General features: G+C 60.4%; 96 protein-coding genes and 7 tRNA genes (1 of these 103 running past the window's edge). 91 read left to right on the forward strand and 12 right to left on the reverse strand.

All coding sequences use genetic code 11. The features are described 5' to 3' along the window. Nucleotides 1-215: 215 nt before the first annotated feature. The 15 genes from PMX60_RS06830 (at nt 216) to PMX60_RS06900 (ending at nt 16,385) form a co-directional block, all read left to right on the forward strand. Nucleotides 216-293: transfer RNA gene (locus tag PMX60_RS06830), tRNA-Asp, on the forward strand. 359 nt (nt 294-652) lie between these two features. Then, nucleotides 653-1,138, forward strand: coding sequence for an RrF2 family transcriptional regulator (locus PMX60_RS06835; protein WP_138341664.1), 486 nt, complete (start codon nt 653-655; stop codon nt 1,136-1,138). Nucleotides 1,139-1,159: 21 nt separating this feature from the next. Further along, nucleotides 1,160-2,065: an HhH-GPD family protein gene (locus PMX60_RS06840; RefSeq protein ID WP_055285277.1), complete on the forward strand. Its 906-nt coding sequence runs from the start codon at nt 1,160-1,162 to the stop codon at nt 2,063-2,065. A 114-nt stretch (nt 2,066-2,179) separates the two neighbouring features. Further along, entirely contained in the window at nt 2,180-2,719 is a 540-nt protein-coding gene (gene rbr / locus PMX60_RS06845; RefSeq protein ID WP_271747329.1) for a rubrerythrin, read from the forward strand. Nucleotides 2,720-2,998: 279 nt separating this feature from the next. After that, nucleotides 2,999-3,631 carry a hypothetical protein gene (locus tag PMX60_RS06850; protein ID WP_271747330.1) on the forward strand — a complete coding sequence of 211 codons (633 nt, stop codon included), beginning with the start codon at nt 2,999-3,001 and terminating at the stop codon, nt 3,629-3,631. A 435-nt stretch (nt 3,632-4,066) separates the two neighbouring features. After that, nucleotides 4,067-4,501 carry a hypothetical protein gene (locus tag PMX60_RS06855; protein WP_022095171.1) on the forward strand — a complete coding sequence of 145 codons (435 nt, stop codon included), beginning with the start codon at nt 4,067-4,069 and terminating at the stop codon, nt 4,499-4,501. A gap of 123 nt (nt 4,502-4,624) precedes the next feature. After that, nucleotides 4,625-5,155, forward strand: coding sequence for a DUF6036 family nucleotidyltransferase (locus PMX60_RS06860; protein ID WP_022095170.1), 531 nt, complete (start codon nt 4,625-4,627; stop codon nt 5,153-5,155). Beyond that, a complete protein-coding gene (locus tag PMX60_RS06865) occupies nt 5,152-5,715 on the forward strand; it encodes a hypothetical protein (protein ID WP_022095169.1) in 564 nt (187 codons plus the stop codon). Before PMX60_RS06860 ends, PMX60_RS06865 begins: the two co-directional genes overlap by 4 nt. A 51-nt stretch (nt 5,716-5,766) precedes the next feature. Continuing rightward, the gene (locus PMX60_RS06870; RefSeq protein WP_022095168.1) at nt 5,767-7,122 is read left to right on the forward strand and encodes a DNA recombination protein RmuC; all 1,356 of its coding nucleotides are present in this window, start codon (nt 5,767-5,769) and stop codon (nt 7,120-7,122) included. Between the two features lie 127 nt (nt 7,123-7,249). After that, nucleotides 7,250-9,052, forward strand: coding sequence for an ABC transporter ATP-binding protein (locus PMX60_RS06875; protein WP_271747331.1), 1,803 nt, complete (start codon nt 7,250-7,252; stop codon nt 9,050-9,052). 63 nt (nt 9,053-9,115) lie between these two features. After that, a complete protein-coding gene (gene nth / locus PMX60_RS06880; RefSeq protein ID WP_006235145.1) occupies nt 9,116-9,781 on the forward strand; it encodes an endonuclease III in 666 nt (221 codons plus the stop codon). A gap of 157 nt (nt 9,782-9,938) precedes the next feature. Then, nucleotides 9,939-13,571, forward strand: a complete 3,633-nt coding sequence (gene mfd / locus PMX60_RS06885) for a transcription-repair coupling factor (RefSeq protein ID WP_271747332.1) — start codon at nt 9,939-9,941, stop codon at nt 13,569-13,571. 211 nt (nt 13,572-13,782) lie between these two features. Then, the gene (locus tag PMX60_RS06890) at nt 13,783-14,646 is read left to right on the forward strand and encodes a phosphatase PAP2 family protein (RefSeq protein WP_271747333.1); all 864 of its coding nucleotides are present in this window, start codon (nt 13,783-13,785) and stop codon (nt 14,644-14,646) included. Between the two features lie 45 nt (nt 14,647-14,691). After that, nucleotides 14,692-15,717: a threonine aldolase family protein gene (locus PMX60_RS06895; RefSeq protein ID WP_271747334.1), complete on the forward strand. Its 1,026-nt coding sequence runs from the start codon at nt 14,692-14,694 to the stop codon at nt 15,715-15,717. A gap of 77 nt (nt 15,718-15,794) precedes the next feature. Then, the gene (locus PMX60_RS06900; RefSeq protein WP_271747335.1) at nt 15,795-16,385 is read left to right on the forward strand and encodes a GNAT family N-acetyltransferase; all 591 of its coding nucleotides are present in this window, start codon (nt 15,795-15,797) and stop codon (nt 16,383-16,385) included. A gap of 21 nt (nt 16,386-16,406) precedes the next feature. Here the strand turns inward: PMX60_RS06900 and PMX60_RS06905 are convergent, their stop codons facing one another. Next, nucleotides 16,407-17,129 carry a GntR family transcriptional regulator gene (locus tag PMX60_RS06905; protein ID WP_271747336.1) on the reverse strand — a complete coding sequence of 241 codons (723 nt, stop codon included), beginning with the start codon at nt 17,127-17,129 and terminating at the stop codon, nt 16,407-16,409. Between the two features lie 205 nt (nt 17,130-17,334). Between PMX60_RS06905 and PMX60_RS06910 the strand changes: the two genes are divergently transcribed. From PMX60_RS06910 to PMX60_RS06965, 12 genes are all read left to right on the forward strand, one after another. Then, a complete protein-coding gene (locus PMX60_RS06910; protein ID WP_006235139.1) occupies nt 17,335-18,327 on the forward strand; it encodes an SIS domain-containing protein in 993 nt (330 codons plus the stop codon). Nucleotides 18,328-18,558: 231 nt separating this feature from the next. Then, nucleotides 18,559-19,641, forward strand: coding sequence for a DMT family transporter (locus PMX60_RS06915; RefSeq protein WP_271747337.1), 1,083 nt, complete (start codon nt 18,559-18,561; stop codon nt 19,639-19,641). Between the two features lie 182 nt (nt 19,642-19,823). Next, the gene (locus PMX60_RS06920; protein ID WP_271747338.1) at nt 19,824-20,747 is read left to right on the forward strand and encodes a PTS sugar transporter subunit IIAB; all 924 of its coding nucleotides are present in this window, start codon (nt 19,824-19,826) and stop codon (nt 20,745-20,747) included. A gap of 36 nt (nt 20,748-20,783) precedes the next feature. After that, the gene (locus PMX60_RS06925; RefSeq protein ID WP_271747339.1) at nt 20,784-21,578 is read left to right on the forward strand and encodes a PTS mannose/fructose/sorbose/N-acetylgalactosamine transporter subunit IIC; all 795 of its coding nucleotides are present in this window, start codon (nt 20,784-20,786) and stop codon (nt 21,576-21,578) included. Between the two features lie 13 nt (nt 21,579-21,591). Next, entirely contained in the window at nt 21,592-22,425 is an 834-nt protein-coding gene (locus tag PMX60_RS06930; protein WP_006235135.1) for a PTS system mannose/fructose/sorbose family transporter subunit IID, read from the forward strand. Nucleotides 22,426-22,622: 197 nt separating this feature from the next. Next, nucleotides 22,623-23,606, forward strand: a complete 984-nt coding sequence (locus PMX60_RS06935; RefSeq protein ID WP_271747340.1) for an SIS domain-containing protein — start codon at nt 22,623-22,625, stop codon at nt 23,604-23,606. A 157-nt stretch (nt 23,607-23,763) separates the two neighbouring features. After that, nucleotides 23,764-24,393: an HAD family hydrolase gene (locus tag PMX60_RS06940; RefSeq protein WP_271747341.1), complete on the forward strand. Its 630-nt coding sequence runs from the start codon at nt 23,764-23,766 to the stop codon at nt 24,391-24,393. 356 nt (nt 24,394-24,749) lie between these two features. Further along, nucleotides 24,750-25,757 (forward strand): YitT family protein, encoded by a 1,008-nt coding sequence (locus tag PMX60_RS06945; RefSeq protein WP_271747342.1) that lies wholly within the window; start codon nt 24,750-24,752, stop codon nt 25,755-25,757. Between the two features lie 220 nt (nt 25,758-25,977). Then, the gene (locus tag PMX60_RS06950; RefSeq protein WP_271747344.1) at nt 25,978-26,697 is read left to right on the forward strand and encodes a GntR family transcriptional regulator; all 720 of its coding nucleotides are present in this window, start codon (nt 25,978-25,980) and stop codon (nt 26,695-26,697) included. A gap of 324 nt (nt 26,698-27,021) precedes the next feature. Continuing rightward, nucleotides 27,022-29,004, forward strand: a complete 1,983-nt coding sequence (locus PMX60_RS06955; RefSeq protein WP_271747345.1) for a RecQ family ATP-dependent DNA helicase — start codon at nt 27,022-27,024, stop codon at nt 29,002-29,004. 2 nt (nt 29,005-29,006) lie between these two features. Next, on the forward strand, nt 29,007-29,762 hold the full coding sequence (locus PMX60_RS06960) for a GntR family transcriptional regulator (protein WP_271747346.1): 756 nt from the start codon (nt 29,007-29,009) through the stop codon (nt 29,760-29,762). Between the two features lie 144 nt (nt 29,763-29,906). Next, the gene (locus PMX60_RS06965; protein WP_271747347.1) at nt 29,907-30,875 is read left to right on the forward strand and encodes an SIS domain-containing protein; all 969 of its coding nucleotides are present in this window, start codon (nt 29,907-29,909) and stop codon (nt 30,873-30,875) included. A gap of 378 nt (nt 30,876-31,253) precedes the next feature. Here the strand turns inward: PMX60_RS06965 and PMX60_RS06970 are convergent, their stop codons facing one another. Then, nucleotides 31,254-32,231 (reverse strand): L-lactate dehydrogenase, encoded by a 978-nt coding sequence (locus PMX60_RS06970; protein ID WP_271747348.1) that lies wholly within the window; start codon nt 32,229-32,231, stop codon nt 31,254-31,256. Nucleotides 32,232-32,442: 211 nt separating this feature from the next. Between PMX60_RS06970 and metA the strand changes: the two genes are divergently transcribed. Beyond that, nucleotides 32,443-33,369 (forward strand): homoserine O-acetyltransferase MetA, encoded by a 927-nt coding sequence (gene metA / locus PMX60_RS06975; RefSeq protein ID WP_271747349.1) that lies wholly within the window; start codon nt 32,443-32,445, stop codon nt 33,367-33,369. Nucleotides 33,370-33,866: 497 nt separating this feature from the next. After that, nucleotides 33,867-34,829, forward strand: coding sequence for a hypothetical protein (locus PMX60_RS06980; protein WP_271747350.1), 963 nt, complete (start codon nt 33,867-33,869; stop codon nt 34,827-34,829). A gap of 167 nt (nt 34,830-34,996) precedes the next feature. On the opposite strand, the gene PMX60_RS06985 is transcribed toward PMX60_RS06980, so the two are convergent. Then, nucleotides 34,997-35,593, reverse strand: coding sequence for a 5-formyltetrahydrofolate cyclo-ligase (locus PMX60_RS06985; RefSeq protein ID WP_271747351.1), 597 nt, complete (start codon nt 35,591-35,593; stop codon nt 34,997-34,999). A 365-nt stretch (nt 35,594-35,958) separates the two neighbouring features. Continuing rightward, nucleotides 35,959-38,997: an insulinase family protein gene (locus tag PMX60_RS06990; protein WP_271747352.1), complete on the reverse strand. Its 3,039-nt coding sequence runs from the start codon at nt 38,995-38,997 to the stop codon at nt 35,959-35,961. 621 nt (nt 38,998-39,618) lie between these two features. Here PMX60_RS06990 and PMX60_RS06995 point away from each other — a divergent pair. Further along, nucleotides 39,619-41,085 carry an ATP-binding protein gene (locus tag PMX60_RS06995; protein ID WP_271747353.1) on the forward strand — a complete coding sequence of 489 codons (1,467 nt, stop codon included), beginning with the start codon at nt 39,619-39,621 and terminating at the stop codon, nt 41,083-41,085. 100 nt (nt 41,086-41,185) lie between these two features. Here PMX60_RS06995 and PMX60_RS07000 read toward each other — a convergent pair whose 3' ends face one another. Continuing rightward, nucleotides 41,186-41,677, reverse strand: a complete 492-nt coding sequence (locus tag PMX60_RS07000; RefSeq protein ID WP_055309616.1) for a hypothetical protein — start codon at nt 41,675-41,677, stop codon at nt 41,186-41,188. A 215-nt stretch (nt 41,678-41,892) separates the two neighbouring features. Here PMX60_RS07000 and PMX60_RS07005 point away from each other — a divergent pair, with 215 nt between their 5' ends. Together PMX60_RS07005 and PMX60_RS07010 are read left to right on the forward strand one after the other, a co-directional pair. Then, nucleotides 41,893-42,975 carry an HNH endonuclease gene (locus tag PMX60_RS07005; protein ID WP_196022480.1) on the forward strand — a complete coding sequence of 361 codons (1,083 nt, stop codon included), beginning with the start codon at nt 41,893-41,895 and terminating at the stop codon, nt 42,973-42,975. A gap of 122 nt (nt 42,976-43,097) precedes the next feature. Beyond that, nucleotides 43,098-43,382, forward strand: a complete 285-nt coding sequence (locus PMX60_RS07010) for a hypothetical protein (protein WP_195361582.1) — start codon at nt 43,098-43,100, stop codon at nt 43,380-43,382. 38 nt (nt 43,383-43,420) lie between these two features. Here PMX60_RS07010 and PMX60_RS07015 read toward each other — a convergent pair whose 3' ends face one another. Then, nucleotides 43,421-44,107 carry a DUF5710 domain-containing protein gene (locus PMX60_RS07015; protein ID WP_271747354.1) on the reverse strand — a complete coding sequence of 229 codons (687 nt, stop codon included), beginning with the start codon at nt 44,105-44,107 and terminating at the stop codon, nt 43,421-43,423. Between the two features lie 293 nt (nt 44,108-44,400). Next, nucleotides 44,401-44,475, reverse strand: a tRNA-Val gene (locus PMX60_RS07020). Between the two features lie 289 nt (nt 44,476-44,764). On the opposite strand from PMX60_RS07020, the gene PMX60_RS07025 reads away from it, so the two are divergent. The 3 genes from PMX60_RS07025 (at nt 44,765) to glmM (ending at nt 49,664) form a co-directional block, all read left to right on the forward strand. After that, nucleotides 44,765-45,787 (forward strand): DMT family transporter, encoded by a 1,023-nt coding sequence (locus PMX60_RS07025; RefSeq protein ID WP_271747355.1) that lies wholly within the window; start codon nt 44,765-44,767, stop codon nt 45,785-45,787. Nucleotides 45,788-45,936: 149 nt separating this feature from the next. Then, nucleotides 45,937-48,249 carry a DUF4012 domain-containing protein gene (locus tag PMX60_RS07030; RefSeq protein ID WP_271747356.1) on the forward strand — a complete coding sequence of 771 codons (2,313 nt, stop codon included), beginning with the start codon at nt 45,937-45,939 and terminating at the stop codon, nt 48,247-48,249. Nucleotides 48,250-48,332: 83 nt separating this feature from the next. Next, on the forward strand, nt 48,333-49,664 hold the full coding sequence (gene glmM, locus PMX60_RS07035; protein WP_271747357.1) for a phosphoglucosamine mutase: 1,332 nt from the start codon (nt 48,333-48,335) through the stop codon (nt 49,662-49,664). Nucleotides 49,665-49,761: 97 nt separating this feature from the next. Here glmM and PMX60_RS07040 read toward each other — a convergent pair whose 3' ends face one another. Beyond that, nucleotides 49,762-51,345 carry a carboxypeptidase M32 gene (locus tag PMX60_RS07040; protein WP_271747358.1) on the reverse strand — a complete coding sequence of 528 codons (1,584 nt, stop codon included), beginning with the start codon at nt 51,343-51,345 and terminating at the stop codon, nt 49,762-49,764. Between the two features lie 504 nt (nt 51,346-51,849). On the opposite strand from PMX60_RS07040, the gene pheS reads away from it, so the two are divergent. From pheS to PMX60_RS07070, 6 genes are all read left to right on the forward strand, one after another. Further along, nucleotides 51,850-52,926, forward strand: a complete 1,077-nt coding sequence (pheS, locus tag PMX60_RS07045; RefSeq protein ID WP_040359117.1) for a phenylalanine--tRNA ligase subunit alpha — start codon at nt 51,850-51,852, stop codon at nt 52,924-52,926. A gap of 184 nt (nt 52,927-53,110) precedes the next feature. Beyond that, nucleotides 53,111-55,564, forward strand: a complete 2,454-nt coding sequence (gene pheT, locus PMX60_RS07050) for a phenylalanine--tRNA ligase subunit beta (RefSeq protein WP_271747359.1) — start codon at nt 53,111-53,113, stop codon at nt 55,562-55,564. Between the two features lie 246 nt (nt 55,565-55,810). Next, complete coding sequence (cbiM, locus tag PMX60_RS07055) at nt 55,811-56,896, forward strand: cobalt transporter CbiM (RefSeq protein WP_271747360.1); 1,086 nt, start codon at nt 55,811-55,813, stop codon at nt 56,894-56,896. Beyond that, nucleotides 56,874-57,710, forward strand: a complete 837-nt coding sequence (locus PMX60_RS07060) for an energy-coupling factor transporter transmembrane component T (RefSeq protein WP_271747361.1) — start codon at nt 56,874-56,876, stop codon at nt 57,708-57,710. The genes cbiM and PMX60_RS07060 overlap by 23 nt, the downstream gene beginning before the upstream one ends. Nucleotides 57,711-57,754: 44 nt before the next feature. Next, nucleotides 57,755-58,525 carry an energy-coupling factor ABC transporter ATP-binding protein gene (locus tag PMX60_RS07065; protein WP_271747362.1) on the forward strand — a complete coding sequence of 257 codons (771 nt, stop codon included), beginning with the start codon at nt 57,755-57,757 and terminating at the stop codon, nt 58,523-58,525. Between the two features lie 78 nt (nt 58,526-58,603). Further along, nucleotides 58,604-59,452 (forward strand): hypothetical protein, encoded by an 849-nt coding sequence (locus PMX60_RS07070; RefSeq protein WP_271747363.1) that lies wholly within the window; start codon nt 58,604-58,606, stop codon nt 59,450-59,452. Here the strand turns inward: PMX60_RS07070 and PMX60_RS07075 are convergent. Both PMX60_RS07075 and pyk read right to left on the reverse strand, forming a co-directional pair. Next, nucleotides 59,449-60,186 (reverse strand): hypothetical protein, encoded by a 738-nt coding sequence (locus PMX60_RS07075; RefSeq protein WP_271747364.1) that lies wholly within the window; start codon nt 60,184-60,186, stop codon nt 59,449-59,451. The two genes, PMX60_RS07070 and PMX60_RS07075, sit on opposite strands and share 4 nt — an antisense overlap. A gap of 759 nt (nt 60,187-60,945) precedes the next feature. Then, nucleotides 60,946-62,406 (reverse strand): pyruvate kinase, encoded by a 1,461-nt coding sequence (pyk, locus tag PMX60_RS07080; protein WP_271747365.1) that lies wholly within the window; start codon nt 62,404-62,406, stop codon nt 60,946-60,948. Nucleotides 62,407-62,847: 441 nt separating this feature from the next. On the opposite strand from pyk, the gene PMX60_RS07085 reads away from it, so the two are divergent. The 26 genes from PMX60_RS07085 (at nt 62,848) to proC (ending at nt 86,059) form a co-directional block, all read left to right on the forward strand. After that, the gene (locus tag PMX60_RS07085; RefSeq protein WP_271747366.1) at nt 62,848-65,529 is read left to right on the forward strand and encodes a cation-translocating P-type ATPase; all 2,682 of its coding nucleotides are present in this window, start codon (nt 62,848-62,850) and stop codon (nt 65,527-65,529) included. Between the two features lie 471 nt (nt 65,530-66,000). Further along, complete coding sequence (gene rsgA, locus PMX60_RS07090) at nt 66,001-66,954, forward strand: ribosome small subunit-dependent GTPase A (RefSeq protein ID WP_195521664.1); 954 nt, start codon at nt 66,001-66,003, stop codon at nt 66,952-66,954. Nucleotides 66,955-67,206: 252 nt separating this feature from the next. Beyond that, nucleotides 67,207-67,866: a Flp pilus assembly protein CpaB gene (gene cpaB, locus PMX60_RS07095; protein WP_271734485.1), complete on the forward strand. Its 660-nt coding sequence runs from the start codon at nt 67,207-67,209 to the stop codon at nt 67,864-67,866. Then, on the forward strand, nt 67,866-69,515 hold the full coding sequence (locus tag PMX60_RS07100) for a nucleotide-binding protein (RefSeq protein WP_271747367.1): 1,650 nt from the start codon (nt 67,866-67,868) through the stop codon (nt 69,513-69,515). Before cpaB ends, PMX60_RS07100 begins: the two co-directional genes overlap by 1 nt. Beyond that, nucleotides 69,512-70,840, forward strand: coding sequence for a CpaF family protein (locus tag PMX60_RS07105; RefSeq protein ID WP_271747368.1), 1,329 nt, complete (start codon nt 69,512-69,514; stop codon nt 70,838-70,840). The genes PMX60_RS07100 and PMX60_RS07105 overlap by 4 nt, the downstream gene beginning before the upstream one ends. Next, nucleotides 70,813-71,739, forward strand: coding sequence for a type II secretion system F family protein (locus PMX60_RS07110; protein ID WP_271747369.1), 927 nt, complete (start codon nt 70,813-70,815; stop codon nt 71,737-71,739). Before PMX60_RS07105 ends, PMX60_RS07110 begins: the two co-directional genes overlap by 28 nt. Continuing rightward, complete coding sequence (locus PMX60_RS07115) at nt 71,736-72,377, forward strand: type II secretion system F family protein (RefSeq protein WP_117746903.1); 642 nt, start codon at nt 71,736-71,738, stop codon at nt 72,375-72,377. The genes PMX60_RS07110 and PMX60_RS07115 overlap by 4 nt, the downstream gene beginning before the upstream one ends. 10 nt (nt 72,378-72,387) lie before the next feature. Further along, entirely contained in the window at nt 72,388-72,621 is a 234-nt protein-coding gene (locus PMX60_RS07120) for a hypothetical protein (protein ID WP_089572694.1), read from the forward strand. Between the two features lie 296 nt (nt 72,622-72,917). After that, entirely contained in the window at nt 72,918-73,148 is a 231-nt protein-coding gene (locus tag PMX60_RS07125; protein ID WP_138113970.1) for a hypothetical protein, read from the forward strand. 1 nt (nt 73,149) lies between these two features. After that, on the forward strand, nt 73,150-73,368 hold the full coding sequence (locus PMX60_RS07130) for a hypothetical protein (protein ID WP_138113972.1): 219 nt from the start codon (nt 73,150-73,152) through the stop codon (nt 73,366-73,368). Next, on the forward strand, nt 73,304-73,840 hold the full coding sequence (locus PMX60_RS07135) for a TadE/TadG family type IV pilus assembly protein (RefSeq protein WP_271747372.1): 537 nt from the start codon (nt 73,304-73,306) through the stop codon (nt 73,838-73,840). Before PMX60_RS07130 ends, PMX60_RS07135 begins: the two co-directional genes overlap by 65 nt. Next, nucleotides 73,812-75,965, forward strand: coding sequence for a hypothetical protein (locus PMX60_RS07140; protein WP_229030338.1), 2,154 nt, complete (start codon nt 73,812-73,814; stop codon nt 75,963-75,965). The genes PMX60_RS07135 and PMX60_RS07140 overlap by 29 nt, the downstream gene beginning before the upstream one ends. Next, entirely contained in the window at nt 75,965-76,441 is a 477-nt protein-coding gene (locus tag PMX60_RS07145; protein WP_055285913.1) for a TadE/TadG family type IV pilus assembly protein, read from the forward strand. Before PMX60_RS07140 ends, PMX60_RS07145 begins: the two co-directional genes overlap by 1 nt. Next, nucleotides 76,438-76,797, forward strand: a complete 360-nt coding sequence (locus PMX60_RS07150) for a DUF192 domain-containing protein (RefSeq protein ID WP_238025108.1) — start codon at nt 76,438-76,440, stop codon at nt 76,795-76,797. The genes PMX60_RS07145 and PMX60_RS07150 overlap by 4 nt, the downstream gene beginning before the upstream one ends. A gap of 58 nt (nt 76,798-76,855) precedes the next feature. Beyond that, entirely contained in the window at nt 76,856-77,122 is a 267-nt protein-coding gene (locus PMX60_RS07155) for a hypothetical protein (RefSeq protein WP_117736226.1), read from the forward strand. Further along, entirely contained in the window at nt 77,122-77,406 is a 285-nt protein-coding gene (locus PMX60_RS07160) for an ATP-binding protein (protein ID WP_035137167.1), read from the forward strand. Before PMX60_RS07155 ends, PMX60_RS07160 begins: the two co-directional genes overlap by 1 nt. Nucleotides 77,407-77,529: 123 nt before the next feature. Beyond that, nucleotides 77,530-77,602, forward strand: a tRNA-Phe gene (locus PMX60_RS07165). A gap of 282 nt (nt 77,603-77,884) precedes the next feature. After that, nucleotides 77,885-78,946 carry a glycoside hydrolase family 5 protein gene (locus tag PMX60_RS07170; RefSeq protein ID WP_138113978.1) on the forward strand — a complete coding sequence of 354 codons (1,062 nt, stop codon included), beginning with the start codon at nt 77,885-77,887 and terminating at the stop codon, nt 78,944-78,946. A gap of 6 nt (nt 78,947-78,952) precedes the next feature. Next, entirely contained in the window at nt 78,953-79,831 is an 879-nt protein-coding gene (gene rsmI, locus PMX60_RS07175; protein WP_035136820.1) for a 16S rRNA (cytidine(1402)-2'-O)-methyltransferase, read from the forward strand. Between the two features lie 69 nt (nt 79,832-79,900). After that, the gene (metG, locus tag PMX60_RS07180; RefSeq protein WP_271747373.1) at nt 79,901-81,502 is read left to right on the forward strand and encodes a methionine--tRNA ligase; all 1,602 of its coding nucleotides are present in this window, start codon (nt 79,901-79,903) and stop codon (nt 81,500-81,502) included. A gap of 110 nt (nt 81,503-81,612) precedes the next feature. After that, a complete protein-coding gene (rsmA, locus tag PMX60_RS07185) occupies nt 81,613-82,473 on the forward strand; it encodes a 16S rRNA (adenine(1518)-N(6)/adenine(1519)-N(6))-dimethyltransferase RsmA (RefSeq protein WP_271747374.1) in 861 nt (286 codons plus the stop codon). Next, nucleotides 82,463-83,380 carry a TatD family hydrolase gene (locus PMX60_RS07190; RefSeq protein ID WP_271747375.1) on the forward strand — a complete coding sequence of 306 codons (918 nt, stop codon included), beginning with the start codon at nt 82,463-82,465 and terminating at the stop codon, nt 83,378-83,380. Before rsmA ends, PMX60_RS07190 begins: the two co-directional genes overlap by 11 nt. 43 nt (nt 83,381-83,423) lie before the next feature. Further along, nucleotides 83,424-83,510: transfer RNA gene (locus PMX60_RS07195), tRNA-Leu, on the forward strand. A gap of 289 nt (nt 83,511-83,799) precedes the next feature. Then, nucleotides 83,800-84,738 (forward strand): SPFH domain-containing protein, encoded by a 939-nt coding sequence (locus PMX60_RS07200; RefSeq protein ID WP_195362148.1) that lies wholly within the window; start codon nt 83,800-83,802, stop codon nt 84,736-84,738. A gap of 6 nt (nt 84,739-84,744) precedes the next feature. After that, the gene (rlmH, locus tag PMX60_RS07205) at nt 84,745-85,215 is read left to right on the forward strand and encodes a 23S rRNA (pseudouridine(1915)-N(3))-methyltransferase RlmH (RefSeq protein ID WP_271747376.1); all 471 of its coding nucleotides are present in this window, start codon (nt 84,745-84,747) and stop codon (nt 85,213-85,215) included. Between the two features lie 73 nt (nt 85,216-85,288). Next, nucleotides 85,289-86,059, forward strand: coding sequence for a pyrroline-5-carboxylate reductase (gene proC, locus PMX60_RS07210; RefSeq protein ID WP_055285927.1), 771 nt, complete (start codon nt 85,289-85,291; stop codon nt 86,057-86,059). Between the two features lie 158 nt (nt 86,060-86,217). Here the strand turns inward: proC and PMX60_RS07215 are convergent, their stop codons facing one another. Beyond that, nucleotides 86,218-86,391, reverse strand: a complete 174-nt coding sequence (locus tag PMX60_RS07215; RefSeq protein ID WP_006235069.1) for a DUF6724 family protein — start codon at nt 86,389-86,391, stop codon at nt 86,218-86,220. A 111-nt stretch (nt 86,392-86,502) separates the two neighbouring features. Here PMX60_RS07215 and serS point away from each other — a divergent pair, with 111 nt between their 5' ends. The 6 genes from serS to PMX60_RS07245 all read left to right on the forward strand — a co-directional run bounded on the left by serS (nt 86,503) and on the right by PMX60_RS07245 (nt 91,916). Next, nucleotides 86,503-87,786, forward strand: a complete 1,284-nt coding sequence (gene serS, locus PMX60_RS07220; RefSeq protein WP_271747377.1) for a serine--tRNA ligase — start codon at nt 86,503-86,505, stop codon at nt 87,784-87,786. A gap of 173 nt (nt 87,787-87,959) precedes the next feature. Continuing rightward, entirely contained in the window at nt 87,960-88,337 is a 378-nt protein-coding gene (locus PMX60_RS07225; protein WP_271747378.1) for a hypothetical protein, read from the forward strand. 77 nt (nt 88,338-88,414) lie between these two features. Continuing rightward, nucleotides 88,415-88,491: transfer RNA gene (locus tag PMX60_RS07230), tRNA-Arg, on the forward strand. 347 nt (nt 88,492-88,838) lie between these two features. Then, nucleotides 88,839-88,915, forward strand: a tRNA-Arg gene (locus tag PMX60_RS07235). A 376-nt stretch (nt 88,916-89,291) separates the two neighbouring features. Further along, the gene (locus tag PMX60_RS07240; RefSeq protein WP_271747379.1) at nt 89,292-91,733 is read left to right on the forward strand and encodes a tetratricopeptide repeat protein; all 2,442 of its coding nucleotides are present in this window, start codon (nt 89,292-89,294) and stop codon (nt 91,731-91,733) included. A gap of 92 nt (nt 91,734-91,825) precedes the next feature. Further along, nucleotides 91,826-91,916 (forward strand) — tRNA-Ser (locus tag PMX60_RS07245). A 324-nt stretch (nt 91,917-92,240) separates the two neighbouring features. On the opposite strand, the gene PMX60_RS07250 is transcribed toward PMX60_RS07245, so the two are convergent. Beyond that, nucleotides 92,241-93,581 (reverse strand): D-alanyl-D-alanine carboxypeptidase family protein, encoded by a 1,341-nt coding sequence (locus tag PMX60_RS07250; RefSeq protein ID WP_271747380.1) that lies wholly within the window; start codon nt 93,579-93,581, stop codon nt 92,241-92,243. A 197-nt stretch (nt 93,582-93,778) separates the two neighbouring features. Between PMX60_RS07250 and PMX60_RS07255 the strand changes: the two genes are divergently transcribed. From PMX60_RS07255 to PMX60_RS07340, 18 genes are all read left to right on the forward strand, one after another. Further along, the gene (locus PMX60_RS07255; protein ID WP_006234805.1) at nt 93,779-94,474 is read left to right on the forward strand and encodes a response regulator transcription factor; all 696 of its coding nucleotides are present in this window, start codon (nt 93,779-93,781) and stop codon (nt 94,472-94,474) included. A gap of 26 nt (nt 94,475-94,500) precedes the next feature. Further along, a complete protein-coding gene (locus PMX60_RS07260) occupies nt 94,501-95,739 on the forward strand; it encodes a sensor histidine kinase (protein WP_196031719.1) in 1,239 nt (412 codons plus the stop codon). A gap of 103 nt (nt 95,740-95,842) precedes the next feature. Beyond that, the gene (pstB, locus tag PMX60_RS07265; protein WP_271747383.1) at nt 95,843-96,718 is read left to right on the forward strand and encodes a phosphate ABC transporter ATP-binding protein PstB; all 876 of its coding nucleotides are present in this window, start codon (nt 95,843-95,845) and stop codon (nt 96,716-96,718) included. A gap of 64 nt (nt 96,719-96,782) precedes the next feature. Next, nucleotides 96,783-97,511, forward strand: a complete 729-nt coding sequence (locus tag PMX60_RS07270) for a response regulator transcription factor (RefSeq protein ID WP_271747384.1) — start codon at nt 96,783-96,785, stop codon at nt 97,509-97,511. A 3-nt stretch (nt 97,512-97,514) separates the two neighbouring features. Further along, entirely contained in the window at nt 97,515-98,939 is a 1,425-nt protein-coding gene (locus PMX60_RS07275; RefSeq protein ID WP_271739757.1) for a sensor histidine kinase, read from the forward strand. A 195-nt stretch (nt 98,940-99,134) separates the two neighbouring features. After that, nucleotides 99,135-99,791: a YveK family protein gene (locus tag PMX60_RS07280; RefSeq protein ID WP_118288828.1), complete on the forward strand. Its 657-nt coding sequence runs from the start codon at nt 99,135-99,137 to the stop codon at nt 99,789-99,791. 2 nt (nt 99,792-99,793) lie between these two features. Then, nucleotides 99,794-100,531, forward strand: coding sequence for a CpsD/CapB family tyrosine-protein kinase (locus PMX60_RS07285; RefSeq protein WP_055309657.1), 738 nt, complete (start codon nt 99,794-99,796; stop codon nt 100,529-100,531). Nucleotides 100,532-100,548: 17 nt separating this feature from the next. Next, nucleotides 100,549-101,199, forward strand: coding sequence for a tyrosine-protein phosphatase (locus PMX60_RS07290; protein WP_022094060.1), 651 nt, complete (start codon nt 100,549-100,551; stop codon nt 101,197-101,199). A 39-nt stretch (nt 101,200-101,238) separates the two neighbouring features. Further along, nucleotides 101,239-101,739 carry a GNAT family N-acetyltransferase gene (locus PMX60_RS07295; protein WP_271747385.1) on the forward strand — a complete coding sequence of 167 codons (501 nt, stop codon included), beginning with the start codon at nt 101,239-101,241 and terminating at the stop codon, nt 101,737-101,739. Between the two features lie 202 nt (nt 101,740-101,941). After that, nucleotides 101,942-103,966, forward strand: coding sequence for a molecular chaperone HtpG (htpG, locus tag PMX60_RS07300; protein WP_271747386.1), 2,025 nt, complete (start codon nt 101,942-101,944; stop codon nt 103,964-103,966). 490 nt (nt 103,967-104,456) lie between these two features. Then, entirely contained in the window at nt 104,457-107,222 is a 2,766-nt protein-coding gene (locus PMX60_RS07305) for a YhgE/Pip domain-containing protein (protein ID WP_271747387.1), read from the forward strand. Then, the gene (locus tag PMX60_RS07310) at nt 107,223-109,412 is read left to right on the forward strand and encodes a YhgE/Pip domain-containing protein (protein WP_271747388.1); all 2,190 of its coding nucleotides are present in this window, start codon (nt 107,223-107,225) and stop codon (nt 109,410-109,412) included. A 201-nt stretch (nt 109,413-109,613) separates the two neighbouring features. Then, on the forward strand, nt 109,614-110,597 hold the full coding sequence (locus PMX60_RS07315; RefSeq protein ID WP_271747389.1) for a DMT family transporter: 984 nt from the start codon (nt 109,614-109,616) through the stop codon (nt 110,595-110,597). A gap of 115 nt (nt 110,598-110,712) precedes the next feature. Beyond that, nucleotides 110,713-111,486 (forward strand): amidohydrolase, encoded by a 774-nt coding sequence (locus PMX60_RS07320; protein ID WP_271747390.1) that lies wholly within the window; start codon nt 110,713-110,715, stop codon nt 111,484-111,486. An 18-nt stretch (nt 111,487-111,504) separates the two neighbouring features. Continuing rightward, the gene (locus tag PMX60_RS07325) at nt 111,505-112,008 is read left to right on the forward strand and encodes a M20/M25/M40 family metallo-hydrolase (protein ID WP_271747391.1); all 504 of its coding nucleotides are present in this window, start codon (nt 111,505-111,507) and stop codon (nt 112,006-112,008) included. Nucleotides 112,009-112,130: 122 nt separating this feature from the next. Beyond that, the gene (locus PMX60_RS07330) at nt 112,131-112,580 is read left to right on the forward strand and encodes an MFS transporter (RefSeq protein WP_271747392.1); all 450 of its coding nucleotides are present in this window, start codon (nt 112,131-112,133) and stop codon (nt 112,578-112,580) included. A gap of 303 nt (nt 112,581-112,883) precedes the next feature. Next, nucleotides 112,884-114,197 carry a histidine--tRNA ligase gene (gene hisS / locus PMX60_RS07335; RefSeq protein ID WP_271747393.1) on the forward strand — a complete coding sequence of 438 codons (1,314 nt, stop codon included), beginning with the start codon at nt 112,884-112,886 and terminating at the stop codon, nt 114,195-114,197. 257 nt (nt 114,198-114,454) lie between these two features. Then, a protein-coding gene (locus tag PMX60_RS07340; RefSeq protein WP_370446102.1) for a phosphoenolpyruvate carboxylase crosses the window boundary here: on the forward strand, nt 114,455-115,343 show its 5' portion. 1,925 nt of this gene lie beyond the right edge of the window; only the first 889 of its 2,814 coding nucleotides appear in the window; its start codon is at nt 114,455-114,457; its stop codon lies beyond the right edge, outside the window.

Below are 115,343 nucleotides of genomic sequence, written 5' to 3' on the forward strand. Positions count from 1 at the left end.
GTCGCGAGTTCCGCACGCAAAGGAAAGCACTTAATGTGCTTTCCGTCTTGCGCAGGACTGTAGAGCAGCAAACTTAACCCCCGCCCTCAGCCCCGGAGACCCTCCCGGATGACCCCGAAAAATTTTTTCAAAAAAGTTGTTGCGCGCCGGACAGACTTCTGTGTATACTAATCCCCGCAGCGCACGCGAGCGGAAACAAACGCGAACGTCTGCCTGGGGAGTTAGCTCAGTTTGGTTAGAGCGCCGGCCTGTCACGTCGGAGGTCGCGGGTTCGAGCCCCGTACTTCCCGCCAACGCAATTAAAGCCACGTCTTCGGACGTGGCTTTTTGCGTTTGATGCACTTTGTTTCGATAGAACGATCGCCCTGGTGCATCTTCGCCCAGAATCCCCGCGCCTTCGGGAACGCAAGTAAAATCTAATAAGTATATCTGTCTGAACAACAGCTTTGTTGCGCAACACCTGTTCTACGAGACAGGGGGTTAGGTTATACTAAATTGCACTGTGCGCCGCATCTGATGCATTTCGCTCCAAGCGCGGCACTCAGTGGATATCCGATTTACCATTTGGATGTCCTGGCGGTCATTTAGCGTCTCGACACAAGCTCGGCCCCGGAGCTCGTTCGAGCTGTTCGTATTCCTTGAAAGGGGAAAAATGGACATATCGAGGAAGACTGATTACGCCCTTCGCATGCTGGCGATGCTTGCCGAGGATCCGGAGCGTTTGCTTTCTGTTCGCACCGCTGCCGAAGAGGTCAATGTCCCGTATTCGTTTGCCCGCTCGATTCAGCACGGTTTGGTCCAGGCCGGTATTGTGGAGAGCCTGCGTGGCGTCCACGGTGGCATGCGTCTCAAGGTCAGTCCGGACGACGTCACTATCCGCCAGGTCGTCGAGGCCGTTCAGGGTCCTATGGTTATGAACGATTGCACCGCGCCCGATGGTGACTGTGCGCGCATGGGCGCGTGCTGCTATCATCCCCTGTGGGCCGGAGCCCAGGCGTTGATGCGCGACTACCTCGATTCCGTTTCGCTCGGCGACATCGTCGCTCACCGCCAGTTCCCGGCCGTCGATCCCAAGTTCGCCGACCGCGAAGCGTTTCCCGAGTACGCCACCTGCGCGTGCGCTTACCGGGAGGAATAGCGCCGCATAAGGAGCATAGCCATGATTCAGGACCCCTTTCGTTCGATGATTCGTTCGGAAGGGGTCCTGCGTTATCGCGACCTTCCGTGGCGCCGCACACGCGATCCGTACATCATTTGGCTTTCTGAGGTCATGCTGCAGCAAACGCAGGTGCCGCGTGTGGAGGCGCGCATGCCGGTGTGGCTCGATCGTTTTCCGACTGTGCAGGCGCTTGCCCAGGCCGCGCCTTCCGATGTTTTGGACGCTTGGCAGGGCATGGGCTACAACCGACGCGCTCTGGCGCTTCATGGGGCCGCTCAGCGCGTTGTAGAGGACTGGGACGGGGAGTTTCCGCGTGAGACGCGTGACTTGGTCGCTCTGCCCGGCATTGGCCCGGCAACGGCGCAGGGCATCCGTTCGTTTGCGTTTGATCTTCCAGGCGTGTATCTAGAGACCAATGTGCGCACGGTCTTTTTGCATCATTTCTTTCCCGATGTGCCGGCCGTTCCCGATCGCGAGCTGGTGCCGCTGATTCAAGCCGCCTGTCCGGCGGCCCCTGGTGCGGCGGCGGATGAGATTGCGCCCTTTGCCGTGCCTCAAGACGATGCCGACACGCCGCGCGCATGGTATTACGCGTTGCTGGATTACGGCGCGTATCTTAAAAAGACGCTGCCCAATCCGTCCAGGCGGTCGGCGGGCTATAGTCGTCAGTCCAAGTTTGAGGGCTCGCGTCGCCAAAAGCGCGCCCACATTGTGCGCATGCTGCTGGCGGCGCGCGATGGACAACCGGCAGGTATTACGCTCGATGAAGCCGTTGCAGGCGTTAACGAGATGGAGACGGCAGCCGGCCGAGAGCCGGTCGAGCGCGAGCTGGTCGCAAGCATTCTTGCCGATCTGGAGCGCGAGGGCTTTTGCGGCTCCGAGGGCGATCGTTGGCTGAGTGTGTAGCTCACTCGAATCTGAAGAACGGGATTGTAAGGTTTAAATTCTCGGCATGAGGGCATCCTTAAAGCAAGGCCGCTCAAAGTCTGTGGGCGGCATGCGTTGAAGGGAAGTACACCTATGGATTTTGAGAATTCCCAAACCAAGAAGAACCTCGAGACCGCTTTTGCCGGTGAGTCCCAGGCACACACCAAGTATCGCTACTATGCATCCAAGGCCAAAAAGGACGGCTACGTTCAGATCTCGAATATTTTTGCCGAGACGGCGGGCAACGAGTCCGAGCACGCCAAGCTGTGGTTTAAGTATCTGCACGACGGCGCCGTTCCGGGCACTCTGGACAACCTGCGCGACGCCGCTGCGGGCGAGAACTACGAGTGGACCACGATGTACGACGAGTTCGCCAAGACCGCCGAGGAGGAGGGCTTTGTCGAGATTGCCGCAAAGTTCCGTGGCGTCGCCGCCGTCGAGAAGGCCCACGAGGAGCGCTACAACAAACTCGTCGAGCGCATCGAGTCGGGCGAGGTGTTTGAGCGTGAGGGCGTGAAGGTGTGGAAGTGCCTGAACTGCGGGCACCTGCACGTTGGTGCCGAGGCGCCTGAGGTGTGCCCGGTGTGTAACCACCCGAAGGCGTACTTTGAGGAGCAGGTGGTGAACTACTAGCGCTTGGCGCTGGCGTGAGCTGGGCCGGGAGGGCCGGACTACCTTCCCTCCTCGCTCACGGCTTCGCAGGGTCGCGTTGAGGGAAGGTAGTCCGGCCCTCCCGGCCCGCTTTGGTTCGTTGCGTGCTCGCTACAGAAAAGCTGATAACTAAGTTTGTGTGCCGCCCCTATCGGGGCGGCACGTTTTTGTATGGGGACTGGTTGGGACGGCACCGTTCATGGGTGGGGTACACTGGGTGGCGACTTTTAGTTTATCTACTACCTGATGGGGTGTTTTTGTATGGGTAAGAAGTCTCGGGCTCGGGTTGCTGCGGCGGGAACTCGCAAGGATCCTGGTCGTCGGGTTGCCGAGGGTAAAAAGGTCGATCGTGTCGAGAAGGACAAGAAGGTTGGCGCGCATGCTCATCCTGAGTGGGCGCCTCACCTCAATACGGCTAGCGAGGATCTGACTGCTAAGTTGTTTACTCTGGTCGAGGTTATCTTGGGCGTGGTGCCCGTGGTGGTCATTGGCTTGTTCTTGGCTTCGAAAGATGCCACGAGTGTCGATAAACTCACCGATGTCTTTTCTCAGGACCCCTCGATGGTGGTTACGTTTATCTCTGCGTGCCTGCAGCCGTTTGTGGCGTACATGTTGTACATGATTTATCGCAAATACTGCGAGGGCGACGCTGGTTTTGCCGCCGGCAACCTGATCGGTCTTTTGTGCTCCGAGATCCTACTGCTCAATATCCCAGGCGTCATCGGTATGGGCATCTTGCTGTGGCGTGTTTGGCGCAACGTCGCCCCGCACTTTGAGAGCTGGTTGTTTGAGCGTCGTGCAATGGGCGTGCTGGCAGACATTGCGGGCTCGCTCGTGATTCTAGCCTTGGCGTTTCTGTGCGCCACCGCTGCCCGCGGTCTCGCGGGCATGTAGTCGGTCCTCACCGACCACGGGGCGCAGGGCGGGGAAACCTTTCCCTCTCGCTCACGGCTTCGCAGGGTCGCGCGAGGCAAAGGTTTCCCCGCCCTGCGCTCCGGCGTTGGGTCGTCGCGTGCTCGTTACAGAAAAGCTGATAAGAAGTTTGCGTGCCGCCCCTTTTGGGGCGGCACGTTTTTGTATGGGGTCCCGGTCTCCACAATTTTCGTCAAGCTTTTGGTTAGATTTTGGTCAGTTGGCGTAAGGGTGGAAGGCCAAAAGATTGCTGGCGAAAAAAGCTCAGAGAAAGTGCTGGTAGGGGAGTTGTTGAGCTTTTCGACAGCTTTTGAGCAAAAGAAACTTTGTGGCTATTGCCGGCGATTGCGTTGTCGCGGTCATGGCGGTGCGGGATGCTGGTCGTAAGCGTCGAACGCTCCGATTTTGGAGGCCAACATGGACCTGTTTCTTGAGACCCCACAGCAACAAGCCGAGCGCATGCTGCGGCAGCAGCGGCGGCTTATAGAGATGCAAATGCAAGGGGTTGCCAACCAGGCGCCCGTGCAAAACGTCGTGCCCGCTGCTGTACCTGCAGCCGTGCCCGGGTGCGAATCGGCACCAGAGGCCTATTCCGTACAGCAAGATTCATATGCGCAGGAGCTCGCGTTCGACAAGCGTCGTGCGCGTCGTCGCCGCGTGGGCCAGCGCCTGCGCACATTGGCGATGATCGTGCTCATTCCGCTAGGACTTGCGGCAATCTTCTTGGCCTCATATGCCCTCACGTGCATTCTCAACGGTGCCTCGCCCAATGAGGTGCTCCAGCATCTAGCGGCCCTGGGCCAGCGCCTAGGCGATGTCGCAACAACCATCCGCGCCGGCTGGGAGAGTTAGCGTTTGTCACATTAGGACTTCCAGGGTGTACGAATTATCGCCACGAGCAGAATTCTTGCATCCTGTGGGTCCTGTCGTGCGACTGAATAGTATTATTGAAGATAAATAATAATAGGATTTGCTATGTATAAGCAGGATTTAGAGCAGACTCTTTTGGGCATTGACGAAGAGGCGGAGCTGGAAATAGGTCCAAGAGACGACAGGCCGAACGTTGTATTGGTGGGAGGAAGCGCCTTCATGCTAAACGATGTGACGAATCGTTCGGTTACACATGACATTGATGTGTTTGAGGCAGATAGGTGCCTCCGCGAGATCATAGCTCGATACCCCGAGGTGAATGGTATGGCGGTGGCATATTGTAATCAGATGCCGTTCAATTACGAAGATCGTTTGATTCCCTTGGATATTGGGGCGCGCTTTATCAGGTACTTTACGCCATCCTTGGAGGACCTGGCGGTAATGAAGCTCTATGCCTGTCGTCCGAACGACATCATCGATCTTCATAGCCAGGCATTCGTCGACCGACTTGATTGGGGACTGCTCGAACGGCTTATATTCGACGAGGGCGAGGCGCTGGCGTCGTCGCCTTCGGAGCGGAGTTATCAAGAGATGGTCTGCGCATACAGCCAATACAAAAAGGAGGTGCTCGGTTGAATCTGACCTTTGAGGGATTCTTAAAAGGCTATTGCCGAGAGCTATCCGGACAGCAGTCGCTCAGTTTTAGAAAACTGGTTAAGCAAGCGACGACGGTTGCGCCGCGCGTGGCGGAGCCCCTGTTTTTGCTCGCTTTGGCACAGGGTAAAGCCGAATACGTTCTGGGCTTATCCGAGGGTTCGTGGATGGAAGAGGGTTACCGAGGCGTTTTGTCCTTGTACGCCCAAACGGGTAGCCTGGCATCTCTATGCGCCGAGGACAAACTTCCTAATCGTTATGCCAACGTTTGGCGTGCGTATAGAGCGGTGAAGGAAAAGCCAGTGGCGGACAGAAGAATCAACGCCCTGATGCGAAAAAGAACGTTGGGAGCGCTAGAGGAATCGGGTGTAACGCGCTACGGTCTCTGCCGCGATTTGAATCTGAATAAGGGAAACGTGTACGCATATTTAGCCGGTGATGACTCAAAGGTGAGCAGGGAGACGGCGCGCCGCATTATGGAATATGCGGAGGAGAGGGGCGCCCAAGAAGGGGCCGGGCGCCCGGTGCGTATGGCGGGGTAAGATTGATCGCGGTTTTGATTGGTGCTCGATTGGGTTTGTTGGGCGGAGTTTATGTCTGCTATTGATATTGTGCTTGTTGTGATCGCCTTGGTGGCGGTGGGGGTTGCTGTGGCTTGCGCCCTCCAGCTCAAGAGCCTGCGTGCCGAGTTGCGGGAGCGTGGCGACAGTAGCGCGGAAACGCTGGCAGCACTCGAGCAGGCCAACAACGCGCTCGATGCCCTGAACGTCGCGCTGGCCGAAACTCGCCGCACGGCCAATGCCATCGCGCAGCAGCAGACGACAGATGCGGCCGTGGAGCAGCAACGTTACCTGACCATCGCACGTGAGTTTTCGCAAGCTGGTGACCGGATGGATGACCTGCGCCGCGAGACGGCCCAACAGCTCGGTGCCAACCGCGAGGGTATCGAGCATCGCCTGGACAAGGTGCGCGAAACGGTCGATGCTCAGCTGGGCGCCATCCGCAAAGACAACAACGTGCAGCTCGATCAAATGCGTGCGACGGTGGACGAGAAGCTCTCCCGCACGCTCAACGACCGACTGTCGGCATCGTTTAAGCAGGTGAGCGACCAGCTCGAGGCCGTGTACAAGGGCCTGGGCGACATGCAGTCCATCGCCACCGGCGTGGGCGACCTTAAGCGCGTGCTGGGCAACGTGAAGGCGCGTGGCATTTTGGGCGAGGTGCAGCTGGGTGCAATTCTGGCGGACATCCTTACGCCCGACCAGTATCTGGAAAACGTCGCCACCAAGCCCGGCGCCTCGGAGCGCGTTGAGTTTGCCGTCAAGCTGCCGGTGGACGAGGGCGATCCCGTGCTGCTGCCGATCGACTCCAAATTCCCGGGCGACGCGTACGAGCACTTGCTCGACGCGCAGGAGTCGGGCGATGCGGAGACCGTGGCGGCTGCGCGCAAGACGCTCGACACCATGGTCAAGCGCGAGGCAAAGGACATTTGCGAAAAGTACCTGAGTGTGCCGGCAACGACCAACTTTGGCATCATGTTCGTGCCGTTTGAAGGGCTGTACGCCGAGGTCGTCAGCCGCTCCGGGCTTATCGAGACCCTGGGCCGCGACTATCACGTCAACGTTGCCGGCCCCAGCACCATGGCGGCCATTCTCAACAGCCTGCAGATGAGCTACCAGACGTTTAGGCTGCAAAAACGCACCGACGATGTACTGCGAGTGCTCTCCGCCGTCAAGGCCGAGCTGCCGCGCTATCAAAAGGCGCTGCGCCGCGCCCAGCAGCAGATCGAGACCGCGGGTAAAACGGTCGAGGGCATTATCACCACGCGCACCAACGTCATGGAGCGCAAACTCAAGGATATCGACGCGCTGGAAGACGCCGACCAAGCCGATGAGATCTTGGGACTCACGCCCGCGGGCCTTTCCACAGACCAAGAAGACGAGGACTAATTGCAACAAGGCAGCGGGGCACCGGCGCAAACGCGGGCACCCCGCTGCCTTTCACATCGCGCTTGCCTGAAGTGCGCTTTAGTGTGCAACAATGGCGTTTCGCCCTATCAGACGCGAAAGGAAGCCCATGTCTCAGAGAAACACCAGTCCGCTGAAACGCTCCACCGTGCGCCGCACGCTGCAGCGGTTTTGGGGTGTCACGCGCACGCAGCCGCTGATTGTCTTTCTCTCGGTGTTCTCGTCGGCGGGCTACATCTTTTTGCTGACGTTTGCCAATACCTATGTGATGGCCCTCATTGTCGACCGCGTTCAAGCCGGTCCCGTGGCGGGTGATCAGGTGTTTGAGGTCTTCGGCCCCTATATCCTGGCGCTCGTACTCGTTAACCTGGTGGGCCAAATCCTCTCCAAGCTGCAGGACTACACCGTCTACAAGCTCGAGATTGCGGGCAACTATCACCTGGCGCGCCTGTGCTTCGACACGCTCTCCAATCAATCCATGACATTTCACACCAGCCGCTTTGGCGGATCGCTCGTGAGCCAGACGAGCCGTTTTATGAGCGGCTATACGGGGCTGGTCGACGTGACGGTGTATTCGCTCATCCCCACCATCACCTCGGTCATCTGCACGGTGGCGGCGCTCGCCCCGGTGGTGCCGACGTTTACCGTGATCCTGGTGTGCATCATGGCCGTCTACATCGCGTTTGTCTGGCTTATGTACAAGCGCATCATGCCGCTTTCGGCCGCGACGTCCGCCGCGCAGAACAAGCTCTCGGGCGTGCTCTCCGACGCGGTCACGAACATCTTGGCCGTCAAGACCTGCGGGCGCGAGGACTTTGAACGTGATCTGTTCGACGCCGCTGATCGTGCCGCGCGCGATGCCGAGACGGTCTCGATGCACGCCATGATGCAGCGCAACTTTACGACCTCGGGTCTTATCGTCATCACCATGGCCGTGGTGAGCGTATTCGTGGCGGGCGGCAACGCGTGGTTTGGCATCTCGGCCGGCTCGCTCGTCATGATCTTTACCTACACCTATAACCTCACCATGCGCCTGAACTACGTAAGCTCCATGATGCAGCGCATCAACCGCGCGCTCGGCGATGCGGCCGAGATGACGCGCGTGCTGGACGAGCCACGTTTGGTGGCAGATGACCCGGACGCCCCCGAGCTCAAAGTGACCGAGGGCGCGATTGATTTTGAGCAGCTGAGCTTTGCGTACCGTGACGCTGCGGCGGGCGAGAGCGTGTTCGATGACCTGACACTTCATGTGGCGGCGGGCCAGCGCGTGGGCCTGGTGGGCAAATCGGGCTCGGGCAAGACGACGCTCACCAAGTTGTTGTTGCGCCTGGACGATGTACAGGGCGGCCGCGTGCTCGTGGACGGCCAGGACGTCTCGCGCTGCACGCAGCAGAGCCTGCGCCGTCAGGTTGCCTACGTGCCGCAGGAGGCGCTGCTGTTCCACCGCTCCATTCGCGAAAACATTGCCTACGGTCGTCCCAACGCCACTGATGAGCAGATTCGCGAGGCGGCTCGCTTGGCTAATGCGACCGAGTTTATCGACCGCTTGCCCCGTGGCTTTGACACTATGGTGGGCGAGCGCGGCGTCAAGCTCTCTGGCGGTCAGCGTCAGCGCGTGGCTATCGCCCGCGCCATCCTAACCGACGCGCCGATTCTGGTGCTCGACGAGGCGACGTCTGCCTTGGACAGCGAGTCCGAGGCGTTGGTGCAGGAGGCGCTCGAGAATCTGATGCGCGGCCGCACCTCCATTGTGGTGGCGCACCGCCTGTCCACCGTGGCGGCGCTTGACCGCATTGTGGTGCTGGCCGATGGCGAGATTGTCGAGGACGGCACGCATACGCAGCTCGTCGAGGTGGGTGGCGAGTACGCGAGCCTGTGGAGCCGTCAGACCGGCGCATTCTTGGAGGCTTAAGCGTCTCGGACGTGGGACAATTGTGCCCATAAGTTTATTGTGCCGTTGAGCCGAGGAGTCGTTATGCCACGCGAGACCAATGCCGCCAAACGCGAGCGCGCCGTTGAGGTGTGTGAGCGCCTCAACCGTCGCTATGGCCCGGTCGAGTGCTTTTTGGACCACGAGAATCCCTTCCGCCTGCTGATCGCGGTGTTGCTCTCGGCGCAAACGACCGACGCGCAGGTCAACAAGGTGACGCCGAAGCTGTTTGCCCAGTGGCCCACGCCCGAGGCCATGGCCGGGGCGAGTGTGGCTGACGTGGCAGACACCATCAAGTCACTCGGCTTTTATAAGAGCAAGGCCAAGCACGCCGTGGAGGCCGCGCAGATGATCGTCGCCGACTATGGCGGCGAGGTGCCGGCCGACATGAAGGAACTCGTGAAGCTGCCGGGCGTGGGACGCAAGACGGCGAACATCGTGCTCAACGTGGGGTATGGCATCGTGGAGGGCATTGCGGTGGACACGCACGTCAACCGCATTGCGCATCGCCTGATGTTGAGTCCCAAGACACATGCCAAGGAGCCGCTCAAGACCGAGCAGGATCTGCTCAAGATTTTGCCGCACGAGTATTGGGAGTCGGTCAACCATCAGTGGATCACCTTCGGTCGCGAGATCTGCGACGCCCGCAAACCCAAGTGTGACGAGTGTCCGCTGGCAGATTTGTGCCCCAGCGTGCGCGTAGCGGGGTAGGGCGGAACGCATCTTCGTCTGGCGTTTTTTGCGGGGCTGGGTTTGCTCTTGAGCCGGAGTCCTCTCCATGCGCTACCATGACAGGCAATGAAATCCGCCGCATACCCGCCGAGCTTGCCCCGGCGGGCTTTTGGCGTTGCAATGCCGGAGGAACAGCATGCTCATTCACCGTATAGCCGCGCAGCTCTACACTGCCGAGGCCTTGCAGGCCGTCGAGGCCGGGCTCGATGCTGGCGAGGACGTGACGCTGGCTGTGTCGCAGTCGGGCCGCACGCTTATGGCGGCCGCCCAGTTTGCGCGCCGTCCGCGCCCGACGGTCTATATCGTGAGCGGCGAGGATGCGGCCGATCGCGCCGCGCGTAGCCTTGCCGCCTACGTGGGCCTGGCGCACGTGTGTCGTTTTCCTGAGCGCAAGGACTATCCGTGGCGCGAGCAGGCGCCGGACGACGCCGTGGTGGCGCAGCGCTGCGAGGCTCTGGGGCGCATCGTGCGCGGGGACAACTGCATCATGGTCGCCTCGGCTCGCGCGCTGCTGCGCTGCGTGCCGCCGGTCGAGAGCCGCTACTGGGAGTCCACTACTTTTGCGGTGGGCGAGGAGATTCCCTTTGACGAGGTGCCGCAGCGCTTGGTGGGCATGGGCTACACCAATGCCGGCGCCGCCGATGCGCCCGGCTTGTTTCGCGTTCACGGCGACACCGTCGAGGTGTTCCCCGCACAGGAAAAGGCACCCGTGCGCATCGAGTTCTTCGGCGACGAGATTGACCGCATCCGCCGCATGGTGAGCTCCACGGGGCAGACCATCGGCAACGAGGACAGCATCGAAATCTTTCCCTGCCGCGAACTGGCACTCACCGACGAGGCCGTCCACAACATGCATGTGGCGCTCTATCGCGCCAGCCAGGATGACAGCAAACTGGCGGCGCTGCTCGAGATGGTGGATGCGCGCATCGTCACGCCCGAGCTCGACCGCTTTTTGCCGGTGATGTACGGCCAGACCGTAAGCCCGTTGGCGCACGTGAGCGGCAAGGCGCTCGTGGTTCTGTCCGAGCCGCGCTCGCTGTTCGACGACTGCCTGCGCGCCTACGAGGATATCGAGGCGCGTGCCGGCGAGGCAGGGATTGACCGCCTGGATGGTCTGTACGTGCGCGCTCAACAGCTCGATTTTGGTGCCCAGCAGCGCTTGAACTACGTAAGCCTCATCCGTGCCGGCGGTGCGGTGACGGCCGAGCTCAAGATTGAGCAGCCTGCTATCGCAGGCTCGGACAACCGTTTTATGACGCGCGTTCAGGAAGTCGTGGGCAAGCGCTATGCCTGCGTGTTTGCCATTCCCGACCGCGGCGCGCGCGAGTCGATGGAGCTCACCTTTGGCGACGAGGGCATTACCTTTGAGGAATCGCTGACGGCCGCGCCCGAAAACGCCGGCGTCATTGGCGAGCGCGTGCGCGTGGCGGCGGCAGATTCTGCCGATCGTGCTGCCCGTCAGGATGCTCATGCTGCAATTCGCGAGCGTAAGGCTGACGCGCTCAACGCCCGCTCGCTCGAGGCGGGCGCGGCCCAGGCTGCCGCCGGTGCTGCCGTGCCCACTATCTCGCGCGGACGCGTGACCTTTGTCGATGCCGCCCTGCCGCAGGGCGTGGTGGTGCCCGATGCCAACCTGGCCGTGTTCTCGATCGCCGACCTCAACGCCCGTATGGATGCCAACCGCGCGCGCAGCCGCCGCAAGGTGGACATTACGCAGATCACGTTTCCGTTTAAGCCGGGCGACTACGTGGTGCACGCCACTCACGGCATCGCGCTCTTTAGCGAGATCGCGCGCCAGGAAGTGGGCGGCAAGGAGCGCGACTACTTTTTGCTGGAATATGCCGACGGCGACAAGCTCTACGTGCCGCTCGAGCAGGTCGACCGCATCACGCGCTATGTTGGCCCCGACGGCGACAAGCCGCGCCTGACCAGGCTCAACACCGCCGACTGGACGCGGGCTACCAACAAGGCGCGCAAGAATGCCAAAAAGCTGGCGTTTGACCTGGTCGACCTGTATACACGCCGCTCGTCGATTACCGGTATCGCCTGCCCGCCCGACACGCCCGAGCAGATTGAGATGGAGGAGAGCTTCCCTTACGACGAGACGCGCGACCAGCTGGAGGCCATCGCCGATATTAAGGCCGACATGGAGGCGCCCAAGCCCATGGACCGCCTGCTCTGCGGCGACGTGGGCTTTGGCAAGACCGAGGTCGCCCTGCGTGCGGCGTTTAAGTGTGTGGACTCCGGCCGTCAGGTCATGGTGCTCTGTCCCACGACCATTCTGGCCCAGCAGCACTACGAGACCTTCTTTGAGCGCTTTGCCCCGTTTGGCCTCGAGGTCGAGGTGCTCAGCCGCTTCCGCACGCCGGCGCAGCAGAAGCGCGCGCTCAAGGCGTTTGCCGAGGGCACGATCGATGTGCTCATCGGCACGCACCGCTTGCTTTCGGCCGATGTGAACCCAAAGAACTTGGGCCTGGTGATCATCGACGAGGAACAGCGCTTTGGCGTGCAGCACAAGGAGCAGCTCAAGAACCTGCGCGAGCAGATTGACGTGCTCACGCTTTCGGCAACGCCTATTCCACGAACCATGCAGATGGCCACGAGTGGCGTGCGCGACATGAGCCTGATCACGACGCCGCCGACCGGGCGTCGTCCCGTGATCGTGCACGTGGGGGAGTACGACCCCGATGTGGTGAGCGCGGCGATTCGCCTGGAGGTGGGCCGCGGCGGTCAGGTGTATTACGTGTCCAACCGCGTCAAGACCATCGATGACGCCGTGGCGCGCGTGCACGAGGCCGCGCCCGAGGCGCGCGTGGGCGTGGCGCACGGCAAGATGAGCCCGCGCGAGGTCGAGGACGTGATGATCGAGTTCGCGACCAAGAAGATTGACGTGCTCATCGCCACGACCATCGTGGAGAGCGGCATCGACAACGCGACCGCCAACACGCTCATCATCGAGGACTCGCAGCGCCTGGGTCTGGCACAGCTCTACCAGCTCAAGGGCCGTGTGGGCCGTTCTGCCACGCAGGCCTACGCGTACTTTATGTTCCCGGGCGAGCTGCCGCTCACCGAGGAGGCGACGGCGCGCCTGACCGCACTTTCCGAGTTCCAGGACCTGGGTAGCGGCATGCGCATCGCCATGCGCGACCTGGAGATTCGCGGCGCCGGCTCGCTTATGGGAGCCGAGCAGCACGGCAACCTGTCGAGCGTGGGCTTTGACCTGTTTACGCAGATGCTGGGCCAGGCCGTGGCCGAGGCGCGCGGCGATGACGACGCCGGCGTGGAGGCGGCGAGCGTGGGTATTAACCTGCCGGCCGACTACTTCTTGTCCGAGGAGTACCTGCCGGCGGTGGATCAGCGCGTGCTCGTGTACCGCAAGCTTGCAGCGGCCGAGGACTTGGAGAGCATCGATGAGGTGCAGGAGGAGACCGAAGCCGCGCATGGCGAGCTGCCGTTGGCGGGACTCAACCTGTTCAATCGCGCGCGCATCCGCATTCGCGGCGAGCGTCTGGGGCTCGAGAGCGTCACGCTCAGTGGCGGCCGCATCACGTTTTTGGGCGTCGACGTGCCCAAGAAGGTGGCCTTTGAGCTTAAGAACCGGTACGGCGCGGTGAACTTCCCTAAGAGCCGCAAGCTGTCGGTGCCCTACAAGGCGGGCGCCGGCGCGGGCAGCGGCCTGGGTCGCGGCCTCGACGCCAACGACGGCACCGGCCCCGTGGCCGCGGCACTCATGCTGCTGCAACAGCTGGGTGCTAGCGACGACGACTAGCGGGTCGACGCTGCAAACGCTCCATTTGGGCAATCTGACCCTCACTCGTCGGTCGCGTACGCAAGTACGCTTCCCTCCTCCTTCGGGCCACCTTGCCACAAATGGAACGTTTTCGCTCACTTATGCTCAACCTGTAAGGGTATTTATGGGACAAAGCTATCTTTGCCCCACCATGTTGCGGGTCGACCCTTCGCCCGACCGAAAGGAAAGCATGTTCGGATACATCTATAAGAAAGACGCCGCTGCTATCGCGGTCATCCTTGCCCTTTGCCTGGGCGTGGGCAGTTTCTTTGATTATCAGATCTCGAGCGCGCTGTTCAATATCGGCAGTATGTACGGTCGCCTTATCGAGGCCGCCGGCGAGCTGCCGTTCGAGCTGACGGCGAGCATCGCGGGCGTTATGCTCGTGCGCGCGGTGCGTCCCGACTCTAGGGGGAGCAAATGGCTCGCCGTGCTCGGCATCCTTGTCAACGTTGGCCTGGCCGGCTACGAGATCGTTTCGTCCCTGCGGGTTGGCGGCAAACTCATCGCGGTTCAGTTGGTGCTGACGTTTGTGCTGGTCATCGCCGCTAACCTTGTCGTCTATCGCCTCACGCGCACGACCGAGCCCGACGATCTCACGCGCTGGGCGTTGATGGTGCTTGTCGTGTGGGTCGCTCAGGCCATCATCCTCAACGTGATTGTCAAGCCGCTGTGGTCGCGCCCACGCATGCGCGTGATCGAGGTGACGCAGGGACTCGAGTTTCAGCCGTGGTGGGTGATCGGCAACCCCGACAAGTGGGCCTATATTGCCGCCGGTGTAGTCAAGGACGGCTTTAAGTCGTTTGCGAGCGGACACACGGCGCACGCGGCAATCGGCCTCATGCTCGCTGGGCTTCCCGCGACGGCCTTTAAGGAAAAGCCGTCGCGCCGTCGTGTGGCCTTTTGGACGGCGGCTGTGGTCGCGGCGCTCGTCGCGCTTGGCCGCATCGTGATCGGAGCGCACTTTTTGAGTGACGTGAGCTGCGGTTTTGCTCTGGTACTGGCACTTGAGTGCCTTGCCGCGCGCATTGCCTATCCCAGCGGCGTACAATAGCTCCGTTTGAATCATCTGGCCGATACCCGGTAAGAGAGGATTGCCATGCTCGCGTTCAACAACGACTATTCCCACGGTGCACATCCGGCAGTGCTGCAGGCGCTCGTCGATACCAACATGGAACCGCAGCCTGGCTACGGTACCGATGCGCATACCGAGCGCGCCAAGCAACTTATTCGCGAGGCCTGCCAGGCCCCCGATGCCGACGTGTTTTTTCTGGTGGGCGGCACGCAGGCCAACGCGACGGTGATCGACATGCTGCTCGCGCCGTACGAGGGCGTCGTTGCTGCCGAGACTGGTCACGTCGCCTGTCACGAGGCGGGCGCCATCGAGTTTGGCGGCCACAAGGTGCTCACCATCCCCGGCTACGAGGGCAAGATGCACGCTGAGGACCTCGAGAACTATATCCAGGTGTTCTACGAAAACGAGAGCTACGAGCACACAGTGTTCCCGGGTGCCGTGTACGTGAGTCTATCGACCGAGTACGGCACGCTGTACTCCAAGGCCGAGCTCGCGGCGATTCACGCGGTGTGCCAGAAGCGCGAGATTCCGCTGTTTGTGGACGGTGCTCGTCTGGCCTATGCGCTGGCGGCCGATGAGTGCGACATTACCCTGCCCGAGCTGGCGCAGCTGTGCGACGTATTCTACATTGGCGGCACCAAGTGCGGCGCGCTTTGCGGCGAGGCTGTGGTGTTCTGCGGCGTGCACGCCCCGGCGTATCCCATTCCGCGTATTAAGCAGCACGGCGCGCTGTTGGCCAAGGGTCGCCTGACGGGCGTGCAGTTTGAGGCGCTCTTTACCGACGGCCTGTATTTTGAGATTGGCCGTCAGGCGATCGAAACCGCGCGGGCGCTTCGTCGCGTGCTGCACGAGCACGGCTACCGGTTCTTCTTGGAGACGCCGACTAACCAGCAGTTCGTGATTCTGCCCAACGAGGACATGGCCCGCATTCGCGAGCATGCGGCGATCGAGTACTGGGAAAAGTACGACGAGACCCACACGGTGGTGCGTTTTTGCACCAGCTGGGCCACGACGCAGGAGGACATCGACGCGCTGGCGGCTGTCCTGTAAGTTGACATGATGACGGGGGCCGCCTTGCGCTTGGGTTTGGCGCAAGGCGGCCTTTGTTTTTGAGGGAGAAGGGTTGTATGACCGAGATGTCCGAGCCGACGATTCGTCTAGCGACGCCCGATGATGCGCCGGCGTTGCTTGCCATCTATGAGCCGTATGTGCGCCAGACGGCGATTACCTGCGAATACGAGGTGCCGAGCGTTGAGGAGTTCGCCGGGCGCATCGAGCGTACACTCAAGCGCTATCCGTATCTGGTGATGGAGCTGGACGGGCGTCCGGTTGGCTATGCCTATGTGAGTTCGCTCAACAGCCGCGAGGCATACGACTGGTCGGTCGAGACGTCGATCTACCTGGCGCGCGACGTGCGCCACGGCGGGCTGGGCCGCAAGCTGCACGATGCGCTCAAGCAATGCCTGATCGCGATGGGTATCACCAACATGTGCGCGCTCATTGCCGTGCCGCACGATAAGGACGATGAGTACCTGACGCACAACAGCCAGGATTTCCATGCCCATATGGGATATCGCTTGGTGGGCGCCTTCGATCGCTGTGCCCAAAAGTTCGGTCGCTGGTACGACATGTGTTGGATGGAGTTGGTCCTAGCCGAGCGCACACCCAACCAACCCAAACCAACCTGGTTCCCCGACCTCCCCAAACCTACCATTTAGGGACAGGTTAATTTTGGCAGGTTAGCCGATGGGCTCGGTGTATTTGGCGCGGTCGGTGCGTTGGATGCGCTTGGAGACATGGAGCGGTCGGCCGTCGGTGTCGTAGACGTAGTCGGTGATCAGGATCAGCGCCTGCCCGCGCTCAACGTTGAGCAAAAACGCCTCGTTTTGCGAGGCATAGCACACCTCAAAGGTTTTATGTCCCTGTGCCGGCGCGCGATGGAATTCCTGGCGCAGCGTGGCGTAGAGCGAACCGTTGATATCGCGATCGATGAGTGCTTCAAAGCTCGGTGGTAGATAGGTGGTCTCCAGGCACAGCGGCGCATCGTCCAGATAACGCAGGCGGACAAGTTTGACGAGCTTGCTGCCCACGGCGGCGTCAAAGAACTTGGCTATGCTGCCGGCCGCCTTGGCAAAGCCCGAGTCCACGGTGCGCGTGGTGGGCTTCATGCCCTGACCCTGGACCTGCGCCGTATAGCTCGAAAACACCAGGTTGTTCTCGTGGAGCGCGGGCGTGTCGGCCACAAAGGCGCCACGCCCGCGCTCGGTGCGCACCAGGCCCTCATCAACGAGCACCTTAAGGGCGTGGCGCACGGTGCTGCGCGACAGCCCCGATTCGTCCATGAGTTCCATCTCGGACGGCAGCTTGTCTTCGCGCGCGTAGACGCCGGCGGCGATGCGGTCACGCAGCATGCCCGCCAAGCGCTCGTATTGGGCCAGTTTCTTTTTAGACGAAGCTTTCATGCGATCAACCTGTATCTAACTTGTATGCGAGTCTAATCAAGCATGTATTCAATACAACAACAAAACTGCTGGTAACGAGAAGTCGAAAACCTTACCAGCAGAATTTCTAAGTCAAATATAGCATACAACTAGTCGACATAACCAAAACATGTATGTAACTTGTATGCCATCGAGAGCATCAAACGAGAAGAAAGGCTGATGCACGATGACTACTCAGGAACAGGTTAAGGATGTCGTCTCCCAGGTTTTGGCTGACAAGGCAGACAAGGGCGGCATCAAGCGCGTCGTGTGGATTGGCGCCGGCGGATCCAACGGCGGCAACTATCCTGCCCAGTACTTTATGGAGCACGAGGCCACGCAGGTCGTGAGCTCCAGCTACACCAGCAACGAGTTCGTGCACGCAACCCCCGCCTACGTTAACGAGAACACCCTGGCCGTCGTCGTGTCCATGCGCGGCACCAAGGAGACCATCGTCGCCGCCCAGGTCGCCAAGGACCACGGCGCCAGCACCATCGCCATCTATGTTGACGAGTCCGGCCTCACCGAGGTCTGCGACTACAAGATCCAGTACGACAGCTTGGCCGTCGACGAGTCCTGCATGGGCCGCACCAACTCCGCCGTCGTGACCATGATCGCCATGGAGCTTACGCAGCAGACCGAGGGCTATGCCGAGTACGAGACCGCTATGGCCGCCTTCGACTTGGTCGACCCCATCTATCGCAAGGCCGTTGAGTACACCCGTCCGCTCGCTGCCAAGTGGGCCGAGCAGAACGCCGACAAGCCCTGCATCAACGTCATGGCCCAGGGCCCGCTCTTTGGTGCCGCCTACGTCTTTAGCATCTGCAACGTGCAGGAGATGCTGCAGATCGACTCCTGCACCATCAACACCTGCGACTTCTTCCACGGCCCCTTCGAGATCCTGGACAAGCGCACCTCGCTGTTCCAGCTCATCAGCGTCGGCCGCAGCCGCTGCAACGACGAGCGCGGCATCCGCTTCGTCAACCAGTACGGTGGCGAGCGCGTCTATCAGCTCGACGCCAAGGAGCTCGGCCTCAACGACATCAAGGACAGCGTGAGCGAGTACTTCAACCACCTAATCTTTGCGCCGATCCTCAACAACGTGTACATGCGCGCTCTCTCTGCCGTCACCCACAAGGACTACATGACGCGCCGCTACATGTGGAAGCTGGACTACTAGGGGATAGAGCGGCCTAACAGCTCGATGTCCTCATAAGTTGCGGTGGAATAGTTCCTGCTTGGGGGCTTGAAGCCTCTATTTAGGAACTATTTCACCGCAACCGCCCAGTAATCCGCTGGGGGCGGAGGAAAACGGATCACTTATCCGCTCGCCGATTTGTGTCTTGAAAAATGTATATAACGACTATAACGTAGTGTGAAACATATTGGAAACAATACCGAGGAGGCTGCGTTGAAGAAAAGCAATCTGGGCTATGTGCTAGTGCTGATCGCCGCGCTTATGTGGGGCAGCATCGGAATCTTTGTAAACGGCATCTCGGCCATGGGCGTTTCGTCCCAGAGCATGGCTGCCTTTCGCTTGTTGGTCGGAGCGCTTATCTTGGCGCCGGTCCTGATGTTTATGGGCTGCCGTCCGGGTGAGGGGTCTACCGTGGCTCAGGGTCCGCTGGCCCTGTTCAAGGCAAGCCCTAAAGAGCTTGTTCCCTGTGCGCTTGTCGGCATCGTCGGTTTGGCCGCCGCCAACACCTGCTATTACGAGTGCATGGGCGAGGTGGGCATGTCCACGGCCTCGGTGCTGCTCTACACCTCGCCGGTGTTTGGCGTCATGCTCGGCCGCGTGCTTTATCGCGAGGACGTGACCCCCAACAAGCTCGTTGCCATTGTCTTTAACATCGTAGGCTGCGTGCTTGCAGTGACCAATGGCGACCTTTCCGGTTTTCATTTTTCGGTTTGGGGCGTCACGTCGGGCGTGATTGCAGGCCTTTGTGGTGCGTCGCTCGCGGTGTTTAGCCGAATAGCAACCAAGACGGTCCACCCGCTGGCTGTCACGTTTTGGGGCTTTGTTTTTGGCGGTGCGGTTATGGCAGCTATCGCGGCTCCGTGGCCGGATGTCGCCGCGGCAATGTCGCCACAGCTGCTGCTGCTGTTCCTTGGCTTTGGACTCATCCCCACAGCCGTTGCTTACATCTTATATATGCAGGGTCTGTCCATGGGGCTCGAGACATCGAAAGTTCCCGTCGTAATGTCTTTCGAGACGGTCGTCACCGTACTGGTGGGCATTGGTGTCTACGCCGAGCCCGCCGGCGCGATTAAAGTCCTGGGCATCGTGTTGGTGCTCGCGTCCATCCTGATTATGAACACCGACTTCTCCAAGCTGCGCAACAGTGTGTTTGTCGGTCATGTCATTGAGAGCATGACCTTTAAGTCCAACGCGTGGTGGACCGAAAAATCTCAGGACATGGATCTGTTTAAGGAACGCACCGGCATTGCGCTGGAACCCACCGTACAGGAAAGCCCCTGGTACTTCGTGCGATAGGGGATTGCGCGCAGGGTCTGACCTGGGGTTATCCAGCTAGCGCCGGCCTACCCAGTCCAACGTTTCGAGTACGTTAAACCCGTCAACGGTCGATTTTCACCCGCGAACGGTCTTTATACTAATTAGCAATATAAGCAACGTATAAGACGTTATAATGACCATAACGAAAAGGAGGAGGCAAGGTGAATCAGATCATTCTCGCATCTCATGGCGGCCTGGCCGCAGGCGCCAAAGACACGCTCGAGATGGTTCTCGGCGACGTGTCGAACGTCCACGTCGTGTCGCTTGCTCGTGACGACAAGGAGCCCATCACCAATAAGGTTGAGGCTATGATCGCCACGTTCAACGCGGACGACACCGTCTATGTGCTGACCGATATGCTCGGCAGCTCGGTCAACAACAGCATGGTCGAGCTTTCCAAGAACGGCACGAAGTTCACGGTTGTCAGCGGTTTCAACATCCCGTTGGCGCTCACGCTTGCTATGAGCCCCGCCCCCGTCAAGGGCGCCGAGCTCGCGGCCCTCATCAATGAGGCCCGCACCGGTCTGACCAACCCCAACGCACCGGTCGAGGCCGCCGCGGCTCCCGCCAAGAAGGCCAAGGCGTCCCGTCACAGCTCCGGTCCCGCCAAGATCGTCCTCGCACGTCTTGACTACCGTCTGCTGCACGGCCAGGTCGTCTTTACTTGGACCACCAAGGTTCAGGCCGAGCGCATCATCGTCGTCGACAACGCTGCCGCCAACGATGACATCAAGAAGGGCGCTCTTAAGCTGGCCAAGCCCCAGGGCGTGCGCCTGAACGTCTTCACCGTCGAGCGTGCCCTCGCCAAGATGGATAAGCTCAACACCCTCGGCGAGCGCGTCATGTTCGTCTTTGGCAACACTGCCGAGATGCTGCAGTTCTGTCAGGGCTACAAGCTCGACGCCATCAACCTGGGCGCCACCGCCAACCACGACGGTGCCGATCAGGTCGGCGGCAAGGACAGCTCCGTCTTCCTCGACGCCACCCAGAAGGCCGACGTCAACCAGCTGCTCGACATGGGCATCAAGCTCTATGTCCAGCAGACCCCTACGTATCAGAGCGTCGACATCGACGCCAAGCTGTAATCAACCAGGCTTTTGCCTGACTGAAAGGAGAAGGGTATGAATACGTTCATCAGTGCGGTGCTCGTCGGCCTCGTCGGCGTGTTCTGCATGTGGGACTCCCGCCTGCTCGGTCGTCTTAACTTCGAGCAGCCCCTCGTTGGCGCTACGCTCGTCGGTTTGCTGCTGGGCGATGTGCCCACTGGCCTTGCCGTCGGTGCCGCCGTCGAGCTCGTGTCCATGGGCCTGGTGCAGGTCGGCGCCGCCGTTCCGCCCGATATGGTCCTGGGCGGCATCGTGGCCGCTGCCTTCGCATGCCTGACCGATGCTTCCGCCGAGACCGCCATGACGATCGCCATCCCGGTCGCCGTCCTGGGTCAGCTCCTCGGCATTGTCTTCCGTTCCATCATCGCCGCCCTCACCCATGTGGCCGATAGCGCGATCGATAACGGAAAGTTCAAGACCGCCTACCGTATGCACATCTGCGCCGGCTCCGGTCTGTACGCCATCATGTACTTCCTGCCGATCTTCCTCGCCGTCTTTGTTGGCACCGACCTGGTTCAGGCCATCGTCAACATGGTTCCCGAGTGGCTGTCCACTGGTCTTAACGCTTCGACCAAGATCATGACCGCCTACGGCTTGGCCCTGCTGCTCACCATGATGATCAAGAAGGGTATGACTCCGTTCCTGTTCATCGGTTTCCTGCTCGCCGCTTACCTCAACCTGTCCGTCATCGCGGTCGCTCTGATCGGTGTGTGCCTGGCTGTCGTCTTCATGGGCTTCAAGTTCAACGGTTCCCATGCAGCCGCCGGTGTCGATTCCGACTACGATCCGCTCGAAGACGACGAAGACTAAGGAGGAACACACTATGGCAACCGCAACCAAGGACGTGTCCCTGAACAAGAAGGTCAGCCAGTTCTTCTGGCGCTCCTGGGCCATCCAGGCCTCTTGGAACTACGAGCGTCAGATGAACATGGGCTTCCTCTACGGCATGGTTCCCACGCTCGACCGCCTCTATCCGGACGAGTCCGACCCCAAGCAGCTCGCTGCTAAGAAAGAGGCTTACCACCGTCACATGGCGTTCTACAACTGCACCCCGCAGACGAGCGCCTTTATCCTGGGCCTCACCGCCTCCATGGAGGAGGAGTACGCCAAGGATCCCGAGAACTTCGATCCCGATTCGATCAACGCGGTCAAGACCTCCCTCATGGGTCCGCTTTCCGGCATCGGTGACTCCTTCTTCCAGGGTACCATCCGCGTTATCGCTTTTGGCCTGGGCGTTCAGCTGGCTCAGCAGGGCTCCATCATGGGCCCGATCCTGGCCATGCTCATCTCCATCGTCCCCTCTGTGCTGATCACTTGGTTCGCAGCCAAGATGGGCTATCAGGGCGGCCACGAGTACCTGAGCAAGCTTCAGGGCGGCGACCTCATGGAGAAGCTCATGTATGTCTGCGGCATCGTGGGCCTTATGTCCGTGGGCGGCATGATCGCTACGCTGATCGGCGCCACCACCCCGCTGCAGTTCGCTGAGGGCACCGTTGTTATCCAGGACATCCTGGACGGCATGATGCCCCAGATGATCTCCCTCGGCCTCACCGGCCTTATGTACTGGCTCATCAAGAAGAACGTCAACACCGGTTGGCTTCTCGTGATCGCCATCGTGGGCGGCATCGCCCTCTCCGCGGCCGGCATTCTGGCCTAGTCGCGACCAAGCGCCTAACCGCTTTCCCCCGGGGGCCTGCCTGGCATCCCATACCCCAGGCAGGCTTCCATCCCTATACGTGACAAAGGGCAGTCCCTTTGTCACATCCTCAACGGGCCGGCGACTCGGTCCAAACCACGGTAACCCTGCGAGCGCCCGGCAATGTGGCGCCGCAAAAATCGAAAGGAATGTGTCAGATGTACGAGATCGACCTTAACCTCCCTAAGCAGATCGTCGCTGACGTCCTGTCCAACCACGAGATCCACAGCGTCGCTTTCGTCGGCTGCGGTGCCTCCATGTCCGACCTGTACCCCGCCAAGTACTTCCTGGCCAACAACACGGACAAGCTGAACGTTCAGATCTTCACCGCTAACGAGTTCAACTACGACACGCCTTCTTGGGTCAACGAGCACACCTTCGTGATCACCTGCGCCCTCGGTGGCTCCACCCCCGAGACCGTCGAGGCCAACAAGACCGCCAAGAAGCACAACTGCCCGGTCGTCTCCCTCACCAACAAGGCTGGCTCCGCTCTGACCGTCGACGCCGACCACGTCATCGTCCACGGCTTCCATGCCAACTATGCCGCCAAGGCCGAGAAGCCCGCCTACGCCATCGCTCTTGCTCTCGAGATCCTTCAGCAGACCGAGGGCTATGATCACTACGAGGACATGATCACCGGCCTCAACAACATCTTCGAGCTGATCGAGAACGCTGCTCAGTCTGCCAAGGGCCTGGCCAAGCAGTTCGCTCAGGACTTCAAGGACGACAAGATGATCTACTTCATGGCCTCCGGTGCCTCCGAGAAGATGGCTTATTCTAACGCCGCCTTCCTGTTCACCGAGATGCAGTGGATCGACGCTGCTTCCTACAACACCGGCGAGTACTTCCACGGCCCGTTCGAGGTTTCCACCGAGGGTAAGCCCTACGTCTTCCTCATGTCCGACGGTGCTACCCGTCCGATGGACGCTCGTGCCCTCACCTTCCTGCAGCGTATGGGTGCCAAGGTCGCTCTGATTGACTCCAAGGACTACGGCCTGGCCGACGCTGTGCCGGCTAGCGTCCTCACCTACTTCAACCCGCTGCTGCACCTCGCCGTTATGCGCGAGTACGGCAACCAGATCGCCGAGGCCCGTCAGCACCCGCTGACCATGCGTCGCTACATGTGGAAGCTTTCCTACTAATCGCAAGTAAGTAGACCTTACGGGTTGATTGAGAGGGGATGGGGTTTGCGCCCTGTCCCCTTTTTGCTTTGGGGGGCGTGCCCGTTGCGCTGCAAAGCCCCAGATAAAACCTACCAAAATAAACCTGTCCCTTCTTGGCAGGTGGGAGGAGATGCGTATGATCAAAGCAGTGCTGTTTGACATGGACGGCGTGCTGGTCGATACCGAGTGGTTCTACAACCGTCGCCGCGTGGCGTTTATGGAAGAGAAGGGGTTCCACTTTGACGAGATTCCCGATCTTTCGGGGTCTAACGAGCCTGCCATTTGGGAGGCGCTGGTGCCCGACGATGTTGAGCTGCGCGAGCGCCTGCGCGTGGAGTACAAGCAGGTTTACAGCCCGGACCATCCCGTTCCGTATGCCGAGCTGCTCAACAAGCAGACGGAGCCGGTGATGCGCGAGCTGCACGAGCGTGGCGTGAAGTGCGCTATCGCGAGCTCGTCCTATCGCGAGCTGATCGACGAGCTGGTGGAGATTGCCGGTATCGCCGACGTGCTGGACTACACCATCAGCGGCCACGAGTGCAGCGCGTTTAAGCCCGACCCCGAGATCTACCTGCGTGCCATGGAGGCGCTGGGGGTGGAGTCTACCGAGTGCCTGGTTATCGAGGACTCGCCTTTGGGCATCGAGGCCGGCAAGCGCTCCGGCGCCCGCGTCCTGGCACTGCGTCCGCACGAAGGCGTCAACCTCGATCAATCGCGAGCCGATGTCGTTATCGACAATCTGACCGACATTTTGGCCGCTCTGTAGCGTCGATTCACCGCAAGAAGCACGGGTTCAAACGTTTTTTGCGGTGGACTGGCTCAATTCGGTTTCGATTTTGATCTGTTTGGCTTCGATTCGGGCTAAGTGAGTAGACTTTTTGGCGCAGGCCGAGCACAAAACATATCTTCCTTTGTAAAACCGCAGGTCACAGAGGTGGCTATTTTTGGGTGTGCTCGGCAGATCGTAAAAAGTCTACTCACTTGGAATTTTGCCCTTTGGTTGTGGGGGTTGCTGGTCCCGTTTTGGTCGTCGAGAGAGGGTGAATTGAAGCGCTCCCGCACGCTCCATGCTACAATCGCGGACATGCCCCACAACTACATCTGCCTTCGAAAGGAGCCTGCGTGGCGAACGCCATCGATCAACTCACGGATCGCGTGCTCGTGCTCGGCCGTCTCACCATCGTCCGCCGCGCCATCACCGCTGTGGCAGTCACCATTTCCGCCGTTCTCCAGACATTCCTGATCCAGGCGTTCATTCGGCCCGCCGACCTGCTTCCGAGCGGTCTTACCGGCGTCGCGGTCCTGCTCGATCGCGTTACCTCGCTGGGCGGCGTTCACATCGACATCTCGCTCGGTATGCTCGCGCTCAACATCCCTGTGGCGCTCCTATGCTGGAGCGGCATTAGCAAGCGCTTCGTCATCTTCTCGATGATGCAGGTCGTGCTCTCGTCGCTGTTCCTCAACGTCTTTCACTTCGCGCCGTTTTTGGGCGACAAGATCATGCTCATCATTTTTGGCGGCGTGGTCTCGGGTTTGGGCGCTGCCATCGCGCTTAAATCCGGTGCATCTACCGGCGGCACCGACTTTATCGCGTTATGGGTCTCCAACCACACGGGCAAGACCATCTGGGGCGTCATCTTTGGTTTCAACTGCTTTATCCTGGCGATCTTTGGCTTTATGTTTGGCTGGGACAAGGCGGCGTACTCCATCGTGTTCCAGTTTATTTCGACCAAGACAATCGACAGCTTCTATCGTCGCTACGACCGCGTGACGCTGCAGATCACGACGCGCAAGGCGGACGAGGTCATGACCGCCTATGTTGACCATTTTCAGCACGGCATTAGCTGCGCCGAGGTCATTGGCGGATACAGCCGCGAGAAGATGTACCTGCTGCACGCCGTTGTATCGACCTACGAGAGCCAGGACATTATCAAGCTGGTGTGCGACATTGATCCCGGCGCCGTGATCAACGTGTTCCACACGCTCAACTTTGTGGGCGGCTGGTGGGGAGGTCATGTCGACGAGCCCATGCCCGCGGCCGTTCCCGATCCCGACAAGCCCGCACGCATGGCCAGCAGGCAGGCGCGCCTCAGCGAGCAGGACAGCCTGCAGCAGGACGACGGCAAGTAGGGTTTTGGCATTTTGCCGGCCCGGCGCAACCCTGTCCGCTTGAGCCTCCCGAAAGCCTCGCTGCTTTCGGGAGGCTATCGTTTGCCCAGATAAAACCTGCCAAAATGAAGCTGTCGCTTTTTGGTAGGGAGGGTGTATCGTTTTATCAATATGAGGTAACATGAAACTAGACGTTATATACGTATTAGTTATTTCAATATTTCGATAAGAGTGATTAGATATGCCTGCGCCCAAAAATGCACCGCTTTACCAGCAGATTTACGACGAGATCAAGGATGCGATCGAGAAAGGTGTTTATGCACCCAAGGAGCGTATTCCGTCTGAGCTTGAGCTAGCCGAGCAGTACGACGTGAGCCGCATTACGGTGCGCCGCGCCGTCGAGGAGCTGTGCTCCGATGGCTACCTGGTTAAGCAGCAGGGCCGTGGCACCTTTGTCTCCACGCCGCACATCAACCGCCAGTTCCACGCTTCGACGCTGCAGACGTTTACCGCGCTGTGTGCCGATAATGGCATGAAGGCGGGCGCGCATGTGGTCGATCGCCAGATTGTGCCGGCACGTCAAAACGAGATGGAGTTCTTTGGCCTGCAGAAGGACGCGCTGCTGCTGCATATTAAGCGCGTGCGTACGGCCGACGGCGAGCCCATCTTTGAGGAGAACATCTTTGTGCCGTTTGACGCCTACCGTGAGCTGTTGACGGCCGATCTTGAGGACAAGTCGATTTTTGCCGAGGTCGAGCGTGTCGGCGGAACGCCGATTGTCTCGGTTGGCTACCGCACGGTCGAGGCCGTTCGTGCCAATACCGAGCAGGCGGCCGAGTTGGGCATTGCTCCGCACGATCCGCTGCTCAACCTGCGTGCCAGCTTTACCGGTCCCAATGGCGAGCCGGTCCTGATGGGTAAGCAGTACTACGTGGGATCGCGCTACGTCATGGTGATGTAGGGTTGGTTCCGCCGTTCTGACGAACGGCGGACCGGTCGACGCTGCGTGCCCGGCATTTGGCCAATCTGCCGTTCAATTTCAAAGGCGCGACCAGAAGGTCAGCGCCTTTTCATTTCATGGCACCTTGGCTCAAATGACGGGCGCTCGCTGGCATTGCCAAAACATCGGCGTTGCCTTGAATTAGCTACCCTTCACCAAAAAACGAGCGTCCAAAAATCCACGCTCGTCCCCTTCGAATCGCGCTGACTGTGGCTGGCGACTGCACGGCATCGGTCCGCGTGGCGGCGTATAATCGGCGGCAGATGACTTGGACGTTAGGAAACCATGACCGATAACATGCAGCGGATGGCGCTCGACACACTCGGCGCCTATTTTGGCTACACCTCGTTTCGCCCGGGACAGGACCGCATGGTCGATGCGATCCTTGCCGGTCGCGATGCGCTGGGTGTTATGCCCACGGGCGCCGGCAAGTCCATTTGCTACCAGGTGCCCGCGCTCATGCTGCCCGGCATCACCTTTGTGGTGAGTCCGCTGCTGTCGCTTATGGAGGACCAGACCCGTGCGTTGCTCGCGGCGGGTGCGCGACCCAGCTATCTCAACTCCAGTCTTACTCCGGCCCAGCAAAACACCGTGCTCAAGCGGGCGCGCGAGGGCCGCTACCAGCTTATGTACGTGGCGCCCGAGCGCCTGCTCGAGCCGCGCTTTTTAGCCTTTGCGCAGGAGGCCGCGGGTTCCTCCGGCATTGGCGTGCCGCTCGTGGCCATTGACGAGGCACACTGTGTGAGCCAATGGGGCCAGGATTTCCGCCCCGCTTACCTGCAGATTCGCGAGTTTATCGATTCCCTGCCGCAGCGCCCCATCGTGGCGGCCTTTACCGCTACAGCGACCGAGCGTGTGCGCGCGGACATTCAGCAGATGCTCGGCCTGCAAAACCCCGCGACGGTGGTGACGGGCTTCGATCGCAAGAACCTCTACTTTGGCTGCGAGGAGATGGGCGACAAGGCCAAGGCCGCGTGGGTGCGCGACTATGTGATCGCGCATTCGAGCGAGAGCGGCATCGTGTATTGCTCGACTCGCAAGACCGTCGATGCGCTGGCGGGTGAGCTTGCCGAGGCGCTGGGCCCCAGCGGCATTCGCGTTGGCCGCTACCATGCCGGTATGGGCAACGACGCCCGCCGCCAGAGCCAGCGCGCCTTTATCGACGACGACATTCAGGTGATGGTCGCCACCAACGCCTTTGGCATGGGCATCGACAAGCCCAACGTGCGCTACGTGATCCATAACAACGTGCCCGAGAGCATCGAGGCCTACTATCAGGAGGCGGGCCGCGCCGGCCGCGACGGCGATCCGGCCAGCTGCCACTTGCTGTGGAACGGCAACGATTTTCGCATGCGCCGCTTTTTGATCGATCGCGGCGATGCTGCCGACGAGGCGCTCGACGACGAGCAACGCGCGTGGGCGCTCCAGAATCGCTACCGCCTGCTCAGCCAGATGGAGGGCTACTGCAATACCACCGGCTGTCTGCGCGAATACATGCTGCGCTACTTTGGCGACGAGGCCGCGGCCGAGCACGCGGCTGCGGCTGGTGCGGGCGCCGCCGCCACGGACGACGTCGAGGGCTGCGGCAACTGCAGCAACTGCCTCACGCAGTTTGAGGTCGAGGACGTCACCGATATGGCCCGCGCTGCCGTGCGCTATGTGGCCACGCGCCCCATGCGCTTTGGCAAGTCGCTGATCGCCGATGTACTTCACGGCGGCAATACCGAGCGCATTCGCCAGATGAACCTGGATCAGGACCGTGGCTATGGTGAGCTGTCGAGCGAATCGGTCGGGCGCATCAAGGACATCATCGGTCAGCTGTGCGGCCGCGGTTATTTGGCTACCTCGCAGGGGCAGTATCCGGTCGTGGGTCTGGGCCCGCGCGCCGGTGAGGTCGAGGACGAGGCGTTCGCCTTTACCGTGAAACGTCGTGCGTCCAAGCGCAAGGCCTCGGCCCGCGCCCGCCGTGCGGTGGATTTGCTGCGCGAGGAGGCCGAGCTGGATCAGCGACCGCGGGTGGGCGACGACGCCGAGCTGTTTGAGCGCCTACGCGCCCTGCGCAAGGAAATCTCGGCCGAGCTGGAGATGGCGCCGTACATGGTCTTCTCCGACAAGGCCCTGCGCGGCCTGTGCCGCCTGCGCCCTCAGACGCGCGACGAGCTTATCCAGGTCAACGGCATCGGCGAGAAAAAGGCCGACGCCTTTGGCGAGCAGTTTATGGCGGCGATTGAAGAGTTTGAATCCGAGCATGCGCGGGATGGAGCGTAACGATGGTAGCCGACGATAAAACCGGCCGCGCTGGCGTGTCCGCCGTGCCGCTGTACCAGCAGGTCATGGACGACCTAAAGGGCGAGATCGCACGTGGCGTGTACGCAGCCGGCTCGCGCATTCCTTCCGAGATGGAGCTCGCGAAGTCCTATGGTGTGGGGCGCATCACCGTGCGCCGTGCCATCGAGGAGCTGTCACGCGCGGGGTATCTCAACCGCCAGCAGGGGAGGGGCACCTTTGTGTGCGCTCCCAAGCTCAAGCGCAAGATTCGCCAGAAGGGTGACGTCCAAAGCTTTACTGAGGGTTGTGCTGCCAACGACATGGTGCCGGGCGCGCGTCTGGTGTCGCGCACGGTGGCCGCGGCGACGCACGAGGATGCGGCGTTTTTTGGTGTGGAACCCGGCTGCGAGCTCATCGTGGTCGAGCGCGTGCGCACGGCCGACGGCATCCCCGTTATGCTCGAGAACAACGCCTTTGTGCTGGCCGACCATCCCTACCTGCAGACGCTGGCCGACGAGGACCTCACCGATAACTCGATCTTTGCGCTCGTTGCCGAGCATTCGGGTCGCGCGCCGCTCAAGTCCGACCCTTGCACCGTGGAGATTGCGCTTGCCGATGCTCAAGCGGCCCCGCTGCTGGAGGTGCCGGTCGGCGAGCCGCTCTTCTATATGGAGGCTTACTTTACCGATGAGGACGAGCGGCCCTTGCTGCTCGGACGCCAAAAGATCGTGGGCTCGCGCTACGTCTTCGACATCTAACGTCCACAGATAGAACAACATAGAACAAATTTGCAGAGATGACTTCACGGGCGTTGTTGCACGTGTTATAAATAGGACAACATAGAACGACAGCAGGTACGAGCTGCTGTCGCTCAAAGCCGCCCCACAAGGAGGAACATCACCATGAACGCACATGATCTGGTTCAGGAAATCATCGAGCGCAAGGGCAAGATTGAGAACGTCTTTTGGATCGCCTGTGGCGGTTCGATGATCGACCTGATGCCGGCCAACGAGCTGCTCAAGCGCGAGGCCACCGCGTTTACCTCGACGGTCTACACGGCACGCGAGTTTTGCCTGATGGCCCCCAAGAGTCTTGGCGAGAAGTCGCTCGTCATCGCCTGCAGCCACAGCGGCAACACGCAGGAGGTCGTCGACGGCTGCGAGATGGCGCTGGCCGCCGGTGCCGAGGTCGTTGCCCTCACCGACTGCGAGGGCTCCAAGATCGACAACGGCAAGTGGACTACCTGGGTCTACCCCTGGGGCGAGGGCGTGCCGCAGGCCGAGGTGCCGCAGGGCATCGGCGCTCTGATCGCCGCCGAGCTGCTCGACCAGCAGGAGGGTTACGAGGCGCTCGCCGACATGTACGAGGGCCTCAAGCAGATGGATGCCCTGCTGCCCGCTGCCCGCGAGAAGGTCAACGCCGAGCTGGGCGATCGCTTTGCCGAGCTCTGCCAGCAGCACAAGTTCTTCTATATCCTGGGCTCCGGACCCAACTTTAGCCAGACCTACGCCATGGCAATTTGCTCGCTCATGGAGATGCAGTGGCAGCACTGCTGCTACATCCACTCCGGCGAGTACTTCCACGGCCCGTTCGAAGCCACCGAGCCCGGCGTGTTCTACTTTGTGCAGCTTGGCGCGGGCGAGTGCCGCCCCATGGAGGAGCGCGCGCTTGCATTCCTCAACACGCACACCGATACGATCATGGTGCTCGACGCGCTCGAGTACGGCGTGGGCGACGTGCCCGCCAGCGTGCGTTCGTACCTGGAGCCGATCTTCTTCTACAACATGAGCTGCGAGCTGCGCGCCGCCCGCGGCAAGGTCTTCGACCACAGCCCCGAGGTTCGTCGCTACATGGGCATCGAGCAGTACTAGGTACCGGGAATTATCTTTTTTGACGGGGTCTGCGCTGCGCGCGGGCCCCGTTTTGCGTTGTGGCGGCTGGATTCGTGTCTGCGCGAAAACGAAGGTGAATACTTTTCCGCGAAGTGAACGACCTATTTTGGACCCACGAAGCATCCACACTTTTTGATGCCAAAACCGCAGGAAAAACTCGGCGAAACCGCTGGAAACGGCGTCTGAAAAGTGTCGATGCTTCGGGGGCTCGTTTTTGCTCGTTCACTTCGCGGAAAAGTATTCACCTTCGATTCGCAAGGGCGCTGCGTGAGTCAAAAAAGCGGGCCGCGCCGGGGATTTCCGGCGCGGCCCGCTTAGTATCGCGCTTAGATTCGCAAGGTTGCGGCAGCCAGCGGCCTACTTTGCGTCGTAGGCCTCAGCGTCCCACCAGTCGAGCTGGTCGATGTTGTCGCGGATGTGCTGGCAGCTCTTGTGGAAGCCCTCGAGCTCGTACTCGGACAGGTCCAGCGTGTAGACCTCCTCGACGCCCTCGGCACCGATCACGCACGGCAGGGAGGTAAAGATGCCCTCCTCGCTATACTGGCCGGTCATAAGCGTAGAGGCGGAAAGTACGGCGTGCTCGTTGTGCAGCACGGCGGCGCAGACGCGTGCGGCGGAGTTGGCGACGGCGTACTCGGTGCACTGCTTGCCCTGGTAAGTCACATAGCCGCCCTTGCGCGCGAGCTCCTCGACCTCCATGTGGTCAAAGGCGTACTTGTCGGGGTTCTCGGCCTGAAGCTCGTTGAGGCTCTTGCCGGCGATGGTCGCGGCCTTAAAGGCAGCCAGCTGGCTAAAGCCGTGCTCGCCGATCATGTAGGCGTCGATGGACTTGGGGCTCACGCCGACCTTCTTGGAGATCTCGGTGCGCAGGCGGGCGGAGTCCAGGCCGCAGCCCGAGCCGATGATCTTCTTGGGATCGTAGCCGGTCAGGTGCCACAGCTCGGTGCACACGACGTCGCAGGGGTTGGAGATGCTTACGAAGATGCCATCGAAGCCGGCGTCGACGATGCGCTTGGCAAAGGTGCGGGCGGCGTCGGTGGTAAAGAACAGCTCACCGTCACGGTTGCCGGCGGCCAGCGCAACCTTGCCGGCGGCGTTGACGATGACGTCGCAGCAGGCCAGCTCCTCGTAGTGGTCGTAGCAGTTGACGATCTTGGTGTTGTACGGGACAAACGAAAGGGAGTCGCGCAGGTCCTGGACCTCGGATGTCACCTTGGCCTCGTTGATATCGCACAGGTACAGCTCATCGGCAATGCCCTGCATGAGCAGGCTGTTGGCGACATGCGCTCCTACGTGGCCCTGGCCGACCACACCGATCTTACGCGTCTGGTACATATATGTATCCTTTCGGCCGAGTTTTTCGCGTCGAACCATTGTAGCGTCCTGCTGCCACTTTGCTAGGCTAAAGCGCCGTAGATTTTTGGGACATGCCTTAATTTCTACTTTTGGAGTGATTTGGGCCGCTGGCGGCATCGCGGGGCGATACACTCGCGCGGATGGGGCTGCTCGTTGTACCATAGCTGCAACTGACTCATAAGGAGCATCTATGCCCATTCGCATTCCCGACGCCCTCCCTGCCGCCGCGCAGCTCGAGAGCGAGAACATCTTTGTCATGACCGAGTACCGTGCGCTACATCAGGACATCCGTCCGCTGCGCGTGCTTGTCCTCAACCTCATGCCCACCAAGATCGCCACCGAGACGCAGATCATGCGCAAACTCTCCAACACGCCGCTGCAGGTGGAGGTGGACCTGCTGCGCACCAAAACGCACGAGGCCACGCACGTGAGTGCCGGCCACCTGGAGACGTTCTATCGCACGTTCGACGACATTCGCGACATCCACTACGACGGCTTGATCATCACGGGCGCGCCGGTGGAGCAGATGCCGTTCGAGGAGGTCGACTACTGGCCCGAGCTCTGCCAGATCATGGACTGGTCCACCACGCACGTGCACTCTACGCTGCACATTTGTTGGGGCGCGCAGGCTGGCCTGTACCATCATTACGGTATCCAGAAGTACGATCTGCCGGCAAAGGCGAGCGGCGTGTTCGAGCATTATCTGGTGAAGCCGCAAAGCCCGCTGGTTCGCGGCTTTGACGACCGTTTCTATGCCGTGCATTCGCGCAACACCGATGTGCGCCGCGAGGACGTGGAGGCCGAGCCGCAGCTTGAAGTCGTGGCCGTGTCCGACGAGGTGGGTCTGTACATCGTCAAGTCGACCGACAGCCGTCGCTTCTTTGTCTTTGGCCATCCCGAGTACGACACCGACACGCTGCGCCTGGAGTACGAGCGCGACGTGAAGCGCGGACTCAACCCCCAGGTGCCGGCGCATTACTTCCCGGGCGACGACCCTGCCGCCGAGCCGCGCAACGTCTGGCGCAGCCAGGCTCAGCTGTTCTACACCAACTGGCTCAACTACTACGTCTACCAGACCACGCCCTACGACCTGGCCCGCGCCGGCGAGGAGCACTAGGCTGCGATGGTACTGCTGTAGCCGTGGCTGCTGCCGCGGCTGTTGCTGTGCCGGCGGCGTGACGAGCATGGATTTTCGGACGGACGAGCGTGGATTTTCGGACGGACGAGCGTGGATTTTCGGACGTTTACAAATCGAGCGTGGATAATCTCCCATTTTTGGCCGAGGAACGGGCTCAAAGTGGGAGATTATCCACGCTCATTTTTTAGGTGTGTAGATGCCGATGGCTCGGCTAAGAGACGGTGCGTGAAGAGGCCAAGTCGCATTCGGCGTAGTCTCGTATCTCGACGGGTTTTTCTTTCTGATAATCCGATGGACACAGGCATCTAAATGTGGAGACAGGGACCTCTCGGTAAGGCTTCTGCCTGCAGATATAAGCCATCAGCCTAAAACGTCCAAAACCGTCAAGCATTTGGTCAGTGCCTGGACAGCATTTGGTTAGACTTCGCATGAAACCGTCTGGTACGTTTGCGCCGTTCCATGAGTTGGGAGGCGACATGGGAAACATGACGGCGAATCAAAGACTTACAAGTCACATTAAAGCATGCGAACAGCAGATGAGTTGCGTGTACGCGCGCACGGCGGCGGAGGCAAAGCAGATTGAGCGGCGGGTGGCGGCGGGAAGTCTAGAGGCGGTCATGCCGGGGCTGTATGCGCGTCCGGAATACTGGTCCGAGCTCAAGTTTCGGCAGCGTTATCTGCATCGAGTGCGGGCCCTTGCGCAAAAGCACCCCGACTGGACATTTTGCTCCTATACGGCGGCTGTTATCTACGGTCTTTCGGTTTCGCATGCCAATTTGACGCACATCCATATCGCCGTGGCACCGGCACAATCAACGACGCCGGGCTCTCAGGTCGTTCGCCATCGTTATGTTCGTCAAACACGGGCCACCCAGATGGACATTGCCGTGACCGATATCGATCAAACGATTACGGATTGCCTGGTCGATGCATCGTTTGTCGAGGGCTTGATCATTGCGGACTCGGCGCTCCATGAGCAGCTTTTGTCGAAGGAACATCTCGTTGAGACGGTCGACAAGCTTGGCCTGAATCGACGCGGTGTTGTGACGGCGCGAAGTGTTGCACGGTGTGCCGACGGCCTGTCGGAAAGCGGTGGCGAGTCCAAGGCGCGCGCCCTGATGATCGAGCGCGGCTGGCAGACGCCGGAGCTGCAAATTGAGCTGTTCGACCCGGTTGAGCCGGGACGGCCGTATCGCGTCGACTACTTGTGGCGCGTGGGAGATCGGCTGATCATCGGGGAATTTGACGGATTCGTTAAAAGCGAGAAGGCGGCGGAGGAGGGCAAGCTCGCAAAGGCGCAGTTTGATGAGCGCCAGCGCGAGTCGAGGCTTTCGCTGCTTGATAACTGCAAGATTGTGCGCTTGTGCTGGGATGATCTGAGGGATCCGGGAAAGCTTGATCGCAAGCTCAAAGTTGCCGGCGTGCCGCGTGCGTGCTGAGGCGGTTGCAGGGCGTTGAGTCGCACGAGCGTGGAAATCCGGACACACGAGCGTGGATAATCGGACGCTTGTTGAATGAGCGTGGATAATCTCCCGTTTTTGGCTCGCAAGGGGGTTCAAAGCGGGAGATTTTCCACGCTCATCGTGCAGGTGCGATGCAACGGCGGTTAGGCGCTGATGATGTGGGGTAGCGGCAGGTCGTGGGCGTCGGTGGGAACGCGGTCGACACGCTGCTCGTCAAAGGCGATGCCGATGATTTGACATGCGGGCGAGAGCATGGACAGGTAGCGGTCATAGCAGCCGCCGCCGTAGCCCAGGCGCGCGCCGGTTTGGTCGAAGGCCACGAGCGGCACAACAATCATGTCGAGTGCTTCGGCAGGCACGATGGGGAAGCGGTCGCTGTCGATGTCCGTGGCCGCGAAGGCCCGCGCGGGGTGGGCGATAAACGGGGCCGCGGACGCATCGTCGGCGGCAACTGCTCGCATGCGCATGCGCTGGCCACAAGCTGCGGCATCAATTGCCGAGAACATGCACGGATAGGCTACGCGCCAGCCGCGCGCGGCGGCCGCAGCGGCAAACGCGGCAGGGTCTGCCTCGGAGCCCATTACGGCATAGACTGCAACGGTGTGCGGGGCTGCGGGATCCGAGCTGCCCAGCAACTCAACAAGCCGCGCACAGATAACGGCAGACTTCGCCGCCCGCAAGTCCAAATCAAGAGCATCGCGCCGAGCAATCACTGCCCGCCGCAACTCAGCCTTATCCATCCCAGCTCCCTCTCCCAAACCTACCAAAAAGGGACAGGTTTATTTTGGCGGGTTTTATCTGGGCAAACACCCAAACCACCACACAAATCATCGCAAAGGGGGCAGCTCATGGACACCTTCGTGGGTTTTGACGAAGAGCAGGTGTTCGCGGCGGTTTGTCTCGATCTGTAACAGTTACTCGGCAAAATCGGACCTAGATGTTACAGATTGAGACAAAGGGCCGGCGTCATCCGGAAACGTCTCGATCTGTAACATCTGGAGCCGATATTGCCGTCTTGGCGTTACAGATCGAGATAAACCGACAGACTGCGGCAAAAGAAAAGGTAGATTTTCAGGCATGTCCCAAAAATCTACCTTTGTTGTGGTTAGCTCAGCAGGTCGACTACGTTGAAGCCGGCGTTGCTCTTGGCGATGACGTCTCGGCCGCCAAAGACACAGGTGGGCGACTCGGCTGCGATGCGCGTCACGTCGGCGCCGAGCGAGCGCAGCTCACCGGGCGTGGCGGCGAGCATCTGGGCGCGGCGCTCCTCGCGTGCGTGCGGATCGAGCCCAGCCAGGTAGGTCGTGTTGCGGCGCTTGGTGAGCGCATAGGGCTTCACCGGCGCGTCCATGCCGCTCACGCAGCTCACGATAAAGCCCTCAAAGGCGGCCTCGTCGGGCTCAAAGCTGCCGAGCCATTCGCCCGCGCGCGCCACGCGCTCAATCGAGGGGTCGATTGCCGGGTCGCGGTAGGTGTAGAACGCCGCCTGTCGCTCGCCTTCCGCGCGGAATCCGCAGCCGTACGCACCGCCCTTAACGCGGATCTCGTTCCACAGGTAGTCGTAGGAGAGCGCGTTGGCGGCAACCGCCCAGGCGCCCGTCACGTCAATGCCCAGGCGACGTGGGTCGCACGCGCTTGCCGCAAAGCAGATGTCGCTGGGGATGACAAAGGCCTCGTGGCGGTCGCGCGGCGTCGGCACCACGAGCGCGTTGCGGCCGGCATCGGTGCTGTCGCCAGCGCCCAGCCCCAGGTCGCCCGCGGCGGCCCAGTATGCGTTAAAGTCCTCGTCGCTGCCGGTAAAGCTCGCCATGCAGCCATCGGCCACAAAGATGCGGCCTGCCAGCTCGGCAAGCTTGGCGCGCAGGTCGTCGACGCGCTCGTCAAAGTGGTCGAGCAGGTCGCGCAGGAACAGGTAGAAGTCCACGCCCGAAAGCTGCTCGCGAACCACGGCCGAAGGCGAGCTGTAGCTCATCGCGCGACCGAGTGCCGCCGAGTGACCGTTGTTGATAAAGCCCTGCTCAAGTCCAATGCGAATCTGCGTGAGCACGTCGCGCACGCGGTCGGCGTCGGCATCGAGCAAAAGCGTGCTCGACCACACCTCGCGCGGCAGGCTCGCTAGCGCATCGATCTTCTCGGACAGGGCGCCGGCGCTCACCAGCAGGTAGGGACGCACGCCGTCCACGTCGGGCTGGGTCATGACCTCGGTCGTAAAGCTCAAAAAGCCCAGCTTGCCGGCGAGCACGTTGTCGAGCTCCTCGGCCGAGTGCTCGCTCGTGGGCAGCTGTTTGAGCAGGCGGCAGAGCAGCGTCACATAGGGCAGGTCCTCAAATGCGACGCAGCTCAGGTCAAAGTACTGCATGGCGTAGGCCAGACGGTTGGTGGGGATGCCGTGGCGCAGGCAGGGGATGGGCGCAGTCGTGTCCACGACCAGCGGCGGCTCGGGGCGCGCCTCGCCAATGTCGGAAACGCGCAGGTGCGGTAGCGTGGCCTTGGCCTCGAGCGTGTCCTCGGCCTCCTGTGCGGCACGCAGCACGGCCGTGCGCTCGACCACGTTGGCCAGCTCGGCATTGGTCATGGCGTCGCGCTTGGCTGCTAGCTCGGCGGCCTCGGCACCCTCTGCGCCCTCGGCGGCGTCCACCGGCACCAGCTCGACCAGCGCCATATGGTCGTTTTCCAGCACCAGCTCGCGCAGCAGGTCCTCAAAGTAGCTGCCGTCCAGCTCGCCACGCAGCTCCTCGTACACCGGGCCGTACTTGAGCGCCAGCGTCGCGGCGTCGTCATCGTAGAGCCAGGTGCTCAGCGCGTCGCACGCAATGGCCACGCCGTCGGCGATACCGTAGTCGCGCTGGCGCAGGTCGTACTCGTTGCTGCTGATGATGGCTTCCAGGCGCTCGCGCGGAACGCCGTGCTCGCACAGGTCGCGGCAGGCGTCTTGGAACACACGACGCAGCTCGCGCGCCACGCCGGGCTGCGCGTTTTGCAGCATGATGAGCTCGTAGGGCTGCAGGCTCTCGGCCGCGGTGTAGCTCACCACGTTGCCGCCCAGGCCGGCGGCCAGAATGGCCTTCTTAACCGGCGCTTCGTTGGAGCCCAGCAGCGCCTCGAACAGGATATCCGCCGCGATCGTACGCTTGCGATCGAGCGCGCTGCCCAGCACAAGACCCAGGCCAACCAGGGCGTTCTCGGGCGTGGTGGCCATCTCGACGCGCTTATACTCGCAGGTCACGGGCGCTTGCACGCCCAGCGGATTGGGCGCCAGCGCGGACGGGTCCTCGCCGGCGGCAACGGCAGCGTCCATGCGGCGGCTCGCGGCACTCGGCTGCGACAGATAGCGCTCGTCCAAAAAGGCCAGCGCGCGGTCCACGTCCAGGTCGCCGTAGAGCGTGATGTAAGAGTTGGAAGGATTGTAGTGGCGCGCGTGCGTGTCCAGGAACTGCTCGTAGGTGAGCGCGGGAATCGCGCGCGGGTCGCCGCCGCTCTCGTGCGCATAGGCGGTGTCGGGATAGAGTGCGGCGTTAACAGCATCGTCCAGCACGCTCATGGGGTCGGACAGCGCGCCCTTCATTTCGTTGAACACCACGCCGTTATAGCGCAGCGTGCCCTCGCGCAGGCTGGCGGCGCTGCCTTCGCCCTCGGCGCCCTCCGGCAGGTCCAGCTCGTAGTGCCAGCCCTCTTGCTCAAAAATGGTGGGCTTGGTATAGATGGCCGGGTTGAACACCGCGTCCAGGTACACGTCCATCAGGTTGTACAGATCCTGCTCGTTGGTGGTGGCAACGGGGTAGATGGTCTTGTCGGGGTAGGTCATGGCGTTGAGGAACGTCTGCATGGAGCTCTTGATCAGGTCGACAAACGGCTCCTTGACAGGGAACTTGGCCGATCCGCACAGCACCGAGTGTTCAAGAATATGGAACACGCCGGTGGAATCGGCCGGCGGCGTCTTAAAGCCAATGGCAAAGGCCTTGTTCTCGTCGTCGCACGCCAGGTACAGTAGGCGAGCGCCCGAGGCGGTGTGGCGCAGCACGTAGGCGTCCGAATCGAGCTCGGGCACGGTCTCGCAGCGCTCGACGGCAAAGCCGTGGCAGGTGGTGCCAGGCACCAGCAGTGCGGCGGCAGCGGCGCGCGGGTCGGTTGAGGTGGTGGGCATATGCAGTCTCCTTTGACGCCCCAGCGGGGGCGAATCGAGTCGAATCCTCGAGAGTATACCCATATGGGGCCGCGGCTCTGCGGCGAACTGAAGACGATGCCAGCGGATTGGGCATAGGTCCCGCGTGCCCGCCGCACGAGCGTGGAAAATTGGACACTCGCCAAACGAGAGTGGATATTCGGACGGACGAGCGAGGATTTCCGGATACCTATCGAACGAGAGTGGATATTTGGACGGAATTTGCCGCAAAAGCCCCAAAAACCGTCCAAATATCCACTCTCGATATCCGACCGTCCGAAAATCCTCGCTCATCCATCACTTGCGTATCTCTCGTCTCTCATTCGTCTCTAATATGAAAGATGACAGGAAGATGAGAGAAAAATATGAGAGATAACTGAGCAGCAAAGAGACAGGCAATCATGGTATTGTCTCAATACCGATTGTTCTACCAGCAAAAATATGTATAGATGAAGCAAATGGTAGACATTCCATCTCTATCTATCTCTTATCTCTAAGCCGAGAGATAGAGAGATAAATGAGAGATAATTACGAGAGATAACTGAGAGACGAGGGAAATCTATCCGCGGCATTCTCTGCAGGACCGAGCGAAAGGACGTGCAGATGAACGAAAACGAGCTGACCGGTCTGCTTGAGTCTTTAAGGCGTATGGGCTCGGATGATCTTAACGTCGAAGCGAAGGAGAGCGCCACGACGCTTTCCCGCGACGTGTGGGAAACGGTGAGCGCATTCGCGAACACTGCCGGCGGAACCATCGTGCTCGGAGTGAGTGAGCGCGCAGGTTTTGTCCCGGTTGAGAACTTCGAGACCGAGAAAGTGCTCAACCAATTCGTGGCGGGCATGGGCGATGCCGGCGGTCGCGGAAAGCTGGCCAATCCGCCCAAATACACCATTGAGCGCGTGGAGCTCCAGGGCACCGTGGTTCTGGTCATCACGATTGAGGAGCTCGACCCGTCGAGCAAGCCTTGTTATGTCATAGAGCGGGGCGCCCAGGGCGGCAGCTACAAGCGCATCGATGACAAAGATGTGCCGCTTTCATCGACCGAGGTGCTCGCATTGGCGTCATACGGTCGAGCGACTCCGAGCGATCGCGACGCGGTGGCGGGTGCGGGCGCGGACAATCTCGACGAGACGCTGGTCGACCGTACGATAGATCGGGCTTTCTCGTTGACGCCCCGGGCAATGCGCGGCGCGCCGGACAAACAAACGAAGCTGGAGCGCCTAAATATCCTTGATTCCCAGGGCAATGTCACCAAGGCTGGACTCCTAGTTGTGGGCACCTACCCTCAGCAGTTCTATCCCAAGCTCTTCATTGACGTGGCTGTCCATGCGGGAACTCAGAAGGGCATGGCGGGGTCGCTGAGATTCATGGACCGCACAATCTGTGAGGGAACGTTGGGCGAGATGATCTCGGATGCCGTCGCAGCCGTCGCCAAGAATTTGCGGCGAACCTCGACCGTCCAAGGCGTCTCGCGTGTCGACTCGCTGGAGATTCCCGAGGAGGTTCTGCGCGAGGCAATCGCCAACGCCGTAATCCATCGAGAATACGGGGATCGGTTCTGTGGACAATCGATTGCCGTCGACGTCTTTGACGATCGTGTCGAGGTGACGAATCCTGGCGGCCTTTACGGGGGAAAGACTCGCGAGAACTTGTTTGACGGCAGCTCCCGATGCCGTAACGCGACGCTCGTGAAACTCATGTCGATTGTCCCGCTGCCGGATGGCGCAGGTTCGCCGGCTGAGGGCAATGGCTCGGGCATCCCGATGATGGTCGATGCCATGCGCGCGCATGGTCTGGCCGAGCCCCTGTTCTGCCCGGGATTCGATCGGTTCAAGGTCGTACTTTACCGTTCAAAGATCGAGCCGGTCGATCATGGCGGGGGCTTAATTGTGACGGCACTCAAACACTACGGCGAGCTGGGGACGCGCGAGCTGGCAGAGCGCACAGGGCTCACAATTTCCCAGGTTAGGTCGCGCGTCAACGCGCTCATTGCTCAAGGCGAGCTTGAGCCCACGGCGCCGGCGACGAGCCGCAACCGCAAGTATCGACTGTTGGAGCGCGTGGAATAAATGCGTTAGCGGACGAGGCGACCCAATAATCGACCCTCGATTGGCGCCCACTAAGGTTAAGCGGTTGTTGCCCAGTTGACGGTGATGCTAAAGACTCGGCTTACGCCGGCATGGCCGCGAACCCGTCCATCAAGAACAGCCTAAGAACCAGCTTGATGACATATCCCGGTTTGACTTCAGCCGCGTCAAAGACATGGCGCTCGGCGAGCTCGCTGCAGTATGTATAGATGTCGCGGATAAGGTCCGCGCCCGAAAGCGTAAACATGTAGCCTGCGTCCGAAAGCGCATTGGGCGCGGCGGGCAACTTGGCCATGTGGCAGAACGTTTGCAGGTCGGGCGCCATAACATTCTGGTAGTCGAGGTGGCCGCTGGCATCCTGTGCGGCAAGCTCCAATTGGCGCACAAAATCCAGCGCCGCTGCCAGCACAAAGCTCGGCGTAGGCGCGTTGACGTCCTGAGTGGTCGCCACGAGCCTGCCCGCCGCCTGCGTGACAAGCCAAGCGACCTCGCGCTGGCAACGCACGGCCTTGCGCGTAACCGGCTTGATGGACGAAGAAGAAACGCTCCCCTTAGGCGGATTCGAAGCAGCCATAAGACCCTCCCATGAACAATCCGGCCCAACAAGCCCGGATGAAACACGTGCTACATCAGTATACAGGGAAGTGGGGCAGCGGGGTACAAACGCGCCAGCGGCAAACCGAGAGCATCAACGATGTGCCGATCGCGGAATGAGATCTCGTAATAATTGACTCTCGGCCATATTATTGAGGGGCATGACTCGCGTTCGTATGGTTGTAGGTGCTGGCGATGAACGACATTGACCTTGCTGTTCCGTTGATGGATGGACCAAGCTATGACCGCGCCTGCAGTCTCGTGCCTTCCGAATACGTTGAGGCATGGGAGTGGTTTCTGGGTGAGGAACAGCGCGGCGGCGTTTGGACCAGCCTTCCGCACCACACCAAGGAAGATAGCCCTCAGTATCAGTATCGTTTGAGAATTGGCTCGGACTTCTTTCCCGTAACGCGGGATTCAGGGATCTTCTGGCCGGGCCAGGATCGGGTGAAGCAAGATCCCAATAAGATCTTTGCGCTTTCGGTCCATAACTCTAAAAAGAGCTTCTACACCGATGTACCTCCGCTCTATTTGGACGATGGTACGTGGGTCATTAAGTATTCGGTCCAAGCGCCAGGCGCCGTTGGTTCTCGAGACCAGAATTACAACCGTAAAATGCTCAACTGCATGGAATGTGGCGTTCCAGTCGGAGTCATATTTGCAACCGAGGTGGGCTACAAGGTGCTCGGCCTTGCGTTTGTTGAACGGTTCGAGCCCGAAAACGGATGGTTTGTTCTGCACGGTCCTGTTCATAAAGGCGGACCGGACCCCCGTTTTGCGCCCGACATGAGCTATCTGAAGCACATGCCCGTCGATATTGAGTTTGCCGGACAGGGTACGACCGACGACGAAAAGGTCCGCTATGCGTTAAGGCGCGAGCGATTGGGGCAGCAATGGTTCCGCAAGCAGCTCGTTGCCGCCTATGATGGCCGTTGCGCGGTGTCGGACTGCGGCGTCAGCGAAGCTCTGGAGGCTGCACATATCGAGAATTACTCGGGACCCAAATCGCAGGTTGCCAGCAACGGCATTCTGCTTCGGCGCGACTTACATGCTTTATTCGATGCTCATCTGATTTCGTTTGAGCCTGTTTGCGGCGAATATCGGCTGTGTGGATCGTACCTGCTGGATAAGACCGGCTACGCTTCCTTTGCGGGTGCGACGCTAAGGCAGCCGAATGAGCGTCAGTGGCGACCCAATACGGTGTTTCTTGAGGCCCATCGCATTGAGTTCGATCGCTCGGAAAAGAAGCGTGAAAAGGCGGGGCTTCTGCCGTATTAGCGTATTTGGCTTTGGCATTCTTTGACGATCGTGTTGTTTGATCGGATCGCGTGGCGATGCAATCTCGCGCATGCCCGCCGGTGCATGCTCTTCCTGTTTTGTATAGCGAGAGGGGAGCGTGTATGAGCTGGCGAGGCGATATTGCGATGGGGAAGTACGGAAAACTGCCGTGTGCCCTTATAGACAACAATATGTTTCCGAGCGTAGAGGTTGATTGCGGGTCGTTTGTCGTCACCTGCCCTTGCTGCGGCTCGCAAATACCGTGTCTCGACATTCGGTTCATCGATGCGCGCGACAGGTTCAGCGACGAAGTGAGAAAACAGACAGGCGTTCATATGCCGGTGTATCCGGAGAAATGCCCTGTTTGTGGCCTCGATATCGTGTATGACGCCGGCGACGAGGGATAGGTGATGCGGAGGAGTTGGCTGTGAAGGCTTCTCCGTCCCTACAAATAAACCCCCTCACCGAGTTGCCTGTGGAACTCGGCGTGATGGTCGCGTGCCCAGGTAAAGAGTGCCTGGTCAAAATTGGTGCGCGCGGCTGGGATGCCAAAGACGCCGGCAACTTCGACGCGCACAAACTCCAGTGCCGGTAGCTTGTTGATGGCAGTGAGGGCAAACGGGGACGAGGGCTCCTCGAACAGATAGCGGCTGCCTTGCAGCGCGTCGCAACTGGTGCACGTGTTGCCGAGCGACGGGGCTTTGGAGGCTCGCGCGCCTACGGGCTTGTAGCCGCAGCGCTTATGAAGGTAGTCGCGGATCTCGCCCGGCACGCAGCCAAGAGTGGGCACGATGGCGAGTGCGTTGGCGCTGGCCGTGTCGATGGCAATGTGCCCGGCTTCGTTAGGCGCGTGCGCGATGGCGATGCTCTCGTCGCTATCGGTTCGATAGGGAATGCCGAAGGCCGCGACCGAGGTCTCTTTGTGACACTTCCAGCACTCGCGCTTGCCCAGTACTAGATATATATACGGCGCTGAGGGGTCGGATCGGTCAACGCCGGGCAGCCACTCGGCAAAGGGCTCGGGGTTAACGCCGCTGGGTACATACCAAATCTTCTTAGCCCGATCCCACTTGGCGCCCAGGGCCTTGGCCTCGTCTTTGTGCGAAAAGGGAACATCGAGCTCGGTGCGCATGGCGGCTCCTTGGTGCTGCAGGTGCAAGTGACTCAAGGATACCGCAGGGTATGGACGTTGTGGCGTTTTGCCGAGAAGCTGCGGTGCGGATGGGTTCGAGACGCGTTGGTCTCGGCCTCGGTGGCTATTGGGGCGGTTTTGATTGACTGCGGGGTCGGCCGGGATAGGCGCTTGGGTCGCTGACGCGGTTTTGCGCATGGGCGGGGTGGTTGTTTGGGCGGTTGGAGCTGCCAGCGGATTTGGCGACATAAAACAAAACAGCCCAGAGACATAGCCTCTGAGCTGCGAACATTTGGTGGGCGTTAGAAGATTTGAACTTCTGACCTCTTCCGTGTCAGGGAAGCGCTCTCCCCCTGAGCTAAACGCCCGATCAAGGGTGCGCAAGCGCGCAAGGGATAATATAACGGAGCCTGAACTCGGTGGCAAGAACATTTTTAAAAATCGCTTACATTGTGGAATTCGGGGGCTTTGTCGCATCCATTTCAAAAGAGCCTGCTGCCGCGATTTGGCTGTCGCATAATGCAAGGCCATTGCGGTATCGAGCTATGGAAAGACGCCTGCGGAATTGTCCTACCGATAAGCGGACAAGCCTCCAGCTGGTGACTTCGCCGTGGTAAGGTAAGCCGAATTGTTTCCAGGCTGTTTCGGGGGAGTGGAATGAGCAAAGAGTGTGTCGAGCAGGTCGAAGGCGCAGGGGCTTCGGTGCCGATGACCGATATATCGAACATTGATGTGCCCGAGGGCACCGACGAGCTCAGCCGCAACACCCGTCGCGCATGGCGCGACCGCCTGAACAGCGCTTCGACGCGCAAGATGATCACGGGCGTCTTGGCTACGCTGGTGGGCGGTTCGTTTTGGGGCTTCTCGGGCACCAGCGCGAGTTTTTTGTTCGATACCTACCATGTCGATACGCTGTGGCTTATGAGCATACGGCAGATTCTCGCCGGCCTGCTCTTTATGGCTGTGGTTGTCACGCGCGACCGCGCACGCCTGGTCAAGCTTTGGACGACGCCCGCTGATCGCAAGCAGCTGCTGCTCTTTACCGCTTTTGGCCTGCTGTTCAACCAGTTTTGCTATCTTTCGGCCGTGCGCCTGACGAACGCCGGAACCGCGACGGTGCTCCAGTGCCTGCAGCTCGTTATCATCATGGGCTACGCCTGCGTGACCGATCGCCGCATGCCGCGTACTCGCGAAGTCATCGGCATTGGCCTGGCTCTGGGTGGAACCTTTTTAATCGCCACCGGTGGCGACCCTACCAGCCTGAATATCTCGCCGCTTGGCCTGGCAGCAGGTCTTATGTGTGCGGTCAGCGCCGCGTGTATGGCGGTGATTCCCGCCAAGATCCTGCCCGAATACGGCAGCCCCATCGTCACGGGCTCGGCAATGCTCACGGCGGGCGTGGTCTCGTGCGTCTTCGTGCGGCCTTGGGCGCATATGCCGGCGCTCGACGCTGCCGGCATCGAGGCGCTCGCGGTGTTCGTGGTTATCGGCTCGTTTTTTGCTTACATGCTCTATATGCAGGGCGTTAAGGACATCGGCTCGGTGCGCGCGAGCCTCATCGGAACTGTGGAGCCGGTTTCGGCGACCATCACCAGCGCCGTTATGCTGGGCACGGTGTTTTTGCCGACCGACCTTATCGGCTTTGCCATGATCATCGTGATGATGTTCCTCACGGTGTAGCTGGCGCCGCCGCCAAGACAGAAAAGGTGTTGTGCCGCATTTTCGCCAATTGACGTCCGTGTCTGGAGTTTAGCTGTCGATGCTCAAAATGCCATAAACTAGTAACGTTATGGATTTTTTCATTGCGACTCAATTGCGAGGATTTCTTTATGGCTGGTAATCACTTTAAGGGCAGCGATAGCGGCCGTCCTGCAGTTCCGCCGCGTCCGAACGGGGCTGGTAAGGCCGGCACGCCGGGCGGCGCTGGACAGGGCAGCTCCGGTAAGCGCGTGTCCCCGGGCGAGACGGCGATGTTTACCGCTCTGTACGAGCAGTCTCAAAAGGCAAAAAAGACCGGCCGTGCAAGAGGGAATGTCTTTGCGGGCGGTGCAACCTCCGCGTCGCAGCCGAGCGGGGCTCCTTCAGTACCTGCGAACAACGCAGGTGCTGTCAACGCCGCGAATGCCGCCGGCAACGTTAATGCCGGCAAGGCCGCCAACAATACTCCCTCTGCCGGTGGCGCGGGGCTTACGGGTAACCTTGGCACGATCTACACCGGCGCCTCCGAGACTGGCACGTTCGCCCGCCTGGATGATAGCGGTGCCGAGTTTGCGGGCTCGGGGTCCAAGGAAGATTATTACGATTTTGGCTTGAACTACGGTAGCGACGCTTCGTCGAGTTCGACCTCTGACGGTCTGGTCCGTCATCGCCATCGCAAGGGCGAGGGCAAGAAGCGTCACACTGGCGCCATTATTGCCGCTGTAGTCGCGGTGCTTCTCGTTGCGCTTGGCGCGAGCGGCTTTATGCTGCTTAACTCGGCAAAGACCGTAAAGAGCGAAGCGAAGGAGGCTGTCGAGATCGTCGGTGGCCTTAAGGACAAGGTCACGTCGGGCGATTTTTCGACGCTGCCTGACGACGCGAAGAAGATTGATGAGCTCTGCGACAGCATGAAGGCGGAGACTTCGAGCCCGCTGTGGACGGCGGCTTCGTTTATCCCGGTGTATGGCAGTGACATCAACGCAGCCCGCACCATGATTGACGCCCTGTCCGATGTCTCGAGCAACGCGCTGGTTCCCATGGCCGACAACCTTTCTCAGGCCACGCCCGGCAAGCTGTTCCAGGATGGCATGATTAACGTGTCCGCGCTGCAGGCGGTCGCCGATTCGCTTTCCAGCAGCTCGAAGGTGTTCAAGAGCGCCAACGAGAAGGTCCAGGGCATTGGCGATACTCATATTTCCCAGGTGACCGAGCTGGTCGATAAGGCCAAGGACGGCTTTGCCACCCTCAACGGCGCGGTTGACGCGGCGGAGAAGGTCGCCCCCGTCCTTCCCCAGATGCTCGGCGCCAACGGCCAGACGCGCAACTACCTTATGTACGCCATGAACAACGTCGAGATTCGTGCCTGCGGCGGCTTTGGCGGTTCGCAGGGCCTGATTTCGGTCACCGACGGTCAGATGTCGATTGGCGAGTTTGTTCCCCGCATTGGACTCAGCGAGGATGAGGCGGTCGAGAGCGTCGACGAAGAGGATGAGGCGCTGTTCGGCAACCACAGTAACCTGTACAACTCGGGCAATACCTATTCGCCTGATTGGCCCCGCAACTCGCAGCGTGTCGCCGCGCTGTGGAAGTCCCAGTATGGACAGGACGTTGATGGCGTCATCGGTATCGACCCGGTGTTCCTGCAGTATCTGCTGGGCCTGGTCGGTAATGTCTCGCTGCCCGACGGAACGGTTGTCGACGGCACCAACGCCGCAAAGGTCCTCATGCACGATGTGTACTGGAACTATCCGGTCGAGGAGTCGGACGGCATCTTTGCATCCGTCGCCAGCGCTGCCTTCGACAAGATCCTTGGCGGTATCGGCGATGTCGATGTTACGAAGCTTGTCAGCGCCGTTGAGCGCGGTGCCGAAGAGGGCCGCCTGATCGCGTGGATGAGAAACGATGATGAGCAGAATGCCATCAAAGAGACAGGCATTGACGCTTCGCTGCCCGATCCGGAAGATCCGAGTGCCGATCCCGTTGCCGGCGTTTACTTTAACAACCTGAGCTTTTCCAAGCTCGACTGGTATCTGAACGCCGACACTCAGATTGGTCAGGGCATCAAGAACGGTGACGGCACGTGCTCCTATCGCATCACCGTTACCCTGACGAACATCATGACGCAGGAGGAGGCAGGCAAGCTGCCCGACTACGTTGCGGCGAGCGCACCCGATGCCGCGCGTGACGACGAGCGTCTGAATGTCTCGTTGTTTGCCCCGACGGGTGGCAACATCAGTGACCTTACGGTTGAGGGTACCCAGTTTGGTCTTGGTGCCGCTACGTGGCATGGAATCCCCTTCTATTCGGGCACCGTTGACCTGCATGCTGGCGAGACGACGACGATCACGTATACGCTGACCACGTCGGCCGAGGCGGGGGACAAGCCGCTTACGCTGCGTCAGACTCCTACATGCCAGGCGGCTCGCGACAGCGCGTCGGCGTAGGGTTTTTCTGGTAGCGCAGATAATCGAGTACCATTTTGGGGCGGACAGGCAATCTGTCCGCCCCTATTTTGTAAGGAGAGCGCATGAAGTGCTTTGGCACCGACGGCTTTCGCGGTGAGGCCAACGTTGGGCTGACGGTAGAGCACGCTTATAAGATTGGCCGTTTTGTGGGCTGGTATTACGGCGCCAACCGCAGTGCTAAGGCGCGCGTTATCGTGGGCAAGGACACACGTCGCTCGAGTTATATGTTCGAGGCGGCGTTGGTGAGCGGTCTGGTCGCGAGCGGTGCGGACGCCTATATGCTGCACGTGATCCCGACGCCGGGCGTGGCGCATCAGACCGTGGAGGGCTGCTTCGATTGCGGCATCATGATCAGCGCGAGCCACAACCCGTTTTGCGATAACGGCATTAAGCTCGTCAATAGCGACGGTTTTAAGATGGACGAGGACGTACTGGAGCTCATCGAGGACTACATCGATGGCAAGAGCGAGGTGCCGCTGGCCACGGGCAACCACATCGGCGCCACGGTGGACTACATGCAGGGCCGCAACCGCTACATTGCTTCGCTCATCGCCAGCGCGAACTTTTCGCTGCAGGGCGTCAAGATCGGTATCGACTGCGCCAACGGCTCGGCTTCCTCGGTGGCCAAGCCGGTGTTCGACGCGCTGGGCGCTGACGTGCGCGTGATCAACGCCGCGCCCGATGGTTTTAACATCAACGTCGACTGCGGCTCCACGCATATGGAGCGTCTGCAGCGCCATGTGGTGGAGCAGGGCCTGGACGTGGGTTTTGCCTACGACGGCGATGCCGACCGCTGCCTGGCCGTGGATGAGCGCGGTCGCGTGGTAGACGGCGACCAGATCCTGTACGTGTGCGGCGTGTATCTGAACAAGCACGGGCGACTCTCGGGCGGTACCGTGGTGCCGACGATTGCCAGCAACTTTGGCCTGGTCAAGTCGCTGGAGCTTGCCGGTCTGAGCGCCGTGACCAGCGGCGTGGGCGACCGTCACGTGTATGCCAAGATGCGCGAGGGCGGCTACAGCCTGGGTGGCGAGCAGACGGGCCATACGATCTTTGGCGATATCGAGCGCACGGGCGATGGCATTATGACCTCGCTGCGCGTGATGGAAGTGATTCGTGCCGAGCGCGAGACGCTCTCGCAGCTCACGGCTCCGTGCAAGCTGCTGCCGCAGGCGCAGGTGGCCGTGCACGTGGCGGACAAGGACGCCGCGCTCGAGAACATGGGCGTGCAGAACGCCATCGCCGAGGCCGAGGCTGCGCTGGCAGGCGAGGGCCGCGTGCTCGTGCGCAAGAGCGGAACCGAGTCGGTTATCCGCGTGCTGGCCGAGGCACCCGACCAAGCATCCGCCGATGCCGCCATGAAGCGCATCGCCGCCGCGCTGGAAGCTCTGTAAGGTAGTCATTGGGGACGTTCTTAAACAACTAGGTGGAAAGGGGACGCCGCGGATTGGTTCCGCGGCGTCCCCTTTGCGTTGACGTGTCGGTTATGCCTTACAGCTCGTAGAGCGTGGTGAACTTGTCCTGCAGGTAGCTGCAGTAGTAGCGGGCATCGAACGCCATGCCGCACGCGCCCTTGATGAGCTCCGGCGCGTCCTTGGCGCGGCCCCACTGCCAAATGTGCTCGCCCAGCCAGGCGCGGACGGGTGTCAGGTCGCCGCTCGCACAGGCGCCGTTGAGGTCGACACCGTCGCGGCACATGGCCGGCATAAACATGGCGTCGTAGGCGCTGCCCAGCGCATAGGTGGGGAAGTAGCCAAACGAGCCGCCGCTCCAGTGCGTATCCTGTAGGCAGCCGTGCGTGTCGTCGGGAACGGGAATGCCCAGGTACTCATCCATGAAGCGGTTCCAAAGCGCGGGGATATCCTTGGCTGTGGCCTCGCCGGCAAACAGCATGCGCTCGATCTCGTAGCGCACCATAACGTGCAGCGGATAGGTGAGCTCGTCGGCCTCGGTGCGGATCAGCGAAGGCTGCGCGATGTTCACGGCGTGGTAGAGCGTGTCCTCGTCGACGTCGCCGTAGACCTCGGGTGCGTGGCGGCGCAGCACCTCGAGCAGCGGTCCCATAAAGGCGCGGCTGCGACCCACGGTGTTCTCGAAAAAGCGGCTCTGGCTCTCGTGGATGCCCATGGAGGTGCCGCCCTCAAGACAGGTGCGCGCATAGGCGGGATTGACGCCCAGCTCGTACATGGCGTGTCCCGCTTCGTGGATGATGCTGTAGACGTTGGAGATGCAATCGTCCTCGTAGATGTGTGTCGCGATGCGCGCGTCACCCACGGCAAAGCCCTCGCTAAACGGGTGCTCGGTAAAGGCAAGCGTGGTGTCGTTCAGGTTCAGGCCGACGAGCTTCATAAGGTCGAAGCTCATGGCGCGCTGGGCGGCCTCGGGCACGCGGGCGTGCAAAAAGTCGGCAGCGGGCTGCTGGCCGCGCTCGCCGATAGCGTGCACGAGCGGCACGACCGTCGCCTTGACCTCATCGCAAAACGCATCGAAGCTCTCGGCAGAAAGGCCGCGCTCGTACTGGTCGAGCCAAACGTCGTATGGGTCGCGCTTGGGGTCCATGAGTTCGGCCTGATGCTTAAGTTGGGCGACGATTTTATCCACATAGGGCTCAAAACTCGCCCAGTCGTTGGCCGTCTTGGCCTTGTGCCACACGGCATCGGCCTCGCAGGTGAGCCTGGTCCAGGCCTCGGCCTCCTCGGTAGGAATAACGCTTGCCTCGCGCTGGTCGCGGCCGAGCACGCGGATCTCGTCAAGCAGCTGCGGGTCGTCGATCTTGCCGCCGGCGACGGTCTCGCGTGCCAGCGAGTGCACGAGTTCGACAGACTTCTCGCTGGTCAGTAGCTTGTGATGCTCGCCGGCAAGCGTGCCCATGGCGTCAGCACGGGCGGCAGCACCGTTGGCAGGAGCAATCGTCGCTCCATCGAACTCGGCAATCTTGAGCAGGTACTCGCGAGTCCACAGCTTGCCCTCGAGTTTGCGGAACTTTTTGACGGCCTTGTCGACTTTAGCAACCTTGACGCCCTTGGCAGCTTTTGCCACGGCGGCCTTGGCCTTCTTATCGAGTTTCTTTCCCATACCGTATCCTTAATCTCGCAGGCCGAGCGCCTCGGGTGGGCGCGCGGCCAGTTTGCACAGCTACCCGCCTTGTACCCAGCACGAACAAAACGGAACACGGCGATATGCTCGCAGAATGTGTTATCCTATAGCCCAATGCGTTGACGGAGAGGGTTTTGCCCGCCGCGTCGCCGGCAAGAGAGGGAAGGTCATGGGCTGCAAGCCTTCCTGCGGTGGCAAGGGCTAAGCGTTCACTCCCGAGCAGCAACCTCAACGGGCACGCGGCCAGCGGCAGCAAAGTCTCAGTAGGGAAGCCGTGAGCCTCGCGACAAGAGGCACAGAGTGGGCGCGGCGGGCCAGACATCCGCCGGGTCAAACAAGGTGGTACCGCGGAATTCAACCGTCCTTGGGCAATGTACATGCCCGAGGGCGGTTTTTTTGTTACCGAACCGGGCCGCGCATCCGCAACATCGGGCGGCGTCAGCCGTCCCGGAGCGCGGATGCGCGAGAGACGAAAGGGAAGACATGAGTCTGATTGATGATCTGGTCAAACTCGAGGAAGAGGCCAAGGAGCTCGTCGCAGGCGCCGACGACGCCGCCAAGCTCGAGGCTGCGCGCGTTGAGCTACTCGGTCGCAAGGGCCGTATCACCGGCCTGATGCGCATGATGGGCAAGCTCGCCCCCGAGGATCGTCCCGTGATGGGTAAGCGCGCCAACGAGATGCGCCAGCTGATCGAGGGCATGCTCGACGAGCGCACCACCGAGATGAAGGCCGCCGCCCTCAAGCACGCGCTCGAGCACGAGGCCGTCGACATCACGCTGCCGGGCATCCGTCCGCAGATCGGTCACCAGCACCTGATCAAGCAGATCATCGAGGAGGCCGAGGACATCTTCTGCGGCATCGGCTACACCGTCGAGTCCGGCCCCATGGTCGACACCTCCTACTACAACTTCACCGCGCTCAACGCCCCCATGGATCACCCGAGCCGCTCGGCCCGCGATACTTTCTACGTGGTCGACAACAACCCCGGCAGCGTCGCGCACCCCGAGGCTCACGCCCACGGTGAGTCCGATGTGCTGCTGCGCACCCAGACCTCGGGCGTGCAGATCCACACCATGGAGTCGCAGAAGCCGCCCATCTACATGATCTGCCCGGGCACCGTCTACCGTCCCGACACGGCCGATGCCTGCCACCTGCCTCAGTTCAACCAGATCGAGGGCCTGGTCGTCGACGAAGGTATCACCTTTGGCGACCTTAAGGGTACGCTCGACTACTTTGTTAAGTGCATGTTTGGCGAGGACCGCAAGACGCGTTACCGCCCGCACTTCTTCCCCTTCACCGAGCCGAGCTGCGAGGTGGACGTGAGCTGCCACGTGTGCGGCGGCAAGGGCTGCAACTTCTGCAAGCACAGCGGCTGGATCGAGATCCTGGGCTGTGGCATGGTCGACCCCAACGTCCTGATCAACTGCGGCATCGATCCCGAGAAGTACACCGGCTTCGCCTTTGGTATTGGCGCCGAGCGCGTCGCGGCCCTGCGCTACGACCTGCCCGACCTCAGAACTCTCATGACGGGCGATATGCGTTTCTTGAATCAGTTCTAGGCTGCGGCTTGCCCAAGCACGGCACCTCGGCGCTCATTCGTCGCTTGCGTACCAAAGTACGCGGCGCTCCTCTTTCGGGCCGATCTGCCGCACTTGGACAACCCTCGCTTTGTAAGGAATGTTCACAAAGTTGATGTTTCCACCTGCATCTCTTCGCAGGCTTTCAGTATGAAAGGAGAGCTAGATGCGTGTTTCTTACGACTGGCTCAAGACCATGATCGATATTCCGGAGGATCCCAAGACCCTTTCGGACGAATATATCCGTACCGGCACCGAGGTCGAGGCGATCGACACCGTGGGCGAGTCCTTCGACCACGTGGTGACTGCCAAGGTGCTCACCAAGACCCCGCACCCCGATAGCGACCACATGTATGTGTGCTCGGTCGACGTGGGCGACAAGAACCTCGACGCCGACGGCAACCCCGTCCCGCTGCAGATCGTCTGCGGCGCGCAGAACTTTGAGGCCGGCGACCACATCGTCACGGCCATGATCGGCGCTGTGCTTCCCGGCGACGTCAAGATCAAGAAGAGCAAGCTTCGCGGCGTCGTGTCCATGGGCATGAACTGCTCCGCGCGCGAGCTCGGCCTGGGCGGCGACCACTCCGGCATTATGATCCTGCCCGAGGATACGCCCTGCGGCATGCCGTTTGCCGAGTATGTGGGCTCGAGCGACACCGTGCTCGACTGCGAGATCACGCCCAACCGCCCCGATTGCCTATCCATGATCGGCATGGCCCGCGAGACCGGCGCCATCTTCGATCGCGATTTCCACGTGGAGCTGCCCGCCATCAAGGCCGAGACCGGCCGCGCGACCGACGACGAGCTTTCGGTCGAGATTGCCGACGAGGGCCTGTGCGACCGCTATGTCGCCCGCATCGTGCGCAACGTGAAGGTCGGCCCCTCGCCCGACTGGATGGTCAAGCGCCTTAACGCCCTGGGCGTGCGCCCGCACAACAACATCGTCGACATCACCAACTATGTGATGATGCTCACCGGTCAGCCGCTGCACGCCTTTGACCTGGACACCTTTGCCGAGCGCGATGGCCACCGTCGCGTGGTGGTTCGCGCCGCCCAGCAGGATGAGAAGTTCACGACGCTCGACGGCGAGGAGCGCACGCTCGACGCCGGCATGGGCCTTATCACCGACGGCGAGCGTCCCGTGGCGTTGGCCGGCGTTATGGGCGGCATGGATTCCGAGATTGAGGACGACACCGTCGACGTGATGGTCGAAAGTGCCTGCTTCAACGCCGGTCGCACCTCGCACACCAGCCGCGACCTGTCGCTGATCTCTGACGCCTCCATTCGCTTTGAGCGCCAGGTCGATGAGACCGGCTGCGTGGATGTGGCCAACGTTACCTGCGCGCTCATCGAGGAGATCGCCGGCGGCGAGGTCGCTCCCGGCTACGTCGACGTGTTCCCCGCGCCCAAGACCATCGACAGCATCAAGCTGCGCCTGGCCCGCGTGCATGCCATCTGCGGCGCCGACATCGAGCCCGACTTTATCGAGCGTTCGCTCACCCGCCTGGGCTGCACCGTCGAGCGCGACGGCGAGGACTTTATGGTCACTCCGCCGAGCTTCCGCCCCGACCTGCCGCGCGAGATCGATCTGATTGAGGAGGTCCTGCGCCTGTGGGGCATGGGCCGCGTGACGGCGACCATCCCGGCCGCCAAGAACCACATCGGCGGTCTGACCCGCGAGCAGAAGCTCACCCGCAAGGTCGGCGAGATCCTGCGCGCCTGCGGCCTCAACGAGACCACGACCTTTGGCTTTGCCGCCCCGGGCGACCTGGAGAAGATCGGCATGTCCACCGAGGGCCGCGGCTGCCCCGTGGTGCTCATGAATCCGCTGGTGGCCGAGCAGACCGAGATGCGTCGCTCGCTGCTGCCGGGCCTGCTGCAATCCGTGGCCTATAACGAGGCCCACGGCACGCCCAACGTGCACCTGTACGAGGTCGGCAGCCTGTTCCACGGCCGCGAGAATGCCAGCCTGCCCAAGGAGACCAAGTCCGTGGCGGGCGTGCTCTCGGGCCAGTGGAGCGAGCAGTCTTGGAGCATGAAGTACCGCAAGCTGCGTTTCTTCTTTGGCAAGGGCATTGTCGAGGAGCTGCTCGCCCAGCTGCGTATCGAGAAGGTCCGCTTCCGTCCCGCCGAGGGCGAGGGCTATGCCTTCTTGCAGCCGGGTCGCGCCGCCGAGGTTCTGTCCGGCGGTACCGTGCTGGGCTGGGTCGGCGAGATCCACCCCGAGGCGCGCGAGGCGATGGGCATCGATGAGGTCGTCGTTGCCTTTGAGCTCGACCTGGACAAGCTGATCAAGGGCGCCCGCAATCAGGAGAACTACCGCGAGTTCTCGCAGTACCCTGCCGTTGAGCACGACCTTGCTATCGTAGTCGACAATACTGTGACCTGCGAGGATCTTGAGCGCCGTATTACCAGTGCCGGCGGCAAGCTGCTCGAGGGCGTGCGCCTGTTCGACGTCTACCGCGATCCCATCCGCATCGGAGCAGGCAAAAAGTCCATGGCCTTTGCGCTTACGTATCGCTCCGACGACCACACGCTCACCAGCGAAGAGGTCGAGAAGGCGCACCAGAAGATTGTCACCAAGGTGTGCAAGGGCGTAAACGGCGAGGTCCGCGGCTAGGTTCCGCGCTGGGGTATGGGTCAGCGGTGGCTGCCGCTGAGTCCTACGTGATTGCTATGCTCGGTATAAGGTACCGTTGAGCCTGCATATATGACACGCGCATTACATAACGGCGTGCTGCTTTGTCGGCAGTGCGCCGTTTTGCTATGATAGCCCGCGGCGTGTTACGAATCTGACAATACGTAACACTGGCAAGGTGATTTAAGCGGCGTTGCAATTCTGTGCGCCGATAACCGGGAGGCGTACATGCACATTCCAGATAATTATCTGTCCCCGCAGACCGATGCCGTGCTGGCGTTGGCGATGGTGCCCGTTTGGGTTCACTGCATCAAGAAGGTGCGTGCCACGCTCGATCGCGAGCATATGGCGTTCCTGGGCATCTGCGCCGCATTCTCCTTCTTGCTCATGATGTTCAACGTGCCGCTGCCCGGCGGTACCACGGGTCACGCCGTCGGCGGCGCGCTCATCGCGCTGTTGTTGGGCCCGGAGGCCGCTGCCATTGCCGTCTCGGTCGCGCTGGCGCTGCAGGCGCTGCTATTTGGCGACGGCGGCGTTCTGTCGTTTGGCGCCAACTGCTTTAACATGGCCTTTGTGCTGCCGTTTGCCGCTGCTATCGTGTTCCGTGCGCTCAACAGCCGTCTGTACGACAAAAGCTGGGGCACCTCGGTTTCGGCCATCGTAAGCGGCTGGGTCGGCCTGTGCCTGGCGGCCCTGTGCGCAGCAATCGAGTTTGGTATTCAGCCGATGCTCTTTACCAACGCTTCGGGCGCGCCGCTGTATTGCCCCTTCCCGTTGTCTGTGGCTATTCCGGCCATGTTGATCCCGCATATGCTGGTTGCCGGCGTGGTCGAGGGCGTGGCGACGGCTGCGATCTACGGTTTCATTAAGAAGACGGCGCCGAGCATTATCGTCGGGCCCGAGGCCGTCGATGGCCAGCTTGCTGCCGAGGGCGCTGCTGCCAAGAAGACCTCGCTGGTCCCCACGCTCATCTTGGTTGCCGTGCTTGTCGTGGCCACGCCGCTGGGCCTGCTGGCCACGGGTGACGCCTGGGGTGAGTGGGACGCTGAGGGCGCCGCGACCGCCGTTCAGGAGGCTGGTGACAACAGCCTGCAGGCTTCGGTCGGTCTCGATACCCCGACCTTTGCCGATGCGCTGCCCACGGGCGATTACCTGCAGGCCTATTCCGAGGAGCAGGGTCTTGGCTTTGCCGGTCAGGCTGCCATGTATATCCTTTCCGGTGTGATTGGCGTGGCGGTGCTCACCATCGCATTCCGTCTGATCTCGCTGACGGTTAAGGAAAGCGGTGCTCATGGCAATAGCCGAGCTGCCTAGTTGGCTTGCGGCCGAGGAGCGATATGAGCCCGTGGGGGCTCGGCATCGCGTAATGCAACAGAACGTCCTGCACCTGGCGAGCCTGCTTGAGCGGGTTCGCCTGGGCGGCGGCGCACACGAGGGCGGGTCGATGATCGACCGCGCCCTTTCTTCCGTTTCGGCGCCGGTGCGTTTGGTGGGGATGCTCGTTTGCGTTCTGTGCGTGTGTCTGACGCAGAGCCCGCTGTACCTCATGTTGATGGCGGCGATCGCGTTGGTGCTGGTCGCGGTGCGCCCCGTACGCGGGCTGGGCGCTACCTTTATGCCGGCGTTGGCTGCTGCGGGGTTTGCCGTGGTTCTGGCACTGCCTGCCCTGCTGCTGGGCGCTTCTGCCACGGGTGCCATGCTTAAGATTGCACTCAAAACGTTCATTAACGTGTCGCTGGTACTGGGCGTTTCGTGGACCCTCACGTGGAGCCGCATGTCGGCGGCGCTCAAGATGCTGCGCCTGCCCGACGAGGTTATCTTTACGTTTGATATGGCGCTCAAGCACATCGAGGTGCTGGGCCGAACGGCGCACGATCTGTGCGAATCGGTCATGCTGCGCAGCGTTGGCCGTGCGCCTGAGGGGTTTTCGCGTACCGATTCGATCGCGGGTATCATGGGCATGACCTTTATTAAGGCGATGGAATGCAGCCGCGCGATGGACGAGGCCATGCTCTGCCGTGGGTTTGCCGGCGCGTATCCGACGCCCGCTCGCAGCTCTTTTGGCTGGCGCGATGCGGTTTATGCGGCCGTTGTGGTGCTGCTCGCCGTGTTGTGCGCGGTGCTGTAGCGCGGGCGGTCGATCCGTCGATGTGAATAGGGAAGGGCGACGTTTTGGTAAACGATACGAATGACGCGATGGGCGCGAGCGGTGCTGCTGGCGCCGAGACAACGCCGCTCATCGAGTTTCGCGACGTGGTGTTTTCCTATGCGGGCCATACGGTGGTCGATGGCGTTTCGCTGCAGGTGGGCCGTGGGGAGCTCGTTGCCCTGCTGGGTCCCAACGGCTGCGGCAAGACGACGATCATGCGCCTTATCAACGGCCTTGAGCTCGCGGACGCGGGCACGTATCTGTTTGACGGGCATGCGGTCGATGCGGCATATCTCAAGGATTCTGCGACGGCCCAGCGGTTCCATCAGCGCGTGGGCTTTGTGTTCCAAAACGCCGATGCGCAGCTCTTTTGTGCCACGGTCGGCGAGGAAGTTGCGTTTGGCCCGGCTCAAATGGGGCTGCCGGCAGACGAGCTCGAGCGCCGCGTCCGCGATGCCATGGAGCTGTTCCAGGTGGCCGATCTGGTCGATGCCTCGCCTTATCAGCTTTCGGGCGGGCAAAAGAAGCGCGTTGCGCTGGCTGCCATCGTGTCGATGAACCCCGATATCCTGGTGCTCGACGAGCCTACCAACGGACTTGACGAAGACTCGTGCGACATCGTGGTCAACTTTCTACTGGCCTATGTTGCTGCCGGTAAGACGGTCTTGATGAGCACGCATCATCAGGATTTGGTGCGACGCCTGGGTGCCCGCGCCATCTATATCGATCGATATCACCACGTGGTCGCGGCACCCGTGGCATCGTATGGAACCGAAAGCGGCACTGCGGAATAGTTGCTGCGTAGTAGGGCTGCGGCCGCGCGCGTGGCTTGCCGTGAATGGTATAGTTATCCGGGTTTTACGGGGGTGGCTATGCCAAGTTGGAATATTCATATCGCTCAGACGGAACGACTGCTGGCGCGTGCTGGCACGCTTGCCGATAACGTGCGCGACCGCAATGCCTTTTTGTTTGGCTGTGTGGTTCCGGATATCTTCGTGGGCTATATGGTCCCTGGCATCGCCGACCCCATCCCGTATCGCATCACGCATTTTGCCAAGCCTGAGCCTATCCCCAAGCCGCGCGAGCATGAGTTTTGGGACACCTATGTGGCGCCGCTGCTCAAAGGGGCGCCTGTTGGTACGCCGGCTGCCGCGACCTCGATTGTCGAGGAGCGCGAGCGACTCAATCGGGTGCATTATCCCCAACGCTACAAGGACGCCGAGCCGGTTGCCGGTCCCGGCGCTTGTGAGTTCTCGCTTGCGTCCGAAGATGTGGCACAGTCGCTGCTCGATCTGACGCTGGGCGTTTGGTCTCACCTCGTGGCCGATACCGTGTGGAATACGCGCGTGAATCAGTATCTGGAGGCGCACGGCGGCAAGCCGTGCGAGGAATTCCGCATTAAAAAGCAAGGCGACTTTGACTGGTTTGGCAAGACGCTCGGCATTGTTTCTATCCCGCGTGCGACCGATCGCCTGTATACCGCGGCGGCCCAGTTTGGTCAGTATTCGATTCCGCAAGATTATGTGCTCAAGACCATTGGCGTCATGCACGAGATCGTGCGCGAGAACCCCGGCGAGCCGGATCATCCACCGTACCGCCTGCTGAGCGAAGCGTTCTTTGACGCAACATTTACCGAGGTCGTCGAGCTAACCGAGGCGGGTTTTACCGCCCGCGTCGCATCACCCGGTGTGCCCGCTCTGCCCCTGATCGCTAGCTGCTAGCTGGCCGGCCCGGCAGTGAATAGCTCAACCCAATCGACAAGTAGCTCTTGCCGAAGGACATCTTCGGCAGTGCGCTCCTGTTTAGTCTTTGGGACGTAGGTAAGCCCAGCCTTTTTATGGATGAGCTCGGCTATGTGGTCGAAGCTCTTCTTATCCTTAATCTGGCCATAGGTAATTTGGATGACATCGTAGCCCATGCTTGTAAGTGTGGTGGCGCGCTCGGCATCGGAGAGACTCGCGGCTTCGCTGCCGTGGGCGGAGCGGCCTTGGCATTCCAGAATGACGCCCATACTGTCGGTGCTGCTCTCGATGAGGATGTCGGCATAGCAGCAGGTTTTGTCATACAGCGAACGTGCGGCTTCACTGAGCGGGATGCGCGCGTTGTTGGCGATCTCGATGCCCTGGCCGCCCTCGTCGCGGGGGAGCGAGATAAGCATGGAGGTCTGTACTTCGAAGGGCGAGGCGGCCTGCCCCGTCATGTGCTCGGCCGCCCAGCGCAGTTGTTTGACGCCGCGCAGGCCTGCGGCTTGCTTGGCGAACGCGGCGATATCCGTTGCGGTAAGAAGCGGCGTGCGCTTCCACAAGTTGGTGTCATTGCCCTTGGTGTCGTTAACTCGCTCCCAGCCGCAGTTGGGTGGAATGAACTTAAGCGAAATAGCTTCATCGAGTTGTTGTTGCGTTCGCTCGCAGGGCTTAAACACTGCAAAGGAGCCGCACATCTCGTAGCACGCCATGAGTAACTGGTTGCGTGAGACCTGCGTGGCAAGGCTGAGCAGCGTGAACTCCGGTGACGTGACATCAAACCCATGTTCAGTCTGCCTAAACGACCCCGGAGGTGGTTCTTGGGTCAGGAGGTGCGATTTAAACAGGCTTCGCGACCCGGATTGTGCCCGAGTGAATACAAGCCTGTGAAGTGGTGCGTGAAGCAGGTCTTTTACAACTGCATGACTTCCGAGGCCACAACATCTGCGATCCATATTGCCAAGGCTAATGGCGGGGTAAAGGCCTAATACCTGCGGCGGGATGCGGTAGTAGTTAAAGGCGGATTGCCCACAAAGCGTCAGGTCCATAATGCCCTCCTGGCCGAAATCATCTCTTTGAAGCGAGTGATGCCAGCGTCAATCCGGAAGTATGCGGCAAAATCTGAACCCTATGAGCGGACCTGGCTTTTGAGGCTAGTTTATCAGGCATTTTGTTGCGAAAAAACAGGGTGTGCTCGGAGGTTCCAGAATTTGCCGCATACTTCCGAAAACCAGGTCGATTTGGTTCTTGCTAAAACGATTTATCAGCCCTGTGTGAGGTGTGGGTTTGCCACCGGGCGAACACTTTTAGCGCTTGGGACTTTATTTTATGGGCCTCGAAGGGTGGATTTCGCACTTTTGGTAAAGAAATGAGTGCGTGTTTTGCTGTGCGCCGGCATTGGCACAGAAAAAGGGCCCGGAAGGCTTTGCCTTCCGGGCCCTTTGCAATGCAAGTGTGCTTGCAAGTACGACTTAGCGCACCTGAGCGACGTAAGCGACGTTGGTCGAGGAGACCTTGTCCTCGAGCTGGACGCTCATGCGGGGATCGCCAGCGGTGGCGACGGTCAGGTCTCCGGTCTTGACGTAGCCGAGCTCCTTAGCGGTCTCAATCGCCTTGACGATCGTGCCGTTGACGGTGCCCTGGGTAATCTCGGCCTGGTGCGGGATAACGCCCCAGTACATGATCATCTGCTGGACGGCCCACTCGTGGCGGGAGAACGCGCAGATCGGCATGTTGGGACGGAAGTGCGAAATCAGGCGAGCGGTACGACCGGTGGTCGTCGGCACGGTGATGCACTTGGCGCCAACGGTGGTAGCCATGTTCACAGCGGACATACCCACAACGTTGTTGACAACACGGGTGCCGTGGGCATCGGCCGGAACCTCGAGCGGAGCGTGAGCCGGGAGGTACTTTTCGGTCTCGAGAGCAATGCTGGCCTGCATCTTAACGGCCTCGACCGGGTACTTACCGGCAGCGGACTCGCCAGAGAGCATAACGGCGTCGGTGCCGTCGTAGATGGCGTTAGCAACGTCGGCAACCTCGGCGCGCGTCGGGCGCGGGTTCTGCTGCATGGAGTCGAGCATCTGCGTAGCGGTGATAACGGGCTTGTAGGCCGCGTTGCACTTGGCGATGATCTCCTTCTGGATGTGGGGAACGAGCTCGGGCTTGATCTCGATGCCCAGGTCGCCACGGGCAACCATGATGCCATCGGAAGCCTCGAGGATCTCGTCGAAGTTCTCGACGCCCAGGGCGCACTCGATCTTCGGGAAGATCGTCACGTGCTCGCCGCCGTTCTCGCGGCAAAGCTCGCGGATGCCGCGGACGGACTCGCCGTCACGGATGAAGGAAGCGGCGATGTAGTCGATGTTCTCGGTCAGGCCAAAGAGGATGTCCTGACGATCGCGCTCGGTGATGGCGGGCAGCGAGATGTTGACGTTGGGCATGTTGACGCCCTTGCGCTCGCCGATCAGGCCGTCGTTCTTGACGACGCAGGTCATGTCCTGGCCGTCGACGGACTCGACCTCGAGGGCAACCAGGCCGTCATCGATCAGGATGAGGGAGCCCTTCTCGACCTCGGAGGGCAGAGCCAGGTAGTCGAGGGAGATGTGCTCAGCGGTGCCGTGGAAATCCTCGGTCGTGGGCTGAGCGGTGACGACGATCTTGTCGCCGGTCTTGACGGCAACCTTCTTGCCATCGACCAGAAGGCCGGTGCGGACCTCGGGGCCCTTGGTGTCGAGCAGGATGCCGACGGGCAGACCGAGCTCCTTGGAAATACGACGGACGCGCTCGATGCGACCGTGGTGCTCGTCGTAGGATCCGTGCGAGAAGTTAAAACGGGCGACGTTCATGCCCGCCTTGATCATCTCGCGGATGGTCTCGTCGCTATCGCAGGCGGGACCCATGGTGCATACAATCTTGGTGCGCTTGTACATTCAGACCTCCATCTGACATCGTCTTGCGCTGATAGATAAACCATAAGAAATAAAACTGAGATGATTATAACGAAATGGCGACCGAATACCCCAAAAAATCGACCGTATGCCGAATTAGAAGTTCATTTTTTGCGAAAAAACGGTATATGAAAAATCTTTACCAACCGTTCTGACCGCTGCTATCTGGGCGATATTTCAGTTTGATGATGCACCGAAGAAAAAACGTTTTATCAATGTTGAACATCATACGGTCTGCATCGTTGCGAATGGACCCTATTTCCAAATGGATTGTTTTGGCTAGACGCGTTGCTTTGGGGTACCATAGCTCCACTATCAACTGCCGCTCAGCACGGCAGCCTTGATGAGCCCTTGCCCTTCTCCTGGGAATTATGATCGGGCATCAATCTGCTGAGTGGCCCGAATCCCAGGAGGGGACTCTATATGCAAAAGGAATACCTGTCCGCCGCGGCGGAGGTACTCAGCGACCAAGGTGTCGATGAGAACCTCGGCCTGAGCAGCGACGAGGCGTCGTCGCGCCTCGCCAAGACAGGCCCTAACAAGCTTGAGGAAGCCGAGAAGACGCCGTTGTGGAAGCGCTTCTTTGAGCAGATGGCCGACCCCATGGTCATCATGCTGATCGTTGCCGCCGTCATCAGTGCACTCACGGGCATGGTCAAGGGCGAGGCGGACTTTGCCGATGTCGCCATCATCATGTTCGTCGTTATCGTCAACTCGGTGCTGGGCGTGGTCCAGGAGGCTAAAAGCGAGGAAGCTCTCGAGGCATTGCAGGAGATGAGCGCCGCGCAGTCCAAGGTTCTGCGCGACGGCAAGCTCGTGCACCTGCCGAGCGCCGAGCTCGTGCCCGGTGACGTGATCATGCTCGAGGCGGGCGACTCCGTCCCGGCCGACTGCCGCGTGCTCGAGAGCGCCACGATGAAGATCGAGGAGGCCGCCCTTACCGGCGAGTCCGTGCCCGTCGAGAAGCATGCCAACGTGATTGAGCTCGCCGCCGGCACCGACGACGTGCCGCTCGGCGACCGCAAGAACATGTGCTACATGGGTTCCACCGTGGTATACGGCCGCGGCCGCGCCGTCGTGGTCGGCACCGGCATGAACACCGAGATGGGTAAGATCGCCGGCGCCCTGGCCGAGGCCAAGGAAGAGCTCACGCCGCTGCAGGTGAAGCTTGCCGAGCTCAGCCGCATCCTCACCATTATGGTGATCGTCATCTGCGTCGTGATCTTTGGCGTCGACATCGTCCGCCACGGCGTGGGCAACGTCCTTACCGACCCGACTGCCCTGCTCGACACCTTTATGGTCGCCGTCTCGCTCGCCGTCGCTGCCATCCCCGAGGGTCTGGTCGCTGTCGTGACCATCGTGCTTTCGCTTGGCGTGACCAAGATGGCCAAGCGCCAGGCAATCATCCGCAAGCTCTCTGCCGTCGAGACTCTCGGCTGCACGCAGACCATCTGCTCCGACAAGACCGGTACCCTTACCCAGAACAAGATGACCGTCGTCAAGCACGAGCTCGCTGCGCCCAAGGAGAAGTTCCTGGCCGGCATGGCACTGTGCTCCGATGCCCAGTGGGACGAGGAGTTGGGCGAGGCCGTGGGCGAGCCGACCGAGTGTGCACTCGTCAACGATGCCGGCAAGGCTGGTCTTACTGGTCTGACTGCCGAGCACCCGCGCGTGGGCGAGGCCCCGTTCGACTCGGGCCGTAAGATGATGTCCGTGGTCGTCGAGACCCTGGACGGCGAGTACGAGCAGTACACCAAGGGCGCGCCCGACGTGGTGATTGGCCTGTGCACCCACATCTATGACGGCGAGAAGGTCGTTCCGCTGACTGAGGAGCGCCGCGCCGAGCTCGTGGCAGCCAACAAGGCCATGGCCGACGAGGCCCTGCGCGTGCTGGCGCTGGCGAGCCGTACCTACACCGAGGTTCCCGCCGACTGCAGCCCCGCTGCGCTCGAGCATGACCTGGTCTTCTGCGGCCTGTCCGGCATGATCGACCCGGTCCGCCCCGAGGTGGCCGACGCTATCCGTGAGGCGCACGACGCCGGCATCCGCACTGTCATGATTACGGGCGACCATATCGACACCGCCGTGGCCATCGCCAAGCAGCTGGGCATCGTCGCCGATCGCAGCCAGGCTATCACCGGTGCCGACCTCGACCGCATGAGCGACGAGGAGCTCGACGCGCACATCGAGGATTACGGCGTGTACGCCCGTGTCCAGCCCGAGCACAAGACCCGCATCGTCGAGGCTTGGAAGTCGCGCGACCAGATCGTGGCCATGACGGGCGACGGCGTCAACGACGCCCCGTCCATCAAACGCGCCGACATCGGCGTGGGCATGGGCATCACCGGCACCGACGTTACCAAGAACGTTGCCGACATGGTGCTCGCCGACGACAACTTCGCCACCATCATCGGTGCTTGCGAAGAGGGCCGTCGCATCTACGACAACATCCGCAAGGTCATCCAGTTCCTGCTTTCGGCCAACCTTGCCGAGGTGTTCTCGGTGTTTATCGCTACGCTTATCGGCTTTACCATCTTCCAACCGGTGCAGCTGCTGTGGGTGAACCTGGTTACCGACTGCTTCCCCGCGCTCGCGCTGGGCATGGAAGACGCCGAGGGCGACATCATGAAGCGCAAGCCGCGCAACGCCAAGGACGGCGTCTTTGCCGGCAATATGGGTCTGGACTGCGTGGTCCAGGGCCTAATCATCACCGTGCTGGTGCTGGCGAGCTTCTTTGTGGGCGTGTACTTTGACATGGGCTACATCCACATCGCCGATATGATCGCCGGCAATGCCGACGAGGAAGGCGTGATGATGGCGTTCATCACGCTCAACATGGTCGAGATTTTCCACTGCTTCAATATGCGCAGCCGTCGTGCGTCGCTGTTCACCATGAAGAAGCAGAACAAGTGGCTGTGGGCTTCCGCCGCGCTGGCACTGGTGCTGACGGTGATCGTGACCGTGCAGCCGACGCTTGCCGAGATGTTCTTTGGCCCCGTGACGCTTGAGCTCAAGGGCGTTCTTGCCGCGCTGGGTCTGGCCTTCCTGATCATCCCGCTTATGGAGATCTACAAGGCGATCATGCGCGCTGTGGAGAAAGAGTAGCGTACTCGTCCGGGCCCGCCCCACGCCCTTTCTCCCTCACTGGTCCTCGCGCTTCGCGCTGCGGGATCGTTCGGGAGAAAGGGCTTCCGGGGCGGGCCCTGCGGTATCCTTGCTGGCTTTTCTTCCGTGCGGATGAAAAGGGCTGAGGGAAAGTTTGTGAGCTGGTCGGGCTTTGCCCGGCCAGCTCTTTTTGATTTAAAATACCTGCTCAGTTGTGATTTGTGGTGCTGGGAGGCGCTTGTGGGCAAGGCTAAGGCTAAAGCGAAGAAAAAGACGACGGGGGCGCGGGCTAAGCGCGATCGTCGTCGGAAGCTTGCGACCGAAGCGCCCGTGTCTGCCGAGGAGTTGTTGGCGAGCGTACCGGGGCTCGATGCGCTGCAGGATGTTCCGGCGTTTGATGACCTGCCGGTCGATGAAGCCCAGCAGACTGCCTTTGATGATTTCTGCGCACATGCCGAGGAGCCCGAGCAGATGCAGCTTGGCGCCGTGGTGCGCTTGGATCGCGGGTTTCCGCTGGTGGCGACTGCCAACGATACCTTCCGCGCCGAGCATGCCGTGGGGTTTGCCAAGTCGCGCGGCGAGGACGAGGTCCTGCTGCCTGCCGTGGGCGACCGTGTGGCGGTGCGCCGCGCTCCCGGGCACGATATGGGCGTGATTGAGTGCGTGCTGCCGCGCCGTACGAGCTTTGAGCGTTGGCGCGGCCGTGCCCGCGGAGAGCGCCAGGTGCTCTGCTCCAACGTGGATAGCGTGCTAATCGTGCAGGCGCTCGGTGCCGGCGAGGTACTGCTCGACCGCGTGGCGCGTTCGCTGGTGTTGGCGCTCGACTGCGATGCCGAGCCGGTGGTAGTGCTCACCAAAGCTGACCGTTGCGATGCCGAGGAGCTCGAGCGCGATCTGGACCGCGTGCGCTGCCTGGTGGGTCCGGACGTGCGCGTAATCGTGACGTCCTCTGCCGAGGGCCGCGGCCTGGACGAGGTACGCGCCTGCGTGCCCGCCGGGAGCTGTGCCATGATTTTGGGCGAATCGGGTGCCGGCAAGTCGACGCTGCTCAATGCGCTGCTGGGCCACGATGCGTTGGCGACCGGCGGTGTGCGCGAACGCGACGACCAGGGCCGTCACACTACCGTCGCGCGCGTGATGGTGGCGCTACCGGGCGACGCCGGCGTGATCGCCGATGCCCCGGGCCTACGCAGCCTACCGCTCGTGGGTCACGAGCGGGGTCTGGCGCGCGCCTTCCCCGAGATTGTCGAGGCATCGCGTGCGTGCCGGTTTGGCGATTGCACGCATACCCATGAGCCGGGTTGTGCCGTTCGCGAGGCCGAGGACGCCGGGCAGATCGACAGCCTGCGTTTGGAAACGTTCCAAAACTTGGCGTCATCCATGCGCGTGAGTGCTCAAATGCTCGATCCCGATGTCCATCTGTAATTGATTTTTCCTATGACAGCCGTCTCCCAACTGTTCGGGAGACGGCTTTTTTGCTGCGGAAAAGCCTCGAAACATGCAGTTTGCTGACGTACTGACCAAAACCTTGCCACGAGCTTGACGGGCTGGTCAGCTTTTGGTCAGCGATTGGTTTGACATCGAAAACCAAAATCGCAATTGCGCCGCTTTGCACTTTGACCGCCCAGACAATGGTGGTACGGACATTCGCCCGGCACTGCCATGAGAGGAGCGGCCGTGAACAAGAGCAAACGCATCGCCATCAGTCTGGTCGCGGGCGTGCTCGCTGCTCTGCTCTGCATGGTTTACGGCTCGTCGATCCGCTCGCAAGCCGAACAGGTCCAGGCTGAGACCTTGGCCAAGTACGGTGGCGATCGCGTCGAGGTATGCGTCGCGGCGCGCGATATCGATGTGGGCGAGACCCTCGATGAGACCAATGTCATAACCCAGGAATGGCTGACGAGCCTGTTGCCGCGTGACGCGGCGACCGAGCTGCGCCAGGTGCGCGGCGACGTGACGACTTCGCGTATTCCCAAAAACGCCGTGATCTGCAATGTCTACACCAAGGCCGAGAGTCACAAGCTCGAGGTGCCTAAGGGCAAGGTCGCCGTTTCGGTGGCGGTCGATGCCGAGCACTCGGTCGGCGGTGCTACGGGCGTGGGCAGCTACGTGGATGTGTATGTGCAAAAAGACGGCGTAACCGATCGGTTGTGCGGCGCGTACGTGATCGATACCAGTGAAGATTCCGGTGCCACGCGCGAGGGCAAGATCGAATGGGTGACGCTGGCGGCTGACCCCGAAGACGTCAAGGAACTGCTGGGGGCATCGGGCAAGGGAACGGTCAGCTTGACGATTCCCTCCACGGCGCGCGGCAAAAAGAGCGGAGGCGACGAGTGATGAAGGCGATCTGGCTTGCGTGCTGCGCGTGCGGCGATTACGGGCTGTTGCAGCGGGAAGTCGAGGGCCGTGATACGGGTGCACAGGTGCTTCGCGTGGGTGACCTGGACGGGCTGGTTTCCATGGCGCGGGCGTTTCCGTCGCGCCGCGGGGCTGCCATCATCGCGGCGTCTCTGTTTGATATCGAAGATGTGCGCAAGACTGTTGCGCGCCTGACGGCCGAAGGCCGCGTGAGTCGCGTGGTCGTGTTGATAGAAGCGCTCGATCCGTCGGATATCGAGGGACTGTTTCGCGCGGGGGCGACCGAGGTCATCGCTGCGCACAGTATATGCGGCAACGGGCGCGCGGGCGAGGGAGCGGTTGATTCCGATCGGCGCATGACGATTGAGCCCGATGCTTTTGTTGATAGGGAACCCGGGGCGCCTCGCGCTACAAGAGGCCCGCGTGTTGATGATTATGGAAAAGCGGAAGCCGAGCATGGTCGGCGCCCCCGGAACCCCCTTGTATACGATGACGCTGGAGGGCCGGCACAGCATGCTGGCGACTCCCCGGCTGTAGATATGGGATACGTGCACGGCGTGAATCTGGCGGATGAACTCGACGAAGTTGAGGGCTTTGCCGGGTGCGGCGAGTTGTCGCTGATGCAGCATGAGCAGATTGCACAGAACGAGCCTGCCTTGCAGACCGAACAAGCTGCCATGCCGGCTTGGACGCAGCGTGTGGTTGCGGCGGGGGAGACGGGGACGCTGTCGCCGACGCCCGCCCCGCCGCCTCCGATGCCGCCGGCAGACGCTGCCGCTCCGCAGCATCGAGCTCCGGTCATCTGCGCCATTTCGGGTTCGGGCGGTTGCGGCAAGTCGACGATCGTTGCCACCATGGCACACACATCGTCGCTGTTGGGCTTGCGTGCCGCCGTGCTCGACCTGGACCTGATGTTTGGAAACCTTTACGACTTGTTAGGCGTCGATGCTCCGCGCGATATGGCGGCACTTATCGAGCCGGCGGCGGCGGGCGCGCTCACCGAGCCGGATATCGTAGCCACATCGATGCGCGTGGCGCCAGGCGTTACGCTCTGGGGTCCCGTTGCGGCGCCCGAGCAAGCCGAGCTCATGGCACGTCCGGTGGAGCTACTGCTTGATGTTTTGCGTCGCGAATCCGACGTAGTCTTTATCGATACCTCGGTCTTTTGGGGCGACGCCGTGGCGGCTGCGGTGGCGGCGAGCGACCGCTGCCTGATCGTTGGCGATGCTGCGGTGTCGTCCGCGACATCGGCGTCGCGCGTCATTGAACTGGCAAGTCGAGTAGGTGTGCCGCGCACGCGCATGAGCGCCGTGTTCAACCGGTTCGGTGCGCGCGGGGCAGACGAGGACGTCGCCATGCGCTTTGAGATTGCCTGTGCGTTGAGCTCCAAGATTCGTATCGCCGATGGCGGGCAGGATCTCGCCGCGCTCATGGCGTTTGGGCGCGCTGATGAGGCAGTGGGGCAGACCAGCGCTTTTGCGACCAGCGTGCGCGAGGCCACGCGCGAGATGCTCGTGGAACTGGGGTGCGCCGTCGGCCCTTGGAGCGATATGGTCGCCGACCGTGCAACGCGCACCGAACGCCCGCGTATCCGCCTTCCCTGGTCGCGCGAGGGTGATCAGCGATGAGCCTGCAAACGAGGATTAAGGCTGCCGGCGCTGCAGCGGGGGCAGCGCCTGTAGATGCGGGGCGTCGCCGCGCAGTGAAACGACGCACCAAGTGCGCCGTGATGGACCGCATGGGTTACGACGAAGTGGCGCGTATCAGCGCCTATATCGACCCGGCACTTGCCCGCTCGGAATTGCGTCCCGCGGTGGAGGCGGCGCTCAATGTTGAGGAACCGACCGATCTCGCGACGACCGAGCGCGAGACCATCATCGACGAGGTTTTGGATGACGTAGTGGGCCTGGGGCCGTTGCAGCCGCTCATCGAGGACGACACCGTTACCGAGATCATGATCAACGGCTGCCGCTCGGCTTTCTTTGAACGCGGCGGCGTCTTGCACCCCATCGAGCATGCGTTTGAGGATGATGAACAGATCCGTGTGCTTATCGACCGCATCATCTCGCCACTTGGCCGCCGTATCGACGAGCGCAGCCCCATCGTCAACGCCCGCCTCAAAACGGGCTATCGCGTCAACGCGGTGATTCCGCCTGTGGCGATTGACGGACCGATTCTCACCATCCGAAAGTTCTCGGACCGCATCTGCTCGCTGGACGAGCTTGTGGGGCTGGGGTCGCTGCCGCTTTGGTATGCGCAGCTGTTGTCGTGCGCGGTGTCGCTGCGACAGGACCTGGCGGTTGCGGGAGGCACGGGATCTGGTAAGACCACCCTGCTCAACGCGTTGTCATGTGAGATTTCCACCGGCGAGCGCATCGTGACGATCGAGGACTCTGCCGAGCTCAAGTTTGCGCATCATCCGCACGTGGTGCGTCTAGAGGCGCGCGAGGCTTCAATTGAGGGCGAGGGCGCGGTGACGATCCGCGACCTGGTGACCAATGCCCTGCGCATGCGCCCCGACCGCATCGTGGTGGGCGAGGTGCGCGGTGCCGAGTGCTGCGACATGTTGCAGGCCATGAACACGGGCCACGACGGGTCGCTCACCACGCTTCATGCGGGTTCCGAGCAGGAGACCGTGGTGCGTCTGACGTTGCTTGCACGTTATGGCATCGATCTGCCGAGCGAGCTCATCGAAGAGCAGATTGCCATGGCGCTCGACGGCATCGTGATGTCCGAGCGCCACGCCGATGGCAGGCGCTTCGTCTCCTCGTATTCGGGGGTGCGTCGCGCCGCGTCGGGCGGCGTAGAGCTCGAGCGCTATGTGACTTTCGATGCCGCCGAGCGCACCTGGACGCTTGACCGCGAGCCGCCGTTTATCGCAGAAGGCCTGCGGTCGGGGACGCTCACACAAGAGGAGGTGGACGAATGGAGGTCGCTGTGCCCCTCGTCGTAGGGGGTTTGGCAGGGTTTTCTGTCGCGACGGCGTGCGGGGCGGAACCTCGTGTGCCGCAGGTGCCGCCGGCGGAGCTGGCGCGTCAGGCGTTCGAGACGGTGGCAGAGAAGCTGCCGCGTGAGTTGGTGGAAAACGATCTGCTGAAAAAGATTGCCCGTTCGTGGGCATCGCTGGCTCCGGCGCGTCGCCTTGGCCTCGTGATCGAAGATGCTTCGGGGCGTTTGGCGTTTCTGCTGCTATCGAGCGGTGTCTGCTGCGTTTTGCTAACGATGGTGTCGTTATCGCCCCTCGGGTTTGCCTTGGGACTTGTTGCTCCGATTGCCGCTGGCGCCGCTCGGGATGGCTTTGAGAGCCGGCGCGAGCAACACGATGCAGAAGAGGCCATGCCCGAGGCGTTTACCGCACTTTCCATGTCGCTTGCCTCGGGACATTCGCTGGCCCAGGGCATGCGCTTTGTGGGCGCTCATGCGCAAGAACCGGTGCATACCGAGTTTTTGCGGGTAGCGGCGGCGATCGATTGCGGCATCTCGGCGACCGACGCGCTCGATGACTTGCTCGTGCGCATCGACGCCCCCGGCCTTTCGCTTGTGACCTTGGCGCTTAAGGTGTCTCAGCGCACCGGTGCTCCGCTTGCCGACTTACTGTCCGAGGCGTCGAGCATGGTGGGGGAGCGCATTGAGCTCAAGCGCCGCCTGGATGTTAAGACGTCGCAGGCTCGCATGTCTGCGCATATGGTCGCGGCGATGCCGGCGGGCATGTGCGCGGTGTTGGCGCTGCTTTCGGCAGATTTTCGTCGCGGTCTTGCGACGCCTGCCGGTGCGGGCGCTGTGGTGCTGGGTCTAGTCCTCAACGTCGTTGCCCTGGTGGTTATCCGGCGCATTATGCGGGTGGAGCTATGAGCGCCCTGGTTGCAGTTGTGGCTTGCCTGTGTGCCCTGAGTGTATTTGTCGCGACGGGTTTGGATCGGGCGGATGCGCGCAAGATCGCAGGGGCCTGCAAGCGCGAGGCGGTGCTGGTCGCTGCCGCGGGTCGCTCGGTGGTCGATGCCCTGACCGCGCGAGTGAAGGGCGCGGTTGGAGCGGGCGGCCCGGCGCGAGTGTCGCTCGGCGAAGTGTCCGAGATGATCGATGTTGTGCGCTTGGGTCTTTCGGCCGGCCTTTCGTTTGATGCGGCGCTTGAGATTTTCTGCGCCAACCGCCGGTCAGTGCTGGCTCTTCGCCTTGAGCGGGCCTGCATGGCGTGGCAGGTGGGCGTGGGCACGCGTGAGGACGAGTTGTTGGCCGCCGCGCGCGACCTGGACGTGCGAGCGCTCGAGACCTTTGCCATTACGGTGGGGCAGGCACTCGCCCTGGGTGCCCCACTTGCCGAGACACTGGCCGCTCAAAGTCGCGAGATCCGTGCGGCTCATCGCGCCGCGGTCGAGCGCGAGATTGAGCGTGCGCCCGTCAAGCTGCTGATTCCCACCGGCACGCTCATCTTGCCGGCGTTGCTTCTGTCCATATTGGGCCCGCTGCTGGGAGCAGGCGGGATGATGTAGGGAGGAATACATGAACACGATGACTGACGCTGCTGGCAAGGTCCAGGGCTGGGCGTTTTGCCGGGCGGCACATGTTCGTCAGCGCGCCAAGGAGCTACTGCAGGAGGAGAGTGCACAGGGTACCACCGAGTATGCCATCTTGGTCGGCGTGCTCGTGGTGATCGCGATTATCGCCATCGTCGCATTTAAGGGCAAGGTCCAAGATCTATGGAACGCTATCAGCGAGGGCATCAACAGCCTGTAGAGGGCGAGCGCCCCATCGGGGTGCTGCTGGTGTTTGCTTGCCTGACCGTGGCGATAGCGGCGGTGCTTTGGGGGCTTAACGCCGCGCGGCAGCAGCGTCCTGGGGCCGCCTTCGATTCGGGCTCAGATTCGGCGGTGGCGTCTCAAAAAGATGAGATGCGAGATGCGGACGATTCGGATGTCGCTGTCACGGCGCAAACCTTTCTGCGGACGCTCGACAAGCGGTCTGGCACTGCGACGGATTCGCCTGGGGACAACGCGATTACGGTCCGGCTTGCATGGTCTGAGGACCGACCGATGACCGAGGCAGCGGCGGATATGTTACGCGCCTACCGCGAGGTGCCAACGGCCCAGCTCGCCCTGAGCGGCTATCTTGATATTAAGGGCAACGTATGGGGCGCCATCGTGCGCGATGGGCGCGGCTGGGTCGATATGGTGACGGTTGCCGCGGATGCCGGCGATGCCTCGTGCCGCCTGCGCGTGATCCGCCTGAGCCCGCAGGCATCGAACTCAAAGGAGGGGTCGTGAAATGCATGACGTCCTGCGCGAGGAATCTGCCCAAGCGACTGTGGAATACGCCATCGTCACGGTGGCGCTGTTATCGATCGTGCTGGCGATTGTGGGACTTTGGCGTGCTGGCACCGATGGACGCTTGGCGGCGCTGGTTGAGCGGGCGGCATCCCATGGCGTTGCCTCGACGTCGGTTATCGACGCCGCTGCGGGCGCTAAGGACATCGCGTTGTATTGATATCGCGCGCGAGGACTGGGCGCAGTCTACGGTCGAGGCCGCTTTTTTGCTGCCGACGTTTCTGACGCTCGTCCTTCTCGCACTGCAACCGGTGTGCCTGCTTTATACGCGCGCGGTCATGGAGTCTGCCGCCGCCGAGACCGCGCGGCTCATGATCACGACGACGGCGGAGGACGACGATCTTAAGGAGTTCACCCGCCGCCGGCTTGCCGCAGTGCCCAACGTTTCGATCTTTCATGCCGGCGGGCCGTTGTCGTGGGATATTGAGCTTAGCCGGGCCGATGCGGGTGGCGTCTCGTCCGTGTCCGTTTCCGGCGAGGTCAAGCCGTTGCCTGTGATCGGTGCGTTTGCGCAGGCTATGGGTGGTACCGCCGAGGGTGGCTACGTTGAGCTCAAGGTCGATGTCTCGTATCAATCACGTCCCGAATGGCTGGAGGGAGATTATGATTCGTGGATTGCTGCATGGGATTAAGCGTTTCTGGTCTAGACGCGTTTTGACGCGCCGTCCGAGCTGCCATCGCAAGCGAGGCGGCTTTATGGGCCGCGCCGGTATCGACCTGTTTATCGAAGACGGTGCCTACACCACGCTTTCTTCTGCCGTGGTCATCCTAGTGGTGCTCACGTTGTTGTTTTCGTCGACCGCGGCGATATGGAGCATGTCGCGCGCGGGGGACACCCAGGTGGCGGCCGATAGCGGCGCGCTGGCGGGTGCCAACGTAGTGTCGTCCTATCACACGGCTGCCACGGTGGTTGATGCGAGCATCTTGAGTCTGGGGCTAGCGGGGTTTGCCACGATCGGGACGGGCCTGGTCGCCATCCTCATCCCGGGTGCCGAACCAGTTGCCGGCAATATGGTCGACACCGGGATTGAGATCATTAAAACGCGCAACAAGTTTGCCAAAAGCGCATCGGAAGGCTTGCAGAAAATCGAGACGGCTCTGCCGTATCTGATTGCCGCGCGTGCCACGCAGGCGGTGTCGGCGCAGGATACCGATAGTGTGACCTATACCGGTACGGCGCTTGCCGTGCCCAGGACGTCCGAGTCGGATTTCGTTGCGCTCGAGGGTTCTGAGATCTCGACCGATGCCATTAAAGACACATCGAAAGATCTGGAGCGCGCAGCAGATGAGCTGCAGAAGGCCTTGGAGGAGACGGCGAAAGCAAAAGAACGCGCCTGGCTTGCGGATTGCGGTGGATCGGTTCCGGCTTCGGTCGGTAGCTGTTCATGCATGTGGGAACGTACGAGGAGTTTGGCAAAGCTCTCGGGTGAGCAGAACCCGCATTATGCCTCGAGCATTTCGTGGGAGCCACAGGTGGCGCTCGACCGCGCGAAGACCTACTACCGTCAACGCCTGGCAGACGAAAAACCGCAGGGTTCAAGCGTCGAGACGAAGGCGGAGTCGGCGGCGCGCAAGGCGTTTTACACCTATGCGAGTACAGAGGTCAATCGTGCATATGTAACCGAGGACGGAGATGAAGTCGCTTCCTATATCCCGCTGTTGCCGCGCAACACTGACGAGGTGCGAGCGACGGAACTCTATACCGATACGGTGTGGCCAACCAGTGCCATCGATGGCAAGACGTATCTGCATTACGGAACGAGTTGCCCCAACTATAAGAAGGGGGCGCCATGCGGGCTGGCCTCGGTTGCTGCTTATGACGGGCAGGACAAATGCAATAGATGCCATTTTGGTGTTTCGTCGCTCGGTGCCGTTGCGGCTCCTTCGACTTCTATCGAAAACGGCTTTGAGTACCACTTTGATCGATTCAAAGAGGCTCTGGAAGACTACGTCGAATGCCGCAACAAAGAACTCGAACTTGAGCGTCAGACCGAGGATGAGGCCGACCGTGCGGGCAATGCGTTTGACCAGGCCATTAAAGCGCTTTCCGGCGAGCGCCCGCGTATCGCCCCACCTGGCCGCAACGGCGTGGTCGCCTTTGCAGTTTCGGGTGACATTACCAGCCCCGATCAACTTAACTCCTCGTTTAACGCGGCAGTCAGGCTTGGCGATCGCGGTGCTATCTCTGCCGCGGTGCTGGCGCCCGATGAGGCGACGGCGCAAAACAACGTGCTTTCGCGATTTTTCTCGACATTGAAGGAACGCTCGGGCGGCGTTGCCGGCGTGCTCGACGGCGTCATGGATGTTTGGGGACGGCTACTCGTGGGATACGGAGACATCCAAGGTTCGGCCGACGAACTTATGGACGAGATGATTAAAGACCTAGGAGGGGGCAGCGGTGCGTTGGGCTCCATTGCATCGTGGCTCGGCGATACCGTTTCGGCGTCCGTGGCGGCGCTGGGTTTGGAACCGTGCGACTTGCGCCTGCGAAAGCCGGTGCTGACCGATTCCGCCAACGTCATTAAGAGTCCGGGGTCTGACATTGCGGGTCTCTCTCAAACGCAAGACAAACTGCGAAGTATTCCGTTGGGCGTGACCGATCCCAAGGCGCTTTGCGAGGCGTTGGAATATCAAGTCGAACGCACCATTAGCGGTACGGTGTTCACACTTGCGGAGATTCCTCTGCCCGGCGGCGGCTCCATCCCGCTCACCGTCGATGTCGCCACGCTGGTTGGCGCTCTGGGCGGTGGGTCGTAATGAGTATCCGCATGCGTCTGCGCGAGGAGCGCGCCCAAGCGACGGTTGAGATGGCAGTGGTTACGCCCGTTTTGCTGGTGCTGGCACTCATCGTGTACAACGTCATGATCTTTGCCAGCGCTGTTGCGCGCTTCGACCGCGTGGTGCCCGACATCGTGTTGGCGCACGCCGTGGCGTCGGAGGGGGAGGGCGACGAAAGCTCTGCCGATGCCTCGGCGACGGTTCAGACTCAAATTCTGAATGCCATGGAAGGCTATGACTTGCAGATCGAAGTGTCGAGCGAGCAAGGCGCGGAGGCATCGGATGGTGGCCTGCTCTCCCTATCCGGTACGTTTAGGACCTACACCTGTACCATGCACTATGAGCCGTGGCCGACTTCTCTCAGCATCGCTGGCGTTCCGCTGGGGGCGCCGACAACGTTGTCGCACGAGCGTGCGGTGACGGTCGATCCATGGCGTCCGGGGGTGGTCATGTGACCGCGGTCTCGTCCTACATCGTCTACGCGCGGGCACTCAATAGGCTGGGTTGGACGCCGGCCGAGTTTGTGGTGGCGGAGTCGTTTGTCGTGCGCCTGCGCGGCATGCTGGGACGGCGTCCGGTTGCCGCCAACGGCCTGCCGCTCGTCATGGCGTTTCCACGCTGCTCTTCGGTCCATACGTGTTTTATGGCCTATCCCATCGACATCGCCTTCATCGATCGCGACGGCAATATCCTCGCGCGCTACGAAAACGTCCGCCCTTGGCGCATGTGCTCCTGCCCCGGCGCCTGGGCCGTACTAGAGCGTCCTTCAATCATTGTTTCGACCCCTGCTCTCCAACGCGTGCCGGCTTAAGAATTGGCGACAGTGGACTTTCGTCATACGAAATTGGGTAAGATGGAGGAGAAGATGCATGGATGTTGAGATTCATCCCAACGCTAAAAAGCACCTGACGGAAAAGCAGGTGCTTAGCGCTTGGCTTGCGGTTACTGAGTGCATTCGTCGCGAGTCGAAGGACGAGCCGCCGAGATGGCTTGCGATTGGATGGCTCCCAGACGGACGAAGCGTGGAGCTTGTCGCGGTCGAGCTTGTCCGTGGGTGGCTTATCATTCATGCCTTGTCTCCAGTCCAGAAGAAATTTTGGCAGGAGATTGAACAGGCTCGGCAAAGGGGTCGATGATGGGCAAGACGTATACGGCCGCTAATGGTCAGGTTGTAACGGATGAAATGATTGACGCGTGGTGCGAGTCGTACGAGCGCGGAGAGTTTCCGGATGGCGAACACACCGTTGGTGGGATCGTGCATGGACGGCCCCCGCTCTCAGGTGAGGGGACGGCAACGCTGTCGGTCAAGATTCCTCTGGGAATGAAGGAGGCCATTCGTCGACGGGCGGCTGCCGAGGGGATGACGCCAAGTGAGTTTGCCCGTGCGGCTCTGAGTGAAAAACTTCTTGCTGCCGGCTGATGCCTCTGACGTGCCGATTTATAGAACCGAGGCTGTGCTCAAAAACTTTTTTAAAATTCTCGGTTGACCGGAACGCGTCCTTGGTTATACTAATCAAGCCTTGAAACAAGGCACACCTCAAATGGCTGGGTAGCTCAGTTGGTAGAGCAGAGGACTGAAAATCCTCGTGTCAGGGGTTCGATTCCCTTCCCCGCCACCTTGAATTGACTAGGACCTCTGCAAAGGGGTCCTTTTCTTTTATTGAGGGCTCTGCGGAAATTGCGTCCCGGAATTTGGCTTCAGAGTGGGATGCGCTTTCCGGCGCTTACTTCCGACGTGCGTGCACATCTCGGGCCCGCCCGCTCAGACATTCCTCCCGCTTTTGCGCCACTTTACAGACCGTTCGGTCGTCTGCCCGCATGCGCGGGTATACTCAAAACGATACTTTTCCTATGCAATACGATGCAGGCTCGGCCTGCACGATCCGAAGGGGGCAGTGATGGAGAGGATACTCGGCGTTAATCTCTCTGGCTGGTTTATTCCCGAGCCTTGGGTGACCCCGTCGCTATACGCGGCGACCGGTGCATCCAACGCGGCCGAGCTGCAGGAGGCCATGGGCACCGCCGCCTATAACGAGCGCATGCGCCGTCATTACGAGACGTTTGTGAGCGAGGACGATTTCCGTCGCATGGCGCAGATCGGCCTCAACGCCGTGCGCCTGCCGGTGCCTTGGTATGCCTTTGGCTCACAGGAGTCCGATGCCTCCTACATCTCGGTTGTCGATTACATCGACCGCGCGATTGAGTGGGCTGCCAAGTACAACATTCGCGTGCTGCTTGACCTGGCGACTGTGCCCGGTGGCCAGGGCGATTCCAACGATTCGCCCGCCACGCCGGAGGCTGTTGCCGAGTGGCATTCGTCCACCAACGGTCGTCATGTCGCACTCGACGTGCTCGAGCGCTTGGCCGATCGCTACGGCGAGGCCGAGAGCCTGCTGGGTATTGAGCTGCTGGATACGCCGCAGATGAGTGTCCGCAAGAGCCTCTTCACCATGACGGATGGCATTCCTGCTCACTACCTGCGCAATTTCTATCGCGATGCTTACGAGCTCGTCCGTTCGTATATGCCCGAGGATAAGATCGTCGTTTTCTCGTCGTCGGGGCATCCCAGCGAGTGGAAGCATTTTATGCGCGGCGCCAAGTACAAGAACGTCTACATGGACCTTCACCTGTACCATTACCGCGACGAGCATGCGCTCGACATCACGAGCCCCCGCGGGCTGACGACGGCGATTTCGCGTAACAAGCGCGAGCTTAAAGAAGCGATTTCAACTGGGTTCCCCGTGCTGGTGGGCGAATGGTCGGGCGCGGCGATCTTTGCCAACTCGTCGGTTACGCCCGAGGGCCGCAATGCCTACGAGCGCGTGTTTATCGCCAATCAGCTGGCTTCGTTTGCGCCGGCTGCCGGTTGGTTCTTCCAAACGTGGAAGACCGAGAAGCGCATTGCAGCATGGGACGCCCGCGCGGCGCTCGGCACGCTCGAGCGCGGCATGATTGAATAGGTTGATATGACGCAAAACAGCGCCCATACGGGCAAACTCTATGTGGTCGGCACGCCCATCGGCAACCTGGGCGACCTGTCCCCGCGCGTTGGCGAAGCCTTTGCCGCTGCCGATGTCATCTGCTGCGAAGACACGCGTGTGACGTCAAAGCTGCTGATGCACCTGGGCATTTCCAAGCCGCTTGTCCGTTGCGACGAGAATGTGATCGCCAGCCGCGCCGCCGGCCTGGTCGACCGCCTGCTGGCGGGGGAGACCCTCGCCTTTGCCTCGGACGCCGGCATGCCGAGCGTGTCCGATCCCGGCCAGGCGCTGGTCGAGGCGGCGCGTGAGGCCGATGTGCCCGTCGAAGTTATTCCCGGGCCTTCTGCTTGCGTCACGGCGCTCGTTTCGTCCGGCATTCCCTGCGAGCATTTCTTCTTCGAAGGCTTTTTGGGTCGCAAGCACGGCGACCGCGTGCGCCGACTGCAGCGTCTTGCCGTGGTGCCCGGCGCACTCATCTTCTACGAGTCTCCACATCGCATCGTGGCGACGCTCGAGGCCGTGGCGGAGGTCTTTCCCCAACGTGAGGTTGCCGTCTGCCGCGAACTCACCAAGCTGCACGAGGAGGTCTTGCGCGGGCCCGCCGCCCAGCTCGCCGAGGAGCTGCGTGCTCGCGGCGAGGTAAAGGGCGAGATTGCGCTGGTCATCGCGCCGCCGAGCGAAGATGAGGAGGCCGGTATCGTGCCGGTTGGCGCCGCGGCAGCGGATCCCGACGAGGCTCTGCGCGAGGATATCCGCGCCGCGCTCGAGGAGGGAGAGCCCGCCTCTGCGGTGGCCAAGCGCCTGTCGCAGAAGTACTCGCGCCGTAAGCGCGATGTCTATGCCATGGTGCTCGATATGCAATAGATGGAGGATATCCAGCCCTTGCGCTAGAATCATCCCCTGTATGCAACGTTTTTCTGGAGGACAAACCCCATGGATCAAAGTAAGCCTTCGTTCTTTATCACGACGCCCATCTACTACGTCAACGCCGATCCGCACCTGGGCACGGCTTATTCCACCATCATCGCCGACGTTCAGGCCCGTTATCGTCGCTCCGCCGGCTATAACGTCAAGTTCCTGACCGGCATGGACGAGCACGGCGAGAAGGTCGCCGAGGCCGCAGCCAAGCACAACATGACGCCGCAGGAGTGGACCGACAGCCAGGCTCCGCACTTCAAGGAGCTTTGGAGCAAGCTCGAGATCTCCAACGACGACTTCATCCGCACCACCGAGCCGCGCCAGCATCATGCCGTGCAGTACCTGTGGGAGCGCATGAAGGAGTCCGGCTACCTGTATAAGGGCAGCTACGACGGTTGGTATTGCGTGCCTGACGAGACCTACTTCACCGATACGCAGGTCCAGAAGGGCGACGAGGAGTACGGCAGCGTCGGCCAGCACCTGTGCCCCGACTGCCACCGTCCGCTTGAGCGCGTGCAGGAGGAGTCCTACTTCTTTAAGCTTTCCGCTTTCCAGGACAAGCTGCTCAAGCTTTACGACGAGCACCCCGACTTTGTCGAGCCTGCGTTCCGCATGAACGAGGTACGTAGCTTTGTCGAGGGCGGCCTTAATGACCTTTCCGTGAGCCGTACGAGCTTTGACTGGGGCATTCAGGTCCCGTTTGACGAGGGTCACGTGACCTACGTGTGGTTCGATGCGCTGCTCAACTATATGACGGCCGTCGGCTACGGTGTCGACACCGACGAGGCGCGTGCCGAGCTGGCCTATCGCTGGCCCGCGCAGTTCCACATCGTGGGCAAGGACATCATCCGCTTCCACTGCGTCATTTGGCCCGCCATGCTCATGGCCATCGGCGAGGCCCTGCCCGAGCACGTCTTTGCCCACGGCTTCCTGACCGTGCGCAATGCCGAGACCGGCAAGGCCGAGAAGATGTCCAAGAGCCGCGGCAACGCCATCGCTCCGCAGGACGTTATCGACATGTTGGGCGTCGAGGGCTATCGCTACTACTTTATGACCGACGTCGTCCCCGGCACCGACGGTGCCATCAGCTTCGATCGCATGGAGCAGGTCTACAACGCCGATCTGGCCAACAGCTGGGGTAACCTCATTTCTCGCTCGCTCAACATGAGCGCAAAGTACTTTGACGGCTGCGCCCCGGCTAAACCGGCATCTGCCGACGCGTTCGACAACCCGCTGGCAAAGATTGCCGATGGTCTGGTCGAGCGCTACATGGCCAAGATGGACGTGCTCGATTACGGCGGAGCCAAGGACGAGGTCATGGAGCTCATCCACGCCGCCAACCACTACATCGAGGACTCCGAGCCTTGGGCGCTTGCCAAGGACGAGGCCAAGGCTGACGAACTGGCATTTGTGATCTACAACCTGCTCGAGGCCATTCGCATTGCTGCTCACCTGCTGATGCCGCTCATGCCCCAGACTTCTGTCGAGGCTCTGCGCCGTCTGTCCTGTGAGGGCGAGGCCGCGAGCGACGACCTCAAGGGCATTTGCACTTGGGGCCTGCTTGCCGGCGGTCAGCCCGTCGAGAAGGGCGATCCGCTGTTCCCGCGTCTGGCGTAGAGACCGCGCGAGCGCCATATCGGCAATTTGCTGTTTGGATGTAAGGGCATGGCCGCAACGGTCCATGCCCTTTCGTTTCAAGACGCCGCCATCATGCTAAGGAGGCAACCATGACAACTTCGCCTTTGGCAAACCCCACGGCAACTAGGGAGCTGCTGGAGGAGTTTGGCCTTGCGACCAAGCATCGCCTGGGCCAAAACTTTCTAATCGACAACCATGTGATCGAGCGTATCTGCGAGCTTGCCGAGCTTGCAGGTGACGAGCGCGTACTCGAGGTGGGTCCGGGTTGCGGTACGTTGACGCTTGCGCTGCTGCAGGAAGCGGCGTGCGTCACGTCGATCGAAGCAGATCCCGAGCTCGAGCCGGTGCTCGACGCCCACGCCGCCGACTATGCCAACTTCCGCTTTATCATGGGCGACGCGCTCAGGGTGACGCCGGAGCAGATTGAGCAGGCTGCGGGCGGTGAGCCGACGGTGTTTGTCGCGAACCTGCCCTATAACGTGGCGGCGACGATCATCCTGCAGTTCTTCCAGACGATGCCGGCGCTCAAGCGTGCCGTCGTCATGGTGCAAAAGGAGGTTGCCGATCGCATTGCCGCAGTGCCGGGCAACAAGACCTATGGCGGCTATACGGCAAAGCTCGGCCTGTATGCGCAGGTGACGGGTCGCTTTGAGGTGCCGCCGCGTTGCTTTATGCCGGCGCCGCACGTGGACTCGGCTGTCGTGCGTATCGACCGTGTTGGCGGCGTGGTGCCCGAAGGACTCGATCGCGACTTTGTGGCTCGCGTGATTGACGCCGCATTTGCTCAGCGTCGCAAGACCATCCGTAATTCCATGAGCGCCAACGGCTTTGCCAAGGACGTGCTCGATGCCGCCTTTGAGGCTTGCGGTATCGCGCCCACTACGCGCGCCGAGACGCTTGATGTTGCCGACTTTGTCCGCCTGGCCCAGGAGCTAATCCATGATGCCTAATGCCGAACGCGTGACGTTTACCAAGAAAAAGAAGACGGTCGCCTGCCCCGTGCCCTTGGCACCGCTTGCCGATACGCATGCGCATCTGCTTTCGTTTTGGGGCAAAGAAGTGCCCGAGACGCTCGTGCGCGCCAAAGCCGCGGGTGTCGACCTGTTGGTGACGATGTTCGACCCCATCGCTGACAAACGCAGCGTGACGGACTATAGCGACTGGCTCGTGCGCGAAATTCTGCCGATGCAGGATATCCCGCAGATCAAGTATCTTGCCGGCGTGCATCCGTATGGCGCGCCGGACTATACCGACGACGTTCACACACAGGTCGTTGCCGCACTCGATGACCCCTTATGCGCCGGTATTGGCGAAATCGGCCTGGACTACCACATGGATTACGACGACGACATCGCGCCGGCGCCCCATAGCGTGCAGATTGACTGCATGGCGCGCCAGCTCGAGCTTGCCGTGTGCCGTAACGTGCCGGTGGAGCTACATCTGCGCCACGAGGACACGGACCAGGAGCGCACCTCGCACGTGGACGCCTACAACGCGCTTCGTGAGGTGGGCGTGCCCCAGGCCGGTTGTGTACTGCACTGCTTTGGCGAGGACCGCGCCACGATGGAGCGCTTTGTGGAGCTGGGCTGCTATATCGCCTATGGTGGTGCGGCCACCTTTAAGCGCAACGATGACGTGCGCGAGGCATTTGCGGCAACCCCACTCGATCGAATTTTGTTCGAGACGGATTGCCCGTATATGGCTCCGGAGCCCATCCGCGGTCTTGAATGCGAGCCCGCAATGATCTCCATTACGGCAAACGCGCTGGTTAACGACCGTGTCGATCGCACAGGTGAGGACGCCGAAACAATCGCGCAGGCCGCCTGGGAAAATGCCTGCAAACTTTTTCAAAAATAGTTCTTGCGTTCGCGGTGGCGCTCCGTTATTCTAATTCCTGCACGCGGGCGTGGCGGAATTGGCAGACGCGTACGGTTCAGGTCCGTATGGGGGCAACCCCATGAAGGTTCAAGTCCTTTCGCCCGCACCATTAAATGAAAGAGCTCCCAGCAATGGGAGCTTTTTTTGTTACGGGCCCATCACAGGGACTTGAACCTGCGAAGGAGCGAGCGTAAAGAAAACGCGGAGCGTTTTTAGCGAGCTGGCGAGGACGCCGGCAGGCGGCCGAAGCCGGTGCGGATCCGCGAAGCGGATACGCGGACGTCCTTTCGCCCGCACCATTACATGAAAGAGCTCCCAGCAATGGGGGCTTTTTTGATATGCACGATCTCCTTGGACGGGTATCCTAATGCCAACGTGTGCCTATCAGAGGAGAGACCATGCTGTTTTCCGGTATCATTGCCGCCCTTACCAGCCTTTTGATTCCCATCATCATCCTGTTGCTGCTGCTTCCCAGCGCCTGCTATGTCGTTGAACAGCAGCATGCCGTGATCATCGAGCGTCTGGGCAAGTTCAACCGCATCGTCAACGCGGGCTTCCACATGAAAGTGCCCGTGATCGACCGCAAGGCTGCCACGGTGAGTCTGCGCACCATGAAAAACGGTTTTGGTATCGACGTTAAGACTCAGGACAATGTGACCATCGGCCTCGAGGTCTCGGCTCAATATCACGTGAGCTATGACATGGGTGCTGGCCCGGCAGATTCGGGTATCTACAAGAGCTACTACATGCTGCAGGAGCCCGTCGACCAGATGCGCGATTTTATCACCGATGCCCTGCGCTCTTCGATTCCCGTCTACACGCTCGATGAGGTCTTTGCCAAGAAGGATGACATCGCCAAGGATGTCAACGCTACCGTTTCCGAGCAGATGGCCGCCTACGGCTTCACCCTCGTGTCGACGCTCATCACCAAAATCGCACTGCCGACCGAGGTTGAGAACTCCATGAACGACATCAACGCCGCCCAGCGCAAGCGCGCTGCGGCGCAGGAGCTCGCTGAGGCAGACCGCATCAAGCGCGTCACCGAGGCGACCGCCGAGGCCGAGGCTATGGAAAAGGCGGGCGAGGGCATCGCCAACCAGCGCAAGGCCATCGCGCTGGGTATCAAAGATTCGCTCGAGATCATCCAGGAGACGGGTGTCGGCAATGACGAGGCCAACCAACTGTTCATGTTTACGCAGTGGTCCGAGATGATGACGGAGTTTGCTCGCACGGGTAAAACCTCGACGGTCGTGCTGCCGAGCGACTTCTCGCAGTCGGCCTCAATGTTCGAACAGATGCTGACCGCCGGCAAAGTTCAAAACGATTCGAAGGAGTAGACGCGCGTGAAATACACCGTCGTTTGCGTCGGTAAGCTCAAGGAGCGCTTTTGGAAGGACGCGTGCGCTGAGTACACCAAGCGCCTGGGTGCCTATGCCAAGGTCGATATCCGCGAGGTGGCCGATATCGACCCGGCCAAGGCGGGCGGTGTGGATGCCGCACGTGACAAGGAGGGGGCGGCGATTCTTGCTGCCTTGCCGTCTCGAGCGCATGTGATCCTGCTGGCTATCGAGGGCAAGGAGCGTTCGAGTGAGGAGCTCTCGGCGCGGCTCGACGATCTTATGCTGCGTGGTAACAGCGACATCGCCTTTGTAATCGGCGGATCGGACGGCGTGAGCGATGACGTGCGCGCACGAGTCGACGAGATGCTCAGCTTTGGACGCATTACCTTGCCGCATAACCTGGCGCGCGTGGTGCTGCTGGAGCAGGTTTACCGTGCCTGCAAGATCAGCCGTGGCGAGCCGTATCACAAATAGGTCGGCAATACGAAACAATGCCGTGGGACAATAGCTTTCGTTTTGAAGAGCGTGTCTGAGAGGACTATGAGATATGAAGATTGGATTTGTCGGTTTTGGCAATATGGCGAGCGCTATGGCCGATGGCTGGATCGCTGCCGGTGTAGCTGCGAGCGACATGTGCGCCTGCGCGGGTCGCTACGACGCACTGGTTGAGCGCTGCGAGGCGCGCGGCATGGTCGCCTGCCACGATGCCGCCGAGGTTGTCGCCGCATCCGATATCGTGGTCGCTGCGGTCAAACCGTACATGATCGAGAAGGTATTCGCCCCGCTCAAGGATGCTCTTGCCAAAAAGGTCGTTCTGTCGGTTGCCTGGACCTGGGACAGTGCCAAGTGGGAGCAGGTCCTGCCGGGCGTCGCGCATATCTCGACGGTGCCCAACACACCGGTTTCGGTGGGCGAGGGCGTCATCGCTTGCGAGAAGGCTTCCACGCTTAGTGATGAGCAGAGCGCCGTGGTGCTTGATCTGCTTGGCAAACTCGGTGCGGTGGTCGAGCTCGATACGAGCCTGCTGTTTGTGGGCGGCACGGTGGGTGGTTGCGCTCCGGCATTTGTCGCCATGGCAATCGAGGCCCTGGGCGATGCGGCGGTCAAGCACGGTATCCCGCGTGCCGATGCCTATCGCATTGTGAGCCAGATGGTGTTGGGTACGGCAAAGCTGCAGCTTGCAACTGGCCAGCATCCTGCGGCGATGAAGGATGCCGTATGCTCGCCCGGTGGTGCCACCATCAAGGGCGTCGTTGCGCTCGAGGACGCCGGCATGCGCAGCGCCCTGGTCAAGGCAATCGACGCAACTCTCCAGTAAAACCGACCAAAAAAAGACGGGTTTGTTTTTGGCAGGTATTTTCTGCGGTTTTGTCCTTTTAGCGAAAAGCGCCCCGCAACTGGCTCAATTCCAGTTGCGGGGCGCTTGCGTTTGCCCAGATAAAACAGACCAAAATAAACCTGTCCCTTTTTGGCAGGTTAGTCCCAGAAGCTGTCTTCCTCATCCTCGGACTTGGGGCCGCGGTCGACATACATCTTATGGGTACGCTTCTCCATTACAAAGGCAAGAATCGCAAATAACAGGATGCCGCCGGCGAAAAGGATGGCAAAACCGGTGCGGGTGCCAAACAAAAAGGAAAAAACTGCGTCCATTGGGTGCCTTCTTGCGTAGTTGAGTTGGGTCGTAAACGCTCATAAGTATATACTTGCCCATACATGTACAAGGTTGCAACCTAAATGGAATGTATATCGCCGGAGGATCTAATGCTTGATATCAAGTTTGTTCGCGAGAACCCCGATGCCATCGATGTCGCCATGGCTAACCGCCAGACGTCTTGGGATCGCGAGAAGTTCTTTGAGCTCGACGACGAGCGCCGTGCCGTCATCACCGAGGTCGAGGAACTCCAGGCTACGCGCAATGCCGAGTCCAAGAAGATCGGCGCCCTGATGAAGGAGGGCAAGAAGGAGGAGGCCGAGGCCGCCAAGGAGGCCGTGCGCGCCGTCAACGAGAAGATTGACGGTCTGGCCGAGCGCCGCACCGCTCTCGAGCAGGAGCAGTACGACTTCATGGCTCACCTGCCCAACATTCCGTGCGATGCCACCCCGTACGGTAAGGACGAGGACGAGAACATCGAGCGTCGCCGCTGGGGCACCCCGCGCGAGTTCGACTTCGACTTTAAGCCGCACTGGGATCTGGGCACCGATCTGGACATCCTCGACTTCGAGCGCGGCAACAAGCTCTCCGGCAGCCGCTTCACCGTTCTCGGTGGCGCCGGCGCCCGCCTGGAGCGCGCCCTCATCAACTTCTTCCTCGATACGCACACCAGCCGTGGCTTTAAGGAGTGGTGGCCGCCTATCGTCGTCAAGCGTCAGACCATGTTTGGCACGGGTCAGCTGCCCAAGTTCGAGGATGACGCCTATCACGTCTCGGGCGACAACTTCCTGATCCCTACCGCCGAGGTCGTGCTCACCAACCTGCACGCCGGCGAGGTCCTCGACGCCGATACCCTGCCGCGCCGCTACACCGCCTTTACCCCCTGCTTCCGCGAGGAGGCCGGTTCCGCCGGTCGCGACACCCGCGGCATCATCCGTCAGCACGAGTTCGACAAGGTCGAGATGGTCAAGTTCGCTAAGCCGGAGGAGTCCGATGAGGAGCTCGAGAGCATGACCGCCGAGGCCGAGTACCTGCTGCAGCAGCTGGGCCTTCCGTATCGCGTGATTAGCCTGTGCACCGGCGACTTGGGCTTCTCTGCCCGTCAGACCTACGACGTCGAGGTCTGGCTGCCGAGCTACAACGCCTACAAGGAGATCAGCTCCTGCTCCAACTGCGGTGACTTCCAGGCTCGCCGCGCCAACATCAAGTATCGCGACCCCGAGAACTTCAAGGGCTCGCGCTACCTGCACACCCTCAATGGTTCCGGCCTGCCGGCCGGCCGCACCATGGCCGCCATTCTGGAGAACTACCAGAACGCCGACGGCACCATCACGATCCCCGAGGTTCTGCGTCCTTACATGGGTGGTCTCGAGAAGATCGAGCCGGTCGCGTAAGTTGGCTGCATAGGGGATATGCAAGGGCGCTCCTTCGGGGGCGCCCTATTTCGTGCGCAGGTCCATACCATGCTGTGCGGACAGCTCAATAGAAAACACACGAACAACTGTTCTGTATACAGCCATCTACCTGCTATGCTTTTGCTAAATAAGAGCGAGAGAAAGGGGACGCGATGGAGCTGTTTGATGATCGGGTGGTTTTGTTTGAGAGCGACGAGGGCGGGGAGTACCTGCTTGTAACGTGTGAGCCGTCTGGCATGGGCGGCCTGGTGGTTCGGCAGACGAGTGAGGGTCCGTTGACACAATGGTGCTTTGAGGAGTCGCCGCATGTGGTCGAGACCTTTGTGACGCACGAGGGGCTTGTGGCGCTGGAGCACTTCTATGGAGTTGGGACTTCCAGCCAGGTCGCGCGCATGCTGAGCATCTCGTTTGCCGATTATGATTGTGCCCAGCGGGTGAGATCGCTCCTGAGGGAACTTGATGCCAAGTTTGACGTGATCGAAAAGCCAATCGATCGTACGGGGAACGGCGGTATATGCGGAGCAGCATGACAAAACTGCGTTTCACAAAAAAGTTTGAGATTGAGCTTGACTCCAATAAGCTAAAGTGGTTTTATATGTCTTGCGCTGCGGCGTTACCTCAGCTGGATAGAGGGTCTGACTACGAATCAGAACGTCATAGGTTCGAATCCTATACGCCGCACCAATCGAACTTGAAGCCTCCGGCAACGGGGGCTTTTCTTTTACGCCGGCACCGCATGGATTCGAACCTCGGTCGAGGCGCGGGCGTCAAAAAAACGCGGAGCGTTTTCAGCCCGCGGGCGAGTCCGCCGGCAGGCGGGCGAAGCCGGTGCGGATCCGCGAAGCGGATGCGCGGAATCCTATACGCCGCACCAATTGATTTTAAAGCTCCCGGCAACGGGAGCTTTTCTTATATCGCGATGCGTCGAAGATCGCATCAAGTGGTCTAAATGAGTAAAAATCAAATTCAATAACTTTTTTTGAAAAACGCTTGACCTTTATTCAGTCCATGTGCATAATAATCAACAAGTCGTGGCGTTACCTCAGCTGGATAGAGGGTCTGACTACGAATCAGAACGTCATAGGTTCGAATCCTATACGCCGCACCAATCGAACTTGAAGCCTCCGGCAACGGGGGCTTTTCTTTTACGCCGGCACCGCATGGATTCGAACCTCGGTCGAGGCGCGAGCGTGAAGCGGACGCGGAGCGTCCGTAGCGAGCGGGCGAGCACGCCGGCAGGCGGGCGAAGCCGGTGCGGATCCGCGCAGCGGATGCGCGGAATCCTATACGCCGCACCAATCGAAATTGAAAGCCTCCGGCAACGGGGGCTTTTCTTTTACGCCGGCACCGCATGGATTCGAACCTCGGTCGAGGCGCGGGCGTAAAGCGGACTATTTCCTGTCGACTCGTGTAAGATTCCGAGTAGGTGTCGCGGCCCATCCGCGATCACTCCTTCTCTCAACGACCGATCAGGGTGATACTTCGTGGCAGAGCGTCCGACATACAAGCTCAGGTTTCTCGATCCCAAGAAGCGCTTTCCGGTGATGCCCGAGCAGCCTGCGGGACGCTCATATGGCGTGGTCTGGAAACTCTTTGGCGAGGATCAGCATGAATCTTGTTATGTCGTCGAATTCGTTGGCAAAAGCCATGTGTCGCTTTTGGGCTACGTAAGCGTTTCGGGTGAGGTGTACAAGGTGGACCGCCCCGTTAGCGAGGCTCCGCTGCCCAACGATCCCGACATGGAGCTGGTCCTTGACGAGTCGGATTCCAGTATTGGTGAGATTATGGTAAGGGAAGCCAACGGTGCAATGCGTACGTGTGCGCAAACTGCCGGCTCTCCCGAAGGCCCCATGCGCGAGCAGTCCGACCACGAGACATGGAATTCGACCCGCGCCCTTCCTTACGGCGAGTTCATGGCCTCGATGTTCTTGCGCTACGTGATATTTGCCAACTCCGAAAGCGCTATTGCGAACACGGCGGGCGTCGACGGTCTCGATGCGGACATGCAAAACGTTGTCGACATAATAAAGCTCGTAAAGTTGCCCGAGCCGGTCGAGGTGTTTTTGGGCTTTAACACGGCACCGCTACCTGACGCTATCGAGACGCTGCTCTACCGTGTCGACCATGCCGAGAATCCGAGCGGTATCGAGCGTTATGCCGCCGCCCTTATGAGCGAGGTCGACTTGCCCCGTCTGCGCACCATTGCCGCCAAGTCCGAAATGAGCCTGGCTCGCATTGATCGCTCAAAGCTTTTCTATCTCAATTTTGATCGTAGCCTGCTGGATCAGGACGAGATTGACATGCTGCTCGCCATCGAGTGCCGTCTCAACCGCCTCTCCGGCATCCTTGAGCGCATCGGGGCCGGATTGGCCCCTGCGGCATCCTCGCCGAGCCTTGAGGGCTGCGCGCTCTTTGATGCGTGGCATATCGCCAAGACGACCAACGATGTTCCCCGACTGCTCGATACGGCCTCGAGCGATAACCCGTGGGGCAAACCGGGTACGGTGGCTTGCCAGCCGGGCGGTGAGTGGGATGTGCGTACCCGCTTCGCGCGTATCGTCGAGGCACTTAACGTGGTCACACGGCTCGACTATACCTATCGGGCAAACGTTGCCGAGGGGATTATGCTCGTTCGGTTTGGGCAGTCTGTCGTGGATGCCATGCCGCAACGTGAATACGACGCTCAAGATGACGCCTGGCGCGAGCTGGACGAGGACACGCGCGCGGTCTGGGCTGCGGAACACGATGCGCGCGTGGCACTCACGCTTGCGGCAGCGTGTTTTGCCGCGGGCACCTGCATCACGCGCTGCTATGTGCAGATTGCTGCTCCCGACAGTGAGCAGGGCGAGCACGTTGTCGCAACGTATTTCTTTGGGCGCGCGGCCTATCTGGCCGATTGCGTGCCTGTTGCCAAGAATCTTGAGAGCATGGACATGGACGATATGCCGTGCAAGCGTGTGCTTGAGGCGTATGAGTCAACCGCTCCGGAGACGATTGAGCCTGCGGAGGTTCATGCTCGTCCGCGTGATGACCATCGCACGCTTCCGCCGGCGCTGCGCGATTTGCTGCTTGCCGATACGGCTGACGAGTTGGAGGTCATGGAAGAGGACGACGACCCATACGTGGCCCGTGTTGTTGAATTGCGCGAGCAGGCAAAAGTCGACCGTACAGGTGCTTTTGAAGGCTTTTCCCGTCTTGTTGAGGAGTTGGAGGCTAAGTGCGCCGTTGCCGAGCTTTTGGCGACAGGTCCGGTTCAAACGCAGTTTTGTGATAACCAGCTGGTGCGCATGGTGCTACCGGTGTTGGAAGAAGATCGCTCTGTGCGAATCCTCCGTGCGCCCGATGCGCTGTACTTTGCCCAGCACGAGATCTGTAGCTTTTACGCCGAGCAAGAGGACTTTGAACGAGCGCTGCCCGAGGTGCGCCATCTTTACGATCTGGCGCGCTCGTCCATGCAATCGCACTTTGCGCTCATCAACGTGCTTGCGCGTCTGGAGCGCTTTGACGAGATTATCGAGGTGGCACGCCACGGCCTACGTATTGCCAGCGATCGTTCTGCAATCGGCTATCTGTTCTATCGCTTGGCGTTTGCCTATTGGAACTGCGATCAGCTCGACCTGGCGCTGGCTTGTTACCGTCTGGTGCCGCGCGGTGAGGAATCGGGCAGCAGCGCGCTGGAAGAAATGCAGGGCCTTATGAACGAGATGGGCGTCAGCGAGCCTCCGACGTTCGAGGAAGCGGTCGAGACCATCCGCAAGGCTGGACTCGAGCTGCCGCCAGTGTCCGCCGTGACGAATCAGCTTGCAGATGCCGCTGTTCAACTGGTCGACAACGGCTTCTTTTTCCTGGCACGCGGTTGCATCTTCCAAATGTGGCGCACCATGGGCAACGACGAGCTCGGCTCCCTCAACCGCTCGCTGGGGTAGGCGAAGCCTCCAAGGAGGAAAGGATGCTAGGCAATTAGAAAATTTCCTCTTGCCCATCCTTGGCTGTTTGGTTACTATAGAACGGCTGTTACGGAGAGCTGACCGAGAGGCCGAAGGTGCTCGCCTGCTAAGCGAGTATGCCCCAAAAGGGCATCTGGGGTTCGAATCCCCAGCTCTCCGCCAGTTTAACTTTAAAGAAGGGTCCCATCGGGGGCCCTTTTTTATTATCGAGAAAGGGCGCTGGGGATTCGAACCCGAGAGGGCACGGGCGTTAAGCAAACGCGAAAGCGTTTGTAGCCCGTGGGCGAAAAGCCGCCAGGCTTTGAAGCCGGAGGGCATGCGTAGCATGCCCGGACATCCCCAGCTCTCCGCCAGTATGAATTGAAAGAAGGGTCCCATTTGGGGCCCTTTTTTTAATTAGGAGAACGTTAACTGGGGATTCGAACCCTCAAAAAATGAGGCGCCCCGTTGGACGCCTCCTTTCAGCGAGTGTATTGTTCTTCGATCTTACATCTCGGGCGCCTTGGCGACGGTCTCGCTTTCTGCCGTGAGTGGGCGGTTGTCGATGCGGCGGCCCAGGCGGTCGAGCTTCACAAGGAGCCACTCAATGGGATTCGGCCCTGCCCCTTCCTCGTCGGCAACCAGGTCCATGACGGCGATCTTGGTGCCGTCCTGCTTGAGAGTAACACTGCCCACCTTGTCGCCCACATGCACCGTGCCCGAAAGATCGTCGTAGCTAACCTTTTCGGTCACCTCGCCGGCAAGGGAAAACACGGTCGCTTGCGCCGTAGGATCGGCGAGTGTGGCGTCGATTGTCTTATCCGTCCAGTCGGTTTGGCCAATGCGCGCCATAAGCGGGTTGCCGTTGGCGGTCTTTTCCTGCGTGTTGGCGATTGCGACCGTCACCTTGTGGCCGTAGTACCAGTTGGCAAGGGTGGCGGTATCGGTAAAGCGCTGATCGGTGGTGGTGGAGTTCAAAATAACGGTGTAGATCTCGTCGCCGTCGCGGTTGTAGGCGCTCGTAAAGCAATAGCCCGCGTCGTCGGTGGTGCCGGTCTTGCCGCCGATGTTGCCATCTTGGCCCAGCAAATAGTTATGCGTGTCCATGGAATGCGAATGGTCGGTGCCGTCGGCGCCCGTGACCTCGATCCAGGAATCCTCGCTCGCTACGACCTCGCGGATCGTGTCGTTTTTCATGGCCTCCTGCATCATCAGCGCTACGTCGTGTGCGGTTGAGTGCATATTGCCAGCCCACTCATCAAAGTCCAGACCATGCGGGTTTTCAAAAAGCGTACCGGTGCAGCCGAGCTTCTTAGCGCGCTCGTTCATGGCCTTCACAAATGTGGCCTCGGCGTCTTTGGTCTTGGGGTCGATCTTCTTGCCCACATATTCGGCGAGCACGATGGCGGCGTCGTTGCCCGAGGGAATCATCAGACCGCGTAGTGCCTGCTCCACGGTAAGCTCGTCGCCTTCGAGCAAGCCGGCGGTCGAATTACCCACGGTGGCTGCGGCGTTGCTCACCGTGACCTTCTCGTCCATCTTGCAATTCTCGACGGTTAGGATTGCGGTCATGACCTTGGTGATCGAGGCAATCTTGACCTGCTCATCGGCGCCGCGGGCATAGTAGACGGTGCCGTCTTTGCCCATGACGAGGGCATTGGTCGCATCGATATCGGGCAGGTTTTCGGCCGTGATACCGCGCACATCGGCGGTTTTGCCGCAAACATTGTCGGTCGTGAGCACTTGGGCGCCGGCGACGGTGGGCACGCCGGCGGCAAGGGCGATAGCGCAGACAAAGCCGGCGGCAAGCTGGGCTGAGCGCTTTGCAAAAGAGGTGAGGGACTTCACAGATTTCGCTTTCGACGGGATGGTCTCTTCTGAAACTAGAGTATATCGTTTGCCGGCGTCGGCGATCATCGCGTGCGCGCTTGGCCCACATCCGCACCTGAACGGGCACAAGGGTGCTTAAGGCCGACTTAATCACCCACGCTTGTTGTGTGTGGCGTGCGTCGCCTCGGGCATAATGGAGCGCGAGAGGAGCACGCATGAACGAGCGCATTTTGGTAGTTGATGACGAGAAGGCCATCGCCGACTTGGTTGGCATCTACCTTACAAAAGAGGGCTTTGATGTCCAGATTGCCTATAGCGGGGCCGATGCTGCCAAGGCGATTTTGGAGCAGGAGTTCGATCTGGCGCTGCTTGATGTCATGCTGCCCGATATCGATGGGTTTGAGCTGCTGCGTACGATCCGTTCCAGCCATACCTATCCCGTGATCATGCTGACGGCGCGCGATGCCCAGCAAGACAAGATCGGGGGCCTTTCGCTTGGCGCGGACGATTACGTGGTTAAGCCGTTCCGTCCGCTGGAGCTCATCGCGCGCGTGCACGCTCAGCTTCGCCGCTACACCAGCTACGGTAGCCGTGCACAGGCGGCCGAGTCGCCGACCATTCAGCTCGACGGCTTGGAGATCAACCGCGATGCTCGTTCCGTGACAGTGGACGGTTCACCGGTTCGCCTCACGCCCACCGAGTATTCAATCTTGCTGTATCTGGTCGAGCATCGCGGCAGCGTGGTGGCCGTGGAGGACCTGTTCCGCGCGGTGTGGAACGAGGACTTTATGCCCGGCTCCAACAATACGGTGATGGTGCATATTCGCCACTTGCGCGAAAAGATCGGCGACGACGCACAAAAGCCACGCTTTATCAAAAACGTCTGGGGCGTCGGCTACATCATCGAATAACGCTTTTCGCTTGTGAGGATCTTGATATGACAAAAGACGATAGGCAAGCGTTCGAGGTGCCCGATCGGCTCTTTGAATACGTGAGGTCGGTCGTCGACAACCGCGCGCTTGCAACGGTGCTGCTCTTTTTGCTGAGCCTGCTGCTGATTGGCATCGACAACATCGTCGGAATCTTGGCGGTGCTGCTTGTCGGCTTTTTGCTGATCGATCGATTTGAGATCGTGTGCCGCTGCGTGGTGATTGGCGGCGCCGCGTGGGCCATGACGTTGGCGATTGGCGCCATGGCGCTCGGCGGCATCGAAGGGCCGGTGCTGTTCGATGCCGGCTTTGTATTCAACATGCTTGGCTTTGTGCTGGCGCTTGCCGCGTGCGTGCTGTTCTTGTGCGGCCGTGCCCTGTACTACCAGGGCTACGAACAGGGCGAGCAGCATGCCGATTGTGTGCTGGCCGCTCGTATTCAAGATCGCCTGATCGATCACCCCGACACCTGGGACAACATCGACGGCGACTTCTTGGAGGTCGAGGGCGCCCTTAACCGCGTGCGTGACCGTGAGCGCAAGGTGCAGCAAGCTCTGCGTGACGAGTCGCATCGCAAGGACGATCTGGTTACGTACTTGGCACATGACCTACGCACCCCGCTTGCGAGCGTAGTGGGCTATCTTTCGCTGCTGCAAGAGGCTCCTGAGCTGCCGGTTGAGCAACGTGCGCACTTTACGGGCGTGGCTCTCGACAAGGCGCACCGGCTCGATGCGCTCATCGAAGAGTTCTTCGATATCACGCGCTTTGACTTCCACGATATCGTGCTCACGCGCGGCTATGTTGATCTGGGGTTGCTGCTGGCTCAGGTGGCTGACGAGTTCTATCCCATCCTCAACGAGCAGCATAAGGAAGTCCAAGTTGATATTCGCGAGGACCTGACGGTGCTCGTGGATGGCGACAAGATGGCTCGCGTGTTCAACAACATCATGAAAAACGCTATTGCCTATAGCTATGAGGGCTCGACCATCACGATCGAGGCCAGACGCCGGGACGGCGGTGGCGTGCGCGTGCGCTTTATCAATCAGGGCGATCCCATCCCTGAGGCAAAGCTCAAGGTGATCTTTGAGAAGTTCTATCGCCTGGATGCGGCGCGTGCGACCAATCGCGGCGGCGCTGGACTGGGGCTTGCCATCGCCAAGGAGATCGTATGCGCGCACGGCGGTACCGTTGCATGTGAATCGACGCCCGAACACACGATATTCACCATCGAGCTGCCCGCCGCATAGCCAGTGTGCCCTTACAAACACTTGACAATGCGCTCACGTGCATATGAGCCGCGATTCCTACTATCGATACTGCTGAATTGATATCGATGTGGAGGTATGCGGTATGACGGCTGCTGCGGCTGTGGAGCCCACGGAGCTTGAAGAACTCATGAAAGCGCAGGCCGAGGCCGCGCGCGAGCGCGAGGTTGGGGATGCGACTCGCCCCACGGCAGAGGATCTTGCCGCCTCGCCGACGCGTATCGATGTCGAGGGCCTCGACCTGTTCTATGGCGACCACCATGCGCTCAAGGACGTGAATATCAAGATCCGCGACAAGCAGATCACCTCGTTCATCGGGCCTTCGGGCTGCGGAAAGTCCACGTTGCTGCGCTGCTTTAACCGCATGAACGACGGCATCAAGGATTGCCGCATCGAGGGCAAGATTGCGCTCGATGGTCAAGATATCCTGGGCGACTACGACATCTGCCGCCTTCGCCAGCGCGTGGGCATGGTGTTCCAGCGCCCCAACCCGTTTCCCATGAGCATCTACGACAACGTCGCGTATGGTCCTCGCGGTATGGGTGTGCGCGATCGCGCTGCGCTGGATGAGCTGGTCGAGGACTCCCTTCGTCGCGCTGCGCTATGGGATGAGGTCAAGGACAAGCTCAAAGAGTCGGGTCTGGGTCTTTCGGGCGGCCAGCAGCAGCGTCTGTGCATCGCCCGCGCACTTGCCGTGCAGCCCGACATTCTGCTGATGGACGAGCCGACCTCGGCACTCGACCCTGTGTCGACGCTGGTGGTGGAGCAGCTGGCCTGCGAGCTCAAAGAGACCTGCACGCTCATGGTCGTTACGCACAATATTCAGCAGGCGGCGCGTATCTCCGATTCGGTCGCATTCTTTTTGCTGGGTGAGCTGGTGGAGCACGCGCCCACCGCGCAACTCTTCAAGAATCCGACCGATCCGCGCACGGCGGATTATTTGACGGGACGTTTTGGCTGATACCATCTAGTAAAGGTACCTTTAGGGTTAAGATGCGGTCATGCCGGCCGCAAAGGGGTTCAACATGATCTATTACGTCGAGGACGATGACAACATCAGGGATTTGACGGTCTATGCACTGCGCAAGCAGGGGATTGAGGCCGAAGGCTTTTCGTGCGACGGTGAGTTTAAGGCTGCCGTGGCGCGACGGGTACCCGATGCCGTCCTGCTCGACATCATGCTGCCCGATACCGATGGCTTGGCGATTATGCGTCGACTGCGTGCCGATCGCCTGACGGCGACGGTGCCCATCATGATGCTTACCGCCAAGGATACCGAGCTCGACAAGGTGATGGCGCTCGATGGCGGTGCCGACGATTACCTGACTAAGCCGTTTTCGCTCATGGAGCTTGCGAGCCGCTGCCGCGCACTGCTGCGTCGCGGCGGCATGGTCAAGCAGGCGAGCGATGTGCTCAGCGTGGGCGACATCGTGCTCTCGCCCAGCCATCGCGAGGTGACCGTTGCCGGCGAGCCGCTTAAGCTCACCCTGCGCGAGTTCGACCTGCTCGAGTACCTCATGCGCAAGCCCGGCGTGGTTTTTACCCGCGAGTCGTTGCTGCAGAGCGTGTGGGGCTGGGACTTCGACGGCGGTTCGCGCACCGTTGACGTGCACGTGCAGACGCTTCGCCAAAAACTGGGCGAGCATGCCAGCGCCATCGAGACCGTGCGCGGCGTGGGCTACCGCATGGCCGAGCCTTCTGCCGGTGATGGTGCCGAAGGTGACGACACCGCGGCCACCGCATCGGAGGAGTAACCCGTGGTCTTCGCCCCCCAGGGAAAACATACGCTGTCGCACCGCGTTTTTGTGACGATCTTTGTCTGCGCCATGGCGGTTATCGTGGCGTTTACGGTGCTGGGTGCGTTCTTTGTGCAAAACACCTTGGCGGATGCCACGAGTACCAATCTGGCGCAGGAAACCGAGCTCATTGCTGCCGCTCTCGACGAACAGCAGGAGCCCATCCCGTTCTTGCGTAGCCTTGATCGCGAGGACTTGCGAATCACGCTGATTAACAAGGATGGATCGGTTGCCTACGACAACGAGGCGTCGCCTTCCGCACTGCCCAACCATGGCGATCGCCCCGAGGTCATCGAGGCCTTTGAGAGTGGTTTGGGTTCCGCGGAGCGCGCAAGCTCTACGCTCGACGAGATTATGCTGTATCGCGCCGTCGCCCTTGATAACGGCCAGGTTGTCCGCTTGGCGCAGGCCCAGCCTGGCGTTACGGCGATTTTGCTGTCGATGGTGGCGCCGATGCTGCTTATCGCAGCAGCGGGTGCGGTACTCTCGTTTTTTATGGCGCGCCGCGAGTCCCGTGCCATCATCGCGCCGTTGCAAGAGGTGGATTTGGACCACCCACGCCGTAGCTATGAGCACGCCTATGCCGAGATGGTCCCCATGCTTGAGCGTATCGAGTCGCAGCGCCAGGAACTCAAGCGCCAAATGGCGGTGCTAGCGGACAACGACCGTATGCGCCGCGAGTTCACGGCGAATATCACCCATGAGCTCAAGACGCCGCTTACGGCGATTTCGGGCTATGCCGAGCTCATCGCAAACGGCATGGTCGAGGGCGAGGGCGACCTGCGCAACTTTGGCGGTCGCATCTATCGTGAGGCGGGCCGCTTGGCAGCGCTTGTCAACGATATCCTTACGCTGTCTAACTTGGACGAGGCCGAGCGTGCAACTGAGGGCGAGGCGGTGCCCATTGGTTCCACGGAGCCTATTGAGCTCTCGCGTGCCATCTACGCGGTTGAGCAGCGTCTTGAACAGGTCGCCCGTCAAGCGAATGTGACGATAAGTCATGAGACCAAGCCTGTGGTCATCGAAGGCGTGTCGCGCTTGATTGACGAGCTCATCTATAATCTGGCGAGCAACGCCATCCGCTACAATCGACCCGGCGGTGCGGTTACGCTGCAGTGCGGCACCAACGACGAAGGCCATCCGTTCCTTGCGGTCGCCGACACGGGAATCGGTATCGCGCCTGAAGAACAGGGCAAGGTATTTGAGCGGTTCTATCGCGTGGACAAGAGTAGGTCCAAGGCGCGCGGCGGAACCGGTCTGGGGCTTGCAATTGTCAAGCATGCGGCCCTGTATCATCACGCCACGCTCGATCTGTCGAGCGAGTTGGGCGTGGGAACCACCATTACGGTGACGTTTCCCATACGGCAGGACGAGCCATTCGCATAGCGATACAACATAGATATTGATGCAGACGCCGCATTTGACTTTCGGGTGCGGCGTTGTTGTGCAATTTTACGATTGCTTCCGACATTTTTACAGGAGAGCCTGTTTCTTGTGTATAGAGTTTGGTCTCGGTAAAAAGATGCGATAACATACGGACAGTTTTGTCAATCCGAACTGGGGAAATGAAAGGCAAGCTGCATGACCCTTCTCGAACTGTTCCAGCTGCTGAAGAAGCACCTCAAGCTGGTCATCACCCTTCCGGTGGTCTGCGCGATCGCCATGGGCATCGTGTCCTTCGTTGCGATGGACAACACCTATACCGCGACGACGAGCATGTACATTCTCGCCAAGACCGACGATAGCGGTCAGATGAGCTACAACGATCTCTCGGCGAGTCAGATGCTTTCCAACGATATCGCCACGCTGCTGGATAGCGATAGCGTTAAGAGCGGCGCAGCCAATGAACTGGGCCTCACTGATCTGGATGACTACAAGGTGTCTGTTTCCTCCGAGACCACCACGCGTGTCATTACGCTTTCGGTTACCGGCACCGATGCCAAGGAGACGGCTAAGGTCGCAAAGGCCATGGCCAGCTCGGTGAGTACGGTCGCTCAGAACGTCGGCGCTGCCCAGAGCATCAACGTTATCGACGAGGCTAAGACCCCCGAAGCCCCCAGCGGCCCCAAGCGCACGCTGTATATTGCCGTCGCGTTCCTCGCCGGTATCTTTATCGCAGTCGCCTATGTCGTTTTGGCAGACATGCTCAATACCCGCATCCGCGGTGCCGAAGAGGCAGAAGAGCTCCTGGGCATTCCCGTTGTTGGCCGAATTCCGGCTATGAAAGGTGGTAAATAGGCATGGCTAAGGCAAAGAACACCGACAAGCTCGTTGTACAGAATGCCGCCAAGACCCTTCTGGCCAACATCCGCTTTGCGAGCGTGGACGACCCCATCCGCACCATCACCGTTACCTCCTCGATTCCCAACGAGGGCAAGTCTACGGTTTCCATTAACCTTGCTCAGGCAATCGCCACGAGCGGCAAGTCCGTGCTTCTGGTCGAGGCCGATATGCGCCGCAGGTCCCTTTCCGATATGCTCGGCGTTCGTTCGCGCGGCGGACTCTATGCGGTCCTTTCCGAGCAGATCTCCATTGACCAGGCAATTGTCGAGACGGGTCAGAAGAACTTCTACTTCCTCGATGCCGAGCCGCATATTCCCAATCCTGCCGACATCATCGTCTCTCACCGCTTTGCCAAGCTGGTAAAGGCGCTGTCCGCCAAGTTCCAGTACGTCATCTTTGATGCTCCCCCGGTCGGCACCTTCATCGATGCTGCCGAGATTGCCAGCCTGACCGACGGCACGCTGTTCGTGGTGCGTGAGGATTTCACCAAGCGCGAGGAGGCGCTCAACGCCATCGGTCAGCTTAAAAAGTCCGAGAAGGTCAAGCTCATCGGTACCGTTATGAACTACTGCGAGACCGAGACCAGCGAGTACTACTACTCCTACTACACCAAGGACGGTAAGAAGGTGAAGAAGGGCTCCGACGATCAGGGGACTTCCAAAAAGGGCATCTTCACCAACCGAGCAAACGTTTAGTTGATTAAGGCTGACCTATGCGTGACATTCATTGCCATATCTTGCCGGGTGTAGACGACGGCGCCGCCGATCTCGATGAGAGCTTGGCGATGCTCGAGGCTGCCAAGCGGGCTGGTGTAACCAGAATTGTTTGCACTCCTCACTGCCGTGATCCCTATTTTGATTACGACAAGATGTGGGATGCCTTTGAGCTGCTGCGCGATAACGCTGACGGTTTTCCGCTCCAGATGGGCTTCGAGGTCAACCATCGAAAGCTCGTTGAGCTTGGTATCGATGCCGCGGAGCACTTGCATTTCGATGGGACCAACGAGTTTCTGCTCGAGCTTTCGACGCATGCCGATGCGTATGCGTTTAGAGAGTACGAGAACACGATTTACGATTTGCAGTGCCGTGGCTACCAGGTGATCATCGCTCATCCTGAGCGCTATCGTGCGGTTCAAAAGGATGTAAGCGTGGCGGAGCGCCTGGTCGATATGGGCTGCAAGCTGCAGGCTTCGGCGGACTTTATTGCCGGCGGTCGCTTTGGTCGCGAGAAAAAGCCGGCACAGCGCCTGTTCGATCAGAACCTGTACAGCTTCATCGCGAGCGATGCCCATAACGTGGGTCATTACGATTGCCTGGCGAAGGCTCGCGCGAAGTTTAGCGTGCGCGGAGCTCATTTTCGCTAAAATCTGTCCCTAACGTTCGCATTGAATGAAAGGGCAGCCATGGATATCCAACTTAAGACGGGATGCTTTGATGACGCGGCGTTGGTGCGCCGCGTCATTTTTATGGACGAGCAGGGCTACGAGAATGAGTTCGACGCTATCGACGAGGATCCGAACTGCATTCATGTGACGCTCTATGTAGACGGCGAGCTTGCCGGTTGCTCGCGCGTGTTTCCCGAAGAGCTTGAGCACGCGGCTGACGCAGAGGCTCCGGTGTCGCCGGCGTGCGACTTGGACGAAGGTGTCGCGGCGGGGGAGACCTACATTATGGGGCGCGTGGCCGTGCTGCCGAGCATGCGCCGTCGCGGTTTGGCGAGCAAGATTGTCGAGGCCAGTGATACGTGCGCGCGTGATGCCGGCGCCAAGCTCATTAAGCTGCATGCTCAGGAATACGTGCTGCCGCTCTATGCCAAGGCGGGCTACACGCAGATTGCCCCGGTGGACTACGAAGACGAGGGCCAGCCTCATGCCTGGATGGCCAAGCGCGTAGATGGCAGATAGGAACGTTCCTTTCCTGCCGGCAGTTGGGGACACTCCTTGGCAATTGGCGCATCAGAGCGCTCGGACATACAGTTTTTCGATTCCGTATGTATATATGCGCGTTAATGGGTTATAAAATCTAAGTCTGAACATAGCAGGTCTGCGATGCGGCTCGGGCGACCGAGCCGTTTTTGCGGACAGGGGTAGCGCGAAAGGACTGCACATGCGTCAATTTAAGACCGAGAGCAAAAAACTGCTCGACCTCATGATCAACTCCATCTACACCAATAAAGAAATCTTCCTGCGCGAGCTTATCTCTAACGCGAGCGACGCCGTCGACAAGCTCAACTTTAAGAGCCTGCAGGACCCGAGCGTCAAGATCGACCAGGGCGACCTGGCCATTCGCGTCTCCTTTGATAAAGACGCCCGCACCATTACCATCTCGGATAACGGCATTGGCATGACCGCCGAGGAGCTGGAGCGCAATCTGGGCACCATCGCCCATTCCGGCTCCGAGGAGTTTAAGACCGAGAACGCCGAGCAGCAGGGCTCCGATGTCGACATCATCGGTCAGTTTGGCGTGGGCTTCTACTCGGCTTTTATGGTCGCCAGCCATGTGAAGGTCGTCAGCCGCGCCTACGGCGAGGATGTCGCCCATGTGTGGGAATCCGACGGTCTTGAGGGCTACACCATCGAGGACGGCGAGCGCGCCGAGCACGGTACCGATGTCATCCTGACGCTGCGCGAGAACGAGAAGCTCGATGCCGACGGCGAGGCCGAGACCTACGATCGCTTCCTGACCGAGTGGGGTCTCAAGAGCCTGATTCAGCAGTACAGTAACTATGTGCGTTACCCGATCCAGATGATGGTGTCCAAGAGCCGCCAGAAACCCAAGCCCGAGGACGCCGGCGACGATTACAAGCCCGAGTACGAGGACTACCAGGAGCTCGAGACCGTCAATTCCATGACACCGATCTGGAAGAAGCACAGCTCCGATGTCGAGCAGAAGGACTACGACGAGTTCTACAAGTCCACGTTCCACGACTTTGACGATCCTGCGCGCACCATCAGCTTCCACGCCGAGGGCACGCTCGAGTATGACGCCCTGCTGTTTGTGCCGGGACGCGCGCCGTTCGATCTGTACAGCAAGGACTACGAGAAGGGTCTGGCGCTCTACAGCTCCAACGTCCTGATCATGGAGAAGTGCGACGACCTGCTGCCCGACTACTACAACTTTGTCCGCGGCGTCGTGGATTCCGCCGACGTGTCGCTCAACATCTCGCGCGAGACGTTGCAGCAGAACCGTCAGCTCAAGGCCATCGCCAAGCGTGTGGAAAAGAAGATTACCGCCGACCTTGAGGATATGCGTGACAACGACCGCGAGGCCTACGAGAAGTTCTTTGAGAACTTTGGCCGCGGTCTTAAGTACGGCATCTACTCGAGCTATGGCATGAAGGCCGATGAGCTCGCCGATCTGTTGCTGTTCTGGTCTGCCAAGGAACAGAAGATGATTACCCTGGCCGAGTATGCCAAGGGCATGCCCGAGGATCAGAAGGCCATCTACTACGCCGCCGGCGACTCGCGTGAGCGCTTGGCCAAGATGCCCGTGGTAAAGGGCGTGCTCGACCGCGGCTATGACGTGCTGCTGCTGACGCAGGACGTGGATGAGTTCACCTTCCAGGCTATGCGTGAGTACGTTGCCGCCGATATGCCCAAGATCTACGAGGACGATGCCGCCCGCGAGGCTGCCGAAAAGGCCGTGGCCGATGGTGCCGAGCCCGAGGTTGAGGATCGTCACCTGGAGCTCAAGAACGTCGCAACCGGTGATCTTGACCTGGCGACCGAGGACGAGAAAAAGGAGGCCGAGGACGCCACCAAGGAGAACGAGGACCTCTTTAACGCCATGAAGGAGGCACTCGGCGACAAGGTCGAGAAGGTTGCCGTCTCCGCGCGCCTGACCGATGCCCCCGCTTGCATCACCACCGAGGGCCCGCTTTCGCTTGAGATGGAGAAGGTGCTCCAGAAGGGACCCGAGGGCGCGCCCGACGGTATGCCCAAGAGCCAGCGCGTGCTCGAGCTCAACGCCAAGCACCCGGTCTTTGCCAAGCTCGTCGCTGCTCAGAAGGCGGGCGACACTGACAAGATCAAGCAGTACTCAGGCTTGCTCTACGATCAGGCCCTGCTGGTCGAGGGCATCCTCCCCGAGGACCCCGTGGCCTTCGCGGCGGCTGTTTGCAACTTGATGTAGTTAGGTAGTTGCGCGGTTTACCAAACCGCGTAACAGCTCGACGCTGCCCTCAGTTCCGCCGTTCTAACGAACGGCGGACCAGTCGACGCTGCGCGGGCGCCAGAGCGACAACTTGTCATTCAAAGAGGACGGCATGACCAGAAGGTCTATGCCGTCCTCTTTTCATGCCAATTTGTTCGCTCTGGCGCCCGCTCGCTGGCATTGCCAAAACATCGACGTTGCCGTGGTCCTAAGTAGTCATTGGGGACGTTCTTGTTTGACTAGTCGTTTAAGAACGTCCCCGATGACTATTTGAATTGCTAATTTGTGCGGGTTGTGGTTTTGTGACCTGCTGAAATTTAGGATACTGTACATCTGTACGTTAACTCATCTTCGTAGTATATTGCTACCCGCAAAACTCAACACCATTGTGCTTTGAGACGTTAAAGCGCCTACTACAATGGTTGTCGATAGTACGATTCGATTTAACGACAGGATGGATGGTCCAAGCGTGAGTCTCGGCAGCAAACTATCCAATGCAAAGGTGTCCTTTGCGATATTTAAGCGCGACATTAAGCGACTGCTTGTGAACCCCGTCGCCCTGGTGGTTACCCTAGGCGTGTGCGTTATTCCCTCGCTGTATGCCTGGTATAACATCGTGGCAAACTGGGATCCGTATGGAAACACCCAAGGCATCAAGATTGCTATCGCCAACAACGATCGAGGCACCCAAAACGACTTGGTGGGTGAGCTCAACGCTGGCGACAAAGTGGTCGACCAGCTCAAGGAGAATCATCAGTTGGGCTGGACGTTCGTCGACTCGACGGCCGATGCCAAGGAGGGCGTCGAGAGCGGCGAGTACTATGCCGCTATCGTGATTCCCAAGAACTTCTCGGATAACCTGGTTTCGATGCTCGACGGCAACTACCATCAGCCCAAGCTCACGTACTACGTCAATGAGAAGAAGAGCGCCATTGCGCCCAAGGTTACCGATACCGGTGCAAACACCATCGAGGAGCAGATCAACTCGGAATTTGTCTCTACGGTAGGCAAGACTGTTGCCGGTATCGCCAAGGATGCCGGTGTCGATTTAAAGGGCAAGGCAACCCAGACTCAGGACTTGCTGGCAAGTTCGGTGTCCGAGGCGTCCGACACCTTGGGCGAGGTGCGCGATTCGATTGGCGATATGAATGCCGCCATCGATAAGACGAGTGGCGCTATCGCCTCGGCTGATGCGGCACTTGCCGGCTTGCAAGGCCAGGCACCGTCGCTGACGCAGGCGATCTCCCAGGGCAACGACCTGCTGAGCGAAGCTCGCACCACGGCGGGCAACTCCATCACCTCGCTCTCCAAGGCGCTCTCGGAAGGCAGCCTTGCGCTCACCAAGACGTCGGCCTCTGCGAACGCTGCCATCGGCAAGCTGACGGGCGCGGTCACATCTACGACCACCCGTATCGACAACTCGCTCGAGTCTCTTCAAGCGACGATCGACCACAATAAGGCCGTTATCGGGCACTTGGAGATTCTCGCCAATGACACGTCGACAGGTTCCGAGGAAATTGACGCGCGCATTGTATCGACCATCGATTTGCTTCGAGAGCAGAATGAAAAGCTTCAGAGCATCAAGGACGGTCTGTCCGCGCAGTCGAGCGCCATGGCGAATGACGCAGCGGCTGTTTCGGGTGCCAGTGACGCTATCAATAACGCAATTCATACCGGTGCGACCAACCTTGGCCAAGCCCAGACGGACTTGGGCCAAAACGCGCTGCCGAAGGCCTCGAGCGCGCTCGACTCTTTTGCTGCCGTTTCGGGCGACCTGACCGGTATCGTCTCGGGTATGACACCTACACTTGCAAATGCGCGCGGCACGTTGGCGCAGCTTAGCGCTACGCTCGGCCAGGCCAAGACCACGCTGTCCCAGACCGATTCCTCGCTTGCCAAGGTCCAGGACAAGCTTGCAACCGCCGCCAATGACATCGCGGCGCTGCAGACCTCCGAGTCCATGGGCGAGCTGGCCGATCTGATGGGCGTCGATGTCAATGACGTGGCAGATTTCATGGCGTCTCCGGTTGAGTTGACGTCCAAGTCAATCTATCCGGTCAAGAGCTTTGGCTCGGGCATCGCTCCCTTCTACACCAATCTGGCGCTTTGGGTGGGCGGCTATGTGCTCATCGCCATTTACAAGCTCGAGGTCGACCGTGAAGGTGTTGGCAGCTTTACGGCGCGCCAAGGCTACTTTGGCCGCTGGTTGCTCATGGTGATCCTGGGCGCGTTGCAGGCCATCATCGTTACGGTAGGCGATCTGGTGATTGGCGTGCAGTGCGTCAGCCCGCTGCTGTTCGTGCTGGGCGGCATCGCCATTTCGTTCACCTACGTCAATATCATCTATGCGCTGTCCACCACGTTTAAGCATATCGGCAAGGCTATCGGCGTCATTCTCGTCATCGTGCAGATCCCGGGTTCGTCGGGCATGTACCCCATCGAGATGATGCCCGGCTTCTTCCAGTGGCTGCACCCGCTGCTGCCCTTTACCTACGGCATCAATCTGCTGCGCGAGACGGTCGGCGGCATGTATTCGTTCAACTACCTGTTTAACCTGTGCATTCTGGGCGTGTTCTTGATCGTGGCGCTCTTTATCGGCCTGCAGCTGCGTCCGCTGCTGCTCAACCTTAACCTGCTCTTTGATAAACAGCTCTCCACGACCGGTATGATGATTTGCGAGTCCAACGACCTGCCGCGCCAGCGCTACTCGCTGCGCACGGCCATGCGCGTCATGCTCGATTCCGATTCGTACCGTCGCGAACTGCTCGATCATGCGGTCGCCTTTGAACATCGCTACCCGTACTACATCAAGGGCGGTTTTGCCGCCGTGGTGGGCGTTCAGGTCCTGCTCTTTGTCCTGTCGACGGTTCTCGATATCGACAATAACGGCAAGATCATCCTGCTTGTCATTTGGATCATCTCGGTTATTGCCATCTGCGGCTGGCTTATCAATATCGAATATATCCGAGCGAGCCTCAATACCCAGATGCGCATCTCGGCGCTTTCGGATGAGGACCTGCGTCGCGAGATGCGCGAACACACGGCCGCCATTCCTGCCGCCCGCCACATGTTTGGCCTCAACGCCAGCGAGCGTGGTGCCAAGGGCGGCGATCAGTCCACGGGCCGCTTGCCGCATATCGGCTCGCACCATAAATCTCAGGGCAGCGACAGCACAGCCACAAATGATGGAGATACCACCGCGCTTGGCAAGCACTCCAAAGGAGGTGAGGCATAAATGAAGAACATCCTGCATCTGTTTAAGCGCGATGTCCAAAACGTGTCTCGCTCCGTGATCGGCTTGGTTGTCGTGATGGGCCTCATTATCGTACCGTGTCTGTACGCGTGGTTTAACATCGCCGGCAGCTGGGATCCGTACGGCAACACCGGCAATCTTAAGATCGCCGTGGTCAACACCGATGAGGGTTACGAGAGCGATTTGATCCCCGTCGAGGTTAACGTGGGCGAAAACGTGACCGCCACCCTACGCGGCAACGAGAGCTTCGATTGGGTTGTGCTCAACAATCGCGAAAAGGCTATCGAGGGCGTTAAGTCGGGCGCGTACTATGCTGCCGTCGTTATCCCCAAAACGTTTAGCGCTGACATGATGACGCTTTTCTCGACCGACGTGAAGCATGCCGATATCGAGTTCTACGAGAATCAGAAGGCCAACGCCATTGCGCAGATCGTGACCGAGAAGGGTTCGAGCGCCGTCCAGAGCCAGGTTAACAAAACTTTTACCGAGACCATTACGACGATCGGTCTTAAGACGGTGTCCAGCCTGCTCGATTACATGAGCACCGACCAGGTGGGTAACTTTATCGCCAACCTGTCCTCGACGCTCGGCGATTCGATTGAGGACCTGCGAGACGTTCGGGCAAATGCTTCGTCGCTGGCGGGCATTTTGAGCTCCACGTCCGATTCGCTGACGTCGGCGAGCGGCATGCTCAAGCAGACGGGCACGGTCGATGAGTCAACGAAGCAGCTGATGGAGCATGTCAAGAGCGGCATGAGCGATTCCAAGGAAGCGCTGAAGGACGCCAACGACGCCATCAATGCCGCGATTGACGGAAGCGCGGGCTCGTTTGACAACGTGTCCGCCGAGCTTGCGAAGGCATTTGATGCCGCGAATCAACATGTCAACCTTACAGTGTCCCAGCTCAACGATGCCGCGGCGGCGCTCAACACGCGTGCCGACGATATCGACGCCACGGCCGACCAGCTCCGCAGCTTTGCCGATCAGGTGACTGACGAAAAACTCCAGGACAGCCTCAAGTCTGTGGCAACATCGCTGAGCAGGATTGCTGTGGAGTATCGCAACAACGCCAAGGACTTGACGGCCACCGCGAAGTCTCTCTCTGACAGCATGGCAGAGGTTAATAAGTCGCGTGCCGAGGTCGATCAGGCAATCGCGGATGCCAAGGCTGGTATCTCGGGCGCCAAGACTGACTACGACTCTACGTTTTCGGCCAAGGCAAAGGAGCTCAAGAAGACCATCTCGGGCGTTTTGGATTCGCTGAACGGTATTTCGAACGATATGGATAGTGCTGTTGCTGGCCTGACCGACGCATCCGGTTCGCTGGCAAAGGGCCTCTCCAAGGCTGCAAAGCTGGTCAACAAGGCTTCTGATCAGCTGGGCGAGGCGTCGGACAAGATCAGTGCGTTTAAGGACGAGCTCGACGGCGCCTTGATGTCGGATGACCTCGCTACGATCAAGACGATGATCGGCAATGATCCCGAGGGTCTGGCCGTGTCGCTTTCCGGCCCCGTCGCGCTCGATCGCAAGCCGGTCTATCCGATCCGCAACTACGGTTCGGCCATGGCACCGTTCTACACGATTCTGTCGCTCTGGGTGGGCTCGATTGTGCTGGCGGCCATGATGAAGGTCTCGGTTGACGATGAGCTTATCAACGAGCTCATCCCCGTGCGCCTGCACGAGATCTACCTGGGCCGCTACCTGTTCTTTGGCGGTCTGGCCCTGCTGCAGGCAACGCTCGTGTGTGCGGGCGACATCCTGTTCTTTGGCATCCAGTGCGACGACCCGCTGCAGTTTGTGCTGGCGGGCTGGGTCGCGAGTCTCGTGTTCTCCAATATCGTCTACACGCTTACGGTTTCGTTTGGCGATATCGGCAAGGCGCTCGCCGTCGTGCTGCTGGTCATGCAGGTCGGCGGTTCGGGCGGCACGTTCCCCATCGAGATGACCGGCCCCGTGTTCCAGGCGATCTATCCGTTCCTGCCGTTCACCCACGGCATCAACGCCATGCATGCCGCCATGGCCGGTGCGTACCACATGGAGTACTGGATTGAGCTAGGCATTCTGGCGAGCTATCTGATTCCGTCGCTGGCACTGGGCGTCGTCTTCCGCCGCCCGGTCATCAAAGCCAACGACTGGATCATCGAAAAACTGGAGTCAACCAAATTGATTTAGTTCAGCAACGTAAACGCCGTCGGAACATCGAGATCTTCCAACCCGATGCTTTAGCGTAGTGAATTGCACGGGCTGCTTGGTTGTTGCTACAGTAGCGGGGCGTGCCGGGGGTCCGGTGCGCCCTGCTTTTATTTGACCATGAGGCGGCACGCAGCCATGCGCGTGCGGACACCACGCCCAGATTGAGCGCGAGGATGCCCTATGGCCCAGCATGCCACTGACAATATCGAAATGATGCCCGATAGCCCTGTTGCTCGCGAGGACCTGGGCGCGGGCGGCACCTCCCGCGGCGCCGGCGCTCGCTCGCCGCTGTTCTGGAAAGTCCTGCTGCTTTCGGTGGCAGTCGTCTGGGGCTACTCCTTTACGACCATGAAGGACGCGCTCGACACCATTCCGGTGTTCGAACTGCTCTACGTGCGCTTTCTGCCTGCGGCGTTGGTCATGTTTTTCATCTTCCACAAGCGCATCATCGCGCACCTCAACGCCCGCAACCTTATCGTCGGACTTGGCATGGGCGCACTTATGTGGGCCGCCTACGCCCTGCAGACAGTCGGTCTGGCGCACACCACGGCGGGCAAGAATGCTTTTTTGACGGGCACGTATTGCATCGTTGTGCCGTTCGCGAGCTCTTTTCTGAGCGGCGAAAAACTCACCCGCTATAACCTGGGCGCGGCGCTGCTGTGCTTGGCGGGCATTGGCTTGGTGGCGCTCGATAGCGTTGAATTCAACATCGGTGATGTCATTACGCTGGCGGGTGCGGTCTTTTTCGCCATCCAGATGGCGGTGACTGCCAAGTACGGTCGCAAAATGGACATCAACGTCATCACGTTTTGGATGTTTGTGGGCAACGGCGTGCTGAGCCTGGCAACGTCGCTGCTATTCGAGACCCAAGCGCCTCTGTCCGTGTGGACGCCGAGCTTTATCAGCGCGATGGCGTTTCTCTCGGTTGGTTGCACATGCGCGGCTCTGCTCATCCAAAACGTCGGCTTGGCGCATGTCTCGGCCTCGACGGGCTCACTGCTCCTTTCGATGGAGTCGCCTTCGGGCGTGCTGTTCTCGGTGCTGCTGATGGGGGAGGCGCTCACCTCGCGCCTGCTCGCCGGCTTCGCGCTCATCTTTCTTTCGATTATCTTGAGCGAGACGCATTTCGATTTTTTGCGTCGAAAGCCGCGTCCGCAATTGTAAACAATTTGTTGCGCCGCCTCCCGGGGCGGCATTTTTTATGTGTCGCCCTTAAAGTAGTACCTTGCACTTTACGCTATCAAAGTGCTTGCTGCAAAAACGTTACTGGAGGGCATCTATGGCACCAGCACTGTCCGATCTTCAACCGCAATCAGCGCCCAAGGCCACCGCGGCGGCGCAGACCGCTATCGGTGACGGTCTTGTTGCAGAAGCTCAGGCTTTTGCAGATGAGCTCGCTGCGTGGCGACACGATTTACATCAGATGCCCGAGCTGGGTAATAGCCTCCCGCAGACCTCTACGTATATCCAAGCGCGCCTGACCGAGATGGACATCCCATTTGCTACGCTCGTCGATGGTTCCTGCGTTGTGGGCCTTGTCGGCGCCGGTGCCGCCGCGGCCCAAGGCAATGGCATCTGCACGAATGAGCAGGCCGGTACGGTCATCATGCTTCGTGGCGACATGGATGCCCTTCCCGTTGTCGAGGAATCCGGCGAGCCCTTTGCATCCACCAATGGCTGCATGCATGCTTGCGGTCACGATATGCACGCGACGGCCCTGCTTGGTGCGGCGCGCCTGCTCAAGGCCCGCGAGGCCGAGCTTGTGGAGGCCAACGCTACCGTCAAGTTGCTGTTCCAGCCGGGCGAGGAGACCTTTGAGGGAGCACGCGCTGCCATCGCCGACGGCTTGCTCGAGAACCCGCGCCCTCAGGCGGCCTTTGCCATGCATGTCAACAGCCAGTCGCCGCTTGGCCTGGTGCTCTACGGCAGCCCGGCGCTCTCGGGTGTGTACGGTTTCCGCATCACGCTCCAGGGCAAGGGCGGCCACGGTTCCAGCCCCGAGATCTGCATCGACCCCATCACGGCCGGCGTCCACGTGCACCTGGCGCTCTAGGAGCTTATCTCCCGCGAGGTGCCGGCGGCCAAGGAAGTCGCACTTACCGTTGGTAAGTTCGCCGGCGGCTTGGCGGCCAACGTCATCCCCGACACCTGCGTGCTCGAGGGAACGCTGCGCGGCTTTGATGTTGAGCTCATGGCTCACCTAAAGACCCGCATCGCGGAGGTCGTTAACGGCGTTGCTACGACCTATCGTACGCCGGCGACCATCGAGACGCTTTCGGATGTTCCGCCGCTTGTACTCGACAGCGATATGACTCAGGCGTCGCTTGGCTACGTGGGCGCAGTGCTGCCCAAGACGGCTTTCTTGCCGCTTTTCCATGCCATGGCGAGTGAGGACTTCGCGCTTATCTCGAGCAAGATCCCAAGTGCGTACTTTACCGTGGGCGCGGCCGTAACCGACACGGACGAACACTTTGCCCAGCACCATCCCAAGGCACGTTTTAACGATGCCGAGCTGCCGCTCGGTGCCGCGGCCTATACCGCCGTCGCTTTGGGCTATATCGCCGACCACCGGTAGCACCCAAGATTGCCTTTCAAGCCTGCGGGCATGGCCGTAAGGCCTATGCCCTTGTCTTTCAAGGCAATCTTGGGCACTACCGGCGCCCGGCGCAGGCTATTCGTTTGTCTAAAAGGAGCAGTATGCCCCAGCAGCGTAAGTTCTTCCCCGGCTGGCTCGTGGTGGCCTCCGGCTTCGTGATCATGGCCACGTGTTACACGATTTTCGTCAACTGCATGAGCCTGTTCCAGCCGCTCATCGTCAGCGACTTGGGAATATCTCTTGCGCAGTACAACATCTCCAATGCGATCTCTACCGTGGTGAGCGTTATCGGATCGCTTGTCATTGGCCATGTTGCCGATAAAGTAAGCGGTCGCGTTTTGGGCTCCCTAACCGTTATCGCTACCTCTGCCGTTCTTGCCAGCATGAGCTTTGTCGGTGAGCTGTGGCAGGTCTACGTGCTCTTTGCCGTCTCTGGCTCCTTTGCGAGCGCCTGGATCGTGTGCCTGGCGTGCTCCGCGGTCATGCTCGTGTTTCTGCTGGCATCCGAGCCCATCGCCGCCAAGCTGCGCGCGAGCGTGGCGGGGGAGTAGACGCCCGTCGCTCTTTTCTGTTCGCCCCGTTCTGTCCGTGGTCGCCTTGGAAGCCGAATGGATGCTCGTACCGTCATTCGGTTTCCAAGGCGGCCACGGGCCTACGAATGATCCGTTTTCCTCCGTCCCCAGCAGATCATGTGACCCGAAGGGGACGGAGGAAAAGGGATCACAAATAGCGGCGGCGCGTCTGGCCGAACGAGTCCCCATACCCTCGTTCGGTCAGACGCGCCGCCGCGTTGCTGCTTTGTGCCGTATAATGTCCACTACCTAAGACGCGATACAACAGAAAGGTGTTTGCCCATGCAGGCACAGAAGGCGGATGGAACCCGCGACCTTATCGGCGCCGAGATGCGCGCCTGGCAAAAGATGCAGCAGATTGCGGCCGGCGTGTTCGAGCCGTTTGGTTTTAAACCCATCGAGACGCCCGCGATCGAGCAGGTTGACGTGTTTGTCCACGGTATCGGCCAGTCGACCGACGTCGTGCGCAAGGAAATGTTCCGCGTGTTCAGCGGTGCCAACCTGGAGCGCGTCTTTACCGAGGGCACCGACACCAAACTCAAGCCCAAGCAGCGCCTGGCACTTCGCCCCGAGGGCACGGCCGGCGTGGTGCGCGCCGTCGTCGAGAACAATCTGGTGCCCCAGGGCTCCACGCCGTTTAAGGCTTACTACGCCGAGGCCATGTTCCGCGGCGAGCGTCCCCAGAAGGGCCGCCTGCGCCAGTTCCACCAGGTGGGCATCGAGTGGCTCGGCGCTCCCGATCCGGCGGCAGACGCCGAGTGTATCATCATGCTCATGGAGTTCTACAAGCGCCTTGGTTTCGATCTTTCCAAGCTTCGTCTGCTCATTAACTCGATGGGCGATGCCCAGTGCCGTCCGGCCTATCGCGAGCAGGTCAAGCAGTTCATTCTCGATCACGCCGACGAGATGTGCGATGAGTGCCGCGAGCGCGCCGAGCTTAACCCGCTGCGCGCCTTCGACTGCAAGAACGACCATTGCCGCGAGATCATGGCCGAGGCCCCGCTGATGGGTGACAACCTGTGCGACGAGTGCCGCGAGCACTACGAGCAGGTCAAGCGTTATCTGGATGCCGCCGGCATCGAGTATGTCGAGGATCCCACCCTGGTGCGCGGCCTGGACTACTACACCCGTACCGTCTTTGAGGTCGAGGCCCCCGGCGCCGGCGTCGGCTCCATCGGCGGCGGCGGCCGCTACGACGGCCTGGTCGAGCTCGAGGGCGGCAAGCCTACGGCCGGCGTCGGCTTCGCCGTCGGTTTTGAGCGCGCCCTGCTGGCCCTGCAGGCCTTTGGCAGTGATCTGGGTGCCGATGAGGCCCCGTGTGTCTACGTCGCCAACGCCGGCAAGGAGTTGCGCCAGAACGTCTTTACTATTACGCAGCAGCTTCGCGCCGCAGGGATTGTGACCGAGGCCGACTATCAGGGTCGCTCGCTCAAGGCTCAGTTTAAGCAGGCCGACAAGGTGGGCGCTAAGCTCATCCTAGTCCTGGGTGGCGACGAGCTTGCCGCCGGCAAGGTCAAGGTGCGCGACATGCAGAGCCATGACGAGGTACTGGTCGATTTGGCCAACGTTGTCGAGGCGGTTCGCGAGCGCCTGTAGCGCATCTTTTTGAGCTTCGGGCCTGCTAACGTGCCCTGCTCATGGAGAGCGATTGTTACGGGGGTGTTTCGCTTTTATGCGGAATGCCCCCGTTTACGTATGCCGCCCACCGAGAAATACGACCATTTAGGGCAAAAACCTTTGCAATGCAGAAAATACTTTTGTGTGGTAAAGCGCAATCAGTGTCGAAAGTATTTCTCAAGCGCCTATAATGAATACCGCATGTTACGTGCATAGAAGGAGGAATGGGAGGAAACGTGGCTGAGAACCTAAGCAACCAGTCTGTACCCGAAGCCGCGGCGCGCGTCGCTGCCGTGGTCAACCGCCTCGTTAACCGAATCGGCTCGAATGCCGAGTCCAGGGAGCGTCTCGCCGAGATCGAGATCCCCGAGGAGCTGCGCGACAATCTGGCGCTGTTCTTGCGCCTGGAGCGCCGTGTGCTTAGCGAGTATGATCCCGAGATCGCGGACCTGTTCGACAAGATTTTGACAGCCGAGATTGTGGTCAATGCCGGCAACCCCGGTACCTGCGCTGCCGACGAAGCCGTCGACGAGCAGGGCGTGCCCACCGCCGACGAGCCCACTGCCGTGGCATTTCGTGAGGTCGTCGATTTGATCGACAGCCTGCCGCTCGATAAGCAGCAGGTCATCGTTCGCGCCTTTACGAGCTTTTTCCATCTGGCAAACCTGTCGGAGGAGAACTACCGTGTGGCGCAGCTGCGCGAGCGCGAGGCCGGTGCGTCGACCGATACCGAGGTCGATCCTGCCAACGAGCTTACCGTTGCCTATCACCAGCTGGTGAATGAGCTGGGTGTCGAGGGTGCCAACGAGCTGCTCGACAAGCTCGAGTTCCACCCTGTCTTTACCGCACATCCCACCGAGGCCCGTCGTAAGGCCGTCGAGGGCAAGATCCGCCGTATCTCCAACCTGCTGGAGGAGCGTCCGCGTCTGGGCGGCTCCGACCTGGTGGAGAACGAGCGCCATATGCTGCAGGAGATCGACGCCCTGGTGCGTACGAGTCCCATCGCGCTCAAGAAGCCCACGCCGGTCGAGGAAGCCGATACCATCATCGACATCTTCGATAACACGCTGTTCGACGTCATCCCCGTTATCTATCGTCGTTTTGACGATTGGGTGCTGGGCGACA

The sequence above is a fragment of the Collinsella aerofaciens genome (assembly GCF_028206995.1).
Lineage (GTDB): Bacteria > Actinomycetota > Coriobacteriia > Coriobacteriales > Coriobacteriaceae > Collinsella > Collinsella aerofaciens_AQ.

Bases quoted from the DNA above. Each gene is read 5' to 3' on its own strand.
- PMX60_RS07030 (WP_271747356.1), top strand. From the start codon at position 45,937: ATGGCTGGTAATCACTTTAAGGGCAGCGATAGCGGCCGTCCTGCAGTT.
- PMX60_RS06840 (WP_055285277.1), top strand. From the start codon at position 1,160: ATGATTCAGGACCCCTTTCGTTCGATGATTCGTTCGGAAGGGGTCCTG.
- PMX60_RS06905 (WP_271747336.1), bottom strand. From the start codon at position 17,129: ATGAAAGCTTCGTCTAAAAAGAAACTGGCCCAATACGAGCGCTTGGCG.
- PMX60_RS07115 (WP_117746903.1), top strand. From the start codon at position 71,736: ATGAGCGCCCTGGTTGCAGTTGTGGCTTGCCTGTGTGCCCTGAGTGTA.
- PMX60_RS06890 (WP_271747333.1), top strand. From the start codon at position 13,783: ATGTTCGGATACATCTATAAGAAAGACGCCGCTGCTATCGCGGTCATC.
- PMX60_RS07110 (WP_271747369.1), top strand. From the start codon at position 70,813: ATGGAGGTCGCTGTGCCCCTCGTCGTAGGGGGTTTGGCAGGGTTTTCT.
- PMX60_RS07000 (WP_055309616.1), bottom strand. From the start codon at position 41,677: ATGGCTGCTTCGAATCCGCCTAAGGGGAGCGTTTCTTCTTCGTCCATC.
- PMX60_RS06980 (WP_271747350.1), top strand. From the start codon at position 33,867: ATGGGAAACATGACGGCGAATCAAAGACTTACAAGTCACATTAAAGCA.
- PMX60_RS07015 (WP_271747354.1), bottom strand. From the start codon at position 44,107: ATGCGCACCGAGCTCGATGTTCCCTTTTCGCACAAAGACGAGGCCAAG.
- PMX60_RS07190 (WP_271747375.1), top strand. From the start codon at position 82,463: ATGATGCCTAATGCCGAACGCGTGACGTTTACCAAGAAAAAGAAGACG.
- PMX60_RS07140 (WP_229030338.1), top strand. From the start codon at position 73,812: ATGATTCGTGGATTGCTGCATGGGATTAAGCGTTTCTGGTCTAGACGC.
- PMX60_RS07085 (WP_271747366.1), top strand. From the start codon at position 62,848: ATGCAAAAGGAATACCTGTCCGCCGCGGCGGAGGTACTCAGCGACCAA.
- serS (WP_271747377.1), top strand. From the start codon at position 86,503: ATGCTTGATATCAAGTTTGTTCGCGAGAACCCCGATGCCATCGATGTC.
- PMX60_RS07170 (WP_138113978.1), top strand. From the start codon at position 77,885: ATGGAGAGGATACTCGGCGTTAATCTCTCTGGCTGGTTTATTCCCGAG.
- PMX60_RS07145 (WP_055285913.1), top strand. From the start codon at position 75,965: ATGAGTATCCGCATGCGTCTGCGCGAGGAGCGCGCCCAAGCGACGGTT.
- glmM (WP_271747357.1), top strand. From the start codon at position 48,333: ATGAAGTGCTTTGGCACCGACGGCTTTCGCGGTGAGGCCAACGTTGGG.
- PMX60_RS06995 (WP_271747353.1), top strand. From the start codon at position 39,619: ATGAACGAAAACGAGCTGACCGGTCTGCTTGAGTCTTTAAGGCGTATG.
- pheT (WP_271747359.1), top strand. From the start codon at position 53,111: ATGCGTGTTTCTTACGACTGGCTCAAGACCATGATCGATATTCCGGAG.
- PMX60_RS06990 (WP_271747352.1), bottom strand. From the start codon at position 38,997: ATGCCCACCACCTCAACCGACCCGCGCGCCGCTGCCGCCGCACTGCTG.
- nth (WP_006235145.1), top strand. From the start codon at position 9,116: ATGCCACGCGAGACCAATGCCGCCAAACGCGAGCGCGCCGTTGAGGTG.
- pyk (WP_271747365.1), bottom strand. From the start codon at position 62,406: ATGTACAAGCGCACCAAGATTGTATGCACCATGGGTCCCGCCTGCGAT.
- proC (WP_055285927.1), top strand. From the start codon at position 85,289: ATGAAGATTGGATTTGTCGGTTTTGGCAATATGGCGAGCGCTATGGCC.
- PMX60_RS07005 (WP_196022480.1), top strand. From the start codon at position 41,893: ATGAACGACATTGACCTTGCTGTTCCGTTGATGGATGGACCAAGCTAT.
- PMX60_RS07120 (WP_089572694.1), top strand. From the start codon at position 72,388: ATGAACACGATGACTGACGCTGCTGGCAAGGTCCAGGGCTGGGCGTTT.
- PMX60_RS07060 (WP_271747361.1), top strand. From the start codon at position 56,874: ATGGCAATAGCCGAGCTGCCTAGTTGGCTTGCGGCCGAGGAGCGATAT.
- PMX60_RS07075 (WP_271747364.1), bottom strand. From the start codon at position 60,186: ATGGCGTGCTACGAGATGTGCGGCTCCTTTGCAGTGTTTAAGCCCTGC.
- PMX60_RS07100 (WP_271747367.1), top strand. From the start codon at position 67,866: ATGAAGGCGATCTGGCTTGCGTGCTGCGCGTGCGGCGATTACGGGCTG.
- PMX60_RS07270 (WP_271747384.1), top strand. From the start codon at position 96,783: ATGATCTATTACGTCGAGGACGATGACAACATCAGGGATTTGACGGTC.
- PMX60_RS06900 (WP_271747335.1), top strand. From the start codon at position 15,795: ATGACCGAGATGTCCGAGCCGACGATTCGTCTAGCGACGCCCGATGAT.
- PMX60_RS07295 (WP_271747385.1), top strand. From the start codon at position 101,239: ATGGATATCCAACTTAAGACGGGATGCTTTGATGACGCGGCGTTGGTG.
- PMX60_RS06925 (WP_271747339.1), top strand. From the start codon at position 20,784: ATGAATACGTTCATCAGTGCGGTGCTCGTCGGCCTCGTCGGCGTGTTC.
- hisS (WP_271747393.1), top strand. From the start codon at position 112,884: ATGCAGGCACAGAAGGCGGATGGAACCCGCGACCTTATCGGCGCCGAG.
- PMX60_RS07040 (WP_271747358.1), bottom strand. From the start codon at position 51,345: ATGGGAAAGAAACTCGATAAGAAGGCCAAGGCCGCCGTGGCAAAAGCT.
- rbr (WP_271747329.1), top strand. From the start codon at position 2,180: ATGGATTTTGAGAATTCCCAAACCAAGAAGAACCTCGAGACCGCTTTT.
- PMX60_RS06875 (WP_271747331.1), top strand. From the start codon at position 7,250: ATGTCTCAGAGAAACACCAGTCCGCTGAAACGCTCCACCGTGCGCCGC.
- PMX60_RS07225 (WP_271747378.1), top strand. From the start codon at position 87,960: ATGGAGCTGTTTGATGATCGGGTGGTTTTGTTTGAGAGCGACGAGGGC.
- PMX60_RS07290 (WP_022094060.1), top strand. From the start codon at position 100,549: ATGCGTGACATTCATTGCCATATCTTGCCGGGTGTAGACGACGGCGCC.
- PMX60_RS07010 (WP_195361582.1), top strand. From the start codon at position 43,098: ATGAGCTGGCGAGGCGATATTGCGATGGGGAAGTACGGAAAACTGCCG.
- htpG (WP_271747386.1), top strand. From the start codon at position 101,942: ATGCGTCAATTTAAGACCGAGAGCAAAAAACTGCTCGACCTCATGATC.
- PMX60_RS07130 (WP_138113972.1), top strand. From the start codon at position 73,150: ATGCATGACGTCCTGCGCGAGGAATCTGCCCAAGCGACTGTGGAATAC.
- PMX60_RS07255 (WP_006234805.1), top strand. From the start codon at position 93,779: ATGAACGAGCGCATTTTGGTAGTTGATGACGAGAAGGCCATCGCCGAC.
- PMX60_RS07315 (WP_271747389.1), top strand. From the start codon at position 109,614: ATGGCCCAGCATGCCACTGACAATATCGAAATGATGCCCGATAGCCCT.
- PMX60_RS07025 (WP_271747355.1), top strand. From the start codon at position 44,765: ATGAGCAAAGAGTGTGTCGAGCAGGTCGAAGGCGCAGGGGCTTCGGTG.
- PMX60_RS06970 (WP_271747348.1), bottom strand. From the start codon at position 32,231: ATGTACCAGACGCGTAAGATCGGTGTGGTCGGCCAGGGCCACGTAGGA.
- PMX60_RS07330 (WP_271747392.1), top strand. From the start codon at position 112,131: ATGCCCCAGCAGCGTAAGTTCTTCCCCGGCTGGCTCGTGGTGGCCTCC.
- mfd (WP_271747332.1), top strand. From the start codon at position 9,939: ATGCTCATTCACCGTATAGCCGCGCAGCTCTACACTGCCGAGGCCTTG.
- metG (WP_271747373.1), top strand. From the start codon at position 79,901: ATGGATCAAAGTAAGCCTTCGTTCTTTATCACGACGCCCATCTACTAC.
- PMX60_RS06870 (WP_022095168.1), top strand. From the start codon at position 5,767: ATGTCTGCTATTGATATTGTGCTTGTTGTGATCGCCTTGGTGGCGGTG.
- PMX60_RS07070 (WP_271747363.1), top strand. From the start codon at position 58,604: ATGCCAAGTTGGAATATTCATATCGCTCAGACGGAACGACTGCTGGCG.
- PMX60_RS06835 (WP_138341664.1), top strand. From the start codon at position 653: ATGGACATATCGAGGAAGACTGATTACGCCCTTCGCATGCTGGCGATG.
- rsmA (WP_271747374.1), top strand. From the start codon at position 81,613: ATGACAACTTCGCCTTTGGCAAACCCCACGGCAACTAGGGAGCTGCTG.
- PMX60_RS07125 (WP_138113970.1), top strand. From the start codon at position 72,918: ATGACCGAGGCAGCGGCGGATATGTTACGCGCCTACCGCGAGGTGCCA.
- PMX60_RS07320 (WP_271747390.1), top strand. From the start codon at position 110,713: ATGGCACCAGCACTGTCCGATCTTCAACCGCAATCAGCGCCCAAGGCC.
- PMX60_RS07105 (WP_271747368.1), top strand. From the start codon at position 69,512: ATGAGCCTGCAAACGAGGATTAAGGCTGCCGGCGCTGCAGCGGGGGCA.
- PMX60_RS06965 (WP_271747347.1), top strand. From the start codon at position 29,907: ATGAACGCACATGATCTGGTTCAGGAAATCATCGAGCGCAAGGGCAAG.
- PMX60_RS06955 (WP_271747345.1), top strand. From the start codon at position 27,022: ATGACCGATAACATGCAGCGGATGGCGCTCGACACACTCGGCGCCTAT.
- PMX60_RS06960 (WP_271747346.1), top strand. From the start codon at position 29,007: ATGGTAGCCGACGATAAAACCGGCCGCGCTGGCGTGTCCGCCGTGCCG.
- PMX60_RS07280 (WP_118288828.1), top strand. From the start codon at position 99,135: ATGACCCTTCTCGAACTGTTCCAGCTGCTGAAGAAGCACCTCAAGCTG.
- PMX60_RS06985 (WP_271747351.1), bottom strand. From the start codon at position 35,593: ATGGATAAGGCTGAGTTGCGGCGGGCAGTGATTGCTCGGCGCGATGCT.
- PMX60_RS07155 (WP_117736226.1), top strand. From the start codon at position 76,856: ATGGATGTTGAGATTCATCCCAACGCTAAAAAGCACCTGACGGAAAAG.
- PMX60_RS07160 (WP_035137167.1), top strand. From the start codon at position 77,122: ATGGGCAAGACGTATACGGCCGCTAATGGTCAGGTTGTAACGGATGAA.
- metA (WP_271747349.1), top strand. From the start codon at position 32,443: ATGCCCATTCGCATTCCCGACGCCCTCCCTGCCGCCGCGCAGCTCGAG.
- PMX60_RS06895 (WP_271747334.1), top strand. From the start codon at position 14,692: ATGCTCGCGTTCAACAACGACTATTCCCACGGTGCACATCCGGCAGTG.
- PMX60_RS06860 (WP_022095170.1), top strand. From the start codon at position 4,625: ATGTATAAGCAGGATTTAGAGCAGACTCTTTTGGGCATTGACGAAGAG.
- PMX60_RS07285 (WP_055309657.1), top strand. From the start codon at position 99,794: ATGGCTAAGGCAAAGAACACCGACAAGCTCGTTGTACAGAATGCCGCC.
- PMX60_RS06910 (WP_006235139.1), top strand. From the start codon at position 17,335: ATGACTACTCAGGAACAGGTTAAGGATGTCGTCTCCCAGGTTTTGGCT.
- PMX60_RS06850 (WP_271747330.1), top strand. From the start codon at position 2,999: ATGGGTAAGAAGTCTCGGGCTCGGGTTGCTGCGGCGGGAACTCGCAAG.
- PMX60_RS07215 (WP_006235069.1), bottom strand. From the start codon at position 86,391: ATGGACGCAGTTTTTTCCTTTTTGTTTGGCACCCGCACCGGTTTTGCC.
- PMX60_RS06935 (WP_271747340.1), top strand. From the start codon at position 22,623: ATGTACGAGATCGACCTTAACCTCCCTAAGCAGATCGTCGCTGACGTC.
- cbiM (WP_271747360.1), top strand. From the start codon at position 55,811: ATGCACATTCCAGATAATTATCTGTCCCCGCAGACCGATGCCGTGCTG.
- rsgA (WP_195521664.1), top strand. From the start codon at position 66,001: ATGCAGCTTGGCGCCGTGGTGCGCTTGGATCGCGGGTTTCCGCTGGTG.
- pheS (WP_040359117.1), top strand. From the start codon at position 51,850: ATGAGTCTGATTGATGATCTGGTCAAACTCGAGGAAGAGGCCAAGGAG.
- pstB (WP_271747383.1), top strand. From the start codon at position 95,843: ATGACGGCTGCTGCGGCTGTGGAGCCCACGGAGCTTGAAGAACTCATG.
- PMX60_RS07310 (WP_271747388.1), top strand. From the start codon at position 107,223: ATGAAGAACATCCTGCATCTGTTTAAGCGCGATGTCCAAAACGTGTCT.
- rsmI (WP_035136820.1), top strand. From the start codon at position 78,953: ATGACGCAAAACAGCGCCCATACGGGCAAACTCTATGTGGTCGGCACG.
- PMX60_RS06950 (WP_271747344.1), top strand. From the start codon at position 25,978: ATGCCTGCGCCCAAAAATGCACCGCTTTACCAGCAGATTTACGACGAG.
- PMX60_RS07135 (WP_271747372.1), top strand. From the start codon at position 73,304: ATGGCGTTGCCTCGACGTCGGTTATCGACGCCGCTGCGGGCGCTAAGG.
- PMX60_RS06855 (WP_022095171.1), top strand. From the start codon at position 4,067: ATGGACCTGTTTCTTGAGACCCCACAGCAACAAGCCGAGCGCATGCTG.
- PMX60_RS07260 (WP_196031719.1), top strand. From the start codon at position 94,501: ATGACAAAAGACGATAGGCAAGCGTTCGAGGTGCCCGATCGGCTCTTT.
- PMX60_RS06940 (WP_271747341.1), top strand. From the start codon at position 23,764: ATGATCAAAGCAGTGCTGTTTGACATGGACGGCGTGCTGGTCGATACC.
- PMX60_RS07200 (WP_195362148.1), top strand. From the start codon at position 83,800: ATGCTGTTTTCCGGTATCATTGCCGCCCTTACCAGCCTTTTGATTCCC.
- PMX60_RS06930 (WP_006235135.1), top strand. From the start codon at position 21,592: ATGGCAACCGCAACCAAGGACGTGTCCCTGAACAAGAAGGTCAGCCAG.